The 109,996-nt window shown below is 60.5% G+C and carries 120 protein-coding genes, 1 tRNA gene and 1 pseudogene (1 of these 122 cut by a window edge); 75 read left to right on the forward strand and 47 right to left on the reverse strand.

The features are described 5' to 3' along the window. Nucleotides 1-155 precede the first annotated feature (155 nt). The 4 genes from ACTV8E_RS08510 (at nt 156) to ACTV8E_RS08525 (ending at nt 2,203) form a co-directional block, all read left to right on the forward strand. A tRNA-Met gene (locus tag ACTV8E_RS08510) sits at nt 156-232 on the forward strand. Nucleotides 233-863: 631 nt separating this feature from the next. Beyond that, nucleotides 864-1,424, forward strand: coding sequence for a hypothetical protein (locus ACTV8E_RS08515; RefSeq protein ID WP_443199187.1), 561 nt, complete (start codon nt 864-866; stop codon nt 1,422-1,424). Between the two features lie 2 nt (nt 1,425-1,426). Beyond that, entirely contained in the window at nt 1,427-1,777 is a 351-nt protein-coding gene (locus ACTV8E_RS08520; protein ID WP_443199188.1) for a hypothetical protein, read from the forward strand. A 3-nt stretch (nt 1,778-1,780) separates the two neighbouring features. Then, entirely contained in the window at nt 1,781-2,203 is a 423-nt protein-coding gene (locus tag ACTV8E_RS08525) for a protein-export chaperone SecB (RefSeq protein ID WP_443199189.1), read from the forward strand. Between the two features lie 138 nt (nt 2,204-2,341). Here ACTV8E_RS08525 and ACTV8E_RS08530 read toward each other — a convergent pair whose 3' ends face one another. From ACTV8E_RS08530 to ACTV8E_RS08545, 4 genes are all read right to left on the reverse strand, one after another. Beyond that, nucleotides 2,342-3,145, reverse strand: a complete 804-nt coding sequence (locus tag ACTV8E_RS08530) for a DNA adenine methylase (protein WP_443199190.1) — start codon at nt 3,143-3,145, stop codon at nt 2,342-2,344. A gap of 143 nt (nt 3,146-3,288) precedes the next feature. Further along, complete coding sequence (locus tag ACTV8E_RS08535) at nt 3,289-3,543, reverse strand: ogr/Delta-like zinc finger family protein (RefSeq protein WP_443199191.1); 255 nt, start codon at nt 3,541-3,543, stop codon at nt 3,289-3,291. A 62-nt stretch (nt 3,544-3,605) separates the two neighbouring features. Further along, nucleotides 3,606-4,466, reverse strand: coding sequence for a phage portal protein (locus tag ACTV8E_RS08540; RefSeq protein WP_443199422.1), 861 nt, complete (start codon nt 4,464-4,466; stop codon nt 3,606-3,608). After that, nucleotides 4,378-6,450, reverse strand: a complete 2,073-nt coding sequence (locus tag ACTV8E_RS08545; RefSeq protein WP_443199192.1) for a terminase large subunit domain-containing protein — start codon at nt 6,448-6,450, stop codon at nt 4,378-4,380. The genes ACTV8E_RS08540 and ACTV8E_RS08545 overlap by 89 nt, the downstream gene beginning before the upstream one ends. 162 nt (nt 6,451-6,612) lie before the next feature. On the opposite strand from ACTV8E_RS08545, the gene ACTV8E_RS08550 reads away from it, so the two are divergent. The 24 genes from ACTV8E_RS08550 (at nt 6,613) to ACTV8E_RS08665 (ending at nt 23,255) form a co-directional block, all read left to right on the forward strand. Next, nucleotides 6,613-7,539 (forward strand): GPO family capsid scaffolding protein, encoded by a 927-nt coding sequence (locus tag ACTV8E_RS08550; protein WP_443199193.1) that lies wholly within the window; start codon nt 6,613-6,615, stop codon nt 7,537-7,539. Nucleotide 7,540: 1 nt separating this feature from the next. After that, a complete protein-coding gene (locus tag ACTV8E_RS08555; protein ID WP_443199194.1) occupies nt 7,541-8,563 on the forward strand; it encodes a phage major capsid protein, P2 family in 1,023 nt (340 codons plus the stop codon). Next, a complete protein-coding gene (gene gpM, locus ACTV8E_RS08560) occupies nt 8,563-9,282 on the forward strand; it encodes a phage terminase small subunit (RefSeq protein WP_443199195.1) in 720 nt (239 codons plus the stop codon). Before ACTV8E_RS08555 ends, gpM begins: the two co-directional genes overlap by 1 nt. Before the next feature lie 97 nt (nt 9,283-9,379). After that, nucleotides 9,380-9,808, forward strand: coding sequence for a head completion/stabilization protein (locus ACTV8E_RS08565; RefSeq protein ID WP_443199196.1), 429 nt, complete (start codon nt 9,380-9,382; stop codon nt 9,806-9,808). Then, nucleotides 9,805-10,251, forward strand: coding sequence for a phage tail protein (locus tag ACTV8E_RS08570; RefSeq protein WP_443199197.1), 447 nt, complete (start codon nt 9,805-9,807; stop codon nt 10,249-10,251). Before ACTV8E_RS08565 ends, ACTV8E_RS08570 begins: the two co-directional genes overlap by 4 nt. Further along, on the forward strand, nt 10,238-10,927 hold the full coding sequence (locus ACTV8E_RS08575) for a phage virion morphogenesis protein (protein WP_443199198.1): 690 nt from the start codon (nt 10,238-10,240) through the stop codon (nt 10,925-10,927). Before ACTV8E_RS08570 ends, ACTV8E_RS08575 begins: the two co-directional genes overlap by 14 nt. A 10-nt stretch (nt 10,928-10,937) precedes the next feature. Further along, a complete protein-coding gene (locus tag ACTV8E_RS08580; RefSeq protein WP_443199199.1) occupies nt 10,938-12,050 on the forward strand; it encodes a DUF2586 domain-containing protein in 1,113 nt (370 codons plus the stop codon). A gap of 3 nt (nt 12,051-12,053) precedes the next feature. Beyond that, entirely contained in the window at nt 12,054-12,503 is a 450-nt protein-coding gene (locus ACTV8E_RS08585; RefSeq protein ID WP_443199200.1) for a DUF2597 family protein, read from the forward strand. After that, the gene (locus tag ACTV8E_RS08590) at nt 12,503-12,724 is read left to right on the forward strand and encodes a TraR/DksA C4-type zinc finger protein (RefSeq protein WP_443199201.1); all 222 of its coding nucleotides are present in this window, start codon (nt 12,503-12,505) and stop codon (nt 12,722-12,724) included. The genes ACTV8E_RS08585 and ACTV8E_RS08590 overlap by 1 nt, the downstream gene beginning before the upstream one ends. After that, entirely contained in the window at nt 12,721-12,930 is a 210-nt protein-coding gene (locus ACTV8E_RS08595) for a hypothetical protein (RefSeq protein ID WP_443199202.1), read from the forward strand. The genes ACTV8E_RS08590 and ACTV8E_RS08595 overlap by 4 nt, the downstream gene beginning before the upstream one ends. Then, nucleotides 12,927-13,442, forward strand: a complete 516-nt coding sequence (locus tag ACTV8E_RS08600) for a lysozyme (protein WP_443199203.1) — start codon at nt 12,927-12,929, stop codon at nt 13,440-13,442. The genes ACTV8E_RS08595 and ACTV8E_RS08600 overlap by 4 nt, the downstream gene beginning before the upstream one ends. After that, on the forward strand, nt 13,439-13,894 hold the full coding sequence (locus ACTV8E_RS08605) for a lysis protein (protein ID WP_443199204.1): 456 nt from the start codon (nt 13,439-13,441) through the stop codon (nt 13,892-13,894). Before ACTV8E_RS08600 ends, ACTV8E_RS08605 begins: the two co-directional genes overlap by 4 nt. A 37-nt stretch (nt 13,895-13,931) precedes the next feature. Continuing rightward, nucleotides 13,932-14,219 (forward strand): putative phage tail assembly chaperone, encoded by a 288-nt coding sequence (locus ACTV8E_RS08610; protein WP_443199205.1) that lies wholly within the window; start codon nt 13,932-13,934, stop codon nt 14,217-14,219. A 23-nt stretch (nt 14,220-14,242) separates the two neighbouring features. Beyond that, on the forward strand, nt 14,243-14,383 hold the full coding sequence (locus tag ACTV8E_RS08615; protein ID WP_443199206.1) for a DUF6890 family protein: 141 nt from the start codon (nt 14,243-14,245) through the stop codon (nt 14,381-14,383). 3 nt (nt 14,384-14,386) lie between these two features. Next, nucleotides 14,387-16,273 carry a phage tail tape measure protein gene (locus tag ACTV8E_RS08620; RefSeq protein WP_443199207.1) on the forward strand — a complete coding sequence of 629 codons (1,887 nt, stop codon included), beginning with the start codon at nt 14,387-14,389 and terminating at the stop codon, nt 16,271-16,273. Next, the gene (locus ACTV8E_RS08625) at nt 16,270-16,587 is read left to right on the forward strand and encodes a DUF2590 family protein (RefSeq protein ID WP_443199208.1); all 318 of its coding nucleotides are present in this window, start codon (nt 16,270-16,272) and stop codon (nt 16,585-16,587) included. The genes ACTV8E_RS08620 and ACTV8E_RS08625 overlap by 4 nt, the downstream gene beginning before the upstream one ends. 23 nt (nt 16,588-16,610) lie before the next feature. Then, the gene (locus ACTV8E_RS08630; protein ID WP_443199423.1) at nt 16,611-17,765 is read left to right on the forward strand and encodes a baseplate J/gp47 family protein; all 1,155 of its coding nucleotides are present in this window, start codon (nt 16,611-16,613) and stop codon (nt 17,763-17,765) included. Next, on the forward strand, nt 17,755-18,276 hold the full coding sequence (locus tag ACTV8E_RS08635; protein ID WP_443199209.1) for a phage tail protein: 522 nt from the start codon (nt 17,755-17,757) through the stop codon (nt 18,274-18,276). The genes ACTV8E_RS08630 and ACTV8E_RS08635 overlap by 11 nt, the downstream gene beginning before the upstream one ends. Before the next feature lie 9 nt (nt 18,277-18,285). Further along, nucleotides 18,286-19,797, forward strand: a complete 1,512-nt coding sequence (locus tag ACTV8E_RS08640) for a phage tail-collar fiber domain-containing protein (protein ID WP_443199210.1) — start codon at nt 18,286-18,288, stop codon at nt 19,795-19,797. Then, complete coding sequence (locus tag ACTV8E_RS08645) at nt 19,798-20,166, forward strand: hypothetical protein (RefSeq protein ID WP_443199211.1); 369 nt, start codon at nt 19,798-19,800, stop codon at nt 20,164-20,166. After that, nucleotides 20,163-21,083: a hypothetical protein gene (locus ACTV8E_RS08650; protein WP_443199212.1), complete on the forward strand. Its 921-nt coding sequence runs from the start codon at nt 20,163-20,165 to the stop codon at nt 21,081-21,083. Before ACTV8E_RS08645 ends, ACTV8E_RS08650 begins: the two co-directional genes overlap by 4 nt. Then, complete coding sequence (locus ACTV8E_RS08655; RefSeq protein WP_443199213.1) at nt 21,080-21,586, forward strand: baseplate complex protein; 507 nt, start codon at nt 21,080-21,082, stop codon at nt 21,584-21,586. Before ACTV8E_RS08650 ends, ACTV8E_RS08655 begins: the two co-directional genes overlap by 4 nt. After that, on the forward strand, nt 21,583-22,287 hold the full coding sequence (locus tag ACTV8E_RS08660; protein WP_443199214.1) for a hypothetical protein: 705 nt from the start codon (nt 21,583-21,585) through the stop codon (nt 22,285-22,287). The genes ACTV8E_RS08655 and ACTV8E_RS08660 overlap by 4 nt, the downstream gene beginning before the upstream one ends. Next, nucleotides 22,260-23,255, forward strand: a complete 996-nt coding sequence (locus ACTV8E_RS08665; protein WP_443199215.1) for a hypothetical protein — start codon at nt 22,260-22,262, stop codon at nt 23,253-23,255. The genes ACTV8E_RS08660 and ACTV8E_RS08665 overlap by 28 nt, the downstream gene beginning before the upstream one ends. Before the next feature lie 28 nt (nt 23,256-23,283). On the opposite strand, the gene ACTV8E_RS08670 is transcribed toward ACTV8E_RS08665, so the two are convergent. The 5 genes from ACTV8E_RS08670 to ACTV8E_RS08690 all read right to left on the reverse strand — a co-directional run bounded on the left by ACTV8E_RS08670 (nt 23,284) and on the right by ACTV8E_RS08690 (nt 26,771). Continuing rightward, the gene (locus ACTV8E_RS08670) at nt 23,284-23,526 is read right to left on the reverse strand and encodes a hypothetical protein (RefSeq protein WP_443199216.1); all 243 of its coding nucleotides are present in this window, start codon (nt 23,524-23,526) and stop codon (nt 23,284-23,286) included. Between the two features lie 69 nt (nt 23,527-23,595). Next, nucleotides 23,596-23,892 (reverse strand): hypothetical protein, encoded by a 297-nt coding sequence (locus ACTV8E_RS08675; protein ID WP_443199432.1) that lies wholly within the window; start codon nt 23,890-23,892, stop codon nt 23,596-23,598. Between the two features lie 1,130 nt (nt 23,893-25,022). Beyond that, nucleotides 25,023-25,859 (reverse strand): hypothetical protein, encoded by an 837-nt coding sequence (locus ACTV8E_RS08680; RefSeq protein ID WP_443199217.1) that lies wholly within the window; start codon nt 25,857-25,859, stop codon nt 25,023-25,025. Further along, nucleotides 25,856-26,503, reverse strand: a complete 648-nt coding sequence (locus tag ACTV8E_RS08685) for a hypothetical protein (RefSeq protein ID WP_443199218.1) — start codon at nt 26,501-26,503, stop codon at nt 25,856-25,858. The genes ACTV8E_RS08680 and ACTV8E_RS08685 overlap by 4 nt, the downstream gene beginning before the upstream one ends. Nucleotides 26,504-26,576: 73 nt before the next feature. Further along, complete coding sequence (locus ACTV8E_RS08690; protein WP_443199219.1) at nt 26,577-26,771, reverse strand: Cro/CI family transcriptional regulator; 195 nt, start codon at nt 26,769-26,771, stop codon at nt 26,577-26,579. 105 nt (nt 26,772-26,876) lie between these two features. Between ACTV8E_RS08690 and ACTV8E_RS08695 the strand changes: the two genes are divergently transcribed. The 4 genes from ACTV8E_RS08695 (at nt 26,877) to ACTV8E_RS08710 (ending at nt 29,561) form a co-directional block, all read left to right on the forward strand. Next, on the forward strand, nt 26,877-27,596 hold the full coding sequence (locus tag ACTV8E_RS08695; RefSeq protein ID WP_443199220.1) for a LexA family transcriptional regulator: 720 nt from the start codon (nt 26,877-26,879) through the stop codon (nt 27,594-27,596). A 30-nt stretch (nt 27,597-27,626) separates the two neighbouring features. After that, a complete protein-coding gene (locus tag ACTV8E_RS08700; protein ID WP_443199221.1) occupies nt 27,627-28,262 on the forward strand; it encodes a BRCT domain-containing protein in 636 nt (211 codons plus the stop codon). 67 nt (nt 28,263-28,329) lie between these two features. Continuing rightward, complete coding sequence (locus ACTV8E_RS08705; protein WP_443199222.1) at nt 28,330-29,040, forward strand: hypothetical protein; 711 nt, start codon at nt 28,330-28,332, stop codon at nt 29,038-29,040. A 2-nt stretch (nt 29,041-29,042) separates the two neighbouring features. Continuing rightward, a complete protein-coding gene (locus tag ACTV8E_RS08710) occupies nt 29,043-29,561 on the forward strand; it encodes a type II toxin-antitoxin system VapC family toxin (protein WP_443199223.1) in 519 nt (172 codons plus the stop codon). 55 nt (nt 29,562-29,616) lie between these two features. On the opposite strand, the gene rdgC is transcribed toward ACTV8E_RS08710, so the two are convergent. The 7 genes from rdgC to ACTV8E_RS08745 form a co-directional block, all read right to left on the reverse strand. Then, a complete protein-coding gene (gene rdgC / locus ACTV8E_RS08715) occupies nt 29,617-30,537 on the reverse strand; it encodes a recombination-associated protein RdgC (protein WP_443199224.1) in 921 nt (306 codons plus the stop codon). Nucleotides 30,538-30,569: 32 nt separating this feature from the next. Continuing rightward, complete coding sequence (locus ACTV8E_RS08720) at nt 30,570-30,863, reverse strand: hypothetical protein (protein WP_443199225.1); 294 nt, start codon at nt 30,861-30,863, stop codon at nt 30,570-30,572. Then, on the reverse strand, nt 30,860-31,087 hold the full coding sequence (locus ACTV8E_RS08725) for a hypothetical protein (protein WP_443199226.1): 228 nt from the start codon (nt 31,085-31,087) through the stop codon (nt 30,860-30,862). The genes ACTV8E_RS08720 and ACTV8E_RS08725 overlap by 4 nt, the downstream gene beginning before the upstream one ends. 11 nt (nt 31,088-31,098) lie before the next feature. After that, a complete protein-coding gene (locus ACTV8E_RS08730) occupies nt 31,099-32,121 on the reverse strand; it encodes a hypothetical protein (RefSeq protein ID WP_443199227.1) in 1,023 nt (340 codons plus the stop codon). A gap of 7 nt (nt 32,122-32,128) precedes the next feature. Further along, the gene (locus ACTV8E_RS08735) at nt 32,129-32,692 is read right to left on the reverse strand and encodes a hypothetical protein (protein WP_443199228.1); all 564 of its coding nucleotides are present in this window, start codon (nt 32,690-32,692) and stop codon (nt 32,129-32,131) included. Between the two features lie 121 nt (nt 32,693-32,813). Continuing rightward, nucleotides 32,814-33,068: a DUF1654 domain-containing protein gene (locus ACTV8E_RS08740; protein ID WP_443199229.1), complete on the reverse strand. Its 255-nt coding sequence runs from the start codon at nt 33,066-33,068 to the stop codon at nt 32,814-32,816. Nucleotides 33,069-33,138: 70 nt separating this feature from the next. Further along, nucleotides 33,139-34,875 carry a recombinase family protein gene (locus ACTV8E_RS08745; protein ID WP_443199230.1) on the reverse strand — a complete coding sequence of 579 codons (1,737 nt, stop codon included), beginning with the start codon at nt 34,873-34,875 and terminating at the stop codon, nt 33,139-33,141. Here ACTV8E_RS08745 and rimO point away from each other — a divergent pair. Further along, nucleotides 34,781-36,106, forward strand: coding sequence for a 30S ribosomal protein S12 methylthiotransferase RimO (rimO, locus tag ACTV8E_RS08750; protein WP_443199231.1), 1,326 nt, complete (start codon nt 34,781-34,783; stop codon nt 36,104-36,106). The two genes, ACTV8E_RS08745 and rimO, sit on opposite strands and share 95 nt — an antisense overlap. 83 nt (nt 36,107-36,189) lie before the next feature. Here rimO and ACTV8E_RS08755 read toward each other — a convergent pair whose 3' ends face one another. Together ACTV8E_RS08755 and ACTV8E_RS08760 are read right to left on the reverse strand one after the other, a co-directional pair. Then, nucleotides 36,190-36,912, reverse strand: coding sequence for a ferritin-like domain-containing protein (locus tag ACTV8E_RS08755; protein ID WP_251835156.1), 723 nt, complete (start codon nt 36,910-36,912; stop codon nt 36,190-36,192). A gap of 12 nt (nt 36,913-36,924) precedes the next feature. Next, nucleotides 36,925-38,094, reverse strand: a complete 1,170-nt coding sequence (locus ACTV8E_RS08760; protein ID WP_251835155.1) for a hypothetical protein — start codon at nt 38,092-38,094, stop codon at nt 36,925-36,927. A gap of 353 nt (nt 38,095-38,447) precedes the next feature. Between ACTV8E_RS08760 and ACTV8E_RS08765 the strand changes: the two genes are divergently transcribed. The 4 genes from ACTV8E_RS08765 to ACTV8E_RS08780 all read left to right on the forward strand — a co-directional run bounded on the left by ACTV8E_RS08765 (nt 38,448) and on the right by ACTV8E_RS08780 (nt 40,484). Next, nucleotides 38,448-38,870, forward strand: coding sequence for an MAPEG family protein (locus ACTV8E_RS08765; RefSeq protein WP_443199232.1), 423 nt, complete (start codon nt 38,448-38,450; stop codon nt 38,868-38,870). A 47-nt stretch (nt 38,871-38,917) separates the two neighbouring features. Then, nucleotides 38,918-39,346, forward strand: a complete 429-nt coding sequence (locus tag ACTV8E_RS08770) for an MAPEG family protein (RefSeq protein WP_443199233.1) — start codon at nt 38,918-38,920, stop codon at nt 39,344-39,346. A 157-nt stretch (nt 39,347-39,503) separates the two neighbouring features. Continuing rightward, on the forward strand, nt 39,504-40,001 hold the full coding sequence (locus ACTV8E_RS08775; RefSeq protein WP_443199234.1) for an outer membrane beta-barrel protein: 498 nt from the start codon (nt 39,504-39,506) through the stop codon (nt 39,999-40,001). 96 nt (nt 40,002-40,097) lie between these two features. Next, nucleotides 40,098-40,484 (forward strand): hypothetical protein, encoded by a 387-nt coding sequence (locus tag ACTV8E_RS08780; protein WP_443199235.1) that lies wholly within the window; start codon nt 40,098-40,100, stop codon nt 40,482-40,484. Nucleotides 40,485-40,540: 56 nt separating this feature from the next. Here the strand turns inward: ACTV8E_RS08780 and ACTV8E_RS08785 are convergent, their stop codons facing one another. From ACTV8E_RS08785 to ACTV8E_RS08795, 3 genes are read right to left on the reverse strand one after another with little or no spacing between them, the layout of a single operon-like run. Continuing rightward, nucleotides 40,541-40,687 carry a DUF2474 domain-containing protein gene (locus ACTV8E_RS08785; protein ID WP_251835150.1) on the reverse strand — a complete coding sequence of 49 codons (147 nt, stop codon included), beginning with the start codon at nt 40,685-40,687 and terminating at the stop codon, nt 40,541-40,543. A 19-nt stretch (nt 40,688-40,706) separates the two neighbouring features. Next, the gene (gene cydB, locus ACTV8E_RS08790; protein WP_251835149.1) at nt 40,707-41,714 is read right to left on the reverse strand and encodes a cytochrome d ubiquinol oxidase subunit II; all 1,008 of its coding nucleotides are present in this window, start codon (nt 41,712-41,714) and stop codon (nt 40,707-40,709) included. 3 nt (nt 41,715-41,717) lie between these two features. Then, nucleotides 41,718-43,157, reverse strand: a complete 1,440-nt coding sequence (locus ACTV8E_RS08795) for a cytochrome ubiquinol oxidase subunit I (RefSeq protein WP_443199236.1) — start codon at nt 43,155-43,157, stop codon at nt 41,718-41,720. A gap of 293 nt (nt 43,158-43,450) precedes the next feature. Between ACTV8E_RS08795 and ccoG the strand changes: the two genes are divergently transcribed. After that, nucleotides 43,451-44,866 carry a cytochrome c oxidase accessory protein CcoG gene (gene ccoG / locus ACTV8E_RS08800; RefSeq protein ID WP_443199237.1) on the forward strand — a complete coding sequence of 472 codons (1,416 nt, stop codon included), beginning with the start codon at nt 43,451-43,453 and terminating at the stop codon, nt 44,864-44,866. Nucleotides 44,867-45,069: 203 nt separating this feature from the next. After that, nucleotides 45,070-46,479: a GntR family transcriptional regulator MpaR gene (gene mapR, locus ACTV8E_RS08805; protein WP_443199424.1), complete on the forward strand. Its 1,410-nt coding sequence runs from the start codon at nt 45,070-45,072 to the stop codon at nt 46,477-46,479. 52 nt (nt 46,480-46,531) lie between these two features. Here mapR and dcd read toward each other — a convergent pair whose 3' ends face one another. Next, nucleotides 46,532-47,098: a dCTP deaminase gene (gene dcd, locus ACTV8E_RS08810; protein ID WP_251835146.1), complete on the reverse strand. Its 567-nt coding sequence runs from the start codon at nt 47,096-47,098 to the stop codon at nt 46,532-46,534. A 385-nt stretch (nt 47,099-47,483) separates the two neighbouring features. On the opposite strand from dcd, the gene ACTV8E_RS08815 reads away from it, so the two are divergent. Further along, on the forward strand, nt 47,484-47,693 hold the full coding sequence (locus ACTV8E_RS08815) for a cold-shock protein (protein ID WP_251835145.1): 210 nt from the start codon (nt 47,484-47,486) through the stop codon (nt 47,691-47,693). 107 nt (nt 47,694-47,800) lie between these two features. On the opposite strand, the gene apbC is transcribed toward ACTV8E_RS08815, so the two are convergent. Next, on the reverse strand, nt 47,801-48,895 hold the full coding sequence (apbC, locus tag ACTV8E_RS08820; protein WP_443199238.1) for an iron-sulfur cluster carrier protein ApbC: 1,095 nt from the start codon (nt 48,893-48,895) through the stop codon (nt 47,801-47,803). A gap of 194 nt (nt 48,896-49,089) precedes the next feature. Between apbC and metG the strand changes: the two genes are divergently transcribed. From metG to ACTV8E_RS08870, 10 genes are all read left to right on the forward strand, one after another. Beyond that, nucleotides 49,090-51,141 carry a methionine--tRNA ligase gene (gene metG, locus ACTV8E_RS08825; protein WP_443199239.1) on the forward strand — a complete coding sequence of 684 codons (2,052 nt, stop codon included), beginning with the start codon at nt 49,090-49,092 and terminating at the stop codon, nt 51,139-51,141. 294 nt (nt 51,142-51,435) lie between these two features. Continuing rightward, the gene (locus ACTV8E_RS08830; protein WP_443199240.1) at nt 51,436-52,572 is read left to right on the forward strand and encodes a glutamate-cysteine ligase family protein; all 1,137 of its coding nucleotides are present in this window, start codon (nt 51,436-51,438) and stop codon (nt 52,570-52,572) included. Between the two features lie 142 nt (nt 52,573-52,714). After that, nucleotides 52,715-53,299: an electron transport complex subunit RsxA gene (rsxA, locus tag ACTV8E_RS08835; RefSeq protein WP_443199241.1), complete on the forward strand. Its 585-nt coding sequence runs from the start codon at nt 52,715-52,717 to the stop codon at nt 53,297-53,299. Further along, nucleotides 53,296-53,871 (forward strand): electron transport complex subunit RsxB, encoded by a 576-nt coding sequence (rsxB, locus tag ACTV8E_RS08840; protein ID WP_251835140.1) that lies wholly within the window; start codon nt 53,296-53,298, stop codon nt 53,869-53,871. The genes rsxA and rsxB overlap by 4 nt, the downstream gene beginning before the upstream one ends. After that, entirely contained in the window at nt 53,868-56,315 is a 2,448-nt protein-coding gene (gene rsxC, locus ACTV8E_RS08845; protein ID WP_443199242.1) for an electron transport complex subunit RsxC, read from the forward strand. The genes rsxB and rsxC overlap by 4 nt, the downstream gene beginning before the upstream one ends. 170 nt (nt 56,316-56,485) lie before the next feature. Next, entirely contained in the window at nt 56,486-57,514 is a 1,029-nt protein-coding gene (locus ACTV8E_RS08850) for an RnfABCDGE type electron transport complex subunit D (protein ID WP_443199243.1), read from the forward strand. A 5-nt stretch (nt 57,515-57,519) separates the two neighbouring features. Further along, nucleotides 57,520-58,155, forward strand: a complete 636-nt coding sequence (gene rsxG, locus ACTV8E_RS08855) for an electron transport complex subunit RsxG (protein WP_443199425.1) — start codon at nt 57,520-57,522, stop codon at nt 58,153-58,155. Then, the gene (locus ACTV8E_RS08860; protein WP_443199244.1) at nt 58,148-58,855 is read left to right on the forward strand and encodes an electron transport complex subunit E; all 708 of its coding nucleotides are present in this window, start codon (nt 58,148-58,150) and stop codon (nt 58,853-58,855) included. The genes rsxG and ACTV8E_RS08860 overlap by 8 nt, the downstream gene beginning before the upstream one ends. A 110-nt stretch (nt 58,856-58,965) precedes the next feature. Next, nucleotides 58,966-59,604: an endonuclease III gene (gene nth / locus ACTV8E_RS08865; RefSeq protein ID WP_443199245.1), complete on the forward strand. Its 639-nt coding sequence runs from the start codon at nt 58,966-58,968 to the stop codon at nt 59,602-59,604. A 108-nt stretch (nt 59,605-59,712) separates the two neighbouring features. Continuing rightward, a complete protein-coding gene (locus ACTV8E_RS08870) occupies nt 59,713-59,892 on the forward strand; it encodes a PA3496 family putative envelope integrity protein (protein ID WP_251835135.1) in 180 nt (59 codons plus the stop codon). A 207-nt stretch (nt 59,893-60,099) separates the two neighbouring features. On the opposite strand, the gene ACTV8E_RS08875 is transcribed toward ACTV8E_RS08870, so the two are convergent. Both ACTV8E_RS08875 and ACTV8E_RS08880 read right to left on the reverse strand, forming a co-directional pair. Further along, entirely contained in the window at nt 60,100-60,705 is a 606-nt protein-coding gene (locus ACTV8E_RS08875) for an FMN-dependent NADH-azoreductase (RefSeq protein WP_443199246.1), read from the reverse strand. A 138-nt stretch (nt 60,706-60,843) separates the two neighbouring features. Continuing rightward, nucleotides 60,844-61,176: a 3-phosphoglycerate kinase gene (locus ACTV8E_RS08880; protein ID WP_443199247.1), complete on the reverse strand. Its 333-nt coding sequence runs from the start codon at nt 61,174-61,176 to the stop codon at nt 60,844-60,846. A 48-nt stretch (nt 61,177-61,224) separates the two neighbouring features. On the opposite strand from ACTV8E_RS08880, the gene ACTV8E_RS08885 reads away from it, so the two are divergent. After that, nucleotides 61,225-62,136: a LysR family transcriptional regulator gene (locus ACTV8E_RS08885; RefSeq protein ID WP_251835132.1), complete on the forward strand. Its 912-nt coding sequence runs from the start codon at nt 61,225-61,227 to the stop codon at nt 62,134-62,136. Between the two features lie 81 nt (nt 62,137-62,217). Next, complete coding sequence (locus ACTV8E_RS08890; protein WP_273537090.1) at nt 62,218-62,772, forward strand: peptidylprolyl isomerase; 555 nt, start codon at nt 62,218-62,220, stop codon at nt 62,770-62,772. A gap of 85 nt (nt 62,773-62,857) precedes the next feature. Here the strand turns inward: ACTV8E_RS08890 and ACTV8E_RS08895 are convergent, their stop codons facing one another. The 6 genes from ACTV8E_RS08895 to ACTV8E_RS08920 all read right to left on the reverse strand — a co-directional run bounded on the left by ACTV8E_RS08895 (nt 62,858) and on the right by ACTV8E_RS08920 (nt 67,413). Next, nucleotides 62,858-63,982 carry a GNAT family N-acetyltransferase gene (locus ACTV8E_RS08895; protein ID WP_443199248.1) on the reverse strand — a complete coding sequence of 375 codons (1,125 nt, stop codon included), beginning with the start codon at nt 63,980-63,982 and terminating at the stop codon, nt 62,858-62,860. Nucleotides 63,983-64,174: 192 nt separating this feature from the next. Next, complete coding sequence (locus ACTV8E_RS08900) at nt 64,175-64,813, reverse strand: DUF2057 family protein (RefSeq protein ID WP_443199249.1); 639 nt, start codon at nt 64,811-64,813, stop codon at nt 64,175-64,177. Between the two features lie 239 nt (nt 64,814-65,052). Continuing rightward, a complete protein-coding gene (locus tag ACTV8E_RS08905; RefSeq protein WP_251835128.1) occupies nt 65,053-66,117 on the reverse strand; it encodes a porin in 1,065 nt (354 codons plus the stop codon). Nucleotides 66,118-66,445: 328 nt separating this feature from the next. Further along, nucleotides 66,446-66,562 carry a cytochrome c oxidase subunit CcoM gene (gene ccoM, locus ACTV8E_RS08910; RefSeq protein ID WP_286010174.1) on the reverse strand — a complete coding sequence of 39 codons (117 nt, stop codon included), beginning with the start codon at nt 66,560-66,562 and terminating at the stop codon, nt 66,446-66,448. Nucleotides 66,563-66,836: 274 nt separating this feature from the next. Continuing rightward, a complete protein-coding gene (locus ACTV8E_RS08915; RefSeq protein WP_251835127.1) occupies nt 66,837-67,007 on the reverse strand; it encodes a hypothetical protein in 171 nt (56 codons plus the stop codon). A gap of 103 nt (nt 67,008-67,110) precedes the next feature. Then, a complete protein-coding gene (locus ACTV8E_RS08920) occupies nt 67,111-67,413 on the reverse strand; it encodes an aspartate-semialdehyde dehydrogenase (protein WP_443199250.1) in 303 nt (100 codons plus the stop codon). Between the two features lie 126 nt (nt 67,414-67,539). Between ACTV8E_RS08920 and rapA the strand changes: the two genes are divergently transcribed. Together rapA and ACTV8E_RS08930 are read left to right on the forward strand one after the other, a co-directional pair. Beyond that, entirely contained in the window at nt 67,540-70,386 is a 2,847-nt protein-coding gene (rapA, locus tag ACTV8E_RS08925; protein WP_443199251.1) for an RNA polymerase-associated protein RapA, read from the forward strand. A 136-nt stretch (nt 70,387-70,522) separates the two neighbouring features. Further along, complete coding sequence (locus ACTV8E_RS08930) at nt 70,523-72,676, forward strand: putative bifunctional diguanylate cyclase/phosphodiesterase (protein WP_443199252.1); 2,154 nt, start codon at nt 70,523-70,525, stop codon at nt 72,674-72,676. 31 nt (nt 72,677-72,707) lie between these two features. Here the strand turns inward: ACTV8E_RS08930 and ACTV8E_RS08935 are convergent, their stop codons facing one another. The 4 genes from ACTV8E_RS08935 to ACTV8E_RS08950 form a co-directional block, all read right to left on the reverse strand. Next, entirely contained in the window at nt 72,708-73,496 is a 789-nt protein-coding gene (locus ACTV8E_RS08935; protein WP_443199253.1) for a hydroxypyruvate isomerase family protein, read from the reverse strand. Further along, nucleotides 73,493-74,380 (reverse strand): NAD(P)-dependent oxidoreductase, encoded by an 888-nt coding sequence (locus ACTV8E_RS08940; RefSeq protein WP_443199254.1) that lies wholly within the window; start codon nt 74,378-74,380, stop codon nt 73,493-73,495. Before ACTV8E_RS08940 ends, ACTV8E_RS08935 begins: the two co-directional genes overlap by 4 nt. A gap of 95 nt (nt 74,381-74,475) precedes the next feature. Next, nucleotides 74,476-74,838, reverse strand: a complete 363-nt coding sequence (locus ACTV8E_RS08945; protein ID WP_251835121.1) for a DUF5064 family protein — start codon at nt 74,836-74,838, stop codon at nt 74,476-74,478. A gap of 51 nt (nt 74,839-74,889) precedes the next feature. Then, on the reverse strand, nt 74,890-75,207 hold the full coding sequence (locus ACTV8E_RS08950) for a DUF2288 domain-containing protein (RefSeq protein WP_443199255.1): 318 nt from the start codon (nt 75,205-75,207) through the stop codon (nt 74,890-74,892). 273 nt (nt 75,208-75,480) lie between these two features. Between ACTV8E_RS08950 and ACTV8E_RS08955 the strand changes: the two genes are divergently transcribed. From ACTV8E_RS08955 to ACTV8E_RS08990, 8 genes are all read left to right on the forward strand, one after another. Beyond that, nucleotides 75,481-76,602 (forward strand): branched-chain amino acid ABC transporter substrate-binding protein, encoded by a 1,122-nt coding sequence (locus ACTV8E_RS08955; RefSeq protein WP_251835119.1) that lies wholly within the window; start codon nt 75,481-75,483, stop codon nt 76,600-76,602. A gap of 108 nt (nt 76,603-76,710) precedes the next feature. Beyond that, the gene (livH, locus tag ACTV8E_RS08960) at nt 76,711-77,634 is read left to right on the forward strand and encodes a high-affinity branched-chain amino acid ABC transporter permease LivH (protein ID WP_251835118.1); all 924 of its coding nucleotides are present in this window, start codon (nt 76,711-76,713) and stop codon (nt 77,632-77,634) included. Further along, complete coding sequence (locus ACTV8E_RS08965) at nt 77,631-78,884, forward strand: high-affinity branched-chain amino acid ABC transporter permease LivM (RefSeq protein WP_251835117.1); 1,254 nt, start codon at nt 77,631-77,633, stop codon at nt 78,882-78,884. Before livH ends, ACTV8E_RS08965 begins: the two co-directional genes overlap by 4 nt. After that, nucleotides 78,881-79,648 (forward strand): high-affinity branched-chain amino acid ABC transporter ATP-binding protein LivG, encoded by a 768-nt coding sequence (livG, locus tag ACTV8E_RS08970; protein ID WP_443199256.1) that lies wholly within the window; start codon nt 78,881-78,883, stop codon nt 79,646-79,648. Before ACTV8E_RS08965 ends, livG begins: the two co-directional genes overlap by 4 nt. Beyond that, entirely contained in the window at nt 79,648-80,349 is a 702-nt protein-coding gene (locus tag ACTV8E_RS08975; RefSeq protein WP_443199257.1) for an ABC transporter ATP-binding protein, read from the forward strand. Before livG ends, ACTV8E_RS08975 begins: the two co-directional genes overlap by 1 nt. A 289-nt stretch (nt 80,350-80,638) precedes the next feature. Further along, nucleotides 80,639-81,244: a LemA family protein gene (locus ACTV8E_RS08980; RefSeq protein ID WP_273537066.1), complete on the forward strand. Its 606-nt coding sequence runs from the start codon at nt 80,639-80,641 to the stop codon at nt 81,242-81,244. Beyond that, a complete protein-coding gene (locus tag ACTV8E_RS08985; protein WP_443199258.1) occupies nt 81,244-82,008 on the forward strand; it encodes a TPM domain-containing protein in 765 nt (254 codons plus the stop codon). Before ACTV8E_RS08980 ends, ACTV8E_RS08985 begins: the two co-directional genes overlap by 1 nt. Before the next feature lie 12 nt (nt 82,009-82,020). Further along, nucleotides 82,021-82,638 (forward strand): TPM domain-containing protein, encoded by a 618-nt coding sequence (locus ACTV8E_RS08990; RefSeq protein ID WP_443199259.1) that lies wholly within the window; start codon nt 82,021-82,023, stop codon nt 82,636-82,638. Nucleotides 82,639-82,778: 140 nt separating this feature from the next. Here ACTV8E_RS08990 and cheR read toward each other — a convergent pair whose 3' ends face one another. Together cheR and ACTV8E_RS09000 are read right to left on the reverse strand one after the other, a co-directional pair. Beyond that, on the reverse strand, nt 82,779-83,606 hold the full coding sequence (gene cheR / locus ACTV8E_RS08995) for a protein-glutamate O-methyltransferase CheR (protein WP_251835111.1): 828 nt from the start codon (nt 83,604-83,606) through the stop codon (nt 82,779-82,781). A gap of 43 nt (nt 83,607-83,649) precedes the next feature. Beyond that, on the reverse strand, nt 83,650-84,579 hold the full coding sequence (locus tag ACTV8E_RS09000; protein WP_273537061.1) for a chemotaxis protein CheV: 930 nt from the start codon (nt 84,577-84,579) through the stop codon (nt 83,650-83,652). 135 nt (nt 84,580-84,714) lie between these two features. On the opposite strand from ACTV8E_RS09000, the gene flgA reads away from it, so the two are divergent. The 4 genes from flgA to ACTV8E_RS09020 all read left to right on the forward strand — a co-directional run bounded on the left by flgA (nt 84,715) and on the right by ACTV8E_RS09020 (nt 87,249). Next, entirely contained in the window at nt 84,715-85,467 is a 753-nt protein-coding gene (gene flgA, locus ACTV8E_RS09005) for a flagellar basal body P-ring formation chaperone FlgA (protein WP_433962662.1), read from the forward strand. A gap of 132 nt (nt 85,468-85,599) precedes the next feature. After that, nucleotides 85,600-85,905, forward strand: coding sequence for a flagellar biosynthesis anti-sigma factor FlgM (gene flgM, locus ACTV8E_RS09010; protein ID WP_251835108.1), 306 nt, complete (start codon nt 85,600-85,602; stop codon nt 85,903-85,905). Between the two features lie 43 nt (nt 85,906-85,948). Then, nucleotides 85,949-86,422 carry a flagella synthesis protein FlgN gene (locus ACTV8E_RS09015; RefSeq protein WP_443199260.1) on the forward strand — a complete coding sequence of 158 codons (474 nt, stop codon included), beginning with the start codon at nt 85,949-85,951 and terminating at the stop codon, nt 86,420-86,422. Between the two features lie 71 nt (nt 86,423-86,493). Further along, the gene (locus ACTV8E_RS09020) at nt 86,494-87,249 is read left to right on the forward strand and encodes a flagellar brake protein (protein ID WP_251835106.1); all 756 of its coding nucleotides are present in this window, start codon (nt 86,494-86,496) and stop codon (nt 87,247-87,249) included. Nucleotides 87,250-87,327: 78 nt separating this feature from the next. Here the strand turns inward: ACTV8E_RS09020 and ACTV8E_RS09025 are convergent, their stop codons facing one another. The 4 genes from ACTV8E_RS09025 to ACTV8E_RS09040 all read right to left on the reverse strand — a co-directional run bounded on the left by ACTV8E_RS09025 (nt 87,328) and on the right by ACTV8E_RS09040 (nt 92,879). After that, nucleotides 87,328-88,587 (reverse strand): MFS transporter, encoded by a 1,260-nt coding sequence (locus ACTV8E_RS09025; protein ID WP_273537056.1) that lies wholly within the window; start codon nt 88,585-88,587, stop codon nt 87,328-87,330. 60 nt (nt 88,588-88,647) lie between these two features. Next, nucleotides 88,648-89,991, reverse strand: coding sequence for a glutamine synthetase family protein (locus tag ACTV8E_RS09030; protein WP_443199261.1), 1,344 nt, complete (start codon nt 89,989-89,991; stop codon nt 88,648-88,650). 163 nt (nt 89,992-90,154) lie between these two features. Then, nucleotides 90,155-91,780, reverse strand: coding sequence for a methyl-accepting chemotaxis protein (locus ACTV8E_RS09035; RefSeq protein ID WP_251835103.1), 1,626 nt, complete (start codon nt 91,778-91,780; stop codon nt 90,155-90,157). 307 nt (nt 91,781-92,087) lie between these two features. After that, a complete protein-coding gene (locus ACTV8E_RS09040; RefSeq protein ID WP_443199262.1) occupies nt 92,088-92,879 on the reverse strand; it encodes a methyltransferase domain-containing protein in 792 nt (263 codons plus the stop codon). Nucleotides 92,880-93,712: 833 nt separating this feature from the next. Between ACTV8E_RS09040 and ACTV8E_RS09045 the strand changes: the two are divergent. The 4 genes and pseudogenes from ACTV8E_RS09045 to ACTV8E_RS09060 all read left to right on the forward strand — a co-directional run. Continuing rightward, nucleotides 93,713-93,886, forward strand: a pseudogene (locus tag ACTV8E_RS09045) (HAMP domain-containing protein); the annotation flags it as partial. A gap of 102 nt (nt 93,887-93,988) precedes the next feature. Beyond that, nucleotides 93,989-94,756, forward strand: a complete 768-nt coding sequence (locus ACTV8E_RS09050) for a methyl-accepting chemotaxis protein (protein ID WP_443199426.1) — start codon at nt 93,989-93,991, stop codon at nt 94,754-94,756. 191 nt (nt 94,757-94,947) lie between these two features. After that, nucleotides 94,948-96,069 (forward strand): efflux RND transporter periplasmic adaptor subunit, encoded by a 1,122-nt coding sequence (locus ACTV8E_RS09055; RefSeq protein WP_443199263.1) that lies wholly within the window; start codon nt 94,948-94,950, stop codon nt 96,067-96,069. 70 nt (nt 96,070-96,139) lie between these two features. After that, nucleotides 96,140-99,190, forward strand: coding sequence for a multidrug efflux RND transporter permease subunit (locus ACTV8E_RS09060; RefSeq protein ID WP_273537044.1), 3,051 nt, complete (start codon nt 96,140-96,142; stop codon nt 99,188-99,190). 563 nt (nt 99,191-99,753) lie between these two features. Here ACTV8E_RS09060 and ACTV8E_RS09065 read toward each other — a convergent pair. Both ACTV8E_RS09065 and purU read right to left on the reverse strand, forming a co-directional pair. Then, the gene (locus ACTV8E_RS09065) at nt 99,754-99,975 is read right to left on the reverse strand and encodes a hypothetical protein (RefSeq protein WP_273537040.1); all 222 of its coding nucleotides are present in this window, start codon (nt 99,973-99,975) and stop codon (nt 99,754-99,756) included. 13 nt (nt 99,976-99,988) lie between these two features. Continuing rightward, nucleotides 99,989-100,840 (reverse strand): formyltetrahydrofolate deformylase, encoded by an 852-nt coding sequence (gene purU / locus ACTV8E_RS09070; protein ID WP_251835097.1) that lies wholly within the window; start codon nt 100,838-100,840, stop codon nt 99,989-99,991. Nucleotides 100,841-101,268: 428 nt separating this feature from the next. Between purU and mvaT the strand changes: the two genes are divergently transcribed. Next, nucleotides 101,269-101,643, forward strand: a complete 375-nt coding sequence (gene mvaT, locus ACTV8E_RS09075; RefSeq protein WP_251835096.1) for a histone-like nucleoid-structuring protein MvaT — start codon at nt 101,269-101,271, stop codon at nt 101,641-101,643. 208 nt (nt 101,644-101,851) lie between these two features. Here mvaT and sbcB read toward each other — a convergent pair whose 3' ends face one another. The 4 genes from sbcB to ACTV8E_RS09095 form a co-directional block, all read right to left on the reverse strand. After that, entirely contained in the window at nt 101,852-103,303 is a 1,452-nt protein-coding gene (gene sbcB, locus ACTV8E_RS09080; RefSeq protein ID WP_443199264.1) for an exodeoxyribonuclease I, read from the reverse strand. 105 nt (nt 103,304-103,408) lie between these two features. Then, a complete protein-coding gene (locus tag ACTV8E_RS09085; RefSeq protein ID WP_251835094.1) occupies nt 103,409-103,768 on the reverse strand; it encodes a PilZ domain-containing protein in 360 nt (119 codons plus the stop codon). Between the two features lie 40 nt (nt 103,769-103,808). After that, entirely contained in the window at nt 103,809-104,237 is a 429-nt protein-coding gene (locus ACTV8E_RS09090; RefSeq protein WP_273537035.1) for a DUF4124 domain-containing protein, read from the reverse strand. Between the two features lie 98 nt (nt 104,238-104,335). Beyond that, on the reverse strand, nt 104,336-104,704 hold the full coding sequence (locus ACTV8E_RS09095; RefSeq protein ID WP_443199265.1) for a tetratricopeptide repeat protein: 369 nt from the start codon (nt 104,702-104,704) through the stop codon (nt 104,336-104,338). 146 nt (nt 104,705-104,850) lie between these two features. On the opposite strand from ACTV8E_RS09095, the gene ACTV8E_RS09100 reads away from it, so the two are divergent. The 4 genes from ACTV8E_RS09100 to ACTV8E_RS09115 all read left to right on the forward strand — a co-directional run. After that, nucleotides 104,851-105,669 carry a tetratricopeptide repeat protein gene (locus ACTV8E_RS09100; RefSeq protein ID WP_443199266.1) on the forward strand — a complete coding sequence of 273 codons (819 nt, stop codon included), beginning with the start codon at nt 104,851-104,853 and terminating at the stop codon, nt 105,667-105,669. 68 nt (nt 105,670-105,737) lie between these two features. Further along, entirely contained in the window at nt 105,738-106,661 is a 924-nt protein-coding gene (locus ACTV8E_RS09105) for a universal stress protein (RefSeq protein WP_273537030.1), read from the forward strand. Nucleotides 106,662-106,717: 56 nt separating this feature from the next. Beyond that, nucleotides 106,718-108,169, forward strand: coding sequence for a pyruvate kinase (gene pyk, locus ACTV8E_RS09110; protein ID WP_251835089.1), 1,452 nt, complete (start codon nt 106,718-106,720; stop codon nt 108,167-108,169). Nucleotides 108,170-108,543: 374 nt separating this feature from the next. Beyond that, on the forward strand, nt 108,544-109,996 hold the 5' portion of the coding sequence (locus ACTV8E_RS09115; protein ID WP_273537028.1) for a fumarate hydratase. Its footprint extends 71 nt past the window's final position; only the first 1,453 of its 1,524 coding nucleotides appear in the window; the start codon lies at nt 108,544-108,546; its stop codon lies off the right edge, out of view.

Genomic DNA, 109,996 nt, shown 5'->3' on the forward strand with positions numbered 1-109,996 from the left:
GTCGTAGGTTCAAATCCTGCTCCCGCAACCAGACACAGAAAAAGGCCACTCAATCGAGTGGCCTTTTTCGTTTCCGCTGATCGGTGTTCTGCACAAGTTATTGATTTGTAAAAACTATCGGTTGACACGTCCTCATCAATCAGTAGAATGGCCGGCGCGGGATGGAGCAGTCTGGTAGCTCGTCGGGCTCATAACCCGAAGGTCGTAGGTTCAAATCCTGCTCCCGCAACCAGATACAGTAAAAAGGCCACTCAATCGAGTGGCCTTTTTCGTTTCTGGAGCTGCGGTCTTATGGCGCTCGCAGAGCGCTCACGTCGCTTCGCCTCTCTCCTTAAAAAAAGCGGCGGAAGGCCTGGATGAATGGTGGAAAAGCTGAAAAGCTGCCGTTAATATTGCGCACTTTTTTTCGCGCAGCGGCGTTTGTCAAGCACGCCCCTTGAGGTCATCCATGTCCACCACCGCTCCTAAAGTCGGCTTCGTTTCCCTGGGCTGCCCTAACGAATCCCACTCTAAATCATCCCACCTATAGCTTGAAAAAGCTTCTGCTCAGAGAAAATGACGAGCTAAAGCTATCATTTTTCTGCTAAACCAAATAGTTATGCACAGGTTATCCTTTTTTAATCCACAGAAGTGCTATTTCGCCATCATCAAAATTGCCAGCAATTCCAATGGGTTGCGCGATTCAGGGTTGGGGTTACCCACAGTTTTTGAAAGTCAGGTTGACTGCAGTGGTAGAAGCCTAATAATCGACCTGAAGTGAGCTACTTTTAAATACAAGGCAAAACACCTAGCAACCTTGTTTTGGCCGTCTAGACTAGGGAAGCAGTATCGTGATGGCGTACATGGGATCGCATGGAACATGCATGTCTATGGCAACCCAAATAGAACGAGATGGCTTTCTCACTAAGCCAGGAAGAATTGGCCGGGGTGCCTATTTCTGGACTGCCGTCACAAATGACCATCTCGCAATCTCAACTCATTACGCAATAGAGTGGGCACGGCGAGCAAGAGACAGCTGGAAAGCTTACACAGATCAGGACGACGAAAGTTTAGCAGTTGTGCAGGTTGAGGTAGAGGTGAAAGAGGAAGAAATACTTTACCTAGACGATCCTGAGCTCCACCTTGAAATTTATCAAATATTAGCAGATTCAGCTATTAAGCACTTTAATTTGAACTCAATCTTCGACCTAACGAGAGATCAGTTCAAAGAAATAGAAAGCATCCTTTACGGGATCATAGAAGAGTACATACAGATATACGAGAGGGCACTGGGAGAATACACGGTAAAAGTAGTATTCAAGAACCAGACCCCCCCAAAAAAAGGCAGTCTTGCGGAACTTGTAGGTAACGCAAGCTGTTTTGCAGTGAGAGATACCAGCTGTATCTCATCATTGCACATCTCCCCCGCACAAGAGGGAATATAGAAATGGCTGCATTTAAAACTACTGAAAAAATGAGAAAAGCTAGGGAAACTGCCTTAGCTCAACTTAAAGAGATGTCTCTAGAAGAGCTTTTTAAGCGCGGAACTGAACACAAGGACAGTGTTGTTTCTGAATTCCTTGTAGCACACCGCCAAGAATATCCGATACAAGATTTGTCTAGCTTGACCATGCAGGAGGAATTCACCGTTTCCAATACCTCCTTACAGCAAGCTGATTACCGGAGCGGCAGACGCTTTGCCGCTTATCACCTTTTCTACGCTGCAGAAGCGGTGTCTTGTGTGCTGCAGGCCACAGCTGTTGATGGTCGCAATTCTTACTACTGCCAAGCAGCTTAATAAATGAAACTTCACCCCATACAATTAATTGGAACATTCGTAGATAAACTGGAAATTGATGTTCATAACAGACATGACTTCCCAGATGACTCCTACCCAAAGGATTTCAAGTATATTGTTTACAGAACTGACTTTGACGAAGAAAGCTCGGAAGTTAGTGTAAAGGTAGAACTCAGCATTAAACCGGCGACAGAGGAAGTTGATCGTCCATTTTCCATGATAGTTGCAGTGTCCGGGCACTTCCGGATTGATACGTCAAAATTCCCAGCTGAGCATATTGAAAATTGGTGCTTTAAAAATGCGCCAGTTATACTTCTACCTTTTATTCGCGATCACGCTTATAGCCTTTCAATGCGAGCGGGCTTTAACCCAGTTCTTCTTCCTTTAGTTGAAGTTCCAAACTTTGTTATAAGCAATAACGGTTAGCCATTAACTCTCTCACGACTCCGCACTGACCAATGAAATGACAAGGATCACTCACCTCCATTGCCGCATTGGTCAGCTCGATCGCCGTGGTGGGCTAGAATATCCACGCCTGCCCGCCGGCTGTCAGTATGCTACTGATTAAATTCCATCGAATAGACCGCCCAGCGCCGCCGGCTGCCAGTTCATGATGATGAGCTCACCCGTGAGCTCGGCTTTGCCCTTCCGCTGGTTCGTGCAGCTGTAGCGGATATCGGTCTGTTCAATGTGGAAGCCATCGAAGGCTCTACGAATGTCGGGGTGGTCATTGATGCTCACCATCACCTTCCCCTTGCACCGCCGCATGAACTCGGCCATTGCCAGATACTCTTCGAAGGGGAAATCCACGCCATACCCTTCCGTCGCCCAGTAGGGCGGGTCCATGTAGTGGAAGGTGTGAGCTCGATCGTAGCGCTCGGCGCAGTTCAACCAGGACAGGTTCTCAACATAGACGCCTGACAGCCGCTGCCAGGCTGCCGACAGGTTCTCTTCAATGCGCAACAGATTTATCGCCGGGCCAGTGGTGGCGGTGCCGAAACTCTGCCCAGAAACTTTGCCGCCGAAAGCATGCTGCTGCAGATAAAAGAATCGAGCCGCTCGCTGGATGTCGGTGAGGGTTTCCGGACGCGTCATCTTCTGCCATTCGAAGATTTGTCTGCTGGACAATGCCCATTTGAACTGGCGGACGAATTCTTCCAAGTGGTTTTGCACCACTCGGTACAGGCACACCAGGTCGCCATTGAGGTCGTTTAGCACTTCGACGGGCGCGGGTTGTGGACGCATGAAGAAAAGCGCCGCCCCTCCGGCGAACACCTCTACATAACACTCATGCGGAGGAAATAGTGGGATGAGCCGGTCAGCCAGTCGGCGCTTACCGCCTAGCCAGGGGACGATTGGTACAGACATACAAGCAACCTTTTACTGGATAAATAAACAGTGTTAGGCTCTCGCCGCTTCGTGCACGAGGCGGGAGCCTTGGTTGGGCTTGCAGGTATGCTCTGCGGGTTCGATGGCAGGTGGAATGTTGGCGCATACCACCTGCCGCTCCTTCAATTTGTTGTGTTCAGCTGGTCGAATAACAGTCGCTGCTGAGTTGTCGGTAATTGACTCAATCGATCGAAAAGCAACTGATCAATGACTCCAGCCGAGGGACGCAGGGTATGGGAGTAGGTCAGGTTCATCACAAACGTATGTCCGCAATGGACATCGAGACACTGGCAATACAGTTTGGCGAACGCCGACGACAGCTCTTCTCGTGAGCTGATTCGCGCCTTATGCCCGCATGCTTTGCAATTGATTCGCATACTCCCTCCCTATTTGCCGCAATTGCGATATTATAACCTAACGCTGTATGTGCATACAGCTACTATCCTGCTGTTTGGGCTTCTTCACGCCATCCAAAGCGCCTGTCCGCCCGCAGCACTTCATTAACCTCATCGAACACCCGGCAGATCGGACGGATCTCGTTGGAGGTGTAGACGCGGTCGATTTTCTCGATGTCTCCGAAACCGGCGCTGTTCTCCGGGATGATGCCGGCTAGGGCGGGGTTCATGCGCCACGCGGCGATCACATCGTTGCGGGTGATGTTCTTCACTTTCTCCAGCTCGTCCTTGGCCTGGAAGTCGCCTACCGGAATGATCTGGATGGCCTTCTCGGCACCGCCTGGGATGTTGACGAACATCGAGCGGAAGTTGCCCACACCCTTGCTTGCGCTGATCTGTGCCTGCAACTCGTCCTCGTCCTCTTCCGAAAGGTTCGGATCATTGGTGTAGAAGATGTACCCGGCGTGGGCACCGTTGCTGTAATAGCGGCGCCGGAACAGCGTGGCGGCTTCGTTGAGCAGCAACGCCTGCATGCCGCCCAGGTAATCCGGTACACCGTAAATATCCTGTTCCACGTCGTAGTCCATGACGTGGATTACCTCCCCCGCCTCGAACTCTTCTTCCTGCCCGTTGGGCAGCAGCATCACGAAGCCGCCATCCACTTTGCAGCGCATGTTGATCGAGGGCAGGTGCTCGACCTCGAGGACTTCGCCTAACAGGCTTTCACGGCAGTAGAGGTACGCTTCGCCGAACACCACGTAGTCGAGTGCAGCGCGGGCCATCGTGCGCGCCGTGAACCCGGCGCTGGGGACGAACTCACGCAGCAGCAGGTTGCGCTTGAACTTGGGTATTGCGCCGTGGTGCGCATTGGCGCGCAGCAGCTTGGCCAGCCCCGCCTTGGACACTGGCGGGGTGTAGAGCCTGCCGTCGTCGCTGGCAAACACGCCCAGGTAGGCGGCGTAGTTGTCGGTCAGCACCGACTCCGGGGCGCCGAACGAGAACATCCGAGCGGGCTTGTGTGTGGCTGGCTGCTGCTTTTTGGCGTGACGGTTTCGGCGCATGGCTGTTTTGACTACTCATGGCATAGCGGCTCTTGCGCCGCTTATTGATGTTGAGGGGTTCGTGCGCCAGGGCGTGCATGATTGCCCAGGCCACGTCTGCATGGCCGGTGGCCTCGGTACGCGACGCGCTGTAGGTAATCTGCCCGCTGGCCGTGGTGCCGCGTTTGATGGTCAGGAACGCAGCCGCCACTTCGCTCCAGCCGGCATCCCATTCGATACGGCTGCCCTGGATGGTGTCCTGGGCTTTGAGCACCAGGGTGTTCTTGGCTTCCAGGCTGTAGTGGATGGGTGTGGCACGCGGGTAAAAGTCACGCACCAGGTCAAACACGCCGTAGCCGACGCCAGTGATATCGATGCCGATGTGCTGGACGTTGAAACGCTCGCAGAGCTTCTTGACCTGCGCGGCCTGGTGGGTGAACGACGTGCCCCGCCAGGAATACTTCTCCAGGATGCGGAACTTGCCACCCTGTTCCAGGGGCGGAGCCACCACCACACAGGTGGCATCATCTCGGGTGCGGCTGGGGTCGTAGCCGAGCCAGACGGGGCTGTTGCCGAAGGGGCGATCGGACTCCGGGTCGTAGTCGGTCCACAGCGCAAGGTCGGAATAACAGCGCTCCAGGTCGGCCAGGGTGAAGGCGCTCTGTGTGCTGTCGATAAACTTGCACATGTAAAGCTGATCGAACGTGTCTTCGTTGTTTTCCAGACGCAGGCGCTCGATGTTGAACAAGTTACAGCCGCCGGCCTGGGCATCCTCGACAGTGATGACCTTGCGCCACTGGCCGTCTGGACACAGCACGCCGGCGTGGATCTGGGCGTCGCTCGGCCACGGGCCGGCCTTCTTGCCGCGCTTGTCGTTGCGGAACTCCTCGCCGGTCCAAAACGGATAGGCCTGGTGGGTGACTGCGCTGGGTGTCGAGAAGTACGTCTTGCGCCACTTGTCATGGGACGCCATGGCGCCGGACAGATCGCTTAGCTTGGCGAAGTCCCTGATCCAGAAATACTCGTCGATGTAGACGTGGCCATGGTGGCCCTGGGCGGTGCTGCTGTTGGTGGACAGGAAACGCAGCTCGGCCCACGGCTTGCCATCCTTGCTCAGCACGATGGGATTGCCGGTCAGGTTGATGTCGAACCACTCTGCGGCGAACTTGACGATGTAGCTACGGAAGATTTCCGACTGTGCCCGGGACGCCGACAGGAACATCTGGTTGTCGCCGGTCAGCACCGCATCCATGAACGCTTCGGCAGCGAAGTAGTAAGTCAGGCCAATCTGGCGCGATTTGAGGATGTTGCGGATACGCGCGGTCAGCGGGTTGCGCTTCGCCTCGAATAGCTCCATCTGGTAGGCGAACATGCGGCTGGTGAACTTCTCCAGGAAGTCCACCTCGGTGAGGGCGCTGATGTCGTTCTTGAGCGGCTTTTCCTTGCGCTTGGCGCTGCTCCTCTCTCCTCTTTCGCCCCTCTCCCGGCGCTCGCCGCGTGCTGTGTTCGGAGCAGGCTCGGACCTTTCGGAACTGCTGCTCACATTGGTCTCGGCCGCCGGACGCGCAGCTTGCCTGAGCAGCTTCTCGCGAATGCTGGTCAGGCGCTCCAGCTCGTCCAGGTCGGACTTGGCCAGTGCCTCGGGCTTTTCCAGCAGCAGGGTGATGCGCCGGCTGATGGCGGACAGCGGTTCTTCGTCCGTCAGCATCTCGTCCCAACCGCCCCGGGCGATCCAGTAATAGACGATGCGCACGTTGGGCAGGCCTAGCTGTGCCTGGATCTCACGCGGCTTGGCGCGGCGCAGATAAAGGCGTTTGGCGGCTTCTTTTACTTCAGGGGAGTAGGACATGCGGCGCAGTCTAAGCGTCCAAAAAACTGCGAACGCCTGCGATAACTGCGCAAAACTCCTATTTCCCGAAAATAGGAATATCGCTCAACGCAAGTGTTTGTGACGGGGCTAGTCACTCCCTACTGTGAGGTTTCCGCACTCTAATTGAGCCGATAAAGCCCCATGCCTCGCTCCCTGGTTTCCTACTGGAAACGCGTTGCCACCAGCGGCCCCACCGCTGACAACCGCGAAATCTCCCCACAGGAACTGCGCGACATCGCCGAGACCTACAAGCCGTCACGCTACACCGCCGTGATCTGGTCGGAGCATGAGCGCTGGATGGGTTCCCACGGCACCGTATTCGCTGTGCGCCTGGTCGAGGACGACCCGGAACTGGAGCCGGGCCAGGTCGCCCTGGAAGCCCAACTCAAGCCGAACGACCGCCTGTTGGGGCTCAACGACCAAGGCGAAAAGCTATTCACCAGCATCGAGATCACGCCCAACTTCGCCAACTCCGGTAAGGCCTATCTAACTGGCCTGGCAGTGACCGACGAGCCCGCAAGCCTGGGCACCCAGGAACTCTACTTTTCGAAGAAATCCAGCAAGACCGCGTACTTCGCCGCCTCTGTCGAACTGGGCGCCCTGCGTGAGCCGCCACAGGCCAGCGCCGAAACCGGGCTGATCGAAGCCCTGACCCGCTTCTTCAAGCGCTTCGCCGACGGCGCAGAGCCGGCCGCCACCACCCCGCAAACCCCCACCGAGAGCAAACCCCCAATGGATGAAGCTACCGCCAAGGCGCTCAAGGCACTGCTCGAGCAGCTGCTGATCGTTGCCGCCGGCATTCAGGCAGTCATCGAGCCGGCCACCGAAGAAGTGGACGAGACCGAGACCGAAGAACAGGTCGCCACCGTCGAAGACGCTGTGACCGAGATCGTCGAGCAGGCTGAAGAAGAACGCGAATTCAGTCGCAAGAAGAAGGCCGCAAAAGGTCTGGAAGCACGCATGGCCAACATCGAAAAGATGTTCAGCCAAGCGCTGAACACCGCCCAAGGCCGCCAGGTACCGCGCACCACAGCTGCGGTTACCACCACCCAAAAGAAGGTGCTGTGATATGAGCCGCGCCCTTTCGCTGCACGCCCAGACGCAGTATTTCGCCCTGCAAGCCGCCATGGCGGAGTCCTACGGTGTCGAGGACACCACTCGCATGTTCGCGGTGGAGCCGACTATTGCCCAGGAACTGAACGACAAAATCACTGAGAAGTCGGACTTCCTGCAGCGCATCAACGTAGTGCCGGTCACTGAGCTGAAAGGCCAGAAGGTGATGATCGGCGTCTCCGGCCCGGTCTCCAGCCGCACCAACACCAAGGATAACGACCGTGTCGCCAAGGACATGGTCGACCTCGATGCCTTGGGCTATGAGCTGTTCCACACCGAGTCCGACGTGGGCCTACCGTTCGCCACGATCGACAGCTGGGCGAAGTTCCCTGACTTTCCGCTGCGCTACGCCGCCGCCGTGCTGCGACAGATTGCCCTCGACCGCATCATGGTCGGCTGGAATGGCATCACTGCCGCGCCCCAGAGCGATATCGCCACCAACCCCATGCTCCAAGATGTGAACAAGGGCTGGCCACAGATCGCCCGCGAGCAGATCCCCGAGCAGGTCCTGAGCGAAGGCGCCGTTGCTGGCAAGATCACCCTGGGCGCCGGCGGCGACTACGCCAACCTCGACGCCCTGGTGCATGACGTCAAGCAGATGATCGACCCGGTATTCCGCGATGCCGGCGACCTGATCGCCATCATCGGCAGCGACCTGCTGGCCGCCGACAAGGGCAAGCTGTACGCCAACCAGGCCGGCACCCCAAGCGAGAAGGAACGCATCGAGGGCCAGCAGGTGATCGCTACCTACGGCGGTCTGCCTTCGTTCATCGTGCCATTCTTCCCGGCTACCGGCGTGGTGGTCACCAGTTGGGACAACCTGTCGCTGTACTTCCAGGACAGCTCCTGGCGCCGCCACTTGATCGAGAACCCCAAGCGCTCCCGCGTCGAGGATTACAACGGCCGTAACGAAGGCTACGTGATCGAGCAACTGGGCAAGTTCGCCATGATCGAAGCGGCCAACCTGGAGCTGATCTGATGAGCCTGGCCCTAGCCCATAAGCGCCGCGTCCTGGCGGGTGGTCCTGCCACCCGTGCGACCCCGGCCATAACCGCGTACACCGCTGCCGATGCCCTGAACAGCCCGGCCAACGCCCAGAAGCACCTCAAGCTGATGGAAGCGGCACTGGCCGGCGACTTGGAGCGCATCAGCGCAATCAACAGCCGTGAGCTTCGCCAACAACTCAAGCGTGACGAGCTACTACCCAAGTACCTGGACTACGTACAGCGCTACCGCGACAGCGGCCTGAACTACCCCAACCCGGTATTGATGCAGGTGCTGGTGTGGCTGTTCGACACGGTGCAGTTCGAAGCCGGTCTGGAGCTCGCCCTGTTTGCGATGGGCCAGGGCCAAAAGTTGCCGGAGCGCTTCACACGTGATGTGCCGACTTTTGTCGCCGACGCTGTCATTGAGTGGGCCGAAGCCGAACACAAAGCCGGCCGCAGCCCGGAGCCCTACGTCAGCAACCTGCTGCCGCTGGTAGACGGCGAATGGGAGCTGTTCGAGCGCATCCCCGCCCGCTACCACAAGCTGCTCGGCCTGTTGGCTATGGAGCGCGAAGACTGGGCGGAAGCCATCGAACGCTTCGACCGTGCCGAAAACTTGTATGCCGAGATCGGCGTCAGCACACGACGCGCCGCCGCGGATAAGGCACTGCGCAAGCAACAGGCCGAAGCCGGTTCCACCGGCACCGAATAACCGACTTCCCACCCCCAGCGGGGCCTGTCCTGGCGTTACGGCTGCTTGCAGCCCGCAACCCCAACGGCAGTCACCCCGCCCTATTTGAGCGACCAGCATGAGCTTTGGCGGCAAACCCACCACCTTTGTGGAACAGGCGATCGAGAACAACGGCTTCTGGCCGGACCTCTCCGTGTCCGAGTTCCAGAAGGGCTACCGCCTGCCGGCGGAGTACCTGGTGGAACTGCTGGTCGCCGACCTGACCACCGCGATGGTCGAGGTCAATGTGGATCTGGAGCGACGCCAGGCAGACCTGAGCGACGCCGGCGTTGAACTGACCACGCATCAGGTGGCCACCTACAAGCGCGCCGTGTACTGCCGCGCCAAGGCCAGCCTGCTGCCCCAGTTTGCCACTGTGACCCGCCGCGAGTCGGCGGAGAATACTGGCAAGGAACTGCCCGATCGCGCTGAAACCTTTCTGGCTTTCAGCCAACAGGCGGTGCGCACCCTGCAGAAGCGTGGCCGGATCACGGCGGTGCTGCTGTGAACAAGCTGCGCGCGCTGACCACCTTCCTTTTGGAGCGCCGCCTGGTGCGCCCGGAACAGCTCGACAGCTGGTCCGAGCAGGTGACGCTGGAGTTGCTTTGGAAGCCCACCGTTAACGGCCTGCACATGGCCGATATGCGCTATCGCGCGGTGTTCGTCCTGGAGCGATTCGCCGATAACCCTGGTCGCCTGATGGCCCTGGTGGGCAGTTGGCTGGAGAACAACGACCCCGGCCGCGACGACGATCTGCCGGCGCCCACCTTCGACATCGAGCCGCTGGACAACGACCTGTTCGATGTGGAGCTGACCCTGGAGTTTGTCGAACCCCAGTACCTGGCCGAAGACGAAGCCGGAGAGATCGAGGCGTTCGGCAAGCGCTGGGCCTTTGTGCCGTTCGACCTGTGGGTCGCCGAGGATGGCGAGGTAACCCATGGGGAGCAGTAATCCGTTCAATCTGGATGTGCGCGGGCTGCTGGATGTCGACACGCAGCTCGCTCTGCTCACCCTCACCCCGCAGTTGCGCCGGCGCCTGTTGAACCGTGTTGGCCTGCGTATTCGCACCCAGTGGCGCAAACGCGTACGCGAACAGCGCGACCTGAACGGCAGCGCCTTTGCCCCGCGCAAGCAGAAACGCAAGAAGGGGCAGAAAGCCAAGATGCTGTCCGGCCTCGCGGCGGGAATCTCCATTACCCGACTGACCGATGCCGCCGCCGAACTGGGATGGGGCAAGCGCAAGACCGCGATCATCGCCGGCGCCCATAACGCCGGCATGAAGACCAGGCGCACCGCCGCGCAGATGCGCAGCTGGACTCGCAACACACCCCTGATGGCCACTGCCGAGCAGGCCAAGCGCTTGCGCCGACTGGGCTACAAGGTCAAGGCCGGCAAGAGCAAGCGCGGCGCTACGCGCTGGCTGCGCCCGTCGGTCGACTGGATCACCGAGAACCTCAAGTACAACCAGGCGGGCTTGCTGATTCGCCTGTTGAAGCAGAAAAAGCCCGGCCCTACGGCCTGGGAAATCGAGCTGCCCAAGCGCGAATTCTTCGGCGTTGCCAACCAGCGGGAGGTTTCCGAACTGGTGGCCTACCTGCTCCCGCAAATCATCAATTCACCCCGCTAACGAGGCACTTATGGCACTCGGCAAAGTCAGCGTAAACAATCTCAACCTCGGCCAAGGCGGCCTGCCTGAGATCGAGCGCTATTTCCTGTTTATCGGTCCCGGCATGAAGAACGCCGGCAAGCTGATCGCCCTGAACACCGACAGCGACCTGGACACCGAACTGGGTGCCCAGGACAGCGACCTGAAAACCCAAATCATCGCCGCACGCCTGAACGGCGGCGACCGCTGGGCGTGCATGGCCGCGCCCCTGGATATCGACGGCACCTGGGAAGACGCCCTGGATCTGGCCATGGAACAAGGCGTGTCGATCGAGGCGGTGGTGATCACCGCCCCCGTCACCGAGGGCAGTGAGTTGTCGGCGATGCACGACAAGGCGATCGCCATCAACAACCAGTACGGCCGCCGTCTGTTTGTTATGGCCGCCTCTGAGGGTATTTCCTTCGACCTGGACTGGTCGGCCTATCTCGCCACCCAGCGGGCCATCGTCGCCGACCTGGCCGCTCCGCGCGTCCTGGTGGTGCCACAGCTGCACGGCAACAATCTCGGCGTACTGGCCGGGCGCCTGGCCAACGCAGCGGTGAGCATCGCCGACAGCCCCATGCGTGTGGCCACCGGCGCCGTGCTCGGCCTGGGCGCCACTCCGGTGGATGTCGAGAGTGTCGAGCTGCCATCCGCGGTTATCGCCGAGCTGGACAAGGCGCGCTTCTCGGTACCGCAAACCTACTCCGACTACCCCGGCGTGTTCTGGGGCGACGGCAACATGCTCGACGCTCCCGGCAGCGACTTTCAGGTAATCGAGTATCTGCGCATCGTCGATAAGGCTGCCCGCCGCGTGCGCGTGCTGCTGATCCAGCGGGTGGCCAACCGCTCGCTGAACAGCACCCCCAACAGCATGGCCGCCAACAAATCCGCCCTGATGAAGCCGCTGCGCGAGATGGGCCGCTCGACGCTGTTCGCCGGCCAGCAGTTTCCCGGCGACATCGAGCCGCCCAAGGACGGTGACATCGAGTTGGTATGGGCGAACAAGACCAAGGTCGAGGCCTTCATCAAGGTCCGCCCTTACAACTGCCCGAAGGACCTGGTGGCGAACATCGCCCTGGATCTTTCCACTGACGAGGAATAAGCGATGTCGCGTATTGGCGGTAAGAATTTCGATATCAACCTGGGCGACCTGCAGATCCACGTCGAGACGTGCACCCTGGACATCACCGACAACAGCGCGGTGGCCCAGGACAAGGGCGTGCCCAACGGCCATGTCGATGGCGACGTGGCGGCTTCCGGCGAGTTCGAGCTGGACAGCAATAACTTCTCCCTGCTGATCGAGGCCGCCCGCCGCGCCGGCAGCTTCCGCAAGCTGGAACCGTTCGATTGCGTGTTCTTCGCCAAGGCCGGCAACGAGGAAATGCGCGTAGAAGCCTTCGGCTGCAAGTTGAAGGTGTCCAGCCTGCTGAACATCGACCAGAAAGGCGGCGAGAAGACCAAGCACAAAGTGCCGTTCGACGTCACCAGTCCGGACTTTATCCGCATCAACGGCGTGCCGTATCTGGACGCCAGCGAGATCGAGGGCCTGCGCTGATGACTGGCTGGCTCGATCAAGCCAAGGCGTATGAAGAGCGGGACCGCGAGCTCGCTTTGAACGCCGCGCTTATCCGCGCCCGGAGCGGCATCAACATTCCGAGCCGTGCCGCCTGCCTGGATTGCGACGAGCCAATCTCTGCCGCCCGGCAAGCTCAGGGCGGCGTCACCCGCTGCGTGCCCTGCCAAACCCTTTTCGAGAAAAACGAGGCTCATCGATGAGCACTACCCAGCAAGCCGCCCAGGACACCGCCGTCGCCTTTGCCAAGGCCGCTCCGGCACTCGGCGTGGCCGCCACCGGTGCAACGGGCGCCATCGACTGGTCCGCCGTGGCCTATATGCTGACTGCGCTGTACATGGTCCTGCAGATCCTGCTGCTGGCACCCAAGTACCGGCAGATGCTGCGCGACTGGAAGACCAAGCCATGAACCTGCGCCAGAAGATCGCCATCGGCGCGCTGAGCGGCGCCTTGGGCATCGCCGGCGCGGTGGTGACCTGGTTCGAGGGGCGCTCACTGGTGGCCTACCTGGATCCAGTAGGTATCCCCACCATCTGCGATGGCTGGACTTATAGAGTCCAGCTTGGAGACACCGCTACGCCCGAACAATGCGACGCCTATACCCGGAAGGCGCTGGAAGAGACGGCGCGGATTTTCGAGCGCTGGGTGCCTACCTCGGTGATCGAGCAGATGCCCACCACCAGCGTGGCCGCGTTCCAGTCGTTCATCTACAACGTCGGACCAGGCGCCCCGGGCGTCAAGGACGGTTTCGTCTGGCTCAAGAGCGGACGGCACTCGACCATGCTGCTGCACCTGCAGGCCGGCCGGGTGGCTGCGGCTTGCTCGGAACTGCCGAACTGGCCCAACGCAGGGGGCAAACGACTCCGTGGCCTTGAAATCCGGCGGGCCGCCGAGCGCGAGCTGTGCGAGGTCGGCCTATGAGCCGCACCCTGGCGATTCTCTGCGGGGCACTCCTACTGGCCCTGTACGTCGCGCTCGGCGCACTGCAGGACCAGGCGACCGAACTGGCCACTGCCCAGGCTGATCACCGACAGGCATCTGCCCGCGCCGACAGCCTGGCCGACACCCTGCGCCTGCAGCGCGAGCTAGTCGCCGCGGCTGCCGCCCTCGACACCAAACACACAAAGGAATTGGACGATGCCAAAGCTGATAACGACCGCCTGCGTGCTGCTGTTGCTGCTGGCCAGCAGCGGTTGCGCGTCAACGCCACCTGCCCCGCCACCTCCAGCTCCGGCCGCGTGGTTGATGCAGGAACCGCCGAACTCACTCCTCAGGCTCGACAGGATTATTTCGCCCTCCGCGATGAGCTCGCTCTCAGCCGACAAATGATCCTCGGCCTGCAGGACTACGTGGGCACCGTCTGCCTGCGCTGACCCACCCTTTTCCCTTTACCCATACGAGATCCACACCATGACCGAACGCCGTGAAATCACCCTGACCGTAGGCGAAACCGACTTCACGTTTGCCCTCGATTCCGCCGACGTGACCAAGTACTTCAACAGCGTGAACCAGAACAGCAAGGTCGCGCCGTCGGTAAACCTGCTCAGCAACACCGTGCACCAGGAGCAGCGCGCCACCCTGAAACAGCTGCTGAAGAACCCCGTCACGGCCATGCAGCTCGCCGGCACCCTCCTCGAAGAGTACGCACCGGATGTTGAAATCACCGTAAAAAAGCCCTCGCCCACGCTGAACGACTGAGCGAAAGCGGGCTGAGCCAGCTAGTGGCCCTGACCGCCCGCTGGCTACCCGGCGAGCCGCCGACGGTTGAAGCCATGGGCACCGCCAAGTGGCTGGAAGACGAGTACTGGAAGCGCATGGAGTACGCCGTGGCCAACGGCATTGCCCGTGCCCTGCAGGGATAACCGATGAGCAGTAGCAGCAGCGCTAAATTGGACTTCATCCTGCGCCTGACCGATCAGGTCACGGCGCCCTTGGCGAAGGTCAAGATGGGTTTCAGCGAGCTGGCCGAGAAAGGCCGGAACAACATCACTCAGATGGGCGTCGGCCTGGCTGGTGTGGTGGGCGCCGGTGTGGCCATCACGCAATCGCTGCAACCTGCCCTGGAAATGAACCGCGCCCTGGGCGAGGTAAAGAGCCTGGGCGTGGCTGAAGACGCGCTGGATGCACTGAACAGAAAGGCGCTGCTGTTCTCCGTTGCCTACGGGGAGAATGCCCAGGACTTCGTGGCCTCCGCCTACCAGGTGGAGAACGCCATCAAGGGCCTGACCGGTAGCCAGTTGGCGACGTTCACCCAGGCGTCCAACGTGCTGGCCAAGGCCACCAAGTCCGACGCGGCCACCATGACCGCCTACGTCGGCACCATGTACAACTTGCACAAAGGCCAGGCCGATGCCATGGGCAAAGGCGCCTGGGTCGAGGCCTTGGCCGGGCAGACAGCTCTGGCCGTTCAACTGTTCCGCACCAGCGGGGCACAGATCGGCGAGGCCTTCGATGCCGCCGGCGGGCTGGCCAGCAATGCCGGCGTGTCGCTGGCCGAACAAATGGCCGTGCTGGGCACGGCCGGCAGCACCATGTCCGCCGGTGATGCCGGTGGGGCTTACCGGGAGTTTTTCGAGAACGTCACCGGCGCCTCGGAAAAGCTGGGCATGAGCTTCGTTGACCAGCAGGGCAAGCTGCTGCCCATGACGGACATCCTGGACAAGCTCAAGGGCACGTTTGGGGATCTTTCCGTCGAGGCCAATAGTCTGGCCCTGCGCGAGGCCTTCGGCGGAAACGCCTCGCGCCTGCTGACCACCCTTATCAAGGATACCGACACCCTCACCAACGGCATGAACCAGCTTGGCCAAGTGCGCGGCATGGCCCACGCCGAGCAGATGGCCAAGACCATGGTCGATCCCTGGCAGCAGTTCACGTCGGCGGTGATGGCGTTGCGCATTGCCTTCGGGCAGAAGCTGATGCCGCTCTTGTCGCCTCTGTTTGAATGGTTGACCGGCATCGCTACTACGCTGCTGCGCTGGATCGATCTGTTCCCCAACATCACCCGTGTCGTGGGTTTCACAGTGCTGGCGGTGCTGGGCCTGACCGCAGGGGTCTCTGCCCTGACGCTGATTATCGGCCTGGCCAAGGCCGCGTGGCTGCCCTTCCTGTTTTTGCAGAAGATCGGTCTGGCGGGGTTCGTGGCACAGGAAATCGCCATCCTCGCCGTGGCGTTGAAGATGGGCTTTTTGGCCACCTGGTCGAAAGTGGCGGCAGCCAGCATGTGGTTGTTCAACGCCGCGCTCTGGGCCAACCCCGTTACCTGGGTGGTGATCGGCATCATCGCCCTGGTCGCTGCCATCGCGCTGGCCATCGTGTACTGGGACGAGATCGTGGCGGCCATTACCGGTACCGCCGCGTTCCAGTGGATCAGCGACCAGTTGGCCGCCGTGGGTGCCTGGTTCGATGCCATGGGCGGCTGGGCCGGCATTGCCAGCGCGGCCTGGCAGGGCATCACCAAGATCTTCTACGGCTACATCAACGGCCTGATCGAGATCCTCAACATGATCCCCGGCGTGAACATCGAGACGCGCTTCGGCGATATGCCAGAGGCTCCGAGCCTTGATGCCATGGCAGGTGGAAGCCTATCGCCAACCGGACCCAGCGCGGTACCCAAGGGCGGGCTGATGAGCAGCATTCAGAACACCACCAACCAGAGCAAGGGCAACCACGTCGAGAAAGTGGAGATCCACACCGGCAAGTCCATGAGCCCGCTGGAAATGGAACAGATGCTGAGCATGGCGGTGGGCGGATGAGCCGGTACATCGATCTGCTGATACAGGGCGACGACCTGGTGCTCGATGCCGGGCGCATTCCCCTGCAGGTGGACGGCCGAGCGAGCATCGCCCAGGACATCGTCCACATGATCCGCGACAGCGGCCTGATGGTGACTCTGGTCGCCGAGCGCGATCGTTTCCGCCGGCGCGACTGCATCTCCCAAATCGAACTACTAATCGAGGCGGACGTGCGCCTGGTGCCCGGCACCGCGTCAGTCGTCGAGCAGCCCACAGGGGTGTACCGGATCACGGCCCAGACCCTGGCGTTTGGAAGCATTGAGGTGACGCTGTGAGCAACGTGGATTTTACCCAGGTGATGCGAGAGTCTGGCATACCCACCACCGACGCTGAGCTGCGCGCCGCGTGGGAAAGGGAGGCTCAAGACCAGGGCAGCACCTTGAGCAATACCAGCGCCTGGTCGCCCTTCTGGCGAATCATCACCGCACTGGTGACCAAGCCGGTGCTGTGGCTGCTGGAATTTATCAGCGGCACCGTACTGCCTAACTTTTTCGTCAAAACCGCCACCGGCAAATGGCTGGACATGCTCGCCTGGGCGGTAAACATTGCGCGCAAAATCGCGTCCAGCGCGCAAGGCCAACTGCTGTTCACCCGTGCCGGTGCCAGCGGCACACTGGAAGTGCCGGCCGGTACCCGGGTGCAGTCGCCCAGCATCAACGGCCAGGTATACGAGGTGGTCACCATTGAGGCGCGCAGCTTTGCTGATGGCCAGAGCCAGCTGGAAGTGCCGGTGATGGCAATCAAAGCAGGCAGCGGCCACAACCTTGCTCCAGGCTATTACGCCATCCTGCCGGAGCCGGTACCGGGCGTGCTGCAGGTAACCAACCGCGATGGCTGGCTGACCCAGCCCGGCGCTGACGAAGAGCTCGACGACGAGCTGCGCCTGCGCGTGCGCAACCAGTTCAGCGCGGTCAACCAGTGGCACACCGACGCGGTTTACCGTGCGCTCATCGCAGCCTTTCCGGGCGTGCGTCCAGACGGGATCTACTTCGACCACAACGCCCCACGTGGCCCGGGCAGTGCCAATGCCTACGTGCTATTCGAAGCTGATGCCCCGGCGCAGACCTACCTCGAGCAGATCAACGCGCATATCCGCGATTCGGGCAACCATGGCCACGGTGACGACCTGCAAACCTTCGCCATGCCGGAGACCCAGCACGCCATCAGCCTGACCGTTTGGCCCGTGGACAACCTGAGCACCGAGCAACGTGCCGAATTGCGCAGCCAGATCGACCAGTTCTGCCGCGCCGCTTTCCGCGAGAGCACTGCCCACAACTACCAACCGACGCTGACGTTCCCCCAATCTCGGTTTTCATTCAGCCGGCTGGGTGAGGAACTGCATCAGCAATTTCCACGCATCACGTCCCTGAAATTCGCCAACGACGACATTGTGTCGGAGATGGCCATCCCCAGAATCCAGACCCTGCTGGTGGTGTTCGGCGATGAAGATTGACCTGCCGTTTTGGCTCAGTGGCCCTGAGCTGACCAAGCTCAAGCTGGCCGCAGAACGTTGGTGGCAACAGGTGGCCGAGTGGCTGCGCTGGCCGCTGCTGCAGATGGACCCGGAAACCTGCCACCTGGCCATCCTTGACCTGATTGCCTGGCAGCGCGATATCGACCGCTTCAAGGGCGAGCCGGAAAGCCTGTATCGACTGCGGGTGAAGCATGCCTTCATCAACGCCGTGGACGCCGGCAGTACTGCCGGCATGAAGCGGGTCCTGGTGCGTCTGGGAGTTGGCTATGTCGAGATCCTGGAGCGCCAGGACGGCCGCGACTGGGACATCGTGTTGCTGCGCCTCTCCGATTCGCAGCTATCCCAAAACCCTGAACTATTGCGCGTCCTGGTGCAGCAGTACGGGCGGACCTGCCGCCGCTACGAATTCGAAACCGTAACCCCCATACGCCTGCGCATGGGAATCGTGGACTTCAACGATGACCAGCAAACGCTGATTGCCAAGCTGTAGGAGGCCCCATTGGGAGCTGCTATTACCCTTGCAGGCGAAAGCCTGAAAGCCCAGAAACAAGGCGCGCAACAAGTCCTGGACATCGCACGCTTCGTATTCGCCAATGTGCCCGGCCTGGACCCGAACACCGAAGTGGATCGCAGCGCCGGCAAGCCGCCGGCGGCGCAGATCGTGCACACCGCCACTATTGCCCCCGACAACAAGGGCTACGTGAACCCCAACCAAGTGGTTTACAGCGTGATGCTGGGCTCCGATGTCGGTGATTGGGACTTCAACTGGGTCGGCCTGGAATCCGCCGAGGGTGTCCTGTTCGCCGTGTCTTACGTGCCACTGCAGCAGAAGCGCCGCAACATCCAGCCACTGCAGATTGGCAACAACCTGACTCGCAATTTCCTGCTGGAGTTCGACGGTGCCCTGGAGCTGACTGGCATCACCATTGATGCCAGCACCTGGCAGTACGACTTCACCGCACGTCTCAAAGGCATCGACGAGCGCGAGCGGTTGAGCAACCGCGACATCTACGGTCGCGCCTGCTTCCTGGGCAACGCGTTGCAGCTGGAAAAGTCAGGCAGCGCGTATCAACTCAAGCCGGGCATCGCGTACCTGGAAGGCATCCGGATCGAATCCGGTGCTGCGTTCCCGATGACCATGCCGGCGCTTCCCACGACCGTCTGGGTGGACATCGCTCTGCAGCGCCAAATGAACGACGTAGTAGCCACCTGGGCGGTGGTGTATGGCACCGGCAAGACGGATTACATTGACAGCAGTGGCGTGCCCCATTACTGCATCCCGATCGCCCAGGTCAGTAGTGCAGGCGTGATCACTGATCAACGCTCCACTGTGTTGCTGGACACTCCCCTTATTCATGAGCTGGCTGGAAAACTCGGCAAGAACAGCAACGCAGTTTCGGCGAGCAAACTGGCTACCGCACGCACGATTTCCGCGACTGGCGCTGCCACCGGATCGGCATCGTTCGATGGTTCTGCGAACACGGCTATCGCGTTGACTCTGGCCAACAGCGGAGCGGTGGCCGGCACTTACCCCAAGGTCACCATTAATGCAAAAGGCTTGGTCACCAGCGGCGCTGCCCTGGTGGCGGCGGATATTCCCAGCCTAGATGCTGGGAAGATCAGCAGCGGCACATTGGCAGCGGCACGAATCCCGACGCTGAACCAAAACACTACGGGTAACGCCGCAACGGCCACCAAGCTAGCTACCGCTATCACTATTAACGGGGTCTCGGTTAATGCTGGCTCTAACGTAACCATCAGCGCGGCGGCCACTGCCACTTCGGTAATGGCTGCGATAGCAGCAGCGCCGCTGGGCAGCGTTGGTAGCTACGCCTTGTGTAAAGGGCTAAGTGGTGTGTATGAGCCAGGCTCCACCGTTGCCGGGTCTAACTTGGAGTACGCAACTACAGAGGGGAACACGGCAACCTCTCCCAAACCAGCTGGAACATGGCGGGTTATGGGTCGCCTTAGCGGCATGAATACCAGAACGCTTTTTTTGAGGATCGCCTAAATGGAAATCAAAAAACTGCGGTTCACGGCCACGGGCGCCATTGATTGTGAAATCAATCACCCAGCACATGGATGGATTCCGTTTACCGCATCGCCCGACGATGCCTCGGGACAGGAAATCCATGCCAGAGCGCTTGCCGGTGAATACGGTGAGATCCAAGCCTACGTTAAGCCGGACAACGAGCCGTTAACCGTCGAGCAGGTTCAGGCATTGCGCCGGGAGGCCTATGCAGCAGAGTCCGACCCTCTGAAAAACGAAGCCGAGTACGACGCCCTGTCGACAGGTTTAGAGCCCGACTACACCGCCTGGATTGCCGCAGTGCAAGCGATCAAAGCCCGCTACCCACTCCCTGAAACTATCTCAGCGTGACCTGGTCCCCCATCACTCTGCGCTGGCCCGAACAGGCCACCCAGTGGTTGGCCAACCTCACCGCAGCCCAGGACCTGGCCGTCAGCGAGCTGGACAACACCGCGCAGCGCCTCTCTGTCTTGGACGGCCTGGCCACCACTGACCTCAGTCCGGTGGGCTCCCCGGCGCGGTCTGCCGGTGCGGCAGGTCGCGCGGCCCTGACCGGCCAATTGGCCGAACCGCTCGCCTGCCTGGCGGTGACGCCGTTCCAATTTGGCATGGGTCAAGGGCAGGGCAAGCAGCGTTATCTTTCGGCACCAAACCTGATGGAAATGCTCGCCAGCAAGCTGGTGGACAACGACCCAGCACGTCCGGCCGGGCCTCAGTGCGCCCTGGTGATCCTGTTTCTAGCTACCCGCTACGACCAGTTCGCCGCGAGCCTGGCCCGCTTCAATGCCCTGCTGCCTATCCCGGATTTGGTCAAGGCCGAACACCGCGCCGGCCAGTTGGCCCGCCTCGAATCGGAAAAGTGGGAATTGCCTGTCGCCTCGACCCTGCCCGGCTTCGCCTCGTTGTCGCTGCACAGCACTACCCTGCCCAGTGCCGCTCAACGGGCGATGTCAGCTCAGTTGGCTGCGCTGGAAGGCTACGCTGCCGACCAGGCGCCATTGGCGGACCTGGTCAACCTGGCCGGCAAGAAGGCCGCCCAGCACGCCGCCCAGGCACAACGACTCAATGAACTGCGCGCAGCCGTAGCCAACAACGGCGCGGACGGCAGCATGCGCGCGCGTTTCCTGGGGCCCGGTACAGCCGCTGAGCTGCGCGATGCGCTGCTCGAGGGCGAGGTTCCCGGACACGAATGGGTGCTGTGCGCCGGCCTGGTATTGATCGGCTCGCAGCCAGGGCTGAGTTTCGTGAAGGAGCTGGTGGGCCTATGACACTGCTACTCGACGGCGAACACGTCAGGGGAAAAAACCTTAAGGTCACCGCCAACCTGCGCATTGAGGCCGACGACCTGTCTGGCCAATCCAGCAACAGCGCCTCTGCGCACAAGGGATTCAAGCCCAAGACCCTGACCTGCTCGATGATGGTCCCGTACACAGCCAGCACCCACCTGCGTTCGCTGCTGCGTCTGGCCGAAGCCACCACACAAGGTGGCGAGCTCAAGCAGTACCGCATCGTCAACGACACCGCCGAGGCCTTCGGCGTGCGCCAGGTAAAGTTCAGCGACGGTGTGAGCGCCCGGGAAGACGACAGCCTGCGTGCCTGGATGGTGCAGTTCACCCTCACCGAGCACTTGTCCGTGGCCGAACGAGTGGAGTCCCGACGCCCCGACGGTGACGCTACGGCAAGCACCGGTGGTGCCTCCGAAACCGAGCCAGGTCGAGAGCTCACCGCGTTCGAGCGTATCCTCAAGCGTGTCGACGAGACCCTCGCATGAAGCTGAACCGAGTCCTGCGGGTTTCCGGCGAAGTCGTCCAGGTGGTCAGCGAGAACATCCGCCTGGATCTTCACTCGCCTGGACGGGCGGTTTTCACCGTCCAGAGCGCCGAGCCCCTGCGCGGCCGCCTGGTCACTTTCAAAATCGGCTACAACGACCAGGCTCTGCAAGACCATTTCATTGGCTACGTGGAAAGCTGCACCGCCGCCGGCGCCGGCCAGCAGGTACTGCTCTGCCGTGAACTGGCGGCCGTACTGGCCCAACCCACGCCGCTGAACCTGCGGCACACCGATCTGCGCGGCGTACTTGATGCCCTGCAGGAGCTCACCGGCCTGACGTTCAATTGCCCCGATCGCCCCTACAGCACCACCCCGGCCCCCTACTTTTATAACTTGGGCAATGGCTATCACGCCCTCGACAGCCTCGCCCACGTGTTCGCCGTTCCGGATCTGATCTGGCAGCAACAGAGCAACGGGGAAATGTACGTGGGCAGCTGGGCCGACAGCTTTTGGAGCACCCGCCCCCTGCCCTTGCCCGCCTCGATCTTCGACGACTACCAGGGCAACCAAACTGCCCAGATACCCGCCCTGCCTGGCGTTAGGCCGGGCGCAACCTTCAACGGCGGCCTGCGTATCACCACGGTGACGCTGGCCGGCAACAAGATGGCCATCAAATGGAAGAAGCAATCCGCCGCAGCGTAGAGCGGCAATTTCCCGAGCTGACCGGCGCCTACCACCTGCCTCGTTTCGCGATGGTGGTGGGCGTGCCCGACGCGCCGGCCGAGCATGCAATCGCCGATGACTTCCGCCCCCGGTACGCGGTGGATCTCCAGGTGCTGCTGCCGGACGGCACACCGGACCCGGATCTGCCCACCCTGCACGCGGTACCGCTGCCAGTACCGAGCGGCGGCCAGGAACGCGGCCTGTTCGGCATCCCGGAGTTGGGCACCTGGGTGGTGGTGGGTTTCGCCTATGGCCTGCCCAGCCGCCCCTTCGTCCAGCAGATCCTCGCCCATGGCCTGAGCCTGCCACGCGTGCCCGACGGGGATCTGGTCTGGCAGCACAGCGAGGCCTGCCAGCAACGCGCCGATGCCGACGGCAACTGGCTGCGCCAGACCGACGGCCGCATCCGCGACGACGCCCTGGAGCGCGAGGTAACCGCCCTGGCCAACGCCGAGCACTACCAGCACAGCGACATCGAGGTCGACGAACACGCCACCGAGCGGGTCGGCGGTATCAAGCGCATTGAGGCCCTGGGCGCTCTCAAGCTGCTGTCCGGAGGCAGCGCCACCCTGGGTGCAGTGGATGACCTCAACCTGGCCACCGGACGCGACCACAACCAGGCGATCGGCCGCAACCAGACCACCACCATCACCGGCAACGCCACGGCCACAATCCGCGGCGACCTGCTGGAACAGATCGAAGGCCTGCGCAAAAGCATCGCCGCCGGCGGCCAACACCTGGAAGCGCCGAAGACATGGATCGGTTCGGAAGGCGTTAACGTCCTGCAGGTGCTGCTCGACCTGGTCGACCTGGTGCAGCAGATGAACACCCAGCTGGCTGCCCATGCCCACCCCATCGGCCAGCCGCCCAGCAACGCGGCCGCGTTCACGGCCAATGCCGCAACTGCCCAACAGCTTAACGGCCAGTTGGCCCCCATCACCGCATAAGCAAAGGGCGCCGATCGGCGCCCTTTCTTCATTCAATAATTTCGTAGCTCCAGTCCACGTCTGTAATGCCACGGTCACGCAGTTGGCACTCACGCCTTTCAAGTGTCGAGGCGTCATAAGGTACGTCTGAAACAGGAGTAGACGGCCGCTCATGCGCAAGGATGTCTAGGATGACTCCAGCCCTGTCCTGCTCCGCGAGTACAACACGCTCCAACTTCATGGCCACCCCATTCTGCAGGTAGGTGATCGTGAGTCGCTTTTTGGATTCCATTTCTTCACTCCTTAATCAGACTCCACACCATACATAGGGCAGCGCCTGAATTAGAGACGTTCTTTCGTCTTAGGCGCAGCGCGTGGCCAGCTCTTCCAGGGCGCGCACGTGGCGCAGGTGGTCGCGCAGGTTCATTGCTTGGATACGCAGCGGGCGGCCGGCCTGCAGCCAGGCCAGGGCCGCGCGCGGGTCGCCGGTGCGGGTAATCTCACGCTGGCGAGCCTCGGCCTCCAGGGCGCTGGCCTTGGCCATGGCGGCGTTGTAGCGGGCCAGGCGTACAGACAAAGACGAATCGGCATGCAGCGCGGCGAATGCGCGGGCCTTCCAGGCGGCAGCGTGAACGGATGGAGTGCGGATGTGTTGCATGGGGATGCTCCTTGATTTGAGGAGCTGCCACGGATCGTCGCCAAACGATTGGGGTGGCAGCTGTACGCAGGTTGGCGAACCGGGAATCAAGGACCCGGCAGACCCCGAAGGATCTCCCACGCACAGCCGCCATAACACGGAACGGCAGGCACAAAAAAAGCGCCTGCTGTCGAAATGGGGCGCTTGTGCGCCTTGATTAACTCGGGTCGCCAAACCCGGTCGCGGGATTGACCGCGACGGAACGAATCCTACCCCTGTTGCCGCCCAGGTTCAAGCCCGGCCCATGCCCGCCGGCGGCCGCGCGCGCCCACCCCTCTCCTCGCCCGCAAAAACGCCTCCCACAAAAAAAATCTGGGCGAAAACGCACTTATCCCCCTCCCGCCGACGGACTCTGCGTGTGTTTTTTGCGCAATTCGGGCGGCAGTACAATCCAGGGCCGCGCCCAGCGCCGCTGCGGGGCCGCGCGCGCGAACAGGAATTGCACGCTGTGAAAGAAATTGCGAAGCCGTGAAAGCCGCGTTGCACGCCGGCCGCCTGCCCGGGTCTTCGGCGACTCCCCGCAAAGCCCCAAGCCATGCGGAAAAATCCTCGTTTCGGCACGTTTTTTCAACTCGGTGTTGCAGGCTTGCGCAACGGATTCGACCGACCCCTACGCTGAGTTCAACCCGCCGCGCTCCGCGCGGCATGCCGCAGGCAGGCGCGTGAAGGAGCGAAACGCCGTTGCACGGTGTTTCATTGAGCACGGTCTTGCTCGGCGTACAGCGACTGGAAGGCGCCCGGTATCAGGATAACGGCGCGCTGGCCGACGGCCTCGACCCCCTGGCCCGTGCCGCTAGGCACGAAGTGGCCAGGCATTATCTGACAAGGTACCCGGCTACCCCCGTGGGTTCAGCAGGCGCAGAACCTAAGGGCTCTGCTTTTAACTGTAAGTGGTACCACTGGACCTTAAAGTTTGCAGATACCTAAAAGCCGCCCGGTGGGTGAAGGCCCTGGGCGCCACCCGCTGGCGGTAAAGGAAGGGAAAACAGGCGCGCAGGGCTGCGCAGGAGGCGCGACAAGGCCTCTAACGGTCCATATCTGAGGGTAGACAACGGGAGAGAGCCGCGAAGCGGCTGGCGACCAACGGTGGGTCAGGCGGTGGGGAACCGCTTATCGATGAGAGTTCGTATCTGCGTGGGCGTTAGATCAGGGTTATCCACAGCCAGCTCCTGGGCATAGGCGCCTCTGGCGCGCTGGCGGTCTTGTTCGTGAGCCTTGGTTATGGCCACAACCTTGGCCTTGCGGGCGCCCTGCGCCTGGCGGTGCGACTGTTTGCGTTGCGCCTTGTCGCCTAGCTCCTGGAGCGCGTCCTGCTGTTGCCGCGCCTTAACGCCGCGCAGAAGCTTCTCGCGCTTGGCTTTCTTGCGGGTGCGCTCCTTGGCCAACTCATGGCCCAGTCCCAGGTCGATAAAGAAGCGCGGCCGGATATGAATGGTCACCCGCGTGACCCAGTTCAGCCCATTCTTGAAGATGCGACGCACACGCCGGCGCAGATAACCGGCGGCCTCCAGGGCGGAAAGCGTGCGAGAAACTCGGCACTCGGACAGCCCCGTGTCCTCCGCCAGGCCACGCTGACGGTTGAGGCGGAACGCCCCTTTATCATCCAGCCACCCGAGTGCCAGGGTGGCCAGGTCGAGACGAGCCAGCATCGGCTCTGCAAGCGCAGCCAGCGCCTCCCAACGCTGCTGCTTGGTGCGACGGCCCGACATGTGCAGGACATCCAGCCGGCGCAGCCAGCGGCGATTGCGATCGCGTGCCTCCTCCCCTACCCGCGCGGCCGCCGTGCCCAGCAGACCGCGCCGCTGCAGCTCCGACAGTCCACGCGGCCGCCGGCCTGCGGCATGCCCGGCAACTGCCGCAGGCAACACCGCCGACAAGCCGGCGTAAGCACCGGCCTCTGGCGTGCTGGGGGAAGGCTTCACTCTCATCGGGAGCCGTTACGCTCCGTGCCTACCGCTCGCACAGGTACAAGGCTGCGGCCCTGCTCCGCCATGGCTTTTTGCGCCTTCGCCCGCAGCTCACCGCAGCGTGCTTCGACAGAAGTGAGCTTGCTGATGAAATCCGGCAACAGCGGCAGATCCGCATCATCGATCTTGCCATCGGCCAGGATCTCGCTGCCCAAAGCCACCGTCTTGCCCAGGCGGGCTACCAGTTGGCCGAACACGCCCACCGGGCAGGCTTCACCGTCCAGGGCGCGAGCGCCGGTCAAGCCGTGACGGCTGGCCAGCTCGTTCAGGCAGCGCTCCTGGAACTCGCCCTCGAGCGCCTGCACCCAGGCCTCCTCGATCCAGCCGGGCAAATCCACCTCGCCGCTCAACCAACGGCCGACGCGGCGCAGCCAGGCGCCTGAGGCTTTCAAAAATGCCCCCGTGTCGTTGCCCTTGGCCAAGGCCTCGAAATCCGGCACGTCTTTAGCAGACGCCTTCGCGGGAATCATTCGATGCAGCTGGCTGCTCAGTGCCTGGGCGAAATCGTCCTGGCTGAGCCGTGTGCGCGCGATCATCTCGACGGCATGGGCCACCAGGACTTGATCGCGGGAAATGGGGGACTGTCTGGGATTGGACGTGTTCATGCGAGGCATGGACTCCTAGAGTCTGACCCGCCTGCATTGGCCGTGCTAGACCGCTCGGCACAAGGCAAGCAAGTCATGCAACGTTCTTTTGGGAAGGAAACGGGCGCAGCTCTTCGGCCGTATAAGTGCCGTCGTCATGAGCCGTAACGATGATCTGGCGGCCAGCCCGGATCGCTTTATGAATCGCTGCAGGAGTAACGCCAAGCGCTTCAGCAACCGCAGCCTGCCCCTTCTGGGCGACGAGTTCAGGCAGCTGGATTTGATTCATATCGGTAAGCCTCTGAGTTGACTCAGAGGATATTAACCGCAGGTAACAATCAAATCAACACCGCAAGTAAATTACTAAAATTAACCAACGGTATATAGTCGCGGCATGTCCAAGAAGAAAATCCTTGCCCCAGAGCTTCTCGCTGAGTGCCATGCCGCTCACGAGCTTTTCCTTGCGAAAAAGAATGCGCTCAAACTCAGCCAGAAAAAGATCGCTGATGAAATCGGCGTCTCCCCGGCAGCGATTGCTCATTACCTCGGCGGAACGAACGCGCTAAATGCCAAATTCGCGTCTGCTTTTGCACGACTAATAGATGAACCCGTCGAGAGCTTCAGCCCACGCTTGGCGGCCGAGATTGCCCAAATGGCGGCGACCACAGACCACGCCAACGTCTCGCCCATGCTCCAACCCCACCGGGACGCCATGGAGTACCCCGTCATTACCTGGATTGCCGCAGGTGAACGCGTCGAGTCGTCCGTCAGCCACCCCACCGGCATCGCTGACGAGTGGCTGGCCTCTACTGAAAACGCCGGTCCCGGCGGCTATTGGCTCAAGGTCAAAGGCCAGTCGATGACCTCCAATACCCCGCCCAGCTTTCCGGAAGGCACGCCGATCCTGATCCGTCCAGAGGGCTACGACCTCATCAGTGGCAAGTTCTACATCGCCCGCCACACCATCACCGGCGAAACCACCTTCAAGCGATACAACCTGGACGCCGGCATCGGCTACCTGGTCCCGCTGAACCCCGAGTACCAGGCCGTCCCCCTGGATGGCACCTGGGAAATCATCGGCCGAGCGATCGACGCGAAGATCCCCGGCATGTAGTCCACATCCTCCCCACAAGGAACGTGAGAAATGTCTGACCTGCACAACGAATTTGCCAACAGCCGCTTCTTCAACGCAGCCCGTATGGACCGTCGCAGCGCCGATGTCCTCGCTGGCCTGGCCGCCGGCATTGCAGCCGATGGCGTGGTCAAGATCGAGGAGGCGCGGTTTCTCCAACAGTGGATTGAGACCCAGCTCGCGCACCTGGACGACCCGGTCATTAACCTGCTGTACCAGCGCATCCAGCTGATGCTCCAGGACGGCGTGCTCGATGCCGAGGAGTCCGCCGAGCTGCTGGATACCCTGCGCGGCTTCGCGGGCCTGAAGGTAGCGCCGTCTGCGCATGCCTTCGTGGAATCCAACACCCTGCCCTTCAACGAGCCGGCTCCAGAAATCATCTGTGAATGCCAGGTATTCCTGTTCACCGGCACTATGGCCTTCGGCCCACGCAGGGAATGCGAACAGATCGTGCTCGAGCGCGGCGGCGTCATCGGCGCATCCGTGAGCAAAAAGGTGAACTTCCTGGTGGTGGGCAGCATCGGCAACGAGCAATGGCGGCACACCAGCTACGGCACCAAGATCTTGAAGGCGGTGGAACTGCGCGAGACCGGCGTGCCGATCGCGATCGTCGGCGAGGAACAGTGGCAGCGTGCGCTGTTTAGCTAAGACTGATCCAAAAGTGTGGTTCCATGGTCTATAGCTGATGAACCCCTCAAGCCTTTATAATCCGGCCATGAAAGAACTAACCCTCTACCTCGACGGCATCAAGCCCGACCAGCTTTCCCTGCGAAGGCTGACGGACTATCTGCGCGAACTTTCCACTCTGTACGGCTCCGAAGATGCTGTGCATTTCGACGCGGTCAAAGAAGGGTCCGCTCAACTGATGTCGCTCATTGAGGACAATAAGTACCCAAAAGTTCTTAACCATGTCAGGGAAGTAGCGGGAGGACTGGGTTCAAAAAAGGCACGTGACAGTTATCAGCGCCTGTCAGATTTAATGGCCGAAGACAAAGTGGATGGTTCGCTGAGGTCCGGCGGCGCGCAAATCTTACAATTCCCTAAAGTCAAACTCGTAGAAGCACCCCTTCGACTGGTTAAGCCATCCAGCATTCAGGGTCGCCTTTACAGCGTGGGTGGCAAAGACGAGAGCGTTCCTGTTCGGATCGAAGGAGCCAACGGCGAAACTCTGAACTGCGAATCGTCCATCGAAACCGCCGAAAAACTTGCGCAGTACCTTTTCAAATCAGTACGCGTCAATGGCAATGGCGAGTGGGAAAGGCGAAGCGACGGTAGCTGGCGTCTAATAAAGCTAATTATTGATTCGTTCACAAAGCTGGAAGACATCGGCTTTAGGGACGCGATCACTCGGCTCAAAGCAGCAGGCGGCAGTAGGTGGGACAGCATTCCCAACGCCCACTCTGAAATTTTGAAAGATAGGGGCTAGGGTTGAAAATAGCGATAGATACCAATGTTCTTGTTCAGATCATGCAGAATGAGTACGCGAAAGATCTTTGCGACCCTGAGACTGGCGAGGTCATAGACAACGCCTTTCAGCGTGCACAGGCCTTCATTGAGCGTGTTGAAACCTTGAAAGGCGTTGTGGTTATTCCTGCGCCGGTGGTTTCGGAATATCTCTTGGGCATCGAGCACAGCCACTACCAAGCTCACTTGGATACGCTAAATAGCGTGAAATCTATTGAGGTGCTCCCTTTCGATCAATTGGCTGCGGTCGAGTGCGCCATGCTTGTATCAAATCAAGAGATGAAGCAACTAGACCCAGAATCCAAGATGGCGAAGCTCAAATATGATCGACAAATCCTGGCTATCGCTGTTGCCGCTGGGGCGAAGGAAATATGGACTCATGACAAGCAGCTTTTCAACAAAGCAAAAGCGGTAGGCATCACAGCCAAGTCTCTGGCACATATCGAGCCCAAGCCCGAACAGTACGAACTAGAAAACGTATAAAAAGAAGCCCCGCATCACGCGGGGCTTTTCTTTACGCCTCAGTTCAGTGACATGCTCAAATCTCCTGTGGCACTTCTTCACCGCCCAGCGCCTCGATCAGCGCCGGTACGAATTCGCGAAAAGTCAGCATCATCAGCACGAAGCTGGCATCCAGTTGGCCCAGGGCGTCATCGCCGCGGTCCAGCTCGGCCTGGTCGTGCAGCAGATCCTCAAAATGCAGCTGGCGAATGATCAGCTTTTCATCGATCAGGAAGGACAGCTTGTCATCCCAGGCGAGACTAAGCGTGGTCACCAGCTTGCCTGCGTTCAGGTGGCCGCGGATCTCGTCGCTGCCCAGGTCTTGCCGAGTAGCGGCAATCTTTCCGCCGCCCTCATGGGTGTCAGCCAAGGTAGCGCGATCGAGCAAATGCAGGCCGTTGCTGGCTGCCTGATCTTTCATCCACTGGGTAAAGGTCGCGGTCGGGCTCACTTTCACATTTAACGGCCGCACCGGCAGGCTGCCCAGGCACTCGCGCAGGGTACTCAGCAGATCCTCGGCGGCGCGGGGGCTGCTGGCGTCCACGAAGATCAGTCCGGCCTGGGCATCGATGGCGGCAAAGGTCTGCTTGCGGCGCGTAAACGCACGCGGCAAGTAGTCCAGGAGGATCTCGTCCTTGATCTGGTCGCGCTCCTTTTTGTAGACCTTGCGCAGTTGCTCGGCCTCGATCACGTCGACCTTATCCTTCACCGCATCGCGCACCACGCTGCCTGGCAGGATGCGCTCCTCCAGCCGTGCAGCTAGCAGGTAGAACCCCTGACTGGCGTGCAACAGCGGGGCCTGCTCACCCTTGCCGAAGGGGGCAACGAACCCGTAGGTCGACAGGTCTTGGCTGGCACATGGCCGGGCCGGCTTCTCGGCCATGGCCGCTTGCAACGCCTCGGCGTCGAAACGAAAGTCTGGGACGAGGCGATACATCAACAGATTGCGGAAAAACATAACTGCTCCTTGGGGTTTGATCCTGATACGCCTCAGCCACGCGCCTGCCGGCGGGGTTCACGCTTGGCCGGCTTGTTGGCCATACCCGGCGGCGCGCTGTGCACCACCAAGTGGCCCTGGCCGATCCAGAAATTCTTTTGCACCGCGATGCACACGTTCCACGCCTCGCGTGCCACGGCATCGCCGGCTTCAACCACGTTGCCCTGGTCGTCGATGATCGCCAGCCGCGCCGGGCGGCCGTCGGCGGTGGTGAGCTGGTAGCCGCTGGTAACGTTGGCACTGATGCAGCCCTGCTCCAGGGTGCCGGTTTTGGGAATGCCGATCATGGCCGGGCGTCCTCCTTTTCGATCAGGGTTTTCAAGTCGTCTTTCAGCAACAGCACCACGCCATCCGCGTTCAGGTTGCGATCGCTCATCGCAGCGTTGAAGGCGTTCCAGTCCTCTATGGCAAGGGCAGCGGACGCCTTCGCATCGGCGCGTTTGTATTCGTCCAGGTGCTCAACCAGGCGGCGGCCAAGCGAGTCGGGCAAGGTGATCGTTAATGTCGTCATGTCGTGCCCTCCTAGGCGGTCACATAGCCGGTGGTGGTTTTGCGCAGCTCGCCCTGCTCGATCGCGGCAGCGAACAGCTTCATGGCGCGGCGGTTGCCGACCCTGGCTGCTGCGGTGAAGTCGCGTAGCGATACGGGTGAGCCGGACGGAACAGCCCGTGCGATGTCGCGCAACGTCTCCAACAGCGCGCTATCGGTAGGGCTGGGCAACGCCCGTTGTTCATCTGTTGCTGCTGCTGTTGCCGGGGCTGCTGTTGCTGTTGTCGTGTCCGTTGTCGCTGTCGGTGGTGCCGTTGTCGCCACGGCTGTTGCTGCTGTTGTCGCTGTTGCCGACACCCGCGACAGGCTGCCGAAGCGCAGGGCCGAGCCGATCAGCGCGGGCACCATTTCCAGGGCAAAGGCAAAGCCGGCACACAGCACGATGGCCATGAATGCGGGCAGCCCTGCCGACGCGGCAGGTCGAGAGCGCAGCTCGGTCAGCTCGACCGACACGGCATCCAGGCGCTGCAAGGTGTTGTCGCGGCGGTTATCGATGCGCGCCTGGGCTGCTGCCTCCCATTCCTGCGCCTTGGTCACGACAACACGCTCACGCAGTTGCCGCGCCTGCTCACCCACTGAACGCGCTTCCGCGTCCAGGGCGTCGAGCTGTTGCAGGGCATCGGCACGCATCACCTGTAAGTCGGCTATGCGCTGCTCATTGATTGCCGCGTGACGGGCCTGGCCGGTCATGATCGACGTCAGAAGGCGGTCGTAGGTGGCCCAGGCCGATACCGCACCCAGCACCAGGGCCGAGGTGATCATCAGCACCGCGCTGAGCTGCTTGCCCGCTGCAAACAACCCCAAGGCAATCGGCCATGCCAGGTACTTGTAGGCATCCAGCAACACCGCTGCCCCGGCGAACACCACGGCCAACAGCGGATCGGCGATCAGCGCGAACAGGGCCATGGCCACCGAGAGCGCTGTCACGCTCGACAACGCCACCGCGATAACTCCCAGGATCCAGCGAGCGGGCCGGTTGATGGCATGCGTAGGCATGGCCACCTCAGGCCGCACTGGAGCGGTAGTTGACCAGTAGCTCGTGCACACAGGACTCCAGCAGCTCATAGGCCAGCTGTGGGTTGGTGGGCAGCAGCAACGGAAGGGTCAGGTTTTCGTCGTTCAGCTCGAAGCGAAAGGCCACACGGCGATGATCGCTGCGGGCGGGGCTCAGCATCAGGTACAGGCCGAGGTCGGTGTCCCCCGCCGGCAGGCAATAGGTGCCCTGGCCGACACGGATCGCTTCACGCAGCAGCGCTTCCAGATCGCCGACCTGCAGGTACTGATCAACATCCGCCACCGTCGAGGGCGACCCGCCGTTGGCCAGCTTCTCGATGAAGCAGGCCACACACGTGGCAGTGGCCTCGCAACGGGCCAGAGTCAGGCTGTTGCGGGTCTCGCCCAGTTCGATACGCACCTGGATGGCTGCGCCGCACTGCTCAATGACGACATAGGCAAGGGCAACCGTCAGGCCTTGTGAATTGCACAGGCCGTGAATGAAGGTGCCGTCCTGGGAGATCTGCTCGGCCAGTTGCGACCGGGCATCGGCGGAAAGGGTGAGGGTATTCATGCGGTGAGCCTCCGAAGCGATCAGGTCAGCGCAAAGCGCTGACATGAACTGTCGGAAAACAGATTAACCGCAGGTAACGATATAAATCAACACCGCAAGTAACTATTTATAGAACCGGAGGTTAATCCGGATGCTGATTGGTCCAGCACAACTGAATCGCACCGCCTTCAAGGTGCGTCATGCGCACGCTGTCCTCCGCACCCAACTGCTCGATCAACAAATCCCAATCGTCCACCCGCTCGCCCACCTCCCGCACGATCACCGTGCGCCGCCTTAACTGCGCGGCAGGGCTGTTGACCTGACGACGGATACGATGGGCAAGCTGTTCAAAAGGGGATGGCGGGACGGCCTGGTAGGCAACGGCATGACGGGACATAACGGCTTCTTTCTACTACTGGATGGGCATACAGTATTCCCAGAAAACCCGGAGTGCAAGTAGGGGTTTATTAACCATCCCACTCTTCACTGGCCATCCATTCGCCACTGCTTCGATCGATCCGCACAAACCGGCGCTGCCCCGCCCGCGAAAGCAACAAGACATCGATGTTCTGGTTCGACCGGTCGGCATCCATCCCACGCATGTAAATGACGATGCGCTCAAATGTATCCATCACCAACTGGCGCACCTGCTCCCGCGCTGCGTAATCCATCGCCGCGACACCCACGGCCAGCTCAGCCCATCGCTCGGCATCGGCCGGGGCCTGGGTCGTTGTGCGCCCTGCCAGCTCGCGCTCGGCCTGCTGCAGCTCGTTCTGGCACTGCTCCAGTTGTTGCTCGAGCTCACGCGCCTTGCGCACGAACACCAGTGGCGCCGCCCCGCTGTCGTCGGCCAGCAGCGCTTCGGTCACCCGTGCCAATTGCTGATCGACCTCTTCGACACGCCGGCGAGCCGTAGCCACGCGATCGCGCAGCAACTGACCGTCACTGGTGGGTTCCTGCAAGCGCTGCAGGTTCATTTGATCGGAGCAATAGGACAGGATTGCCCTTTCAATCGGCGCGACGCTGCAGCTACCGCCCGCCTGACAGCCGGCATTTTTGGCGTAGGAACAGCAATGCAAACGACGATGGCCATCCTGGACTGTGCCGTCTTCCTTGCGCTTGCGGCCCATGATGTTCTGAGCGACTAGGGCGGTACCGCAGTAACCGCACCAGGACAGCCCGACGCCGGTAATGATGCCGGGGATCTCCCCAGCACCGCGCCGGCGATGCCGTTGGTTCACCAAATCTTGCAACGACTGCCATTCGTCGTCGCTCAGCAGCCGCGGATAGTAGTCCTCGAGCAGGTAGTCCTCTCCGTCGACGCTCAGCTTCTTTGCGCCACGTAGGGGCTGCAGTTTGACCAGGCGATAGATCTGCTGCCCTGTTATCCCCCAGTCCGAATACATGTGCCCTTCGTCATGCATCAGCTTGGCAGCCCGGCCGGCGCCGATGCCTGACCGGTACAGCTCCAGGGCACGTCGAACAGCCGCCACCCGTTCGGGTATTTCCTCCCAGGCCTCGCCCGTCCAGCGCAGCCACTCTGGATCTTTACCGTTGCGGATCTGGCCACGGTAGGTACCGGCGATCCAGTTCTCACACATGCGACGAATCGATGCTTTCACGCGCTTGCTTTTGGTATCGCTTTCTTCGTGAGCGCGGATCATGACCAGGAGCGAATAGACCAGGTCCATCGGCTGGGCCTTGAGCCTTTCGCGGTTGTACTCGCGGCCGTCGCTTGCAGTGACTACGGTTATGCCGGCATTGATGATCTGAGCGAGCTGCGCCTGGGCCTGGATCGGTTCGGCACGACTCAGCCGATCCAGCCCCTCGACAACCAAAAAGGAGCCACTTGGAATACGCCCCTCGTCGACCGCCAACAGGAAAACCCCAAGGGCGCCCTGCTTCACATGCCGCTGGTGATAGGCCGATAAACCCTCATCGCGAAGTGACAGGCTTTCGTCAAGGGTCAGCCCACGCTCGGCCGCCCAGGTCGCCGCATATTGCAGCTGACGATCGACACTATTTCCTGCAGATTGCCTAGGGTCAGAAAACCGCAAATAGCTATATACTCGCGCGCCATTTTTTCTCGCCACCATCCGAGGGTCACCCATGTCGAAGAAGTACGCAGGTAGTGTAGGGTTTATTTCGCTTGGGTGCCCTAAGGCCACCGTCGACTCCGAACGCATCCTTACCCAGCTGCGCATGGAAGGTTACGAGATCGTTCCCACCTATGAAGATGCAGATGTAGTGGTGGTGAACACCTGCGGCTTTATCGACAGCGCCAAGGCCGAATCCCTGGACACCATCGGCGAAGCCATCGCCGAAAACGGCAAGGTGATCGTCACCGGCTGCATGGGGGTCAATGAAGGCAATATCCGCGACGTACACCCCAGTGTGCTGGCGGTGACCGGCCCGCAGCAGTATGAGCAAGTGGTCAATGCCGTGCACGAAGTCATCCCGCCGAAGACCGACCATGATCCCTTCGTTGATCTGGTGCCACCGCAAGGCATCAAGCTCACCCCACGCCACTATGCCTACCTGAAGATTTCTGAAGGCTGCAACCACAGTTGCGCCTTCTGCATCATCCCCTCGATGCGCGGCAGGCTGGTCAGCCGCCCAGTAGGCGACGTGCTCAGCGAGGCCCAGCGCCTGGTCAAGGCCGGGGTCAAGGAGATCCTGGTGATTTCCCAGGACACCAGCGCGTACGGCGTCGACCTCAAGTACAAGACCGATTTCTGGGACGGCCAGCCGGTCAAGACACGCATGAAGGAATTGTGCGAGGCCTTATCGAGCATGGGCGTGTGGGTGCGCCTGCATTACGTCTATCCGTACCCGAACGTGGACGATGTGATCCCACTGATGGCCGAAGGCAAGCTTCTTCCGTACCTGGACATTCCTTTCCAGCATGCCAGCCCCAAAATCCTCAAGGCCATGAAACGCCCGGCCTTCGAGGACAAGACCCTGGCGCGCATCAAGGCTTGGCGCGAGCTCTGCCCTGAGCTGACCATCCGCTCCACCTTCATTGTGGGTTTCCCCGGCGAGACCGAAGAAGACTTCCAGTATCTGCTCGACTGGCTGAGCGAAGCGCAACTGGATCGCGTCGGCTGCTTCCAATACTCCCCGGTGGAAGGTGCACCCGCCAATGACCTGGGCTTGGATCCGGTGCCGGATGCAATCAAACAGGACCGCTGGGAACGTTTCATGGCGCATCAACAGGCCATTTCCGCTGCCCGTCTACAGCGCAAGATCGGTACCGTGATCGAAGTGTTGGTGGATGAAGTCGACCATGAAGGCGCAGTGGCCCGCTCCGCCGCCGACGCGCCGGAAATCGACGGCAGCGTCTTCATTGGCGATCCCAGCTTGCAAGCGGGCGAGAAGGTACGCGTGCGCGTGATTGACGCCGATGAATACGATCTCTGGGCGGAACGCGTGTAGGTCGGACTGCCGGAACCCGTGCAATGAGAGAGGCGGGATAACTCCCGCCCACTCTCAGTCGTTCGCCCGAGAGCCTTGATCGCCTACTTGATATCGTTGATCAAATCCCGGCGCACCATGGACTTGATCTTCAGCAGGTGATCGTCTTCCTGGGTCTTGGCCTTTTCGAAGCTCTTGGCGATATTCGGATGACCGCCCGCCTCGGCCAGTTCTATAAGCAACTCCCAGGCTGCGTTGTCCTCCAGCTCTGCGGTCAGGAGCGCGCCGAGCCCCTGCGCAACGTTGGTCCTTGGGTCGGTCAGCACTTGCATCAAGCCCATTGATTTGACTGCGGCGACATCGGCGCATGGGGTCTGCGCCGTGGGGTCCGCACCCAGGGTCTTGATCGCATCCTCGACCAGCAGCATGTGCTCGAACTCTTCGTCACGGATGTGCTGGAGTACGCTCACCAGATCCGAACCGACGACATTCATGGCTTTGACCTTGGCGATCATCGCGTCGTACAGGCGAACCCCGCTACGCTCGAATGCCAGGCGCTCGCCAAGCTTGTCGACCAATAGCTCCGGGCTTTTACCCTTGATCATGTCGAAGGTCGATTTGAGCATGCCCTTGGCCGAGCCAGGAATCGGCACAGAACCGATACGCTCGGCCTCTTCATTACGTTTGACTCGCTCGGTCGCGAGCAGAGCGTCATCACCCGGTACATCGGGAAGGATTTGCTCAACGGCTTCCATCAGCCGCTCCGTATCTTTAGGGGACATCTGTATGCCGGTCAGATTGCTGCCCAACTTTGCTGCAGTCGCCATGTTCGTTCTCCTTCAAGAAATCTTGCGGAAAAGTTCGCCACCCGGTGCCCACTGATAGCCCGCAGACACGATGTCCGATGCGAGCCCTTCCGAGGCCAGGTGCTTGCGATAGTCGAGCGAGGACTTGGGCTCCTTGTCCTTATTGACGTAAACGGGGCCGGCTGTGCGCAGATCCACCTCGGCAGCCAGAACCTGGCGCACGAAGTCGCGCTGACTCTTGAACTCCACCATTTTCGGCAGCGGGCCGGCGAGAATTTCTGCTGGGTCGCGACCTTCAATTTTCTTGAACCATTCGCACGCGACATTCAGGTGTCCCAACTCGTAGTCGAGGAAACGCTCCCAGATGGCCTTGATCCGCGGGTTGGTCTCCTGCTCCGCACAGCTGGCGTACATGTAGACCTCCATCGCCTCATGCACGATCCACTTCTCGATATGACTCTCGGTGGGGTCGGACAATGCGCCATATTGAGTCACGTGCTGCTCTTCAACCGAGGCAATTTCAGCGTAGAGCTGGCGGGCCACGGGATCGGCAAACAATGGGCCAATGTTCATGTAGTAATCGTGGGTCTGGTACTCAGCTCCGGTGATCAGCGCGGCATGGATCTTGGTGATCAGCGCTGCGGTGTTCTTTTCGTAGTTGTCGCGAATGTCATTCTCGGGATGACGATGATGTTCTGAGGTTTTGCGCCCCGGAACGATGTCGGTATAGCCCTGCAGGATATTGTTGGCATCCTTGCCTTCCAGGCGATCGAGCATCGCCGAGTAGCGATACAGGTGATCGAAATCCTCAAGCAGACCGAAGCGATAGGTTTGCGCTTGGTAGGGGTCAGGTTCGACCTGGGCTACCGCTGCAGTGACTTCGATAGCCACCTGCTCATAGGCCACGGTTGTTTCCAGCGGTGAGTGGTCGGCACCGATTAGCCAGTTGATCATGGTGGCCTGGTGTTGTTCGGTGCGGCGCACCTGGGCCAGCGGCAGGCGCAGCTCCTTATTGAAGCGGGCAATGCCGTGCTTGAGGCGCAACGCGTCGATTTCTACACCATTCATGAGGATGATGCGCACACGGGTAAACGCATCGTCGTCAAGCTTGCTGATCGGCTTGCCAGCCAGTTCCTTCCACGTGAATTTCTGTTTTTCCAGGGGCGTGCCTTTGTTATCGAAGATACCGGCAATGGTATTCATGGAGCCTCCATATCAGGCGTGGATCTCAGCATCAGGGTTGCCGCCCGTAACGGACGACGTCTTAAGGGGACTGGAAGCTCCCACGCTGAATTCAGTCAGCCCGACAGAAGAGCACCTAAAACAGCCATTACGGACCGACGGTCTTGGGCTGCTGGATAGAGCGAAGCCGACACAGGACTTTCGCAGCACAGCCAGTTGGGCAAAAAAAGCGATACCCTTTCACTCTCACGCGTTGCCACGTCGCCTCGTTCTACTCCTGGGCATAAAAGGGAACCCGTTCACGCACCAATCGGTGAAGAAACTCCAGACTGCAGGCCCTGTGCTGACCGGCACGTGATTAACAAGGACGCTCCATGGAACACAACCTAATCCTCCAACCGCTGTTCGCTTTGATCATGCTGACCGCCATTGTCTGGATATTTATGTATGTACGCCGCCTCGCCTTCATACTGAATAACCGCATAGATCCACAACATATTGCGACCCCCGAGCAACTAAATTCCGTCCTGCCTGCTGAAATCAACAATTCATCCAATAACCTGAAAAATCTGTTCGAACTGCCGATCCTCTTTTACATCCTTTGCCTGATACTTTTTGCAACGCAACATGTAGACATGATCTTTCTTTACTCAGCCTGGGCTTATGTAGGACTACGGGCGATTCACAGCCTGATTCACTGCACAACCAATGTGGTAAATCTCCGCTTTGCCGCCTATTTTCTGTCCAGCCTGGTGCTTTGGTTCATCACCGTCCGCCTTGCAGTCTCTGTGCTTTAATCCGCTGCGACGTTTTTGGGCCACCAACCTTAATCTGGAGTTCATTGATGGATTCGCATTACATTTTCTTCCCCATGCTGGCGCAAATAGCGCTTACGCTGGGAATGTACGTCCTATTGGCCTTGCGTAAGGCCCAGGCACTCAGGGCTAAAACGTTGAACATCAAGGAAGCGGCTCTAGACAATAAGGCCTGGCCGGATGCCGTGATCAAGGTGTCAAACAATATCGCTAACCAGTTTGAAACTCCGGTGCTCTTCTATGCCTTGTGCCTGATTCTTTTTACCATCAATGGCGTTACCCTTCTCAGCATTGCCCTGGCCTGGATATTCATTGCCTTGCGATATATGCATGCTCGCATACACATAGGCACCAACCATGTACCTAAACGCATGCGCGTATTTGTGATGAGTTGCGGTGTTCTTATGGCGATGACGGCTCTGGCAGCCTGGCAACTGGCCTCTCTGATTTCAACGTGATTGGCCGTTAAATCGGCTTATCAATTGGGTTACGCACAAAAGCGCCGCTTGGAAAACATAGGCAGTCGTGAAGTAATCCCATGGAAGCCAGATAACTGATTGAACCTGAATGCATCGATACGCTACCCTTCGGTGCATTTTTCAACATGAGGTCAGTATGAAAACCGTTCTTAAAGCCGCCGTTTTTGCAGTCGGGCTTGCGACACTTGCCAGCGCACAGGCTCAGATGGGGCCCTATGTTGGCGCCAGCATTTCGAGGGTAGAAATCGATCACGCCGATCTCACTTCCCTCGGTTACAAGCTGGGCTATCAAGCCAATCAGAACTTTGCTGTCGAAGCGCGCCTGGGCACTGGCCTGTTTGATGACTCGGTAGATCACCGCACCTATGAGATCGACAATTATGCCGGCCTCTATGCCAAAGCCATTCTGCCGCTGAACCACAATTTTTCCGTATATGGTCTGGTCGGCTACAGCCGTGCCGAACTGAAAACCTATACCCGTTACGGCATGGTGAATGACTGGTCCGATCGGGACGTCAGCAGCGGCCTCGGACTGGATATTGGCATTGAGCGCAACCTGTCCATCAACCTGGAATGGATCAATCTGGTTGAGGATGTCGACCTGCTGTCGTTTGGTATCAATTACGGATTCTGACGTTGCGCCGGCCTTCCGGCGAGCTCCGGCTCATGCCGCCTCCCTTTGATAGGACCAGGCCATGAGCCGGTACCCCACCGCAGACACGTCGATTAAATGACCACGGTGACTACCATGCGCTTTGCTGGCTTATGCCTGATTGCCTTTACCCTGGCCGGTTGCGCCACCGCGCCCGTTCCCGCTCCGGTCCCAGGTGAGCCCGTGATCTATCGCGGCCACTTGGTCATGACGCCGGAAATGCAGGTGATCGTGCCCTGCAATACCGAGGAGCCGCTTTGGGTGGTGGCCGACGAGAAGACTCAAGCGTATCTGCTGAGTCGTTACCCCAGTCTGGTCAACGAAGCCGATGAAGAAGCCTTCGCCGTCCTGCAGGGGAAGCCTGGGCCTACCTTGGATTGCCCGCTGTGCCGCGATTTCCCGGGCAGTTTCCAGGTCCAAAAAGTGCTCGAATACCGCAAGGCGACCCCAGACGATTGTCATTAACAGCGTATGCGGTTGGTTGAGCCCGGTGCCGTAATTGATCAGACAGACCACCAGCCTCAAGTGCCAAACCCAGCGGCGCGCATGAATAGGCGAAGCAGATAAGCCAGCCCGCCCAGTGCCAGCACACTGGCACACCAAAGTCCCAATAACCAGGCCAGCCGCTGCCACAACGGCCTGGCCTCATGGCTGTGCTCGTGCTTCATACGCCCTGGTCTCTGATGCTCAGTGATAGCCGCTCTCCGGGGTGACTTTGCCGCGGAACACGTAATAGCTCCACGCGGTGTAGACCAGAATCAGCGGAATGATGAACAGCGCGCCAACCAGCGTGAAGGCCTGGCTTTTCGGCGAGGCGGCGGCGTCCCAGATACTCACCGACGGCGGAATGATATTTGGCCACAGACTGATACCCAAGCCACTGTAGCCGAGGAAGATCAGCGCCAAGGTCAGCAAAAAAGGCGTGTAATGGGCATTTCTGCGAATAGCCCGCAGCAAGGCGTAGGTACAGAGCAGCACCAGAATCGGCACAGGTAGAAACCAGAACAGATTGGGCAGGCTGAACCAGCGGGCGGCGATCTCCTCATGGGCCAACGGGGTCCACACGCTGACAATTCCGGTCACCACCAGTACCGCCCAGACCAGAGGAGTCCCCAGGTCGTGCATGCGCTGCAGCAGCGCACCGCTGGTCTTGATCATCAGCCAGGTACAGCCCAGCAATGCATAGGCGACGATCAACGCCAAACCGCAAAACACCGAAAACGGCGTCAGCCAGTCCAGCGCGCCACCGGCGTAGGTGCGATCGACTACTGGCAAACCATCGATGAAGGCTCCCAGCACCACGCCTTGGGAGAACGTGGCGAGCAATGAGCCACCAATAAACGCCTTGTCCCACAAATGTTGCTGCTCCTCGCTGGCCTTGAAACGGAACTCGAAGGCGACGCCCCGGAAAATCAAGCCGATCAGCATGAAGATAATGGGCAAATACAGCGCCGACAGCACCACCGAATACGCCAGTGGAAACGCTGCGAACAACCCAGCGCCACCCAGCACCAGCCAGGTTTCATTGCCGTCCCAGACCGGCGCCACAGTGTTCATCATCACGTCTCGGTCACGGCTATCCGGGACGAAGGGAAAAATGATCCCGATACCCAGATCGAAGCCATCCATCACCACATACATCATCACCCCAAAGATGATGATCACCGCCCAGATCAGAGACAGATCGATGGCCATGGCTCAGTTCCTCGCGCCGAGTTGGTCGCTGCGTCCTTCCGGAAAACCTTCATCGGCCGCCGAAATCGGCCGGGCCGGCGTGCGCGGACGACCTGGGCCGCCGCTGCCGGTTTCACGGCCTTCATCGGGTACCGGTCCTTTGCCCACCAAACGCAGCACGTAATAGAAGCCGACGCCAAATACCGCGAAGTAGACCACCACGAACATCACCAGGGTCAGGCTCATTTGCGCCACACCATGGGCGGATACGGCGTCGGCGGTGCGCAACAGTCCATGCACCACCCAGGGCTGACGGCCAATCTCGGTGGTGAACCAGCCGGCCAGCAGCGCGATCAACCCGGACGGTCCCATCCACAGCACCAGGCGCAGGAAGGGGCGAGACGTGTACAAGCGTTCCTTACGGCGTAGCCACAGGCTCCATACGCCCGTGACAATCATCAGCAGGCCAAGCCCGACCATCACCCGGAAGGTCCAGAACACGATGGTCGAATTGGCGCGATCCTCGGGGGGAAAGTCCTTTAGGGCAGGCACCTGTTCAGTCAGGCTATGACGCAGGATCAGACTGCCCAGGTAAGGGATTTCCACCTTGAAGCGGGTTTCCTCGCGCTGCATGTCCGGCCAACCAAACAGGATCAACGGCGTTGCTTCGCCCGGCACGTTTTCCCAATGGCCCTCGATGGCGGCAATCTTTGCAGGCTGGTATTCAAGGGTGTTGAGGCCGTGGTAATCACCCACCACCGCCTGGATCGGCGTGACGATCAGCGCCATCCACATGGCCATCGACAGCATCTTGCGCACCGCCGGATTGTCGCGCCCACGCAACAGGTGCCAAGCCGCCGAGGCGCCGACGAAGAACGCCGTGGCCAGAAATGCCGCGATCGCCATATGCGTCAGTCGGTAGGGAAAGGACGGGTTAAAGATCACCAGCAGCCAGTCCACCGGTACCGCCCGGCCATCGATGATTTCATGCCCCTGGGGGGTATGCATCCAGCTGTTCGACGCGAGAATCCAGAAGGTGGAAATCAGCGTACCGAGGGCCACCATCAGCGTGGAAAAAAAGTGCAAGCCCGGCCCTACGCGATTCCAGCCGAACAGCATGACTCCCAGAAAGCCCGCCTCCAGAAAGAACGCGGTGAGCACTTCATAGGTCAGCAAGGGGCCGGTGATATTGCCCGCGAAATCGGAAAATACGCTCCAGTTGGTGCCGAACTGGTAGGCCATGACCAGCCCGGATACCACGCCCATGCCGAAGTTGACGGCAAAGATCTTCGACCAGAAATGGTAGAGATCGCGGTAGACGGTCTGATGCGTTTTCAGCCACAGGCCTTCAAGCACCGCCAGGTAACTGGCCAGGCCGATGGTGATGGCTGGGAACAAAATGTGAAATGAAACCGTGAAGGCAAACTGGATTCGCGCGAGCTCAAGAGCCTCCAGACCAAACATGGACTCATCCTCGTGTGTCCGGGAACCGGCGTACAGCAACAGACCGCCGTTTTTTCAATCAGTGCAGTGTTTTCCCGGCATCGCCTGTCGAGAGCAGCCCCTGAGCGCGTCGGCAGCAAGGTCCGCCGGTGTACTTTTTTGTACAGGCAATGCTGTCGTGCCGGCTTGAGCTCACCATCCAGAAGAGCCTGGAGCGCCCATCTGATCCGGTTTTAAATGACAAATCTGGGTCTGTTATCCAATCAGCGTGGCCTCCACCATTACTGCCCATCATTTACCTGATGGAAGTCGCCATGACCGAGCGCATCCCCGCCAAGATCGTCGAGACTCTCGACCCGCGTCAGCCTCTGCGCCTGACGCCCGCCCAATTGGGCGGTCCCATTCATACCCGCAGCTTTACGGGCCTTTTCCGCAATCTGCGCCTGTTCGGTGCCGGCTTTCTGTTTCTGTTGTTCTTCGGCACCGCCTGGCTGAATTGGGGCGATCGCCAAGCCGTGCTCTGGGACCTGGCTGAGCGCAAGTTTTATATTTTCGGCGCCACTGTCTGGCCGCAGGACCTGATCCTGCTGTCGGCGCTGTTGATCATCTGCGCCTTCGGCCTGTTCTTCATTACGGTGTTCGCCGGACGCGTCTGGTGTGGCTACACCTGCCCGCAAAGCGTGTTCACCTGGGTGTTCATGTGGGCAGAAAAAGTCACCGAAGGCGACCGCAACCAGCGCATCAAACTCGACGCTGCCCCCTGGTCAATCAACAAGCTGCTGCGTCGCTCGGCCAAGCACGGGCTTTGGTTGGCCATCGGCCTGTCGACGGGCATCACCTTTGTTGGCTACTTCACGCCGATTCGTGAACTGGTAAGCGAGCTGGTCACGCTGCAACTGGGTCTGACCACAGCCTTCTGGGTGGCTTTTTTCACCACTGCCACCTACCTGAATGCCGGCTGGCTGCGTGAAAAAGTGTGTCGCGACATGTGCCCCTATTCGCGCTTTCAGAGCGTGATGTTCGATGCCGACACACTGGTCGTCTCCTACGATGCCGCCCGAGGCGAGGCGCGTGGCCCGCGACGCAAGGATGTCGATCATCGTGCAAGCGGCCTGGGCGACTGTATTGACTGCACGATCTGCGTACAGGTCTGCCCTACCGGGATCGATATCCGCGACGGCCTGCAACTGGACTGCCTGAGCTGCGGGGCGTGCATCGACGCATGCGACGAGGTGATGGACAAGATGGGCTATCCACGCGGCCTAGTGCGCTACAGCTCCGAACATGTGCTGGCTGGCGGCAAGACCCGCCTGCTGCGTCCACGGCTGGTCGGTTACGCCGCCATGCTGCTGGTGATGTGTGCGGCCTTCGTCTGGGCCTGGCAAGCCCGCCCGCTGCTGTCCCTGGACATCACCAAGGATCGCGGCCTGTATCGGGAAAACACCGCCGGACAGATCGAGAACATTTATCGTCTGAAGATCATCAACAAGACCCAGCAGCCGCACCGCTACGTCGTGTCACTGCTCGAGCCTGGACCTTTTGTCCTGCAGGGCACCCGTGAAGTGCATTTGAACGCGGGAGAAATCCTCGACCTGCCGGTGAGTGTGGCGCTGACCACCGAACGGGCCGCCAGCCCTACCCAGCCTGTGTATTTCCAGGTAATGGAGGTGGATCAGCCGGAACATAAGGTCAGCGCCAAAAGCACGTTTGTCGCACCCATGCATCGCTAGGCGCGTTGTCGTTTCGCTATGCATCACCGGACGCTACCGATGCACGTCTAAAAGCCCGCTTGGCGCGGCCCTCGCTCAGGGGAATTAACCCACGTTCCTCTGAGCGTGCCTTGCGCTGCGTAAACAGACATCAGGAACGATATCGCATGGCAACGCATCAACCGGTAGAGTGGCAGCCTCCCTCCGCCATTCAGCAAGACACTATGAAGCGCTACGAACGGTTAGCCGATGAAATTGCCGGCCTGATCCGCAGTGGCGTATTAGCTCCCGGCGAAAGAGTGCCGTCGGTACGCAATGCCAGCCGCATCTATGGCGTCAGCCCCTCCACGGTGTTCCAGGCCTATTACCTGCTTGAAGACCGCGGGCTGATCCTTGCGCGGGCACGTTCGGGGTATTTTGTACGCGAACATGCCCAACGCCCGCTGCCAGAACCGGAGATCGGCCCACGTTCTACAGGGGCGACCGAAGTGGACGTCAGCGACCTGGTCTTTTCCGTACTGGATTCACTGAAAGACCCCAACACAGTGCCGTTCGGCTCGGCCTTCCCGAGCCCTGACCTGTTTCCTCTCGCTCGCCTGGCCCGCTCGATGGCGCAGAGCATCCGCGCACTGCCCCCCCACGCGGTCATCACCGACATGACCACCGGCAATCCCGATCTGCGTCGTCAGTTGGCCCTGCGTTATATGGTCAGCGGCGTGATGTTGCCGCCCGAGGAACTGGTGATTACCACCGGGGCGATGGAAGCGCTCAATCTCTGTCTGCAGGTGGTGACCGAACCGGGCGACCTGGTGGCCATCGAAGCGCCGGCCTTTTATGCCACCTTGCAGGTGTTAGAGCGCCTCAAGCTCAAGGCCGTGGAAATTCCCGTGCACCCACGCGACGGCATCGATCTGGGCATCCTTGCCGACCGACTGGCCCAGCTGCCGATTAAGGCCTGCTGGTTCATGAGCAGTTTTCAAAACCCACTGGGCGCCAGCCTGGACGCTGAGAAAAAGCGCCGGCTGTATGCATTACTGCAGCGCCATCAGGTGCCGATGATCGAAGATGACGTGTACGCCGAACTGTATTTCGGCATTCAGCCGCCACGTCCGGTGAAAAGTTTGGATGATGAGGGCCTGGTAATGCATTGCGGCTCATTTTCCAAATGCCTGGCACCCGGCTACCGAGTCGGCTGGGTGGCAGGCGGCCGCTACGCCGAGCAGATCAGCAGACTCAAGCTGATGACCACCATTTCCCCGTCTGTGCCAATCCAGGCCGCCTTGGCCGACTACCTGCAGCACGGCGGCTACGACCGGCATCTACGCAAGCTGCGCCACTCCCTGGAAACGCAACAGGCATCGATGCTGGCCTCGGCGGCTCGGCACTTTCCCCCCAACACGCGAGTGACTCGTCCCGGCGGCGGGTATTTCCTCTGGTTCGAATTCCCCCAGCAGGTCGACTCACTGCAACTGTTCCAACAGGCGTTGGCCCAGGGCATCAGCCTTGCACCGGGGCCGATCTTTTCCGCCACCCGACGTTTCGGCAATTGTGCGCGCCTGAATTACGGCCATCCTTGGGATGTCCGCAGCGAACAGGCCATGGCCGTGCTGGGGCGCATCATCGCGTCGTTTTGAGTTCGCAGAACAGGTCGGCACAGAATGGGGCCCTCAGGCACCATCCTGTTGATTACGCCTTGGGCAGGGTGACACCGGTCTGACCCTGATATTTGCCGCCGCGATCCTTGTAGGACACTTCGCACGGCTCGTCAGACTCTAGGAACAACATCTGCGCCACACCTTCGTTGGCATAGATTTTCGCCGGCAGAGTGGTGGTGTTGGAGAACTCCAGGGTTACGTGACCTTCCCACTCCGGCTCCAGCGGCGTGACGTTGACGATGATGCCGCAACGCGCATAGGTGCTCTTACCCAGGCAAATGGTCAACACATTGCGGGGAATGCGAAAGTATTCGACGGTACGAGCCAAGGCGAAGGAGTTCGGGGGAATGATGCACACCGGGCCCTTCACGTCGACGAAGCTTCGTTCATCGAAATTCTTCGGGTCGACCGTGGCCGAGTGAATATTGGTGAAAACCTTGAATTCGTCGGCGCAGCGAACGTCGTAGCCGTAGCTCGAAACACCGTAGGAAATCAGCCGCTCGCTGCCTTCGGTGCGCACCTGGCGCTCGACGAAGGGCTCGATCATGCCGTGTTCCTGGGCCATGCGGCGAATCCACTTGTCCGATTTGATACTCATGGTGCGATGCCTGCCACTGTCAATAAAGCGCGTATCGTAACCGGGCTGGGGCTTCTGCCGCAAAGCCGGGTCATGCGAAACGGGCACTGCCTCAAACCGGCCCTGACCTGAGCTCTCAGCCGTGCGGTGTCTCCGTTGCCGCGGCAATAAAGGCGGACGAATTATCACTTCGCGCGGTCGATTGTCGATGAATGAAAAAAACACTGGTGTTCCCGTAAAAATCGGGTACTGTGTGTCCCTAGCTGCTGCTGCATGTGTCACCGCGAATCGCGACATGTTTAGATTTCGATCCATTCATTGCTTCGACTCCTTGTACTCCTTGCACACAGTTCCAGTTCGGGCTTTTCCGAGCATCTTTTCAAAATCCGTTCAAGGAGACATTCACATGTCCAATCGCCAAACCGGTACCGTTAAGTGGTTCAACGATGAAAAAGGCTTCGGCTTCATCACTCCGCAATCCGGTGACGACCTCTTCGTACACTTCCGCGCTATCCAGAGCGACGGTTTCAAGAGCCTGAAAGAAGGCCAGCAAGTCTCTTTCGTCGCTACCCGCGGCCAGAAAGGCATGCAAGCTGAAGAAGTCCAGGTTATCTAACCTGAGCTTTAAAGCTTAAAAAAAACCCGCTTCGGCGGGTTTTTTTATGCCTGTCGTTTCATGCCCAGGCTGCGGGTGGCAGCCGCGCTGCCACCCGCAGCAGGTTTTCAGTCGTCGCTGATTTCGATCTTGGGCATCGACTGCGCAACGATCTGCCCACTTTGGGCGATACGGGCACCCACTGTGCGTGCCATCTGCTGGTAAATCATCGCGATCTGGCTTTCCGGATCGGCAATCACTGTCGGCGTGCCAGCATCCGACTGGCTGCGAATCGCCATGGACAGCGGTAGCGAGGCCAGCAGCTCGACGTTGTACTGCGTCGCCAGCTTCTCACCGCCACCTTCGCCAAACAGGTGCTCGGCGTGACCGCAGTTCGAGCAAATATGCACGGCCATGTTTTCAACCACGCCCAGCACCGGAATGTTCACCTTGCGGAACATTTCCACCCCCTTCTTGGCATCCAGCAGCGCCAGATCCTGTGGCGTCGTGACGATTACCGAACCGGTAACCGGTACCTTCTGGGACAGGGTGAGCTGGATGTCGCCCGTGCCCGGCGGCATGTCGATCACCAAGTAATCCAAGTCGCTCCAGGCAGTCTGGGTGATCAACTGCAGCAGCGCACCGGAAACCATTGGCCCGCGCCACACCATGGGCGTCTTGTCATCGGTCAGGAATGCCATGGACATGACCTGCACGCCATGGACTTCCAGCGGAACGAACCACTGCTGATCCCTGACCTGCGGGCGTGTCCCCTCGGGGATGCCGAACATGATGCCCTGACTGGGACCATAGATGTCCGCATCCAGCATCCCCACACGTGCGCCTTCGCGTGCCAACGCCAGCGCCAGGTTGGCGGCGGTGGTGGATTTGCCCACCCCGCCCTTGCCCGAAGACACCGCGATGATGTTCTTCACGTGGGCCAACGCCGGCACCTGCTCCTGGGCTTTGTGTGCGGCGATCACGCAGTCGACCCGCACATCGGCGTGGGCAACGCCGTCCAGGTTCTCGAGGGCCATTTGCAGGAGCTGCGCCAGCCCTGTCTTGAACAGCGCCGCGGCATAGCCCAGCTCCAGATGCACACTGACGCGATCGCCATTGATATCGATCTGCTTGACGCAACCGGCACTCACAAGATCCTGATTAAGATGCGGATCGATGTATTGACGCAGCGCGGCTTCAACCGCTTCACGGGTGACAGGCATGGGGGCTCCAGGAAAGACCGAGTAAAACAGGCAGTTATCTTAGCAGCAGCAGCCGGCTTGCGGCTCCAGCAGAAACGCTGATCGGCCCAGCGCCAGGTTCCAGCCTTGCCACACTTGCCTGCCGCCAGTGGCCTGTACCCGGCCGCTTCCTTTATAGTTGCCGCCTTCCTCGTTTTACCGGTGCAGCCATTCCCATGTCCGAAGTCCGCAAGATTCTCGTCACCAGCGCCCTGCCCTATGCCAATGGGTCGATCCACCTCGGCCATATGCTCGAGTACATCCAAACCGACATGTGGGTGCGCTACCAGAAATTGCGCGGCAATACCTGCACCTATGTGTGCGCCGACGATGCCCACGGCTCGGCCATCATGCTGCGCGCCGAGAAGGAAGGCATTACGCCGGAACAGCTGATCGCCAATGTGCAGACCGAGCACATGACCGACTTCGCCGATTTCCTGGTGGATTTCGACAACTTCCATTCCACCCACGCCGAAGAAAATCGCGAGCTGTCTACCGCCATCTACCTCAAGCTGCGCGACAACGGCCATATCGCCACCCGCTCGGTGACCCAGTATTTCGACCCGGAAAAGGGCATGTTCCTGGCCGACCGTTTCATCAAGGGCACCTGCCCGAAATGCGCGGCCGAAGATCAGTACGGTGACAACTGCGAAAAATGCGGCGCCACCTACGAGCCCACCGAGCTGAAGAACCCGCGCTCGGCCATCTCCGGCGCCACGCCGGTACTGAAAGACTCCAAGCACTTCTTCTTTAAGCTGCCGGACTTCGAGGCCATGCTGAAAGAGTGGACTCGCAGTGGCGCCCTGCAGGAGTCGGTCGCCAACAAGATCGCCGAATGGCTGGATGGCGGCCTGCAAGAGTGGGATATCTCCCGCGACGCGCCTTACTTCGGCTTCGAGATTCCCAATGAGCCGGGCAAGTACTTCTACGTCTGGCTGGACGCGCCGGTCGGCTACATGGCCAGCTTCAAGAATTTGTGCGCGCGCCGTCCAGAGCTGGATTTTGATGAGTACTGGAAAAAGGACTCCACCGCCGAGCTGTACCACTTCATTGGCAAGGACATCATCAACTTCCACGCACTGTTCTGGCCCGCCATGCTCGAAGGCGCCGGCTTCCGCAAGCCGACCGCGCTTAATGTGCACGGTTACCTGACCGTGAACGGCCAGAAGATGTCCAAGTCGCGCGGCACCTTTGTCAAAGCGCGCACCTATCTGGATCACCTGAACCCGGAATACCTGCGCTACTACTACGCGTCCAAGCTGGGCCGTGGCGTCGACGATCTCGACCTGAACCTCGAAGACTTCGTGCAGAAGGTCAATTCCGACCTGGTGGGCAAAGTGGTCAACATCGCCAGCCGCTGCGCGGGTTTTATCCACAAGGGCAACGCCGGCGTGCTGGTGAGCACCGACATCGAGCCGGAGCTGCGCGCCAGCTTCAGCGAGGCCTTGCCGAGCATCGCCGACGCCTACGAGAAGCGTGACTTCGCCCGCGCCATGCGCGAGGTCATGCACCTGGCGGACCTCGCCAACGCCTGGATCGCCGACAAGGCGCCCTGGGCGCTGAACAAGGTCGAAGGCAAGCAGGCCGAAGTGCAGGCGATCTGCGCGTTGGGCATCAATCTGTTCCGCCAGCTCATCATCCTGCTCAAACCCGTGCTGCCGAACCTGGCCAAGGCCGCAGAAGATTTCCTTAACGTCGCGCCGCTGAGCTGGACGGATCTGGACACGCAGCTGGCCAATCATCAGCTCAACCCCTTCACCCCACTGATGACCCGCATCGAGCCAGCCAAGGTCGAAGCCATGGTCGAAGCATCCAAGGAAGACCTGGCCGCCACCGCTGAAGCTTCGCAAGATAGCGCCCCCAGGGGTAACGGCGAACTGGTCAAGGAACCGCTGGCCGAGACCATCGATTTCAACACCTTCGCCGCTGTCGACCTGCGCATCGCCCTGATCGAAAAATGCGAGTTCGTCGAAGGCGCCGACAAGCTGCTGCGTCTGACCCTCGACATTGGTGATGCCAAGCGCAACGTGTTCTCCGGCATCAAGAGCGCCTACCCGGACCCGAGCAAGCTGGAAGGTCGACTGACCCTGTACGTCGCCAACCTGGCTGCGCGCAAGATGAAATTCGGCATTTCTGAAGGCATGGTGCTGGCCGCCGGCCCCGGCGGTGAAGAGATCTATCTGCTCAGCCCGGACAGCGGCGCCAAACCGGGTCAGCGTGTGCACTAAGCGCTAGGCTCACGCAGCATATAAACAGGCGGACCTCGACAGAGCTCCGCCTGTTTCATTTTGGCTTGATGAGCATCAGCTGTTGCGCGGGACTGACTGCTTTCCAGTCCACCCGGTGGCATCGCGCCGATACCCGATAAGGGGCAAGACCACGCGATGGGTATCGCTGCGCTCAGCACCCGACCGGTAAACACTAGCGCGTGCCCCGGTTGCGATTGAACCGGTTCGGGGCCACCCTGACAGTGGTTGTCTCGTCCGAGCGCCGAACAGCGCTCCCCAGCCGGGAGATGCCCCATGCCACAGCCCAAAGCCATGCCGCTTTTCGGCATCGAGTTCGAATACCTGCTGATCGACAGCGGCGGACCACAGGCCGGACGCATCCGCGACTTCACCAACCTGGACTTCCTTGAACTCAGCGCCCTGCTCGCTGACAAGCCCGGCCTGGACGATCCCGAGCTGGCCGCTGGCGACATGGGCATCCGCAGCGGCTACTGGTACCTGGAAGGTGACGAACGCGCCCATCCCGACGGCAGTTTCAGCACCCTGGCGGTGAAAGGCATCGAGATTCGCACACCGCCACGCCCGGGCGTCGAGGCGGCGCTGGCCTGTCTGCTGGATATCGAAACCCAACTGAGCCTGCGCCTGGCAGCCCATGGCCTTGGCCTGGCGATTGCCGCCCTGAACCCGCGCCATGCGCGTTACGACTTCGACCCGCCACTGAATGCCTTCGAACACCAACTGCGTGCCGAGGACCATGAGTACGACGGCAGCGAGATTGCCACCCTGACCTTCGGGCCGGATATCAACCTGTCCATGCCCGACTGGGATTTTGACCAGAACCTCAACGCCGCGCGCAAACTTAACTATTACGCACCGTTTATCGTGCCGTTCAGTTTCAATTCACCCTGGTACGCCGGCGCACCCTGGCACGGCTGGTCGCGGCGCACCTGGATGCGCTGCGCCCACCGACCCGCAGTCAAGCTCTTCGTCGATCCGGCAGACTTTCCGGTGCTGGCGCGAGAGTCGACACTCGTCCGCCCAGCGCGCCTGACCCGGGAAATTGGCCGCATCGAATTCAAGGCGTTCGATGCTATGCCATCACTGGAGCTTCTTGGCGCCTGTTGCCACCTCCTGATGGGCCTGTGCCTGGACGAGACGTTGCCCGGACGCAGCGAGCATGCCGATGTAGACCTGTACCGCATCGCGGCCGTAAAGGGCTTCGAGGAGGCGGAAGTTGCCCACGGAGCTCGCCGGACTCTGGCCGCAGCACAGCAGGCCCTCGCACAGGCAGGCGACCCTGTCTCTGCAAAGACCTTGGCGCCCCTGGAAAACACCCTGGCCAGCCACACCCTACCGGCCCATGCACTGCTCGCCAGCGGCCGGATGTACCAACCCGGCGGCCTCGCCCAGCGCGAATCGAATTACTCTTAACCTCAGGTGTGCCGACCTGCCACGAGGGCTGACTCGTTCCGCCTGCCCACGCGACATCCCGTCGCGCCTTGTTTGCCCCGTCCGGGTCCCGGATAATACCGGCCCCTTTTCAACGGCCCTGCCAGAGCGACGGACCCCTGCTATGACCGAACTCGCCCTGATCATGGTTAGCGCCATCCTGGTCAACAACTTCGTCCTGGTGCAGTTTCTCGGCCTGTGCCCCTTCATGGGCGTGTCGAAGAAAATCGAAACCGCCATCGGCCTCGCGCTGGCCACCACCTTTGTCCTGACCCTGGCGGCCATGTGCAGCTACCTGGTGCAGGAATACATCCTCGCACCCCTGGACCTGGAGTTTCTGCGCACCATCAGCTTCATCCTGGTGATCGCCGTGGTGGTGCAGTTCACCGAAATGGTGGTGAACAAGACCAGCCCGCTGCTGTACCGCGTGCTGGGGATTTTCCTGCCGCTGATCACCACCAACTGCATCGTGCTGGGCGTGGCGCTGATCAACGCCAACAAGGCCGACTTCACGTTTATCACCGCCACCGCCCATGGCTTTGCCGCCGGCCTCGGTTTTTCCCTGGTGCTGGTGCTGTTCGCCGCCATGCGCGAGCGCATCGCCATCGCCGACGTGCCTCGAACCTTTCAGGGCGCCGCCATTGGCATGGTCACCGCCGGACTGATGTCGCTGGCGTTCATGGGCTTTACCGGGTTGATCAAGCTATGAGCCTGGTCCTGATTGCGGTGCTCGCCGTGCTGGCGCTGTGCCTGGTGTGCGGTGCGATTCTCGGCTTTGCCGCCGTGCACTTTCGTGTCGAGGGCGACCCCATCGCCGAACAGATCAACGCCCTGCTGCCGCAAACTCAGTGCGGCCAGTGCGGTTATCCCGGCTGCAAACCTTACGCCGAGGCCATTGCCGGCGGTGACAAGATCAACAAATGCCCTCCGGGCGGCGAAGCGACCATTGCCGCGCTGGCCGACCTGCTGGATGTCGAGGCCGAACCGCTGGACGCCGAGGGCGGCGAAAAACCGCAGATGGTCGCTTACATTCGCGAGGCCGAGTGCATCGGCTGCACCAAGTGCATCCAGGCCTGCCCGGTGGACGCCATCGTCGGCGCCGCGCGGCAAATGCATACCGTGATCGTCAGCGAATGCACCGGCTGCGACCTGTGCGTCGAGCCCTGCCCGGTGGATTGCATCGACATGCTCGAAGTAGGCGGCACGCCGCACAGCTGGAAATGGGAGTTGCCGCTGGCACCTGGCCAATTGATCGCCACTGACCGGGAGCAGGCCGCATGAGTTCGCTGAAGGTTTGGGACATTCCCGGCGGCATCCATCCGCCCGAGTGCAAGGCGCCCTCCACGCGCCTGCCGATCCAGCCGGCTCCGCTGCCCGCGCGTCTGATCCTGCCGCTGAACCAGCATATCGGCGTGCCGGCCGAGCCCTGCGTGATAGTCGGCGAACGGGTGCGCAAGGGCCAGAAGATCGCCGATGCGCAGGGGTTCGTCAGCGTACCGGTGCATGCGCCGACCTCCGGCGTGGTCAGTTTCATCGGCCCGCAGCCCTACCCCCATGTGTCCGGCATGCCCGCTCCGGCCATCGTCATCGACAGCGATGGCCTGGACGAGTGGATCGAGCGCCAGCCCCATCCGGACTACCGCACGCTTGAAGCCACTGCGCTGCTGCAGATCATTCGTGACGCCGGTATCAACGGTTTGGGCGGAGCCGGTTTTCCCAGTGCGGTAAAACTCGGTGTGCGGCCCAGCCAGAAGATCCGCACGCTGATCATCAACGGTGCCGAGTGCGAGCCGTACATCACTGCTGACGATCTGCTGATGCGCGAAAAAGCCGTCGAGCTGGTCGCCGGCATCGAAATCCTTGCCCATTTGCTGCAGCCCGAAGAGGTGCTGATCGGCATCGAGGACAACAAGCCGGAAGCCATCGCCGCCGTGCGCGCCGCGGTGGGCGAACGGCCCTTTGTGGTCAAGGTGTTCCCCACCAAATACCCCTCCGGCGGCGAACGTCAGCTGATCCAGATCCTGACCGGCGTGGAAGTGCCCAGCGGCAGCCTGCCGGCGGACATCGGCCTGCTCTGCCACAACATCGGCACCTGCGTAGCCATCCACGATGCGGTACTGCTGGGCCAGCCGCTGATCTCGCGTATCACTACCTTGACCGGTGCAGCGCTGGCGCGGCCGATGAATGTCGAGTGCCTGCTCGGCACACCGGCCGGCGAGCTGCTGGAGTTTGCCGGCCTGGATACGACAAAGCTTCACCGACTGATCATGGGCGGGCCGATGATGGGCTTTACTCTGCCCGCCCTTGAGGTGCCGGTGATCAAAACCAGCAACTGCCTGCTGGCCAGTACCCGTGAGGAATTGCCACCGCCGCCCCCGGCGTTGCCCTGTATTCGCTGCGGTGAGTGCGCCGAGGTGTGCCCGGCCAGCTTGCTGCCCCAACAGTTGCACTTCTTTGCCCTCGGCCAGGAACACGAGCAACTCAAGGCGCACAACCTATTCGACTGCATCGAATGCGGCGCCTGCGCTTATGTGTGTCCCTCCAACCTGCCGCTGGTGCAGTACTACCGCGCCGCCAAGGGTGAAATTCGCCAGCTGGAGCAAAAACAGCAGAAAGCCGAACACTCCAAACAGCGTTTCGAACTGCGCCAGGAACGCCTGCGCCGCGCCGAAGAGCAGAAGGAAGCCGAGCGCCAGGCCCGTGCCGAAAAAGCCGCTCGCGCCAAGGCGGCACAGCCTAGGGCCAGCACGTCAGTAACAAGCTCGACACCGGCCGATGAGCAGCTCAAGCGGCTGAAGATCGAAGCCAGTATGGCTCAGGTGGCGCTAAACAAAGCCGAGAAACAGCTGGCGCAGCACGACACGCCGGAGCTGCACGCCCAGGTTGCCGACTTGCGCAACGCGGCCGAAAGCGCACAGAAAGCCCTGGAGTCGTCCCTGGCCGCCGCGCCTGCGCCTGCCGCCAAACCGGCGGCTGACGAGGCCCTGAAAAAAGCCAAGATCGAAGCCGCCATGCTCAAGGTGCAAATCCGCAAGCTGGAAAAACTCGAGACGCCGGATGACGATCAGCAGGCCGAATTGGCCCGTTTGCGCCAAGAACTCGAGGAAGCCGAAAAAGCCTTGAGCAGTGCCGAACAGCGCGCAGCCCAGCCTGCCGCCAAACCTGCCGCTGACGACGCCCTGAAAAAAGCCAAGATCGAAGCGGCCATGCTCAAGGTGCAAATTCGCAAGCTGGAAAAACTCGAGGCGCCGGATGACGATCAGCAGGCCGAATTGGCCCGTTTGCGCCAGGAGATGGAAGTAGCGGACAAGGCATTGAGCGAGGCCACAAACAGCGCACCCACGGCGACGCCGCACACCGCCGGCGTGGAGGCGCTAAAAAAAGCCAAAATCGATCTGGCCATGAAGCGCGCGGAGTTGAAAAAAGCCGAGCGCGCCGGAGCGGAAGAAGCCGAACTGGCGCCTTTGCGGACTGCATTAAGCGCCGCTGAGCAAGCCTTGCACGCAGCCGAAGACGCCTCGGGCAAACCCGCGCCGGAGTTGGTGCGTACTGCCAAACCCGGCGTTGACGCTCGCCTGCGCGAGCTGAAAACGGACCTGGCCTTCGCCCGCGCCGACCTGCGCAAGCTGGAGCACACCGTGGATGCCGATCCCGCTGCGCTGGAGGCCGCCCGCAAGCGCCTCGCCGAGGCGGAGCGCAAAATAGCTGAGCAGTCGCCCGGCTGACCGTAAGGTGGATGTCGCTTTTCACATCCACCTTTTCGCATGTCGACGGTGGACAGACAACGCGATGTCCACCCTACGCCACGGCGTCGCTACAAGGTCGATTCCGCACTGACAAAACAGGCCTTCGCCACGCCGGTGAAGGCACAAGACGCACAGGAACATCGGAGCCTATGGCCCTGCCCCGCATCACCTCGCCCCACGCCACGGGCACCAATCGCACCCAGCGCGTCATGCTGCTGGTGCTGGCCGCCACCCTGCCGGGTGTGGTCGTTCTCACCTGGCTATATGGCGCCGGCACGCTGATCAACCTGCTCTGGGCCAGTGCCCTGGCGCTGGGTTTCGAAGCCGCGATCCTGAAGATGCGCCAACGTCCGGTGCAGTTTTTCCTGCGTGACGGCAGCGCAGTGGTCACCGCCGTGCTGCTGGCCCTCGCCCTGCCGCCTTACTCGCCCTGGTGGTTGACGCTGATTGCCGTAGGCAGCGCCATCGTCTTCGGCAAACAGCTGTATGGCGGTCTCGGCCAGAACCCGTTCAACCCGGCCATGGTCGGCTATGTGGTGGTGTTGGTGTCCTTCCCGCTGGAGATGACCAGTTGGCCCTTCCCCCACGCCGTGGGCCTGCTCGACGGCATCCAGCACATCTTCGGCCTCGCCCCGCTGGCGGATGGCTGGAGCCACGCCACCGCTCTCGACGTGCTGAAAACCAACAAGAGCCTGACCCTCGACGAGCTGTGGCAGAACCGCGCCTTCGGCCATTTCGGCGGTATCGGTGCGGAAGTCGTCAACCTGGCTTTCCTGGCAGGTGGCCTGTTCCTGCTCAGCAAACGGATGTTCACCTGGCACGCACCGGCCGGCATGTTGGCAGCCCTGGCAGTGATGAGCCTGCTGTTCTGGAACGGTTCCGGCTCCGATACCAACGGCTCGCCGCTGTTCCACCTGCTGTCCGGCGCGACCATACTCGGCGCGCTCTTTATCGTCACCGACCCGGTGTCTGGCGCCACCAGCAACCGCGGCCGGCTGATCTTCGGCATCGGTGTCGGCATTCTGGTCTACGTAATTCGCGCCTGGGGCGGCTACCCCGATGGAGTGGCCTTTGCCGTGCTGCTAATGAACCTCGCCGCCCCAACCATCGACTACTACACCCGTCCGCGCACCTACGGCCACCGCAAGGCCGAGCGCGGCTTCAAGCTGGGCGAATGACCATGATCACTGCCGAAATCAGCCGCTCGATGTTCAAGAACAGCCTCGTGCTGGGCGTGTTCGCCATCGTCACCGTGGGCCTCGTCGCGTTTATCCAGCAAAGTACGGCCGAGCGCATCGTCGCCGCCGAACGCGAGGCCCGGGTCGCCGCGCTGGCGCAGATTCTCCCCGCGGGCAGCTACGACAACCACCTACTCGACAGCCAGGTCGAAGTACACGACCCGCTGCTCGGCAATCGCGCCCCGACCCCGGCCTATATCGCCACCCTCGACGGTCAGCCGGCTGCGGTGATCCTGCAAGCCACCGCGCCGGATGGCTACAGCGGCGCAATCTATCTGCTGGTCGGCGTGCTGGCTGACGGTCGCCTGAGTGGCGTTCGGGTAGTCGGTCACAAGGAAACCCCGGGGCTGGGCGACAAGATCGAACTGGCCAAAAGCCCGTGGGTTCGCAGTTTCGATGGCAAATCGCTGGACGATCCCGACGAGAGCGGCTGGGCGGTGAAGAAAGACCAAGGTCAGTTCGACCAGTTCGCCGGCGCCACCATCACCCCGCGCGCAGTGGTCGCGGCGGTGCACAATGCACTGCGTTATTTCGACGCCCACAAACATGAGCTGTTCACCACGGAGACCCCCAATGGCTAGCTACCGTGAAATCGCTGCTAATGGCCTGTGGAAGAACAACCCTGGCCTGGTCCAGTTGCTGGGTCTGTGTCCGCTGCTGGGCACCAGCAACTCGACAGTCAACGCCCTCGGGCTCGGCCTGGCCACCGCGCTGGTACTGGCCTGCTCAAACGCCGCCGTCTCGCTGATCCGCAACGCGGTGACTCCGGCCGTGCGTCTGCCGGCGTTCGTGATGATCATCGCCGCGCTGACTACATGCATCGAACTGCTCATGCAGGCGTTCACCTACGAGCTGTACCAGATCCTCGGCATCTTCATTCCGCTGATCACCACCAACTGCATCATCCTCGGTCGCGCCGAAGCCTTCGCGGCCAAAAACAACGTGGCTCGCGCCAGCTTCGACGGCTTGATGATGGGCATCGGCTTCGGCCTGGTGCTGGTGGCCATCGGCGCGGTGCGAGAGCTGTTCGGTACCGGCGCACTGTTCGCCAACATGCACCTGCTGTTCGGCCCGCTGGCGGCCGACTGGCAGATCACCTTCATCCAGGACTACAAAGGCTTTTTGTTAGCCATCTTGCCACCGGGTGCATTCATCGTCCTCGGCCTACTGATCGCCCTGAAAAATCGCATTGACCATGCCATGGCCGAACGGGCCAAGGTCGAAGAGCCCGAAACGCCAACGCCGAGCCGACGCGTGCGAGTCACCGGGGTGATCGAATAGCGCCGCTGCAAGCTGCCTGGACGGTGGGCTGGAGAAGATGCTCAGCCACCAGAATTTTCGCTCGGTGGGCCAACCGCCCGGAACCCCACCCTACGCCTGAAGCCTGAAATATGAATGCCGCCAAACGCCTGGAAATCTTCCGCCGCTTCCACGAAGACAACCCCAACCCGACCACCGAACTGGCCTACAGCACTACCTTCGAGTTGCTGATCGCGGTAATCCTCTCCGCCCAGGCCACCGACGTGGGCGTCAACAAAGCCACGGCAAAACTCTATCCGGTGGCCAACACCCCGGAAGCCATCTACGCCCTGGGCTACGACGGCTTGTGCGAATACATCAAGACCATCGGCCTGTACCCGAGCAAAGCCAAGAACGTGCTGGAAACCTGCCGCCTCTTGATTGAAAAGCACAACAGCCAGGTGCCCGATAACCGCGAGGACCTCGAAGCACTCCCCGGCGTGGGGCGCAAGACCGCCAACGTGGTGCTCAACACTGCGTTTCGCCAGCCGGCCATGGCCGTGGACACGCATATTTTCCGGGTCAGCAACCGCACCAACATTGCGCCGGGCAAGACTGTGCTAGAGGTGGAAAAGAAACTGCTGAAGTTCGTGCCGAAGGATTATCTACTCCATGCCCACCATTGGCTGATTCTGCATGGCCGCTATGTATGCCAAGCGCGCAAACCGCGTTGCGGCAGTTGCCGGATCGAAGATCTGTGCGAATACAAGCACAAGACCTCCGACGATTGAGAGATATAGCCTTTTCCACCGGTCATCATTGATAAAATCTTGTGTACCCGCCACGCCTTTGCCGCTATAAGGTGCGCCATCAGCACCCCGCAGCCTGGAGTGACACACATGACAGACAAAGCCGAACTTGAATTGGATGATGACTTTGTTGGAGAGGACGCGGATGACAGCGTGGAACCTCGCCACGAAGTGGCCAAGACCAACCTGACCAAGCGCCGCATCATCGACAATTTGCTGGACGAGCGCCGCCTGAAAAAGAACTTGGCCGAATACGACTTCGATCTTTGACGCGTTATCTCAACCTCAAAAAAACCGCTCGGCGAGCTGATCGCGAGCGGTTTTTTTATGGTTTCTAATTGCCCGGGAAGGCTCTGGACTGCGACTTTCCCCAGATTACCAAGGTTCCCTAAAGCAGAGCAGCGCAACTTCGTAAAAAACCGGCCACATCAGTGGCCAGTTAGGTACGCCTCAAGAGGGCAAAGGCGTACGACTCACTCAGGCGATTTCAGCGACCTGAGCTTTCGCCGTGCTCAAGCCTTGCACCGGCGCATCGCCACTCAGGGCCTGGCCTTCCGCGTGGATAAAGCGCACATCGGTGATACCGATGAAGCCCAGCGCCTGGCGCAAGTAGGGCTCCTGATGATCGAAGCTGCTACCGTCGCCACTGTAGACGCCGCCACGGGCGGTCAATACATAGGCACGCTTGCCGGTCAGCAGGCCTTGCGGGCCAGTTTCGGTGTACTTGAAGGTAACGCCAGCACGCAGCACATGGTCAATCCAGGCTTTCAGGGTGCTGGGAATAGCAAAATTGTACATCGGTACGGCCAAGACCAGTACATCAGCGGCCTGCAGTTCGGCGGTCAGTTCGTTGGAGCGCACCAGCGCCGCCTGCTCGGCCGCGCTCTGCTCCTCGGCCGGCTTCATCCAGCCGCCCAGCAAATTGCCGTCCAGGTGCGGGACCGGCTGTTGGCCGAGATCCCGAACCTGAATGCTGTCGCCGCGATGAGCGATTTTCCATTGTTGGATAAAGGCTTCGGTAAGCTGACGGGATACCGAACCTTGTTGGCGGGCACTGCTTTCGATGACGAGTACACGGGACATGGCGAAACTCCAAAACAGGTGGACTACCTTGATGGCCCGCACGTTACTCAGGATGAAGTTGATTAAAAAGCGAGTAATATCGCTTAATCCAATCGACTAATTTGATCAAAAGGCCGGCTTTCGCTAGGCTGCCCAGCATTACTCATCGACTCGTCGCGCAGTCGATAAGCACTCAACATCGATACGCAAACGCACCACCTGGCGATGAAGCTTGACGGTGAGATGAGCCGTTTCCCCAGGCGCCAGCAACGTGCGACGTATGCGCGGCATTTCCGGTCCGTTATTGAACGTGACCGTACAGCGCGCAGGGTTTTCACCTGGGTTGACCAGGGTCAGGCTGGCAAGATCCGCCGCGATGTCATGGGCGCTGTAGCTGATCTGGGTATCACCGGGCGCCATCTCGACATCGATCGGATACGCCAGTGCTGACAACGGCAACCCGGCCAGCAAGGCAACACACCACCTATTCATATTGAGCCTCCCGCGAGAGTGCCCAGCGTAAGACAAGAGGATTCGAGGATGAAAGCGCCCCGCGTAACCCTGGACCAATGGCGCACCCTGCAAGCGGTAGTCGACCAGGGCGGTTTCGCCCAGGCGGCCGAGGCTCTGCACCGTTCGCAGTCTTCGGTGAGCTACACGGTAGGTCGCATGCAGGAACAACTCGGCGTGCCGTTGCTGCGTATTGAAGGTCGCAAGGCGGTGCTCACCGATGCCGGTACCGTGCTGCTGCGGCGTTCACGGCAATTGATCAAGCAGGCCAGCCAGTTGGAAGACCTGGCTCACCATATGGAACAGGGTTGGGAAGCTGAAGTGCGCCTGGTGGTGGATGCCGCCTACCCGAGCGGTCGCATCGTTCGCGCGCTCGCCGATTTCATGCCGAAAAGCCGGGGCTGCCGGGTGCGCTTACGCGAGGAAGTGTTGTCTGGAGTGGTCGAAGTGCTGCAGGAAGGCACCGCCGACCTGGCGATCACTGGCCTGGAAATTCCTGGCTACCTGGGCAGCGAGCTGGGCAGCGTTGAGTTCGTTGCCGTGGCCCACCCCGAGCACGCCTTGCACCAGTTGGCGCGCAGCCTGAATGCCCAGGACCTGGAAAGTCAGATGCAGATCGTGATTCGCGATTCCGGTCGCGAGCAACCTCGCGACATCGGCTGGCTCGGCGCCGAACAGCGCTGGACCGTCGGCAGCCTGGCCACCGCCGCCACCTTCGTCAGCCGGGGTTTGGGTTTCGCCTGGCTGCCGCGCCCGCTGATCGCCCGCGACATGCATGAAGGCCGGCTCAAGCCCTTGCCATTGGAACAGGGCCGTACACATACGCCGCGTTTCAAGCTGTTCGCCAACAAGGACAAGCCCCTCGGCCCGGCGACTCAGATCCTCGTGGACTCGATCAGAAATTGTGCCGCACCCGACCCCAGCGAGGAATGTACGGAATGACCCTGCGTGCCTCTTCGCATAACAGGTCGTAACCACTATCCTCGCCCCGGATCTTTTCCCCTTATCAAGGATTGCCAGACCATGCTGAAAAAACTTGTCCTCACCACCTGCGCCCTGCTGTTCGCCACCAGCCTGCTGGCTGCGGAAAAACCCCGCGTGCTGCTGACCACCAGCCTGGGTGAAATCGAAATCGAACTACAGGACGACAAGGCGCCGATCAGCGTGCAGAACTTCCTCGCCTATGTGGACAGCGGCTTCTACAACGACACCATTTTCCACCGGGTGATCCCCGGTTTCATGGTCCAGGGCGGCGGCTTCGATGCCACCATGAAGCAAAAGCCTACCCAGGCACCGATCAAGAACGAAGCCGACAACGGCCTGCGCAATGAGCGCGGCACCCTGGCCATGGCCCGTACCCAGGCACGCGACTCAGCCACCAGCCAATTCTTCATCAACCACAAGGACAATACCTTCCTCGACCATGGCAGCCGCGACTTCGGTTACGCCGTGTTCGCCAAGGTGGTGCGCGGCATGCCGGTGGTCGACCAGATCGCCCAGGTGCCGACCGGCAACCGTGGCATGCACCAGGACGTGCCGCGCGAGGCGGTGGAAATTATCAGCGCCAAGCGGTTGTAAGAGCAGGTGCGGGTGAGGCAGCGCTTGACCCGCACATGCGCCAGGCAATGAATTCGCCCCACCGGCGTACTGAGCGTCGATAGGCTTATCCCTGCCGATACGGCAGCATCTCCCGCGCCTCTTCGGCATAGGCCAGTACGCCTTGTTTTTCCTCGGCGAGGAAATCCGCCACCGCCGCACGCAGACCCGGATGGCGCAAGTAATGCCAGGAGCGCGTGATCACCGGCTCGAAACCGCGGATCAGCTTGTGCTCGCCCTGGGCACCGGCATCGAAACGTTTTAATCCCAAGGTGATCGCCTGCTCGATGCCCTGATAGAAACAGGTCTCGAAGTGCAGCCGGTCGTATTCGGCCAGGCATCCCCAATAACGGCCATACAGGCTGTCGCCATCCATCAGCGAAAACGCCATGGCTACCGGACGCATGCCTTGCAGTGCCAGCACCACACGGATCGCTTCAGGCATGCGTTCGGCCAACAGGCTGAAAAACGCCCGGGGCAGATAAGGCGCCTGGCCGCGCACCTGATAGGTGTTGGCGTAACAGGCGTAGACAAAATCCCACTCCGCCTCGCTGAGCTGATGACCTGCGCGCCAGTCGAAGTCGATACCCTGGCCGGCAACTTGCTCGCGCTCCTTGCGCAACTGCTTGCGCTTGCGTGAGGTCAGCCCATCGAGAAAATCCTGGAAATCACGATAGTCCCGATTGAACCAATGGAACTGGCAGCCCAGGCGTTCCAACCAACCCTCGCGTCCGCGCAGCAGGGCATCCTCAGCCGGCGTGGTGAAATTGATATGCCAGCCGGACTGCCCTCGCTCCGCCAGAGAGCCAGTCATCGCGTCCAGCACATCGGACAATGCCGCCGGCTCGCCCAGCAAGCGCGCGCCGGTTACCGGCGTGAAAGGCACACCGGTGAGCCACTTGGGGTAGTAGGCGATGCCGGCCCGCTGGCATGCATCGGCCCACCCCCAGTCGAACACATACTCACCATAGGAATGCGCCTTGCTATACAGGGGCAGCGCAGCCAGCAGGCGGCCCTGCCCGTCTTCCAGCAGGCGATGCACCGGTTTCCAGCCCGTACCTGGGCCGACACTGCCACTGTCTTCGAGGCAACTGAGAAAGGCATGACGCAGGAAGGGCTGGGCGTCGGGCAGCAACGCGTCCCAGGTGGCGGGCGGACATTCAGCGAGACGAGACAAAATTTTGATAGGCATGTCGGCAGTCTGGCGAAAGCCGGACACAAATAAAAGCGATCAGGCAGGCTCCGGTAAGTGCTCAGCGGTCGAGACATAAAAAACCCCGCCGAAGGCGGGGAAAGGAGCATAGGGTCAGAGCCTACTGCAGGCCCATGACGATGGCGTGACCGCCATCGTTACTGTTTCCTGCGGTGATGTTCGCGAGAAGACTTACTGCTGCGCCCACTCCAAGAACGCCGCACGGCTTTCCGGGCTGAGCAACAGCCACAGTTGCTGCAGGGTGTTCAGAGTCGCGTCGTTGTGTGGCAGGTTCTGGGTGGGCTTAGCCGCCCGGGAGGGTGCAGGCATCGCAGCGGCTGTTTTTTCCGGTGCGCTGTTAAGCGGTTCAACGATGGATTGTGTATCGGTAATGGCAGAACCACCGCCCAACACCTGGTTGATCGCCGAAACAGGCTTTGGGCCCGCCTCGGTGGCAACACGCTCTCCGGTACGCTGATTGATTGCCCATCCCGCGAAGGTATCCACCATGGCCTGGGCCTTTTGCAGGTTGGCAGGCTCGTCGTACTGCAGCTTCCAGACATCACCCGCGTGACCGTCCAGGCTGTATACCGCACTGCGCGTGCGCACGACTTCATGGCTCAGGCCTCCACCGATGTCGAAGCCGTTCTTGTAATAGGCGTTGATGCGGTATTCGCCTGGCTGCAAATGCAACGTCTTGTTAGCGGTGCCGAACAGGGCATTGGCTGAAGGTACTTGCTGACCGTTGATGCTCAACACTTCCAGCTCGTTGGGCACTTCAACCACCATCACCTGTGCCGGGGGCAGCTCGGAGCCCGCATACAGTTTCACGTGAGACTGCTGGGCACAACCTGATAACAGCCCCACTACAAGAGCAACCCCGAAAAAACCGCGCATGAAGACTCCTTGAAACGATAAGCGAACCGGGTTGCACGAACTGAAATGGCAACCATCTTGGGAAACAAATTGAGAAGCCAGAATAAGTACAAATAATTTCAGTTCGATGACAAAAAGCCGGGTTGCTCAAGGAGAGCAACCCGGCTTGATGTTTCTGATCCCGCTAGGCGCAATTAGAAGTCGTAGCGCAGACCCACGGAGAAGCCAGTGGCTTCTTCACCTGCAGCACCACCTGGCGTAGCAGTGCGAGCTTGGCCCCACGGAGTCAGAGCAACGTTGTCGTCATTGTCGACCACCGCATAGTTGGCGTAGATACGTACGGCCTTGTCCAGCTTGTGCTCCACACCCACGACCCACATGTCGGAGTCATAGCTGTCAGCGTCTGCATCACGTGTCATCCACATCGCCTTGACGGCCGTGTTAGCCGCAACCTTGAACTCGCCGCCCACACCGTATACATCGGAGGTCAGCAGATCACGTGTGGCATCAGACGTAGCATCGGTGCCGGTGTAGTCCAGCGTCTGGTAGAAGCCGACCATTTTGAAAGCGTCGGTCAGCTTGTAGGCGGCAGCGGCACGAATGCCATCACGCTCTCCACGACCCGTGTCCTCCTCGGCCTGCTCGTAAGCCAAGGAAGCCTCGAACGGGCCACCAGCGTAGTTCAGCGACATGCTCATGGAGTCGGTTTTCAGCGAATCGCCGTCAGCATCAACTTGAGCCGACTCACCTTCATGTACCGAGTAAGCCAGCTTGGCATTGAAGCCGCCGAAGCTCGGCGTGGTGTACTGAACCGTGTTGTCATAACGCTCGTCAAAACGCGCATTGCCAACGCGAGTCAGGTTACGCATATCACCGACCTGATCACCGAACAGGTTGGCCGGACCACGGGCGACCTTGAACGGGCTGTCAAAACGGCCCAGCTGCACGGCACCGAATTTTTTGCCGCTCAGACCCACGAAGGTATCGCGGGTGTTGAAACCGTTGCCATCACCACCATTGGTGAAGTTGATTTCCTGCTCGATCTGGAAGAATGCCTTCAGATCCGGGTTGATTTGATGATCGCCCTTGAAACCCAGGCGAGAAGAGTTGCTGGAGATGTTGGTTTCGGAATAATCAGCACCGTCGTCCAGGAAATCGGTTGATACATGAGCGCGACCATAAACAGTGATATCGGCCATCGCCACGGCAGGCAATACGGCTGCAGCACTTACAACAATCGCAATCAACTTCTTCTTCATCTGAAAAGCTCCATCGGGTTTGTATAACGTCCCAGCGACCTGAACGTTTCGTTGTTGGACTGAAGCGAAGTATGGAAACCCGATGTGACAGAACTCTTGCTGAATTATGAAGATTTGAAGTCAACGGAACTTTTCGAGAAAAACCGGAAAAACAAAGGGTTGCAGTCGATTCATTCCGAGAAAAGCCTTTCTTGCTCTTATTATGTTACGAGGCGAGGAAGGCAACAGATATTGCATCTGTACATTGCAGGAGGAATTATTCGACACAAAAAAAAAGGGGCGACCGAAGTCGCCCTAAATGCCTTGCGTGCTCTTGAAACTGGAAAGATCAGTTCGCTTTGGTTTTCTTGGCATCTTTCCAGATGAAATATCCAAATCCGGCGCAGAACACGACGCAAAGTCCAACAATCAGGACTCCTGCAACAACTACTTCGTCGATGTACATATCCTGTCTCCTGGGCTGGCGCTGTTGCTTTGAATAACTGCAGATTGCCACAACCCTGTGGCCAGCCATTGACGTGGGTCAACTTTCGGCCCCGGACGGCAACCGAGTACAGCGCAAACTGATCTGAATCAAGAGATAAGAGTGTGTGAGGAAGACGGGCCAGGTCGTCGCCCAAGCCAGCAGCCGTTCGCGGCGAAGGCGCTGCCCAACGGAAAATCGAGCTCCCGCATCTACCTATGAGAGGCGGCTCGCCCTCGGGCGAAGCTTCGAAACTTCACCGCTTCTTCGGGGTGCCCTTGGGCTTCTTCGTGGCCTTCTTGCCCTTTGGCAGCGGCAGTGCCTGCTCGAAGGCCTGACGCACATCATTCAGGCGCTTTTCGTGCAGATCATGGATGCGCTTGCCGCGTTCGGCGGTAAAGTCGATCAGCTTGTCGTCTGGATTCATGGTCAGCTTCAATCGGGTCGGAATCGGTGATGCACCCTAGAGGGATGCGCCTGGACAATAATGATGCGGCGTCAGAGCGCTGATGACCAGCGCAACCACCTACTCAGGCCTTGATGTCCACCCATATGCCCTTGCGCGGCAGGTTTTCATCCAGGCTGTACTCCTCCTCAAGCGCCTCGCCAGAGGCTTCGCCCTCGGCCCGGGCTCGTTCGCGCTGCTGCTGGCGGCGGCGCTGCTCCTCGCGCAGGCGCATGGCGGTTTCTTCTGGATCACGCTTACCCAGAGCCACTGAATTGTCGGCTGAGGTTTCCTCAACCGGTACCACAGGTGGGACATCGGGACGGGCTTTGGGCGGGTCCTGCTGACTGGTCACCGCAACCTGACTGGGCAAGATTGGCGGAAGCATGGCTGATTCTCCTTGTTATTCACTCTGTCGGCAGCCGCCAGTCGGGCTTGAGGGGTCACTACACTACTCGGAAACCCTCCGTGCTTCCGGTACCATACCCGGCTTTTTCACTCGACGGAGACACGCATGGCGCAGCAGCAGTATCAACCGGGGCAACGCTGGATCAGCGACAGCGAAGCAGAGTTGGGGCTCGGCACCATCCTCGCTCAGGACGGCCGCCTGCTTACCGTGCTCTACCCTGCCACCGGCGATACGCGTCAGTACGCTCTGCGCAGTGCTCCGCTGACCCGTGTGCGCTTTGCTCCCGGCGATGAAATCACCCATTTCGATGGCTGGAAACTGATCGTTCGCGAAGTCGAGGATGTTGACGGCCTGCTGGTCTATCACGGCCTCAACGCCGAGAACGAAGAGTGCACGCTGCCTGAAACCCAGCTGTCTAATTTCATCCAGTTCCGTCTGGCCAGCGACCGCCTGTTTGCCGGCCAGATCGACCCCTTTTCCTGGTTTGCCCTGCGCTATCACAGCCTGACGCACCGCAGTCGCATCCTGCAGTCGCCGCTGTGGGGGCTCGGCGGCGTACGTGCGCAGCCGATCCCGCATCAATTGCACATCGCCCGCGAAGTGGCCGACCGCATGGCGCCGCGCGTTTTGCTGGCCGACGAAGTGGGCCTGGGCAAGACCATCGAAGCCGGCTTGGTGATCCACCGCCAGTTGCTTACCGGACGCGCCAACCGCGTGCTGATCCTCGTGCCGGAAAACCTCCAGCACCAGTGGTTGGTGGAAATGCGCCGGCGCTTCAACCTGCAGGTCGCGCTGTTCGATGCCGAGCGCTTCGCCGAGAGCGATGCCGATAACCCCTTCGAGGACACCCAGCTGGCGCTGGTTGCCCTGGAGTGGCTGAAGGACGACGACAAGGCACAGAATGCCCTGTTCGCCGCTGGCTGGGATCTGCTGGTGGTCGACGAAGCCCACCACTTGGTCTGGCACCCGGAGCAGGCCAGCCCACAATACGTGCTGGTCGAACAACTGGCCGCCGCCATCCCCGGCGTACTGCTGCTCACCGCCACACCGGAACAGCTGGGCCAGGACAGCCACTTCGCCCGCCTGCGCCTGCTCGACCCGAGCCGGTTCCACGACCTGAAAGCGTTCCGTGCCGAAAGTGCGAACTACAAGCCGGTGGCCGAAGCGGTGCAGGAACTGCTCGATGAAGGTCGTCTGTCGGACCAGGCACACCGCACCATCCACGAATTTCTCGGCGATGAAGGCGAAGCGCTGCTGGCCGCTGTCACGGATGGCGATATCCAAGCCAGTGGTCGTCTGGTGCGCGAACTGCTCGACCGTCATGGCACCGGCCGCGTGCTGTTTCGCAACACCCGCGCCGCGGTGCGCGGTTTCCCCGAACGTGAGCTGCATGCCTACCCACTGGCCAGCCCCGACGAGTACATGGAGCTGCCCGTCAGCGAGCACGCCGAGCTGTACCCGGAACTCGGCTATCAGGCCGGGGCGCAAGAAGAGGAGCCGCGCTGGTGGAGTTTCGATCCGCGCACGGAGTGGCTGATCGATACCCTGAAGATGCTCAAGCAGTTCAAGGTACTGGTGATCTGTGCCCATGCCGAAACGGCACTGGACCTGGAAGAAGCCCTGCGCGTGCGCTCCGGCATCCCGGCTACGGTATTCCATGAGGGCATGAGCATTCTCGAACGCGACCGCGCCGCCGCCTACTTTGCCGATGAAGAGTTCGGCGCACAGGTGCTGATCTGTTCGGAAATCGGCAGTGAAGGCCGCAACTTCCAGTTCGCCCATCATCTGGTGCTGTTCGACCTGCCGGCCCACCCGGACCTGCTCGAACAGCGTATTGGCCGCCTCGACCGCATCGGCCAGCAGCACCGCATCCAGCTGCATGTGCCCTACCTGGAAAACAGCGCCCAGGAGCGGCTATTTCAGTGGTACCACCAGGCCTTGAATGCCTTCCTGAATACCTGCCCGACCGGCAACGCCCTGCAGCATCAGTTCGGTCCCCAGTTGCTGGAGCAGCTCGAAGGGGGTGATGACCATCAATGGGAAACCTTGCTGAGCAACGCCCGTACCGAGCGCGAACGGCTTGAAGCCGAGATGCACAGTGGCCGCGACCGTCTGCTGGAGCTCAACTCCAGCGGCGCCGGCGAAGGCCAAAGCCTGGTCGAAGCGATCCTTGAACAGGACGATGAATACGCCCTGCCGATCTATATGGAAGAGTTGTTCAACGCGTTCGGTATCCACAGTGAAGACCATTCGGACAACGCGCTGATCCTGCGCCCCAGCGAGAAAATGCTCGACGCTAGCTTCCCGCTTGGCGACGACGAAGGCGTCACCATCACCTACGATCGCAACCAGGCACTGGCCCGCGAAGACATGCAGTTCCTCACCTGGGAACATCCCATGGTGCAGGGTGGCATGGACCTCGTGCTCTCCGGCGCGATGGGCAACACCTCGGTAGCACTGATCAAGAACAAGGCGCTCAAGCCCGGGACCGTATTGCTCGAACTGCTCTTCGTCAGCGATGTGGTCGCTCCGCGCGCCCTGCAGCTGAGCCGCTACCTGCCGCCCATGGCACTGCGTTGCCTGCTGGATGCCAAAGGCAACGACCTGGCGGCCAAGGTCGGTTTCGAAACCCTCAACGACCAGCTGGAAAGTGTGCCGCGCATCAGCGCCAACAAGTTCGTTCAGGCCCAGCGCGACGTGCTCGCCACGCAGTTCAACCTGGCCGAAACCAAGATTCAGCCGCGCCATGCCGAGCGTGTCGCCGATGCCAAGCATCGCCTGACCGCAGAACTGGACGAGGAGATCGCCCGTCTCACCGCGCTGCAAGCGGTCAACCCCAGCGTGCGCGACAGCGAGATCGATGCCCTGCGCCACCAGCGCGAAGACGGCCTGAGCTACCTCGACAAGGCCTCGCTGCGTCTGGAAGCCATCCGCGTACTGGTGGCCGGCTGATCCATGTCACGACCTGAGAACAGGGACGCTCTCAGGTCTGTCTGGTTACCGCCAGCATAAGCAAAAGAAATAAGCATTTTGCCATCACGCCCTTTTCTTATTAAGCTCTGCTTAAACTAGAAAAGAGCCTGCGTGCATGGATGTATTTAGCTCGAAACTGGTGTCCAGTCTGCCACCGGATGACCAGTTCATTGTCTTGCAAACCAGTCATGATGCTGGGTTGGTGCTGTTGTCGCTGTTGGTGGCGATTGCCACCAGTTTCACCACACTCAGCCTGATTGAACGGATGGCCCATGCGTTCGATCCCCTGCGCCGCGCTTTCTGGGCCACCGCAGCCACGTTGTGCCTAACCAGTGGAATCTGGTCCATGCATTTCGTTGGCATGCATGCCTTCCAGGCGCCGGTCGAGCTGCACCATGAACTCCCGCTCACCCTGGTATCGCTGGTGGTCGCCCTCGCGGCTTCGGCTCTGACTATCTATACACTGGGCCCGCGCTGGCTGCGCTTGTCACACGTCGGCCTGGCCGCGTTGATCATCGGGCTGGGTATCAGTGCCATGCACTACACCGGCATGGCCGCCATGGCCACCCCGAAGGCCACCGCCTATTACCACGGCGAACGGGTTCTGCTATCGGTACTGCTGGCAGTCGCCGCCGCCATAGCCAGCCTGCTGCTTGCCCGCCACGCCCATCGCCTGCGCTACAACCTCGGGCGGCTGATCAAATTTCTGGCCAGCTTGTTGCTGGGCGGCGCAATCCTGGCCATGCACTACTGTGGCATGTGGGCTTTGGTACTGATCCTGCCCATTGACGCGTCCCTGCCGACGATCCCCCCCCTTCATGACCCTGCACGGGGACAGGTCATTGGCCTGGCCATGCTGCTGTTTGCCGCTCTGTGCCTAGGCGCGACTTGGGTCGACCGCACGTTGATCCAGAAGGAGCGTGCCCTGCGCCGTGCCAATGCACGCCTCAGGGAGTTGGACCAGGCCAAGGACTCCTTGCAGGCAATTGCCCATCGCGACGCGCTGACTGACTTGCTCAATCGCCGAGGCTTCGAGGAGCAGTTCGCCTGCCGCCTGGATTTGTATAGCCGGCGCGATCAATCACTGGCATTGATGTTCCTCGATCTGGATAACTTCAAGCAGATCAATGACAACCTCGGCCATGCGGTCGGCGATGAGCTGCTCAAGATCGTTGCCCAGCGTCTGCGCCAAGTGTTGCGAGATGATGACGTGATCGCTCGTTTCGGCGGTGACGAATTCTGCGTGCTCATCGGCCTGCCTCGTCAGCGCGATCCGGTGTTTTTGGCCCAGCGCATCGTGCAAGACCTCACCCAGCCGGTCCGGCTCGTCGGGCAGCGCGTGGAAATCTCCACCAGCATCGGCGTCAGTCTGTTCCCCCGTGACGGCAGCAACGTTGGCGAGTTGCTCGAACATGCCGACATGGCCTTGTACGAAGCCAAGGAAGCGGGGCGAAACCAGGCTTATTTCTTCAACCAGGAGTTGCGCACGCGCTCGGTGGACGTTCGCCACCGAGAAGGTGAACTACTACAAGCCCTGAAGCAGGATCGCGGGTTGCTTTTGCACTATCAGCCCATCATCGATCTGCACAGCGGCAAGGTTGTCAAGCTGGAAGCCTTGCTTCGCTGGGAGCATCCCCAGCTGGGCCTGCTGATGGCCGAGGACTTCCTGCCTCTGGCCTCAGCAGCCCTGCGCGCGAACCTGGATGCCTGGTGTCTACGCCGCGCCCATTATGATCTGTCTCGGCTGGGGCTGCCGCAGCAACTGACAATAGCCTTGGACGCCGCGATTCCGCAGCTGGGCCAGAACCTTTGGCTCGATGGCTTGCGGGGCATTCTTGAAGGTCAGGCAATTAACCCCGCACAGGTCGAACTGGAAGTGTCGGCCACTAATCTGAACAAACTGCAGGTCACCACTTTGCTCTTACAGATACGAGCCTTAGGGGTGAACCTGTCCATCGATCATTTTGGCGCTGCGCCCTTCGCCCTGGACGTACTGCAGCGTCTGACGCCGAGCGGACTGAAAATAGGCCCTGGCCTTGTCCAGTCGGCGCAGGGGCATAAGCAAATGGCAGCCGTCGTTGCCGTGGCCCATGCCTTGGAATTGCAGATCACCGCACTGGATGTGGAAAACGAAGAGCAGCTTCAACTGTTACGTCAGCAGGGCTGTAATCTGGCCCAAGGACCGTATTTCGCTCCGGCCATGTCGCTGCAGAGCCTTCACGATTACCTGACGAACCCGTGCTACCTGCTCGAACCGGCGTTGATCTGACAAGCGCTTCAGCCACATCTGTGCGGAATCGCTAGAACGCCTTCTGCCGCCAGCGCAACAACCAGTCAAGATCGGCGCAAGTACCCGCGTCTGCCGGCACGTACTCAGCCGCCAGCCACCCCTGATAACCACTGCGCTCGAGCGACGCCAATGCGGCGGCGAAATCTACGCGACCACTACCCGGCGCCCCGCGGCCCGGGCAGTCGGCAAATTGCACATGGCCGATACGCCCGGCCAGCCGTTCGATGGCCAGGGGCAGGTCCACGCCCTGACGGGCCATATGATAGAAATCCAGCTGGGCCGCAAAGTTGGGATGATCCACCGCACGTAACAGCTCATCGAGGTGCTCAGGCGTGTTGATAAGGAAGCCCGGCATGTCCAATGGGTTGATCGCCTCGGCCAACACGCGAATCCCCAGCGCATCGAACGCCTCGGCGCTCTTTTGCACATTGCCGACCAAGGTGCGCATCGCCTCGCCACGACTGACACCCTCCGCCAGGCGCCCGGCCAGCAGGTTCACGCAGCGTGGCCGTACCATGGCCGCATAGCTCAAGGCTCCTTCCAGCGCAGCATCGAATTCGCCCTGGCGCTGCGGCACGCCAGCCAACCCCGCACCACCCTGCATGAAATCGCCAGCCGGCAAGTTGATCAACACCAAGGGCAGGCCGGCTCGCTCCAGCTCCTCTTTGAGGCGTATGGCAGGCAGCTCGTAGGGAAACTGGATTTCTACCCCATCGAAGCCCGCTACACTTGCGCCGCGAATACGGTCGATCAACGGTAACTCGGTAAACAGTAAGGACAGATTGGCGGCGATGTTCATTTCTGCTCCTCGCGATACATCTGCACCAGCGTCGCCGGGTCTTGCGCAAGGTGACCCTGACTGCCATGCAATCGCATCAATTGGGCGGCCAGGCCACTCATCGGCGTGGCACTGCCCTGCTCACGGGACAGTTTCACGGCGGTATCCACATCCTTGAGCAAGGTGCGCACATGCCACTTGATCGGTTCAAAGCGACTTTCAGCCATTTGCGGTGCAAGGATCTGCAACGGCTTGGAATCGGCAAACCCACCGGCCAACGCCGGCGCAATCAAGCTGGCATCTACCCCGGCGCGCTCAGCCAGCGCCACCACCTCGGCAATCACCAATGCATTGCAGGCGACAATCATCTGGTTGCACACCTTGGTGACCTGGCCCGCGCCGACGTCGCCCATGCGCGTCAGACGCTGGCCCAAGTGCGTTAACACCGGGCGCACTCGCTCGATATCCGCGGCATCTCCGCCGGCCATGATTGCCAGCGTACCGGCCTCGGCGCCGGGGGTGCCGCCCGATACCGGCGCATCGATCCAGCGCATGCCGGTACGCGCTTCCAACTCGGCGGCCATTTCGCGGGTTGCCGCTGGTTCCAGGCTGGAAAAATCCATCAGCAGTTGACCGACGCGCGCACCCTCGACGATGCCGCCCGCGCCGAACACCACGTCTCTCACCGCCGCCGTGTCGGCCAGGCAGAGCATGACAATCTCGGCATCGCTGCATAGATCAGCCGGTCGCGGCGTTGCACGGGCACCCAGCTCCACAAGCGGCGCGCACTTGTCCGCCGAGCGGTTCCAGACAGACAACGGATAGCCGGCGGCCAACAGGCGTCGGGTCATTGGCAGACCCATCAGGCCGATACCGGCGAAGGCGAGGGAAGGCAAAGGCTGCATACCTGGCTCCAGGGCAAAAAAAGAGTGGCATCCTAACAGGCGGTACACTGGTCGAAATTGGCCGACGCTCCGCCTTTCCCGACGATCAAAACTGCCTACGGACGATCTTTCTCCACATGATCCAGGTTGATTGGATCACCGGCCTGCGTTTCCAGCTTTTCGCGAATATCGTCGAACATTCGGTCATATTCATCGTGGTGCGTCAGGATCAGTCCTTGCTCGGAAGGCAGGCCATGACGCGAGGCAAGTCGGGAGGCAACGCTGGCAAAGTTGAACGCGGTGTCACGGTGCAGGGTAAAACGTTCCTCGAAAGGCCGCTTCTCCACCACGCCACTCATGCGCAGCTCAAGCACCTTGCCTTCAACGGGATCGCTGCGCACCTCGTAATAAAGATCAATGGCATAACACGGCTCATCACCAGGCAGGCTGGCGCGGTGAAGGTGTCCGGGCTCGAACATGTGGGCGTACCTGTTGAACAGGAACGCTCAGCTTAGTTGTTTTGAGCCGTTTCAGTGCAGCGCCGAGCGCTCTGCCTTTTCTTGCACCAGTACCCAAGGGGCTACGACCACCGCCCAGAGCTGTGGATCACGGGACAGCAGATCGCTCGCGCGCTCTTCCTCGACCTTGCCTAGCGAGCCTTCGGCCAGCCAGCTGGAAACCTTGCTCGCCTGGTTTTCCGCCACCGCCTCGGCCACGGCAATCAGATCAAGGCCTTCATTGACCCACAGCAACGCGCCACGGGCAAAGAACGGCTGCAATTCCTGCCACGTGATGGAAGCAGTTTCGCCCAGCAGCTTGGCATAAAGGGTGCTTGGTGATTGCGACATGAACAGAACTACCGGTTGCGTTGGGCCGAATATGATAACGCCCTCGCCGGCAACACAACACCTAACTCCGGTTAATGGCCAGCAGAGGGATCGGGACAACTCATCAGGCGCCTATCGCTGCGATTTGGCGACAGGTTCTCGGGATTCACCCCCGCCGGCTTTCCAAGCGATCAAACAGCGCTCTACACTGAGTTCGATACGGTTTGGAATCCAGTACGCCAATCGCCCGGGCTCCCCGTCCGGGATACAACAACAATGAGACGAGTGGACATCATGACCAATACGACCCAACACCTGTGCAAACTGTTCTCTGCCATTGCCCTGGCCGGTTGCGCCAGTTACTCGATGGCCGCGGACACCATCAAGATCGCCCTTGCCGGCCCGGTGACCGGTGCCGTGGCGCAGTACGGCGAAATGCAATTCGTTGGCGCCAACATGGCCATCGAGCAGATCAACAAGGCCGGTGGTGTAGACGGCGCCCAGCTCGAGGGCGTGGTCTACGACGACGCGTGCGACCCGAAACAGGCCGTGGCGGTGGCCAACAAGATCGTCAACGATGGCATTTCCTTCGTAGTCGGCCACCTGTGTTCCAGCTCGACCCAGCCGGCCTCCGATATCTATGAGGACGAAGGCATCCTGATGATCACGGCGGCATCCACCAGCCCGGACATCACCGCGCGTGGCTACGAGCTGATTTTCCGCACCATCGGTTTGGATAACATGCAGGGCCCGACTGCTGGCAACTACATTGCCGATCACGTCAAACCCAAGGCTGTTGCGGTCGTGCATGACAAACAGCAGTACGGCGAAGGCATCGCCACGGCGGTGCGCGACACCTTGAAGGAAAAAGGCATCAATGTCGTCGCCTTCGAAGGCATCAACGCCGGCGACAAGGACTTCTCCGCGCTGATCGCCAAGCTCAAGCGCGCCAACGTCGATTTCGTTTATTACGGCGGTTACCACCCCGAACTCGGCCTGCTGCTGCGCCAAGCCAAGGAAAAGGGCCTGACTGCACGCTTCATGGGTCCCGAAGGTGTCGGCAATAAGGAAATTTCCGCCATCGCCGGCCCGGCCTCCGAAGGCATGCTGGTCACCCTGCCGCGCTCATTCGACCAGGACCCGAAGAACCAGGCATTGGTCGAGGCGTTCAAGGCCAAGAAGCAGGACCCCAGCGGTCCGTTCGTGTTTCCGGCCTATGCCGCGGTACAAGTGATCGCCGAGGGCATCGAGAAAGCCGGCAGCACCGACACCGAGAAAGTCGCCGCCGCGCTACGCGCCAATACCTTCGACACGCCCACCGGCTCCCTGGCCTTCGACGAGAAGGGCGACCTGAAGGACTTCAGCTTCGTCGTCTATGAGTGGCATCAGGACGGAACCAAGACCGAAGCTCAATAACCTGCCGCGCAAGCCCCCGCCGCATACCCGCGGGGGCTTTTATCCGAGTATCCCGAGGCATTGGCCGTCCACCGGACGGTGCCGGCGCGTACCCGAGGAGACAGGTAAATGCCTGAGATTTATCACTACCTGCAACAGTTGGTGAACGGCCTGACCATCGGCAGCACCTATGCGCTGATCGCCATTGGCTACACCATGGTTTACGGCATTATCGGCATGATCAACTTCGCCCACGGCGAGGTGTACATGATCGGCTCGTACATCGCCTTCATCGCTATTACCCTGCTGGCCATGGCCGGCATCGACAGCCTGATGCTGATCATGGTCGTCGCCTTTGCCGCCAGCATGATCGTCACCAGCGCGTTCGGCTACAGCATCGAACGGGTCGCCTACCGTCCCCTGCGTGGCGGCAATCGGCTGATCCCGTTGATCTCGGCCATTGGCATGTCGATTTTCCTGCAAAACGCCGTGATGCTCTCGCAAGACTCCAAGGACAAGGCCATCCCCAACCTGCTGCCCGGCAATTTCGTGTTCGGCGAAAGCACCATGAGCGGGGTGACCATTTCCTACATGCAGGTGCTGATTTTCGTCGTCACCTTCCTGGCCATGCTCGGCCTGACCCTGTTCATTTCCCGTTCACGCCTGGGTCGCGCCTGTCGCGCCTGCGCCGAAGACCTGAAAATGGCCAACCTGCTGGGCATCAACACCAACAACATCATTGCCCTGACCTTTGTGATTGGCGCCGCCCTGGCCGCCGTGGCCGGCGTATTGCTGGGCATGCAATACGGGGTGATCAACCCCTATCTGGGCTTCCTCGCTGGGATCAAAGCATTCACCGCCGCGGTACTCGGCGGTATCGGCAGCATTCCCGGTGCGGTACTGGGCGGCCTGGTACTGGGTGTGGCGGAAGCCATTGGCGCCGATATCTTTGGCGATCAATACAAAGACGTGGTGGCCTTCAGCCTGCTGGTGCTGGTGCTGCTGTTCCGTCCGACCGGGATTCTCGGCCGTCCGGAGGTGGAAAAGGTATGAGTCGGAACCTCAAGACCGCAATCTTCAGCACCGTGCTCCTGCTGCTGATTTCCTACCCCCTTCTCGGCCTCAAGCTCAGCGTGATCGGCATCGGTTTGCAGGTCGAAGGCGCCTCGCCCCGCACCCTGTGGACCATTGCCATCGCCGCCGCGCTGGTGTTCGTCTGGCAGTTGTTTCGCGACCGTTTGCCCGGTAGCGGCCGATTCACGGCGCTGCTGCCGTCCATGCCAAGCAGCGTCACGCACCGTCTGACTTTGCCCTCGACCCAGCGCTGGATCATTATGCTGCTGGTGGTGGTCGCCCTGGTCTGGCCGTTCTTCGGTTCGCGGGCGGCAGTGGACATCGCCACGCTTATTCTCATCTACGTGATGCTGGCCATCGGCCTGAACATCGTCGTCGGGCTGGCGGGGTTGCTCGATCTTGGTTATGTCGGCTTCTACGCGGTGGGTGCCTATACCTATGCACTGCTCGCTGAATACGCCGGCTTCGGCTTCTGGACCGCACTGCCGATTGCCGGGCTGATGGCCGCCACCTTCGGCTGCGTGCTCGGTTTTCCTGTGCTGCGCTTGCGCGGTGACTACCTGGCCATCGTCACCCTGGGCTTTGGCGAGATCATCCGCATCATGCTGCGCAACCTGACCAGTATCACCGGCGGCCCCAACGGTATCAGCTCGATTCCCAAACCGACGCTGTTCGGCCTGTCCTTCGACCGCCGCGCGCCGGATGGCATGCAGACCCTGCACGAGTTCTTTGGCTTCGCGTACAACTCCACCCACAAGGTGATCTTCCTTTACCTGATCGCCCTGCTGCTGGTGCTGTTGGCTTTGTTCGTCATCAACCGGCTGATGCGCATGCCCATCGGCCGGGCCTGGGAAGCGCTGCGCGAAGACGAAATCGCCTGTCGTGCCCTCGGACTCAATCCCACCGTAGTAAAGCTTTCCGCCTTCACCCTTGGCGCCACCTTCGCCGGGTTCGCGGGCAGCTTCTTCGCCGCGCGCCAGGGGTTGGTGACGCCGGAGTCTTTCAGCTTCATCGAGTCGGCCATGATCCTTGCCATTGTCGTGTTGGGCGGCATGGGCTCGCAGCTGGGCATCATCTTTGCCGCTGTGGTCATGGTGCTGCTGCAGGAAATGCGCGGGTTCAACGAGTACCGCATGCTGATCTTCGGCCTGACCATGATCGTAATGATGATCTGGCGTCCGCAGGGTCTGTTGCCCATGCAGCGACCGCACCTGGAGTTGAAGCCATGAGCCGCGCAATTCTCGAGGTCAGCGGCCTGTGCATGCGCTTTGGCGGGCTATTGGCGGTCAACGGGGTGAACCTGACCGTCAAGGAACAACAGGTGGTGTCGATGATCGGCCCTAACGGTGCGGGCAAGACCACAGTGTTCAATTGCCTCAACGGTTTTTATCAGCCCACCGCTGGGGAAATCCTGCTCGATGGCGACCCCATCCAAGGCTTGCCTGGCCACAAGATTGCCTGCAAAGGCGTGGTCCGAACGTTCCAGAACGTGCGCCTGTTCAAGGAGATGACCGCGGTAGAAAACTTGCTGGTGGCCCAGCATCAACACATCAACACCAACTTCTTCGCCGGCCTGTTCAAAACGCCCGGGTATCGAAAGAGTGAACAGGAAGCCATGCGCCACGCCGCTGAATGGCTGGAACGGGTCAACCTCACTGAGGTCGCCAACCGCCCAGCCGGCACTCTCGCCTATGGCCAGCAGCGACGTCTGGAAATCGCCCGCTGCATGATGACCCGTCCGCGCTTGCTGATGCTCGATGAACCCGCCGCTGGCCTCAACCCACGGGAAACTGAAGGCCTCAAGGCCTTGATTGGCCAGCTACGGGACGAACATGGCGTCACCGTACTGCTGATCGAGCATGACATGAAGCTGGTGATGAGTATTTCCGACCACATTGTCGTGATCAACCAGGGTGCGCCCCTGGCCGAGGGCACGCCGGAGCAGATCCGCAGCAACCCGGATGTGATCAAAGCCTACCTGGGGGAAACCTGATGCTGCAGTTCGATAATGTTTCCACCTTCTACGGCAAGATCCAGGCACTGCACGGGGTCAGCCTGGCCGTGCAACGGGGCGAGATCGTCACCCTGATCGGTGCCAATGGCGCCGGCAAATCCACCTTGCTGATGACGCTGTGCGGCTCACCGCGGGCCGCCAGCGGCAGCATTCGTTACGAGGACGAAGAACTGGTCGGCCAGGACACCTGCGACATCATGCGCAAAAGCATCGCGGTGGTGCCCGAGGGACGTCACATCTTTGCCCGCCTGACGGTGGAAGAAAACCTGGTGATGGGCGCCTATTACCTGGCCAAGCAGGACTACCAGCAGCAGTTGGATAGGGTGCTGGAACTGTTTCCGCGCCTCAAGGAACGTTTCACCCAGCGCGGTGGCACCATGTCCGGCGGCGAGCAGCAGATGCTCGCCATCGCACGGGCACTGATGAGCCAGCCCAAACTGCTGCTGCTCGATGAACCTTCGCTGGGCCTGGCGCCGATCATCATCCAGCAGATTTTTGAGATCATCGAGCAATTGCGCAGCGCCGGCGTGACCATTTTTCTGGTCGAACAGAACGCCAACCAGGCGCTCAAGCTCGCCGACCGAGGTTACGTACTGGAAAACGGCCGCATTGTCACCCAGGGCACTGGCGAGGAATTGCTCGACGACCCCAAGGTTCGCGATGCGTATCTGGGAGGTTGACTGCGCTCTGTATGCCGGCAAGACATCTTGCCGATACGAATAAACCTAAGCCCGGCGAGCCGGGCTTTAATTATGGAGCGAATAGTAGAGAACCTGTAGCTGACGGCAACGCTCATCACATCGGGGGTTCGGTACATTAATTAGCGTCGGAGCGCCCGCAAAATGCCGGGGACTGCGTGATGGGTGAAGCGGCGACAGCCTGGTTTCAACGGGCCAGGGGGCAAGAAGGCATCTACAGTAAAACCACCGGCGGCTATCCCTGCTCCGCCCTGTCACCGGGAGATTTAAGATGCATGGCCCGTCACGCCTCGCCTCGCTGCGCACCCTCGCCAGCCTGCTGCTCGTCACTTTGCTGAGCGGCTGCGGAATCAACAACATTCCCAGCTATGACGAGCAAGTCAAATCCGCCTGGGCGCAGGTGGAAAACCAGTACCAACGCCGCGCCGACCTGATTCCCAACCTGGTGGAAACCGTTAAAGGCTACGCCCGCCAGGAACAAGAAACCCTCACAGCGGTGATCGAGGCACGGGCCAAGGCGACCTCGATCCAGGTGGATGCCAATACCCTCGACGATCCTGCCAAACTGCGTCAGTTCGAACAGGCCCAGGATCAGTTGAGCGGCGCCTTGAGCAGGCTGATGGTGGTGGTGGAACGCTACCCTGACCTCAAGTCCAACCAGAACTTCCTCGCCCTGCAATCCCAGCTCGAAGGTACCGAGAATCGCATCGCCGTGGCGCGGCGCGACTTTATCGCCGCCGTGCAACGTTACAACACCGAGATCCGCACCTTCCCAGGCCGCATCTGGCATACCTTGATGTACAGCGACATGCCGATCCGCGAGACCTTCGAGGCCACCTCGGAGAATGCGGAGCAGGCCCCACAAGTGCAGTTCTGATGCAACGGGGCCATGCCGTTGTCGACTGGCGGTATTTGCTGCTGATCGCCCTGCTGTTCTGCCTGGGCGCCACTGGCGTGCAAGCACAAGTCCAGTTTCCGCCACTCACCGGCCGAGTGGTCGACCAGGCCGAGCTGCTGGACGCTCCCAGCGAAAGCCAACTGGCCCAGCAGCTTGCCGCCCATGAACAGGCCACCGGCGAGCAATTGGTGGTGGTCACCGTGCCCGACCTGCAAGGTCGCAGCATCGAGGAATTCGGCGTCGAGCTGGGCCGCCACTGGGGCATCGGTCAGAAGGACCGGGACAACGGCGCGCTGCTGATTATCGCCCGCGACGAACGCAAGATCCGCATCGAGGTCGGCTATGGCCTGGAAGGCCGACTCACCGATGCGCAATCGGCGCTGATTATCCACAACCTGATCGCCCCGGCCTTTCGCCAGGGCGATTACGCCGGGGGCATTCGCGCCGGTGTCGACGCCATGCTGCAGGTGCTCGGCGGCGAGCCGCTGGAAGGCTACAGCGCCGCCCAGGGCGGTGGCGAACAGCAGCCCGCCGGGCTGCTGTTCTTGATCATGTTCATTGCGATCATCCTGTTTCTCGGCGGGGGCGGCGGCGGACGGCGCAAGCGTGGACGAGGACGGGATGTGATTGCCGGCGCGCTGCTCGGCACCTTGCTTGGACGTGGCGGCGGCGGGTTTGGCGGGGGAGGATTCGGCGGGGGCGGCGGCGGTTTCGGGGGCGGTGGCGCCTCCGGTGGCTGGTAAACGGAGAGACACATGAGCCTACTCAACGAACAGGAACAGCAGCAGGTCGCCGATGCGATTACCCGCGTCGAGCGCAGCACCGATGCCGAGCTGGTCACCGTACTGGCGGCCCAGGCGGACGATTACCATTACATTCCTCTGGTGTGGGCCGGCCTGATTGCCCTGTTGCTGCCCGGCATCCTCAACGTATTAGGCGATTGGTTGAACGCCCGTCAGCTCTTGCTGAGCCAGTGGAGCAGCTTTCTGCTACTGGGCCTGCTGTTCAGGCTTCCCGCGCTGCGCCTGCGCCTGATTCCCCTGCGGGTGCGTCACTGGCGGGCGGCCAACCTGGCACGTAGACAGTTTCTCGAACAGCAGTTGCACCACACCGACGGCGATGTAGGCCTGCTGATCTTCGTCAGCGAAGCCGAGCATTATGTGGAAATTCTCGCCGACCGCGGTATTTCCAGCCGCATCGGCAACGACGTGTGGGAAAGCCTGATCGCACGCTTTACCCAGCAGGTACGCCGAGGGCAAACCCTGCAGGGTTTTCTTGACTGCATCGAGGGCTGTGGCCGGCACCTCCAGGCACACCTGCCGGCAACCCATGAGCGCAACCAGCTGGCCAACCGGCTGGTGGTTCTGGAGTGAAGCTTGGGAGTCAAGTCAGCGCGTTGGGCGCAATCAGGAAATTCAGAGCAACCCGATGGGATCGCGCCAAGACGCATCAAAAATGTCAAAACACCGCGGTATCGCTGCGCTCAACGTCACCCTACGTGAAATATCGATGCTTACTTGGCCTGGTAGATGATCCCCGGACTGCACTGCACCATCTGGTAATGATCCGATAAGCCATTGAGCGCTTCGGAGGCCCCCAGGAACAGGTAACCTCCCGGTTTGAGCGTTCCATGGATGCGCAGCAGGATGTCGCGCTTCACCTCGGCGGAGAAATAAATCAGCACGTTGCGGCAGAACACGATGTCGAACTTGCCCAGCACGGCGTAGCTGTCGAGCAGGTTCAAGGCACGAAACTCGATGCGGCTGCGCAAGGCTGGCTTGATCGCCCACCGTCCCGGTGCGACCTGGTCGAAATACCGTTGCTTGCGCTCCGGAGACAAGCCGCGCGCCATGGCCAGGCTGTCGTACTCGCCGGCCTTGCAGGCCGCCAGCATGGTGCCGGACAGTTCGGTGGCGACAATCTGCGCGCCCATGCGCAACTGGCTGGGATAGGTGCGCTCGTACTCGTCCAGGGTCATCGACAGCGAATAGGGTTCCTGCCCCGAAGAACAGGCTGCCGACCAGATACGCAGGCGCTGATGCGGGTTGGCCTTGAGCAGCTCCGGCAGTACCCGGCTTTTGAGAACCTCGAACGGATAGCCGTCGCGAAACCACAGGGTTTCGTTGGTGGTCATGGCGTCGACCACCAGCTCACGCAGACCGCTGCGCGGCTGGCTCTGGATTCGCTGCACCAGCTCGCCGAGGCTTTTGATGCCTTGCTCTTCCAGGAGCCGGTTCAGCCGACTGGACACCAGATACTGCTTATTGCTGCCAAGCAGAATCCCACTGGTTTTTTCCAGAAAGTCCCGGAACAGTTCAAAATCCAAATTACCCGAAGACACCTAGCCCGCCTTTAACGTTATGGAATGCCGAAAACCGCAGCTCTCAGTTGCTTTGCGCAGTGATTCGCTCGATGACTCGGGTCGCGAGTTCATCCGGGCGAAACTTGGCGAGGAAGTCGTCCGCACCCACCTTCTTGACCATCGCCTGGTTGAACACCCCTGACAGCGAGGTATGCAAAAGCACATGCAGCTTGCTCATGCGCGGGTCCTGGCGAATTTCTGCGGTCAGAGTGTACCCATCCATCTCCGGCATTTCGATATCGGAAATGACCATGAGCAGCTCCTTCTCAGGGCTGCGCCCCTCGTTGAGCATGTTTTGCAGATACTCGAGTCCCTGGCGACCATCGCACAGAGCAGTGACCTCGACGCCAAGGCTTTCCAGGCAACGAATCAGCTGCTTGCGGGCAACCGATGAATCATCCACCACCAGCACGTGCTGAGTCTCGGCAAACTGCTGAGCCTGCGCGGAAATGACGTGATCAGAGACCGTTTCTTTGGTCGGTATGACTTCGGCAAGAATCTTTTCTACATCGATGATTTCCACCAGCCGATCATCCACATGGGTCACCGCAGTCAGGTAATGATCCCGTCCGGTGCCCTTGGGCGGCAGATGCACCTCATGCCAGTAGAGGTTGACGATGCGTTCCACCGAGCGCACCAGGAAGCCCAGCACGCGTGAGTTGTATTCGGTGATGATGACGAAACTGTTCTGCCGCTCGGTCAGAGCGCGACGGCCGGTAGCCATCGACAGGTCGAGAATCGGAACGGTTCCGCCACGGATATTCGCCACGCCACACACTACCGCGCTCGATTTGGGCATGACATTCAGACGGGGACAAGGCAGTACTTCCTTGACCTTGAAGACATTGATGCCATACAGCTGACTGCCGTCGAGACGAAACAGCAAGAGCTCCAGGCGATTCTGTCCGACCAGCTGAGTGCGCTGGTTTACCGAGTCCATTACACCAGCCATGCCGGCTCCCTTGATATGAATAGAACGTTGTATGTTCAGGTAGGGACGGAAAGTGCCGCCGTGCTTACCCACACGCGCACCAAAGTTCGATGCTCGCCTTTTACCTGGCGGCACGTACTTTGCTTCTTTTAGGGCATGAAGATTGCCCTGTCATTTTTACGACGTTTATCCAGGCTTGCTCAGCCCCTCGCCTGCGTTGCCGTGCTGCACAGCATCTCGTCACAGGCGGCGCCAACACCACAAACGCTACCTGATCAGCTTATCGGCACAGCCCAGGCATTTCTTGAGGCCACTGTCGCCGACTACTTGCAGCGCAGCGCCATCGCCGGGCGCCATGAAATCGACATGAACCGACTGGACCCACGGTTGCGCATGCCGTTTTGCGACCAACCCCTGTATGCCAGCCTGGAAAACCCGCCACAGCCCATCGGCCGGGTCACCGTGCGCGTCGGCTGCAGCGGTCGTTCGCCCTGGAGCGTCTTTGTCCCCGCCCAAGTGCGCCTGTATCGCGACGTAGTCGCCGTCGCGCGCCCCTTGGCGCGCTCAAGCACCATCGGTTTTGCAGATATCCGCCTGGCGGAGCGCGACGTCGGCCAGCTCAGCCAAGGCTATCTGACCGAGCTGGATCAGGCCCTGGGCTACAAATTGACGCGCCCCGTCACCGCCGACCAGATCCTCACCCCCAACCACCTGGAACGAGCCGATGTGGTGAGCAAAGGTGATCAGGTCGTCATCAGCGCCCGCAACAGCGGCCTGAATGTACGCATGCCCGGCGAAGCGCTGAGCAACGGAGCGCCAGGTGAACAGATCCGGGTACGCAACCTGGGCTCCCAACGCATCATCAAGGCCAGGATCAGTGGCCCCGGACAGGTGGAAGTGGACCTCTAAACCGTCAAGAACTGTTTAAATCCTTTAAACTGTGACCCGAAACGCAAAACCGTATCGGATCGCACTAAAGTTCCTGCCGCCCTGGCCGAGAATAATGGCATGCGTCCATACACCCGTCCGAGGTAGCGAATCATGGTTATCGACATTCAGCGGTCGAACGGCACCCCCGTCCCGCCCAGCACAAACCGCAGCAATGCGGCGCAGCCGCCGATCGACACCGCGCTGGCCCAGCCTGCAACACCGGCCAAAAGTGGCGAGCCGGTACTTCTCAGTGCTGAGGCTCAACAGTTGCAGCAGATCAGCGATCAATTGCGTAGCCAGCCCAGTGTCGACCACGAACGCGTGGCACAAATCAAGCAAGCCATCGCCGATGGCAGCTATCAGGTCGACAGCCAGCGCGTGGCCAGCAAGCTGCTCGGTTTCGAAACCCTGCGCTGATTGACCCGCGAGGGAGCAGGACGCCCGCTCAACAGAGGTTGTTATGCCAGCAGTAAGCCTTTTGCAGCAGTTCAATGACGATATCGCCAGCGCTGAGCGTCTGCTCGCGCTGCTCGACAGCGAGTATCAGGCCTTGAGTCGCAGTGAGCTGGCGCTGCTGGAAGAACTGCTGGAAGAGAAACAACAGCTGCTTGCCCTGCTTGAGCAGCATCGCCAGCAGCGCAGCGAGCTGTTGCGTGGTCTGCAACTGACGCCCGACCGTGATGGCCTGCAAGCGTTTGCGCAACGCTCGCCGCAGGGCCCCGCACTGATGGAAAGTGCCGATACCCTGAGTGAACTGCTGCAGCGCTGCCAGGAAGCCAACCTGAGCAATGGCCGCCTCATCCAGCATGGCCAGAGCAGTGTCGAAGGGTTGCTGATGATCGTGCGCGGCAAGAATGACACCGCCGGGCTCTATAACCGTCGCGGTCAGAGCACCGGTAACATAGCCCGCCAGCGCCCCATCAATCTGGCCTGAATTAATAAACTGATCTGCCTCGATGCTCGCAGGGGCAGGTCGGTGTCGTACCGTTCGGAGACTTCGAGACAGTGTCAAAATTCCTGGATGATGACAACGCGCCCCAAGGCCCGGTGATACTCCGGGAACCCTTGGAAATCCTCGCCAGTTTAAAGCTGCTCCAGCAAGGCCTGGATAGTTTGACAATCACCTTCGACGGCCAAACTCAGCACTACCAGAGCCTTCTGGTGGATCTTGATCGGGAGCGTGGCTTGCTCGCGCTGGATGAACTGGTACCTGCCGACGGCGAGGCCCGCCTGCTAGGGGGTGAGAGCTTCCATGTCCAGGGGTATCACGAAGGCATACGCATGGCCTGGCGTACCGAGCGTGCCCAGATTCGCCGCGGCGAACATCAGGGGCATCGCTGCTACTGGATCGAGCTGCCTGAGGAAATGGATTATCACCAGCGCCGTGACGCCTACCGCGCCCCCCTCAAGCCCAGCCAGATCCCCACGATCAATCTGGCCGGCAGCCTGCTCTCCCCCTCACTGGTCGGCAAACTGCTGGACATCTCGGCCACCGGTTGCAAGCTGCGCTTTCCAGGCAACGTGCTGAGCGTTCTGGAGCGCGGCGAAGTCTACGAACGACTGAGCATTGCCCTGCCCGAAGCCACTCTGGTGCTGGCCGCTGAGCTGCGCCACTTGCACTACGAAGAACGCCACGAGGCCAGCTTCGCCGGCATGCGCTTTCACGAAATCAGCGGCCTCGAGCAGCGGCAGATCGAGCGCTTCGTCTTTCAGGTACAGCGAGAAAGTCGCCGCCTCGAGCGCGAAGGCCCCTTCGAATAATCGTCGAGCCCGCCACGGAGACGCTCCGCGCGTCTCCGATGCAGCGTAATGCACTAATACCTTTCCCTAGCCGCACGGCTAATCCTGCATCTGCTCCTGCACCACGTGCTCGTCGACACGCGGGTCCAAGGCGGCCTGCAAGGGCGAGCCCGCCATGCTATCCAGCACTGGCACGTGATGCAGCGGCGCATCTTCGACCTGGTGCAGGTTGGTTACCCGATGCGGACGAACACTCAGTGCCAGCAGCAGCCCGCAGCCACTGAAGAAGGCATACAGCAGATTTGCCCCCAACACGCGCATCAATACCCCCGCCAACAACGGCCCAATCGCCGCGCCGACACCGAAGGTCATCAGCAGCATCGCCGTCAGTGATACCCGACGCTCCGCTTCCACGTGGTCATTGGAGAACGCCACCGCCAACGGGTACAGGCTGAACATCAACAGGCTGGCCAGGCAGCCAATGGGCAGCAGCAACCAGAGCGATCCCTCTTGCAGCAGGGCCAGCGGCAGGCTGGCCAGGCTGAGCAGCAAGGCACACACCCGAATCAACTGTGGCCGGTCGTAGCGATCGGACAGCCAACCCAGCGGCCACTGCCCGACAAGTCCGGCCAGAATGCAGCTGCCCATGAACAGGCCGACCTCGGCCGTCCCCAGCCCCATGCGACTGGCGTACAGTGGCGCCAGACCATAAAAGGCCCCGACGACCAGTCCCGCCATGACTACCGTGACCAGCGATTGCGGCACACGGCGCATGAAGAAACGCGGCTCCATCGGTGCAGGGTGCAAAGGCGCCGGGTGGATGCGGTCGGTCAGCGTGACCGGCGTCAGGCACAACGCAAAGCACAGCGCCACCAGCATGAGCAGTTCGAGCCCCAGCGAGGGGTACGCCACCAGCACCAGTTGCCCCAACACCAACCCCCCGTAGGAGGCCGCCATGTAACCGGCGAATACCCGGCCGCGCTGATGGTCTTCAGCCTGCTCGTTAAGCCAGCTTTCCACCACCATATACAGGCACATCATGCCCAAGCCGACCAACATGCGCAGCACCAGCCAGATGGGCAGCCACTCGATAAGGCCATGGCCCAGCACTGCCGCGGTGACCGCGCCGGCGCTCGCCGCATAGGTGCGAATGTGCCCGACTCGGGCAATCAAGTGGTGGCCAATCTTGCCGCCCAGCACCAGTCCCAGATAATAGGCCGCCATCAGCGCACCCACCCACACACCATCCATCACCTCGGCCACTCGCAGGGCCAGGTAGGTGCTCAACAAACCGGAACCCAGCAGCATCAGCAGGGTGGCCATATACAACGCAGGAAATGATTTCAGGGCGCGAAACATAGCTGGATCAGACAAGCCTCCATATAAAAACGGCCCCCGGTACGGGAGCCGCAGCGTCCATCATACCCATGAGGCCAGGTGACGACGCTCCCACGGGGTGATTTCGTCGTAATAACTGCCCAGCTCCATCAGCTTGCTGGCAGCAAAGCCTTCGATGAACTCTGCCCCCAACAGTTCGCGCGCCAATTCACTGTTCTGTAAGCGCTCCAGCGCGGCCGACATGGTGAACGGCAGGCGCAACGCCTGCGGCGCGACGAATTCGCCCTGCGCCGGCGAACTCGGCTCAAGCCCCAGGCGCATGCCGCGCAACCCGGCCGCCAGGCTCGCGGCGATGACCAGGTAGGGATTCGCGTCGGCGCCGGGCAGCCGATTTTCCACCCGCCGCGCCTCAGGACCACTGACGGGCACGCGCAACCCGGCGGCGCGGTTGTCGTACGCCCAGCACGCATTGTTCGGCGATGCAAAGGGATGAAACAGGCGCTGGTAAGAATTCACATGGGGAGCGAACAGTAAAGTCAGATCGCCCAGCGCCGCCTGCAGCCCACCGATGAAATGCCGAAACTCGGGGGTTTCCTCGCCCTGCCCGTCACTGAAAATATTCTCGCCGCCGTCGGCGCGCACCACGCTCTGATGCAGGTGCATGGAGCTGCCCGGCGTGCTCGCCAGCGGCTTGGCCATGCACACGGCGATCAAGCCATGCTTGAGCGCCACCTCCTTGAGCAGATGCTTGAAGAGAAAAGTCTGGTCGGCAATCAATAATGGCTCGCCGTGCACCAGGTTGATCTCATACTGACTGATCCCCATTTCGTGCATGAAGGTGTCGCGCGCAAGCCCGAGCGCGCCCATACCCTGATATACCTCGGCAAAGAACTCGCGCAAATTGTGGTTGGCCGTGACGCTGAACGCCGACGAACCGGTTTCCGGTCGACCGTCGAGGCCGCGCGGCGGCTCAAACGGCTGCAACGGATCCGGGTTGCGGGCGAATACGAAAAATTCCAACTCAGTAGCCACCACCGGCGCCAGGCCCTGCTGCGCATACTCGCCCAACACCTGGCGCAGCAGGCTGCGTGTCGACAGCGGGCAAAGTCCACCGTCCATGTCCACGCCATCGCAGATCACCAGGGCGCGCGGCTGTTCACTCCAGGGCACTCGATGCACCTGGTTAGGATCGGGACGCAGCACCAGGTCACCATCATCTCCGCCGTAATAACCGGGCGGCGGATAACCACCCATGATGCATTGCAGCATCACGCCCCGAGCCATCTGCAGGCGCCGTGGTGCGAAAAAGCCTTCGGCGGTCATCACTTTGCCGCGTGGTACACCGTTGAGGTCAGGCGTTATGCATTCGATCTCGCCAACCCCGGCAAGGCGCTCGGCGAGCGCCTGGAAGTCCATCTCGGTCATTGCGTCCAAACCTCTGCGTGCATGCCAGCATGGCAACCTCATTACAGTAGGTAGCCCAGCCCGCAGAGATCAAGCGAGCATGTGGATATAAACGCCAACCACATTTCGCACCACGAGTGACGAACCCGCAGGGCCAGCGAGTTCGCCCTGTACGCGGAGAGGTTTACACCTTGAAGCGCATCACCAGACCTTTCAGCTGTACTGCCAGGCGCGCCAGCTCCTGACTCGCGGAGTTGGTTTGGTGAGCCCCAGCGGACGTTTGCACGGCCAGATCACGAATATTCACCAAGTTGCGGTCAACCTCACGGGCCACTTGCGCCTGTTCTTCCGAGGCGCTGGCAATAATCAGGTTGCGCTCGGTGATATTGCCGATCGCCGCGGTGATCTGCTCCAACGCCTCGCCGGCGGCACGCGCGATGTCCAGCGTGGAGTGAGCGCGATCATTGCTCGTCTGCATGGCGGCCACAGCCTGATCAGTACCCTGCTGGATACCGGCCACCATCTGCTCGATCTCCTGGGTCGACTGCTGCGTGCGATGGGCCAGGGCCCGCACCTCATCGGCCACTACGGCGAAGCCGCGGCCGGCATCACCGGCCCGCGCTGCTTCGATGGCCGCGTTAAGGGCCAGCAGGTTGGTCTGTTCGGCAATCGAACGAATCACATCGAGAACCGTGCTGATGTGGCGAATGCGTTCGGCCAACTGCTCGACTTGCCCACCGGTGGAGGTCACGTCGTTGGCTACGTGATGAATCGAATCGACCGTACGGTTGACTTGCTCCTGACCCTTGCGCGCGACCGTGTCGGAGCCGCGCGACGCTTCCGAGGTAGCTACCGCGTTGCGCGCCACTTCATCCACCGCAGCCGTCATCTCGTTGACGGCCGTAGCCGCCTGCTCGATTTCATGGTTCTGCTGATGGAGGATCTTGCTCGAGTTCTCGGTGACCGCATTCAGCTCCTCGGCAGCCGAGGCCAGCTGATTGGACGAGTCGCCAATGCCCTGGATGGTCGCCTTGAGGCTTTGCTGCATGGTTCTGAGCGCGGCGAGCAAGCGTGCCGGCTCATCTTCGCCGCTGACGCGGATGTCCTGAGTGAGGTCGCCTGCGGCCACGGTTTCCGCAACACGCACGGCCTCGCCCAGCGGCGCCACGATACTGCGGGTAAAGATTAGTGCCAGCCCGACGGTCAACAGCGCGGCGATGATCAGGAAAATCATCACACCGATTTCCGCGCGCTGGTATTCGGCGCGGGACAATTCGGTAAAATCCGCAGCCGCTTCGCTGTTCATCTTGACCAGCTTGTTCAGCTGCGCACCCAGAGCAATGGACAGCCGGTTGTAATCGCCGCCCAGCAAGGCATGCATTTGTTGCAGATCGTTCTGGTGGGAAAACTGCACCAAGCGCTGGTGAATGCCCACGTAGTCATTCATCGCCCGCTTCAGTTCGGAAAACTGCACCCGCTCCGCATCGTTGCTGATCAGTCGCTCGTAGCCACCAATCTCGGCCGAGAGCTCGCCGACCAGCTCGTCAGCACGTGCCAGGGATGCCTTGAGCTTGTCCTCTTCGCGGTCGACCAGAAGGCGGAAGGACATGATGCGCAGGCGCAGCATCTTCTCGCTGACGGAGCCTAACGAGACATAGCTTGGCAAGGTGTTATCGAGCAGCACGAGCGTCGCGCCGCGAATGACCTTCATCTGACTCTGTGCGAACAAGCCGAGCAACACGACCAGCAACGCAACCAGGGAAAAGCTGATGAATGCCCTGGGACCGACCTTGAAACGCCGAAGAAACATGGGATGACCTCATCCGAAGTGATTTGTTTTTCTTCTTACCGGTGCGCGCACGTGAAGCAGAGCACACCACAAGCAGTGGTGGGTATATCGGCGGCCCGGCCAGCGTCATGACATTCTGACGTCAAAAAACAGGCCTTTTGACGTCACTCTTTCCTTAAGGGGGCGTTAAGGCGAACAAAACACACTCCTGACGACTGCTGGTGGATGTCGCGTTTTACATCCACCCTGGCCATGCGCGGTGGCTCGATAAAGCGCCATCCACCCTACATTTCGCCACTGCCACAGGCATCCAACTCACGCCAAGGAGTCACTCGCCCGTCGCGGTCACGATCAATGCCGGCATGCTGAACTCGACCCGACCATCCGCCAATACGAAGGGCTGCAGCGACTCTTCGGCCTCCTGGCGCAGGCGGGCGAACTGCCCATCGTCAAGCAGACCGCCTAGCGTCCAAACACAGGCACGCTCGGTGGCGACCAGCGCCTCGACAGAGGCAAAGCGCACCACTCCGTCATGCCGGGTAACCTGGGCTTCATTCAGACCGGCCGCAACGGCCTGGCTACGCAAGGATTCTCGCTCGCCACAGGAAAACGGCATGCGAAAGGCCTCAGCCACGGCCTCACCGAACAACCGCTGCAGCAACTCGGCGAGCACCGCGTAGCCGGGAGAATGATCGAGCGCATCGCACACCGCCACGGCCAGGCGTCCTCCGGGGCGCAGCACGCGGCGCATCTCCCGCAGCGCCGCCACCGGATCGTCAAAGAACATCAGGCCAAACTGACTGACCACCACGTCGAAACTCTGGTCGTTGAAGGGCAATGCCTCGGCACGACCGCTGAGCCATTCGATCGCGGTGCTTTTGCGGCGCGCCACGGCCAGCATGTCCTCGTTGGGATCAAGTCCGGTGACCGCTCCACCGCCACCGACCCGCTGGGCTGCGGCACAGGCCAGCACGCCAGTGCCGCAGGCGACGTCGAGCACGCGTTGGCGAGTCTCGATACCCGCCACGTCCACCATGACCTCCCCCCATTGTCGGAACAACGCAGGGACGAAGAACTGCTCGTATACATCGGCCGGCGAGCCGGCCTCTTTCAGGTTCATGGCACACCTCCATCCATTGCACCCATTTCATCGGTAGACAATGGGCGCGGGGGATAATCAACACCCAGAGTTTCAACGCCGAGTCTGTGCCCTTTCTCTCAAGTTCAGCGAGCCGTCAGCCGATAAACGGTAAAAGGCACAATTGTGATGCGCAGCCAGCCTCTGCGCTTTTCCAGCCCGCTTTCCATTGCCAACCGTCCGGTACAGCGAAGTCCGTACGGTCGCACTTCTCCCTCTCCAAGGAATGTGTCATGTCTTTTGCCAACTCGCTGCGCAGCCAAGTCCTGATCCTGCTGGGCGGCAGCCTGATGTTGATGCTGATGATTGCTCTGGCCTGCTTTCAGTCCTTGAGTGACAACGCCCATGCGTATCAACGCCTGCTGGCCGGCCCGACGCATTCCACACTGGTGCTCAACCAGGCCAATCTCGACTTCAAGACCCAGGTTCAGGAGTGGAAAAACATGCTGCTGCGGACCCGGAGCAGCAACGACCTGGCGTCATTCTGGAACCGCTTCGAGGCCCAGGAACGCGACGTGCAACAAAGTCTGGAGAGTCTCATCAACGCCCCCGATATCGACCCCGCGCTCAGGGCGCGGCTGGTTGAGCTGCGCAATGAACACCAACAGGTCGGCCAGGCCTATCGTCAGGGCCGCGAGGTCTTTCTGAGCAGCGGTTTCAATGCCCGGGTGGCGGACCGGAACGTTCAGGGAATCGACCGTAACTTCAGCGATGAGCTCGAATTGATGGGGCGAAACTGGCGTGAGCAGACCGAGGCTGAAATTCCGCTCCTCCAGCGCTCCACCACTAATACCGTCACCTATGGCCTGTTGTTCATGCTGTCGTCGAGTCTGGTGGTCGGACTGCTGGGCCAATGGCTTATCAACCGTCGTCTCATTGCCCCCATCAACGAACTGATTGAGCACATCGCCCAACTCAGCCAGGGGCGCCTGGGTCTGCCGGTGGATGCCAGCCGGCGCGACGAGCTAGGTCGATTGGCCCAGGCAGCCAATCGGCTGCGCGAGTTTCTTTCCGCTACGTTCAGAAATCTTCAGCAAAGTACGACCCAGTTGGATCAGGCCAGCGGCGAACTGAACACCATTTCCTATCAGATGGCCGAAAGCACCCGCACCCAGTTCGACCGCACCGATCAGGTGGCTACCGCCATGCACCAGATGTCGGCCACGGCTCAGGAAATCGCCCGACACACCACCGAGGCGGCCAGCGCGGCCGATGCGGCAGAAAACATCACTCAACAAGGCGAGGCCGCCATGCAGGACATGGTCACGAGCATCGAAGCGGTTCGCAACGAGATCATCCATGCCGCCGACGTGGTGCACAGCCTGGAGAGTGATACCGGACGAATCGGCGCCGTGCTTGAGGTGATTCACGGCATTGCCGACCAGACCAACCTGCTGGCCCTAAATGCGGCCATCGAGGCAGCGCGGGCGGGCGATGCGGGGCGAGGCTTCGCCGTCGTCGCCGACGAGGTGCGCACTCTGGCCAAGCGCACAGCAGAATCCACCGCCGAGATCCAGCAAATCATCGAGGCGGTGCAGAGCGGTGCGCTTAATGCAGTACGTGCCATTGAGAACGGCCAACAGAGCAGCGAGCATGGCGTCGAACAGGTGAAGCGCGCCAGTGACACCCTCGGCGGCATCACCGACGCCGTGGAAACCATCCGCAATATGAGTCGCCAGATCGCCACCGCTGCCGAAGAGCAAACCTCGGTCGTTGAGGGCCTGACCCAGAACCTCACCGAGATCACCGACATTGCCAGCACCAATCAAGGCCATCTGCAACGCACCCAGGAGGCTGGACAGCATTTGCACAGTCTGTCCAGCACGCTCAGCGCGTTAACCCGGCACATCCAGGCCTGACACCAGCGCACCGCCGTGTCTGGCGCTGCGGTTTGGTGAGCCTGCAATGTGCAGGCTCGCCCATCAGCGCCATGCTTACAGCGGCCTTGCAGCCGGTCCAATAGCGCACGCCCTGGTTGCGAATGGTCCCTGCGCAGGACTGGACTGCGTCTAAGCTTTCCTCGCGCGTCCCGCTTTGACGAGGAACCCCCATGCTGCTGCGCCGCATGCTCATCATGCTTGCCGTGGTCGTGCTGGTAGTTTTGGCTCTGGCTGCCTACAAGGGCTATTCGATTTACCAGCAGGTCCAGCTTTTTTCCGCCCCGCCGCCGCCCATCAGCGTGGAGGCCGAACCTGCACGGGAAATCCCTTGGCAGCGTCGCCTGCCGGCTATCGGTACGCTCAAGGCCATTCAAGGCGTGGAGCTGACGGTTGAAGTCCCCGGCACCGTGCAGCAAACGCTGTTCGAGTCGGGGCAAAAGGTCAGCCAGGATCAACCGCTAATCCAGATGAGCAGCGAGGTGGAACAGGCCGGCCTGGCTTCCGCCGAGGCCGCCTTGGGCCTGGCGCAGGTGGAACTGGGCCGCGCCCGCAACCTGGTCGGCCGGCAGATGATCTCACGCAGCGAGTTCGACCGACTGAACGCAGAGGCCCGCCAGGCCCAGGCCAGCGTCGAGCAGTTCAAGGCCAGCCTGGCCAAGAAACGCATCTCGGCGCCCTTCGCCGGCACCATCGGCATCCGCCAAGTGGAGGTCGGCGATTACCTGGGCTCCGGCACACTGATCGCCACGTTGCAGGATTTGTCCCGCCTGCAGGTTGATTTCTTCCTGCCGGAACAGCGCGTGCCGCAACTGCGCGTCGGCCAGCAGGTTCAACTCAGCGTACCGGCCTATCCCGATGAGGTGTTCACCGGGCAGATCAGCGCCATCAACCCGCGCACCGAGGAAAGCACGCGCAATATCCAACTGCGCGCCCAGTTGCAAAACCCCGAAGAAAAACTTCTGCCAGGCATGTTTGCCAATCTGGATGTCCTGCTGCCCGAGACGCCGCAGCGCGTGGCGGTACCGGAAACCGCCATCACTTATAGCCTTTACGGCAACGCGCTCTATGTCGTCACGGATCAGCAGGATGAGGCCGGCCAGGTACAGACCGACGAACAAGGCCAGCCACGCAAGCGTGTCGAGCGTCGTTTCATTACCACGGGCGAACGTCGCGACGGCCTGGTGGTGATTGAAAAGGGACTGACTGCCGGCGAGTGGGTAGTCAGCTCCGGCCAGTTGAAACTCGACAATGACACCGCCGTCTCCATCGTCGCACCCGAAGCCCGGCCTTGAATCGGCAGCACCAAGACATTGAAAAGGCGGGCAAGGCTTCAAACGGTCGTAAACGCAGAGGATATTGTCCATGGCCTTCACCGATCCCTTCATCCGTCGCCCGGTGCTGGCCAGCGTCATCAGCCTGTTAATCGTGCTGCTCGGCTTCCAGGCCTTCAAGCAACTGTCAATTCGCCAGTATCCGGAACTGGAAAGCGCGCTGATCACGGTGACCACGACCTATCCCGGCGCCAATGCCGAGACCATCCAGGGCTATATCACCCAGCCCCTGCAACAGAGCCTGGCCAGTGCCGAGGGCATCGATTACATGACATCGGTGAGCCGTCAGAACGTGTCGCTGATTTCCATCTATGCGCGCATCGGCAGTAACAGCGATCGGCTCTTCACCGAGTTATTGGCCAAGGCCAACGAAGTGAAGAACCAATTGCCGCAGGATGCCGAAGACCCGGTTCTGGCCAAGCAAGCCGCCGATTCCACGGCCCTGATGTACATCAGCTTCTATAGCGAGGAGCTGTCCAACCCGCAGATCACCGATTACCTGTCGCGGATCATTCAACCCAAACTGGCCACCCTGCCGGGCATTGCCGAGGCAGAGATCCTCGGCAATCAGGTGTTTGCCATGCGTCTGTGGCTCGACCCGATCAGACTGGGTGCGTATGGGCTGAGCGCGGCGGATGTCAGCAGCGCGGTGCGCCGCTACAACTTCCTGACCACCGCCGGCGAGCTGAAGGGTGAATACACACTCACCGCGGTCAATGCTGAAACTGAGTTGAAGACCGCTGAGGCCTTCGCTGCCATTCCGCTGAAAACCGCAGGCGACACCCGCGTGCTGCTCGGCGATGTGGCCCGCGTCGAAATGGGATCGGAAAGCTACGACAGCGTCAGTTCCTTCGACGGCACCCCTTCTGTCTACATTGCCATCCAGGGCACGCCCAGTTCGAATCCGCTGGAGGTGATCGAAAACGTCCGCGGCCTGATTCCTGAATTGCAGGCGCAGTTGCCGCCCAATCTCAAGCTGTCCATCGCCTACGACGCCACGCAGTTCATCCGTGCCTCGATCGACGAGGTGGTGAAGACTCTGGGCGAGGCAGTGTTGATCGTCATCGTCGTGGTATTCCTGTTCCTGGGTGCGCTGCGTTCAGTGCTGATTCCGGTAGTGACCATCCCGCTGTCGATGATCGGCGTGCTGTTCTTCATGCAGTTGATGGGCTACTCGATCAACCTGCTGACATTGCTGGCCATGGTCCTGGCCATTGGCTTGGTGGTGGACGACGCCATCGTCGTGGTGGAAAACATCCACCGGCATATCGAGGAAGGCAAGACGCCGTTCGAGGCGGCCCTGGAAGGCGCGCGGGAAATCGCCGTGCCGGTCGTATCGATGACCATCACCCTGGCGGCCGTTTACGCACCCATCGGTCTGCTGCAAGGCCTGACCGGCGCGCTGTTCAAGGAATTCGCCTTTACCCTCGCCGGTGCAGTGATCATTTCCGGCATCGTCGCGCTGACCCTGTCGCCGATGATGTGCGCAAAACTGTTGCGCCCCACCACCAATCCTTCCGGCCTGGCCCAGCGCATTGACCGCACCTTTGAGCGCGTGCGTTTGCGCTACCAGCGACTTCTGCACGGCACCCTCGATACACGCCCTGTGGTCCTGGTCTTTGCGCTGATCGTGCTCGGGCTGATCCCGGTACTGCTGATGTTCACCCAGAGCGAGCTGGCTCCGGAGGAAGATCAGGGCGCGATCTTTCTGCTCAGCAACGCACCGCAGCCCACCAACCTGGACTACACGAACAGGTACACCGACCAGTTTCGCGACATCTTCAAAGCCTTTCCCGAGTATTACTCCTCGTTCCAGATTAACGGCTTCAATGGTGTGCAATCCGGCATTGGCGGATTTCTGCTCACCCCGTGGGACGAGCGCTCACGCACGCAGATGGAACTGCTGCCCCTGGTGCAGACGCGCATCAACCAGGTACCCGGCCTGCAGATCTTCGGCTTCAACCTGCCCTCGCTGCCCGGCACCGGCGAGGGTTTACCGTTCCAGTTCGTGATCAATACGCCCAACGATTATGAATCGCTCCTGCAAGTGACCGACCGTATCCGGCAGCGCACCCAGGAATCCGGCAAGTTCGCTTTTCTCGACGTCGACCTGGCATTCGACAAGCCCGAGCTGGTGGTTGAAATCGACCGGCAGAAAGCCGCGCAAATGGGCGTTTCCATGCAGGAAGTGGGGCAGACCCTGGCGGTTCTGCTCGGTGAAGGCGAAATCAACCGCTTCACGGTAGAAGGGCGCAGCTACAAGGTCATCGCCCAGGTGGAGCGTGCCTGGCGCGACAATCCCGACTGGCTGGACAGCTATTATGTGCGCAACGAGCAAGGCCAGATGCTGCCGCTGGGTACGCTGATCCGTGTCCACGACCGGGCGCGCCCTACCCAGCTCAACCAGTTCCAGCAGCTCAACTCAGCAATCATCCAGGGCGTGCCCATCGTCAGCATGGGCGAAGCCATCGACACCGTGCGCACGATTGCCGAAGAAGAAGCGCCGCGCGGCTACGCCTTCGACTATGCCGGAGCGTCACGCCAGTTCATCCAGGAAGGCGGTGAGCTGTATGTCACCTTCGCCCTGGCGGTGGCGATCATTTTCCTGGTGCTGGCCGCGCAGTTCGAGAGCTTTCGCGATCCGCTGGTGATTCTCATCACCGTGCCGCTGTCGATCTGCGGTGCTCTGATCCCATTGTTTCTTGGCATTTCAACCATGAACATTTACACCCAGGTCGGGCTGGTGACGCTGATCGGACTGATCAGCAAGCACGGCATTTTGATCGTTGAATTCGCCAACCAATTACGTCACAGCAAGGGGCTGACGCCTCGCGAGGCGGTGGAGGAAGCCGCAGCGATCCGCCTGCGTCCGGTGCTGATGACCACCGCCGCCATGGTATTCGGCATGTTCCCGCTATTGCTGGCCACAGGCGCAGGTGCCGTCAGCCGTTTCGATATCGGCCTGGTGATCGCCACCGGCATGTCAGTGGGCACGCTGTTCACGCTGTTCGTGCTGCCGAGCATGTATTGCCTGCTGGCCAAACCGGATGCGTACCGGCAGGCGCTGGAGCCGGCACATTGAAGTGTGTCGGTATACGCATGAAAAAGCCCCGACGCGCAAGGCGCATCGGGGCTTTCCGTAGGGACTCGTAGGACGAGCGGTCTCCGTCACTGCCATGTCTCATCCGCGAGACTGAGCACTCTGCGACAAACCGTACAGCAACAGCAGCAATTCTTCTCCGGGTTGAACCGACAACACCTTCTCGCGCGCGTTGGGAGGAATCGGGCAATGCGTCAATCCATGACTTCCTTGTATGATGCCCGGTCCCGGCTCGTGCCAGGCCGCGGTGGCCAGGGAAACCACGCCCAGAGCGCCCATAAGGAACAGGCCTCTAGCGATTGTGGACGTCATGACAGTAACCTCATGCTGGTTCCGCCATATGCAGCGAGTGATCACGCCATAGAAAATCGCAGGCGAGACCGCTGAGATAGCGTAACGTTGCGAAAAGCAGAGCCTATCTGTCGTAGATGATCCTTTTTTGACTGTCCCTCACCGGCTACGCGCGACCACGCCTCTCAGCGGTCTTAAATACGCTAGTCGAGTGCCAATCCTTCCGAGCCGGCAATAGACCAGTGGCACACGGTTCAAGCGCGCTCGTCGGGCTCGTCGCACTGCCGGGTAACCTGCGACACCTCTTGGTCCAGTTCTTGCTGAACGTCTTGCTGCAGTTCGGCCCACAATTGGGCGGCGCCGGAAAACTCGGCGCCGCAGTCATCGCTCAACTGTTCTGGATCGAAGCGCCTCACGCAGCCCTCACCCACTGTGGGCGGCAGGCTGGCGCTCGCGCGGCGCATTGGATCGGTCATGTGTGTACCTGCGTTAGGCAAACACCACGGTCTTGTTGTCATGCACGATGACTCGATCTTCCAAATGGAAGCGCAGGCCACGTGACAGCACCATCTTCTCGACGTCCTTGCCCAGGCGCACCATGGTTTCGATGCTGTCGCGATGGGTCACACGGACCACGTCCTGCTCGATGATCGGGCCGGCATCCAACTCCTCGGTCACATAGTGGCAGGTCGCGCCGATCAACTTCACACCCCGCAGCGACGCCTGATGATAGGGCTTGGCGCCCACGAACGACGGCAGGAAGCTGTGGTGGATATTGATCACCTGATGACGATAGCGCTGGCAAAGGTCGGGCGGCAGGATCTGCATGTAGCGAGCCAACACCACGGTATCGGCGCTGTAGTCATCGACCAGACGCGATACTTCATCGAAGGCCGGCTGTTTGTTCTGGGGATCGACCGGCACATGGTGGTAAGGAATACCATGCCACTCCACCATGCTGCGCAAGTCTTCGTGGTTGGAAATCACACAAGGGATCTCGCAATCCATTTCCCCACTGCGCCAGCGGTGCAAGAGGTCTGCCAGGCAGTGCGATTCACGGCTGGCCATCAACACTACGCGGCGCATCTCCGCAGAGTCGCTAATCCGCCAAACCATGGAAAATTCCTTGGCAATCGGCGCGAAGGCTTGTCGGAAGCCGTCCAGATCAAATGGCAGCGAATCGGCACGGATCTCATGACGCATGAAGAACCAGCCGTTCTGATTATCCGAATGATGGCTGGCCTCGGTGATCCAGCCATTGTAGGTGGCCAGAAAGTTACTGACCTTGGCGACGATCCCGACGCCATCCGGGCAGGCGATTACCAGCCGAAAAGTGCGCATGTGTTGAAAGCTCCAGTTCGCAAAGGGCAGCAATTCTAGCCGTACGCCACAAAAAGATCAGTAACAGGCTGACAATGAACTTACCGCTGCAGGCCACGCACCTTGAGTGTCTTGCCTCGTTCGCCGATGAACAATACCGTTCTTGCCATTTCCACCCTGCCCTGCAAACGTCTTTGCGGCATATCGCTCGCTATCTAACCTTTCACGGCACTTACTCTGCAAACGCTTCGTTAATTCAACTATTTCTCGATCCGGTGTTATGATCGCCAGCAGGCGCTTCAACACGCCAAGTACACTTAGTGTCTTGGCGTGTGATCAAGGACCGAAAACCTTTTCAAAAGTTTTAAGTTCAGTTTACTTGTGCACTACAGCTGACTATCATTTGTTTCACGAATCCTGAAACAATCCTCCTATTGCAAGGAAAAAAAATGTCCCTTCTCTCTGAATACCGCGCCACTAAAGAAGCCATTGAAGAACTTCAAGAGCGCCTGAAGAACCTCGAGCAGGACGAAAAGCTGCAAAAGGAAAAGCAGTTTGAAGAAGAACTGCGCAAACTGATGAGCACCCACGGCAAATCCCTGCCGGATATTATTGCCATCATTGACCCGAACGCCCGCTCTTCCAAATCGGCACTGGTTGCCAAGCCTGCTCCGGCCAAGCGTACCCGCAAGGTCAAACAGTACAAGAACCCGCACACGGGTGAAGTCATCGAGACCAAAGGCGGCAACCACAAGGTTCTGAAAGCCTGGAAGGCCAAGTGGAGCTCCGACGAAGTAGAGAGCTGGGCCACCTTGCTCGATTAAACATCGTTTCGCTTAAACAAAAACGCCAGCATTATGCTGGCGTTTTTTGTTGTATTAATCCTGCCCCAGCGAACATGTCCCACGCGTGGGCTATAACCATCTCAGCCCCTGGATAATGGGCAGTTGCCAAAGCCACACCGCCACGCCTGGCACATAGAACGGCGACGTTTCCAGATTTCAATACTGAAATAAAGAGCGCCAACACATTCTAAAATGCTTCAACAGCAGTCGATACACCATAATCCTCAGCGCGTTTCTTGGCATAGTCTTTCCAGGCCAGCAAGATGGCACGCTCTGACGGCGAAGCACGCCCCAGCAACTCCAGAGCGGCCGTTTGGAAGGCTATATAGGTTTGGGGAGCACCCATGGCGGGATCATTCAACCGGGATCGACAAAACGTCTGCCATCGCTGTTGTTCATCGGCAGTCAATGTCTCGGCGAAGTTGCGCGCGCGATAGCGGAACAACAGTTCAGGCATGCGCAGATCATCGAACGGCCAACGCTCGCTCGCCAGCCTGCTCGCTTCGGCATTACGCACCTGATCGCACAACAGGCGATCCCGATCCCCTAAAAACCCGCCATACAGCTGCTGCTCTGGGTCGTCGACGCCCGCAAACTCATCTTGTGCATAGACCGTCGCCAGCTTGCCCCGCCATTGCTCCTGAGCATCCCTCAGACGCTGTGCCTGTTGCAGGCAATGCTCCAGGTTGAGCTGCAAGCGCTCGCGATCCTCGCCGCGAAGCACCTTTAGCGGAGCCACTACCGGACATTTGTTGATATGCAGCAATTTCAGCGGCACGGGCAGTTGGCCCTCCCCCAGTTCGTCGTGCCGCGTATAGAGACGCTCTCGCAGGGTCTCGCCATCCAGCTCCAGCAGCGGTGTCAGGTCGGCCTGCAAGTCGCAAACAATCAAGGCATTGCGATTCTTGGGGTGCCAGGCCAGCGGCAGCACCACGCCCAGGTAGCTGCGTTCGGCTGAAAACCGTCCCGAAACATGCACCAGCGGCTGCAGCAGGCGAATCTGCTCCATGACCTGGGCTTTGCCGCGTAAACGGTACAGGTAGTCATACAGGCGCGGCTGGCGCTCACGCAGCAGGCGCGCCAGCCCGATCGTGGCGCGCACATCGGACAGCGCATCGTGAGCCTGGCCATGATCAATGCCGTTGGCGGCAGTCAGAAGCTCCAGGCGCAGGCTGACGCGCCCGTCCTGCTGCGGCCAGTTGATTCCGTCCGGGCGCAGTGCATAGGTAGTACGCACCAGGTCAATCAGATCCCAGCGACTGTTGCCGCCCTGCCATTCCCGGGCATAGGGATCGAAGAAGTTGCGGTACAGGCTGTAGCGAGTCACTTCGTCATCGAAGCGCAGGCTGTTGTAGCCGGCTCCGCACGTCGCGGGGCGGGACAGTTCAGCATGCAGGCGGGTCATGAATTCAGCTTCGCCAAGACCCTGCTCGTGCAAGGTTTGCGGAGTGATGCCGGTAATCAGGCAGGCTGCTGGATGCGGCAGGATGTCATCGGCCGGTCGGCAGTACAGATTGAGCGGCTCGCCGACTTCATTAAGCGCCTCGTCGGTGCGAATGCCGGCGACCTGCAGAGGCCGGTCGCAACGCGGGTTAATGCCAGTGGTTTCGTAGTCGTACCAGAAGATGGTCGGGGTCACGGAGGCGTCCTTTTTCAGCAAGCCACCGAGTCTAGGACCTTTCAGCGTGTGTTTGCGAGCGAACACGCGCTGAATGACCCGTCATTGAATGCTTGTTTTGCTTACTTAGGCAGACGTCGCCAAGCGTTGAAAGGTGAAGTACTCGCGCAAGGCACCTACCATTTCGAGGTATTCCGGCGGGGGGGATTCAAGACGAAAACCCGAGTCGTAACTGCCGGGGGTGACATCTTCCTGGCTCCACTGGCAGGTGCCAAAAAAATCGACTGAACGCCAGCTACCGTCCTGGGTGGGGATTTTCAAGCGCATGTCGAATCGCGCACCCACCAGCAAGGGCCACTGGCTGATCAACATCAGTCCTTCACAGGACACATTGCCAAGGCAGCCCATGGGCCGATCAGTGATGCGATTGAATACTTTCAAGTAATAGGGCAACTGGTGCCGCTGGATGGATCGTTGTCGGGACATTATGTAATTCGCTGCTGTTGATCTGGAATGGGCCTTGTGCTCACGCACAGAGTCCCGCAACTCGATCGCGCAACTGCTGGCGCGCCTTCGTTAGCTGTTCATCGCTGTAGAACCGATGTTGCTGCTCATCGTCCAGATAATAGAAGCGGCCACCACGCTCCAGCCTCGCCAGGTGTTCGCGTAACCGCCGACATTCCTGATCACGCTGCGCCTGGCGTTCCCGGGCATTCTCCCGGGCCTGGGACTGCTCCTGGCGCCGAGCATCGAACACCTCCGCGACCCGCGCCTCGCGTTCGCGAGTGGCCTGATCACGTTCGATAATCTGGGGTTGCACCACGATGAGGTTGGCATCCGCGCCGGCTTGCGCTCTCGAACCGAAATGCACCCGCCCCTGGGTATCGGTCCAGCGATAAATCTCGGCTTGCGCTACTACTGGCAACAGAACAAGCCCAAACAACCACGATCGCATCGAGTGTCTCCTCCCTGAGAACCCGAGCTTAGCCGCTAGCGGCCATCGCTACCAGCATGTTGATGACAGATGCAACCTGCAAACCCTGCCCGCGATGATCAGCGCGTAGCCTGGACTGGTTTTTCTGGGTGGTAATGGCCCAACTGGCGCAGGGTTTCCAGGCGCGCCCGTGCACGGTACGAATACTCGCTGGTTGGGAAACTCTTGATGATGTACAGGTAGGTTTGCGTCGCATCGATGAACAGGCTTTGGCGCTCCAGGCATTGCCCACGCAGCATGGAAATTTCCGGCTGCATGTAGACACGAGAGCGGCTGGCACGATCAGCCAGCGACAGCTGCAGCATCACTTGTTCGCAATCGCCCTGATCATAAGCGCGGTAGGCCTGATTCAGGTGTTTGTCGAGTGAAGCACGCGTACCGCAGCCAGCAACGGCGAGCATGGCAACCAGGATAAGCGGGATTTTCATAGGGGGGTTCTCCTTCGTTTGCCAGTGTATCGACAGCCCGTCTGTTTTCTTCAGCCCATTGCATAACCTCCGTTGGGTTGTGCCCGGGCTCGGCCCAGCCAGCAAACCGCCGCTGCTAAACTGCGGCGCTACGCCTATCGCAAGGAATGCACATGCGCTCTGTCAGCCTTACCCTGCTCATGCTTACTCTGCTTGTCGGCTGCGCACCCACCACCCCGCTTTTCATTGCCCAGATCACCACGCAAGAAGTCGAAAGCTACAAGGCCATGAAAGGCAAGCGCATGACCGCTGCAGTGGAAGAGGAAGGCGACCTGCTGACCTACAGCGCCCTGGCCATACGCGATGCCCATAGCCCCCAAGCCGAGCAGCTTTACCTGAGCGGTTATCGAGACACCAAGCTGAGTGAAGAAGTCCGCGCCATTGCGCTGTACCAGAACGGCCTGATCTATATGAGCCGCTACAACGACCAGCGCGACGATGCCAAAGCCCTCGCTTATTTCAAGCAGATCCTTGATGAGTTCCCCTCTAGTCGGGCGGCTGAACGTGCCGAGGCACGTATCGTCATGCTCCGCGAGCGAGCAAGCGAGTCGATACAAAAAAGCTCGCGGGAACTGCTCGCCACCTGGCAACCGCAACGCAATCTCGACCTGGACAAGCCCAGCCTCAATGAAGACATGACCTTGCTGTCACGTCGCGCCGTGCTCAAAGACCGGGTTCCCGAAGCCGAAGAGCTATACGTGCTGGCCCTGCGCGACCCCTCGATCAGCACCAGCATCAAGGAAAAAGCTCTCTATCAATTGGGCCTGATGTACCTGGCCCCCGACAACCCACGCGCCGACCGGGACAAGGGCATCGGCTATCTGCGCCGCCTCCTCGTTCAGTACCCAGAGAGCGAGCTGACGGCCAAGGTCTCGCGTCAGCTCGACCAGGCGCTGAACCGCCAGCCACCTGAACGACAACTCTGACCCAGATCAATCTCAGCCGGGCGATCTATGCTGGAATGCCTAGGGTCTGGTTCCTCTGAAGGTAAAAAATGAACACCCACCAGTTGCTGGTCGTCATCGACCCCACCCAAGAAGTCCAGCCCGCCCTGCAGCGCGCAGCCTGGCTCGCGCGTCAAACCGGGGCCGCGATGGAGTTGCTGCTGTGCGAATATCATTCGGCACTGGAGGGCGGCCTGCTCGATGGCCCACGGCTGGAACATGCGCGCCGTACATTGCTCGAGCAGCGTCTCGCCTGGTTGCAGCAACTGGCCGAGCCCTTGCGCGCCGAGGGTTTGACTGTAACGTGCGAGGCCCGCTGGGGCCGCCCGCTGCACAAGATGATCCTGGCCCGGGTGATCGAACTGCAGCCTGATCTCCTGTTCAAATCCGGCCACCAGCATGGCCTGCTGCAACGCCTGTTCACCACCAATACCTGCTGGCAACTGATCCGCCAATGTCCTTGTCCCCTCTGGCTGACCGGGGACCTTGACTGGCAGCCCAAGCGCCTGTGCGCCGCAGTCGACCCGCTGCATGCGGCGGACAAGCCGGCCAGCCTAGATCACCAACTGATCGAAACCGCACGACAGCTGGCTGCCACATTCAACCTGCAAGAGCACATCGTGCATAGCTACGGCCCGGTGCCCAACACACTGATCTTCGATGTCGACCTGGCGACTACCTACGAGCAGTACCGCGAGGAAGAGGCCAAAGCGCACCGCGAAGCTTTCGCCGCGCTTCTGGACAGCCATCCTGGCAGCGCGGCCAACAGCCACTTGCTGGAAGGCTATGCCGAGCAAACCATTCCGCGTTTCGTCAAGGAGCAAGGCATCGACCTGATGCTGATGGGCGCCATTGCCCGAGGCAGCCTGGACAACGCCTTGATCGGTAATACCGCCGAACGCATCCTCGAAGCCGTGCATTGCGACCTGCTGGTTCTCAAACCGGCCCAATTCGGTAGTGCACAGGAACAATGACTACAGGATGCCGGCGTAGTAGCCTCGGGACATGCTTGAAAAACCAGGAGTCCTGAATGATTTCGCGCCGCACTAAAATTGTCGCCACCCTCGGCCCCGCCAGCAGCTCCCCAGAGGTTGTGGAGAAACTGATTCTGGCGGGTCTTAATGTGGCCCGTCTCAACTTCTCTCACGGCACCCCCGATGAGCACAAGGCACGTGCCCGCATGGTGCGTGAGATTGCCGCCAAGCACGGGCGCTTCGTCGCGCTGCTCGGCGATCTGCAAGGCCCGAAAATCCGCATCGCCAAATTCGCAGACAAGCGCATCGAACTCAAGGAAGGCGACAGCTTCCGTTTCTCCGTCACCCATCCGCGCGACGCCGGTACCCAGGACGTGGTCGGTATCGACTACCCGGACCTCATCAAGGACTGCCGCGTCGGCGATGAGCTGTTGCTCGACGATGGCCGTGTGGTGATGCGCGTCGAAAGCACTACCGCCGATGAACTGCACTGCGTAGTGCTGACCGGCGGTCCGCTATCCGACCACAAGGGCATTAACCGCCGCGGTGGCGGCTTGACCGCCCCGGCTCTGACCGCCAAGGACAAAGCCGACATCAAGCTCGCGGCGGAAATGGAGCTGGACTACCTGGCCGTATCCTTCCCGCGCGATGCCGCCGACATGGAACTGGCCCGCCGCCTGCGCGATGAAGCCGGTTGCACCGCCTGGCTGGTGGCCAAGATCGAGCGTGCCGAAGCCGTGGCTGACGACGACACCCTCAATGGCCTGATCCGTGCCAGCGACGCCGTGATGGTCGCCCGTGGCGACCTGGGTGTGGAAATCGGCGATGCCGAGTTGGTGGGCATTCAGAAGAAGATCATCAAGTACGCCCGCGTGCAGAACAAAGCGGTGATCACCGCCACGCAAATGATGGAGTCGATGATCACCAACTCCATGCCGACCCGTGCGGAAGTATCCGACGTGGCCAACGCCGTGCTCGACTATACCGACGCGGTGATGCTCTCTGCCGAAAGCGCCGCCGGCAGCTATCCGATTGAAGCCGTGGAAGCCATGGCGCGTGTCTGCTTGGGCGCCGAACGCAACCCGATCAGCCGCAAATCGATGCACCGCCTCGGTGAACAATTCACTCGCTGCGACGAGAGTATCGCCCTGGCGACCATGTACACCGCCAACCACTTCCCCGGTATCAAGGCCATCATCAGCCTTACCGAAAGTGGCTACAGCCCACTGATCATGTCGCGTATCCGTTCCTCGGTACCGATCTTCGCTTTCACCCCGCACCGTGAAACCCAGGCCCGCGTGGCGCTGTTCCGCGGCGTAGAGACCATTCCCTTCGACCCGGCCAACTTGCCGTCGGAGAAGGTCAGCCAGGCAGCGGTGGACGAACTGCTCAAGCGTGGCGTGGTGCAGCAGGGCGACTGGGTCATCCTCACCAAAGGCGACAGCTACCACACCATCGGCGGCACCAATACCATGAAGATCCTGCACGTGGGCGAGCCGCTGGCCTGACGTACACAGCGTATGGCGTGCTCATCGCGGGCCATATCGCGTCTTGCCGAGTCGAACTGCCAGTGGTAGTTCGACTCGCTGACACCCCCTCGCATTGACTGATAACGCACCGCACTGATCTGTGGCGAATTTTCACGCGTCCTCTTCCTTATGCGAATCAGGCAGGCAGCACAGCGGCGGCCCAGCCGCATTACTGCCGAGGGTGCCAATCGAAAATCCCAACCGGGTCGATACCTGCTCAGCGACCAAGGTCGAGGCCTCGCGGCTGTCGGCCACCCAACCGGCGCGTTATACTGCCGCGCCTTATTTTGGTAATGCGCCGGGTCGTGGTCCGGCGTTTCCTTCGAGTTCCCGCCTTCCAGAGGAGCGCACCCATGACCGTGATTAAGCAGGATGACCTGATCCAGAGCGTCGCCGACGCCCTGCAGTACATCTCCTACTACCACCCCACCGATTTCATCCAGGCCATGCATGAGGCCTACCTGCGCGAAGAGTCGCCGGCTGCGCGCGACTCCATGGCGCAGATCCTGATCAACTCGCGCATGTGCGCCACCGGCCACCGGCCGATTTGCCAGGACACCGGCATCGTCACCGTATTCGTGCGTGTTGGCATGGACGTGCGCTGGGATGGCGCCACCCTGAGCCTGGACGACATGATCAACGAAGGCGTACGTCGCGCCTACAACCTGCCGGAAAACGTCCTGCGCGCCTCGATCCTGGCCGATCCGGCCGGCGCGCGCAAAAACACCAAGGACAACACCCCGGCGGTGATTCACTACTCTGTGGTACCCGGCAATACCGTGGAAATCGACATCGCGGCCAAGGGCGGCGGCTCCGAGAACAAGTCGAAGATGGCCATGCTCAACCCGTCCGACTCGATCGTCGACTGGGTTTTGAAGACCGTCCCGGAAATGGGCGCTGGCTGGTGTCCGCCGGGCATGCTCGGCATCGGCATCGGCGGTACCGCCGAGAAAGCCGCGGTGATGGCCAAGGAAGTGCTGATGGAGTCCATCGACATCCATGAGCTGAAAGCTCGCGGCCCGCAGAACCGCATCGAAGAGATGCGCCTGGAGCTGTTCGAAAAGGTCAACCAGCTGGGCATTGGCGCCCAGGGCCTGGGCGGCCTGACCACCGTGCTCGACGTGAAGATCATGGATTACCCGACCCACGCCGCGTCCCTGCCGGTGTGCATGATCCCCAACTGCGCCGCCACCCGCCACGCGCATTTCGTGCTCGACGGCAGCGGCCCCGCCGTGCTGGAAGCACCGGATCTGGACGCCTACCCGGAAATCGTCTGGGAAGCCGGCCCTTCCGCGCGCCGCGTCAACCTTGACACCCTGACCCCGGAAGACGTGCAGAGCTGGAAGCCGGGCGAAACCGTCCTGCTCAACGGCAAAATGCTGACTGGCCGCGACGCCGCGCACAAGCGCATCGTCGACATGCTCAACAAGGGCGAGACGCTGCCGGTGGACCTCAAGGGCCGCTTCATCTATTACGTCGGCCCAGTTGATCCGGTTGGCGACGAAGTGGTTGGCCCGGCTGGCCCGACGACCGCCACGCGCATGGACAAGTTCACCCGCCAGATCCTGGAAAGCACCGGCCTGCTGGGCATGATCGGCAAGTCCGAGCGCGGCCCGATCGCCATCGAAGCAATCAAGGACAACAAGGCCGTGTACCTGATGGCCGTGGGCGGCGCCGCCTACCTGGTGGCCCAGGCGATCAAAAAGTCCAAGGTACTGGCGTTCCCAGAACTGGGCATGGAAGCAATCTACGAGTTTGAGGTGAAGGACATGCCGGTAACGGTCGCAGTCGACACCAAGGGCGAGT

This window comes from Pseudomonas sp. B392_1p (genome assembly GCF_052245235.1).
GTDB lineage: Bacteria > Pseudomonadota > Gammaproteobacteria > Pseudomonadales > Pseudomonadaceae > Serpens > Serpens gallinarum.

Excerpts from the sequence above, each read along its gene's own strand:
- ACTV8E_RS08515 (WP_443199187.1), top strand. The coding sequence starts at position 864 with ATGTCTATGGCAACCCAAATAGAACGAGATGGCTTTCTCACTAAGCCA.
- ACTV8E_RS08520 (WP_443199188.1), top strand. The coding sequence starts at position 1,427 with ATGGCTGCATTTAAAACTACTGAAAAAATGAGAAAAGCTAGGGAAACT.
- ACTV8E_RS08525 (WP_443199189.1), top strand. The coding sequence starts at position 1,781 with ATGAAACTTCACCCCATACAATTAATTGGAACATTCGTAGATAAACTG.
- ACTV8E_RS08530 (WP_443199190.1), bottom strand. The coding sequence starts at position 3,145 with ATGTCTGTACCAATCGTCCCCTGGCTAGGCGGTAAGCGCCGACTGGCT.
- ACTV8E_RS08535 (WP_443199191.1), bottom strand. The coding sequence starts at position 3,543 with ATGCGAATCAATTGCAAAGCATGCGGGCATAAGGCGCGAATCAGCTCA.
- ACTV8E_RS08545 (WP_443199192.1), bottom strand. The coding sequence starts at position 6,450 with ATGTCCTACTCCCCTGAAGTAAAAGAAGCCGCCAAACGCCTTTATCTG.
- ACTV8E_RS08550 (WP_443199193.1), top strand. The coding sequence starts at position 6,613 with ATGCCTCGCTCCCTGGTTTCCTACTGGAAACGCGTTGCCACCAGCGGC.
- ACTV8E_RS08555 (WP_443199194.1), top strand. The coding sequence starts at position 7,541 with ATGAGCCGCGCCCTTTCGCTGCACGCCCAGACGCAGTATTTCGCCCTG.
- gpM (WP_443199195.1), top strand. The coding sequence starts at position 8,563 with ATGAGCCTGGCCCTAGCCCATAAGCGCCGCGTCCTGGCGGGTGGTCCT.
- ACTV8E_RS08565 (WP_443199196.1), top strand. The coding sequence starts at position 9,380 with ATGAGCTTTGGCGGCAAACCCACCACCTTTGTGGAACAGGCGATCGAG.
- ACTV8E_RS08575 (WP_443199198.1), top strand. The coding sequence starts at position 10,238 with ATGGGGAGCAGTAATCCGTTCAATCTGGATGTGCGCGGGCTGCTGGAT.
- ACTV8E_RS08580 (WP_443199199.1), top strand. The coding sequence starts at position 10,938 with ATGGCACTCGGCAAAGTCAGCGTAAACAATCTCAACCTCGGCCAAGGC.
- ACTV8E_RS08585 (WP_443199200.1), top strand. The coding sequence starts at position 12,054 with ATGTCGCGTATTGGCGGTAAGAATTTCGATATCAACCTGGGCGACCTG.
- ACTV8E_RS08590 (WP_443199201.1), top strand. The coding sequence starts at position 12,503 with ATGACTGGCTGGCTCGATCAAGCCAAGGCGTATGAAGAGCGGGACCGC.
- ACTV8E_RS08595 (WP_443199202.1), top strand. The coding sequence starts at position 12,721 with ATGAGCACTACCCAGCAAGCCGCCCAGGACACCGCCGTCGCCTTTGCC.
- ACTV8E_RS08600 (WP_443199203.1), top strand. The coding sequence starts at position 12,927 with ATGAACCTGCGCCAGAAGATCGCCATCGGCGCGCTGAGCGGCGCCTTG.
- ACTV8E_RS08605 (WP_443199204.1), top strand. The coding sequence starts at position 13,439 with ATGAGCCGCACCCTGGCGATTCTCTGCGGGGCACTCCTACTGGCCCTG.
- ACTV8E_RS08610 (WP_443199205.1), top strand. The coding sequence starts at position 13,932 with ATGACCGAACGCCGTGAAATCACCCTGACCGTAGGCGAAACCGACTTC.
- ACTV8E_RS08620 (WP_443199207.1), top strand. The coding sequence starts at position 14,387 with ATGAGCAGTAGCAGCAGCGCTAAATTGGACTTCATCCTGCGCCTGACC.
- ACTV8E_RS08625 (WP_443199208.1), top strand. The coding sequence starts at position 16,270 with ATGAGCCGGTACATCGATCTGCTGATACAGGGCGACGACCTGGTGCTC.
- ACTV8E_RS08630 (WP_443199423.1), top strand. The coding sequence starts at position 16,611 with ATGCGAGAGTCTGGCATACCCACCACCGACGCTGAGCTGCGCGCCGCG.
- ACTV8E_RS08635 (WP_443199209.1), top strand. The coding sequence starts at position 17,755 with ATGAAGATTGACCTGCCGTTTTGGCTCAGTGGCCCTGAGCTGACCAAG.
- ACTV8E_RS08645 (WP_443199211.1), top strand. The coding sequence starts at position 19,798 with ATGGAAATCAAAAAACTGCGGTTCACGGCCACGGGCGCCATTGATTGT.
- ACTV8E_RS08655 (WP_443199213.1), top strand. The coding sequence starts at position 21,080 with ATGACACTGCTACTCGACGGCGAACACGTCAGGGGAAAAAACCTTAAG.
- ACTV8E_RS08660 (WP_443199214.1), top strand. The coding sequence starts at position 21,583 with ATGAAGCTGAACCGAGTCCTGCGGGTTTCCGGCGAAGTCGTCCAGGTG.
- ACTV8E_RS08665 (WP_443199215.1), top strand. The coding sequence starts at position 22,260 with ATGGAAGAAGCAATCCGCCGCAGCGTAGAGCGGCAATTTCCCGAGCTG.
- ACTV8E_RS08670 (WP_443199216.1), bottom strand. The coding sequence starts at position 23,526 with ATGGAATCCAAAAAGCGACTCACGATCACCTACCTGCAGAATGGGGTG.
- ACTV8E_RS08675 (WP_443199432.1), bottom strand. The coding sequence starts at position 23,892 with ATGCAACACATCCGCACTCCATCCGTTCACGCTGCCGCCTGGAAGGCC.
- ACTV8E_RS08680 (WP_443199217.1), bottom strand. The coding sequence starts at position 25,859 with ATGAGAGTGAAGCCTTCCCCCAGCACGCCAGAGGCCGGTGCTTACGCC.
- ACTV8E_RS08685 (WP_443199218.1), bottom strand. The coding sequence starts at position 26,503 with ATGAACACGTCCAATCCCAGACAGTCCCCCATTTCCCGCGATCAAGTC.
- ACTV8E_RS08690 (WP_443199219.1), bottom strand. The coding sequence starts at position 26,771 with ATGAATCAAATCCAGCTGCCTGAACTCGTCGCCCAGAAGGGGCAGGCT.
- ACTV8E_RS08695 (WP_443199220.1), top strand. The coding sequence starts at position 26,877 with ATGTCCAAGAAGAAAATCCTTGCCCCAGAGCTTCTCGCTGAGTGCCAT.
- ACTV8E_RS08700 (WP_443199221.1), top strand. The coding sequence starts at position 27,627 with ATGTCTGACCTGCACAACGAATTTGCCAACAGCCGCTTCTTCAACGCA.
- ACTV8E_RS08705 (WP_443199222.1), top strand. The coding sequence starts at position 28,330 with ATGAAAGAACTAACCCTCTACCTCGACGGCATCAAGCCCGACCAGCTT.
- rdgC (WP_443199224.1), bottom strand. The coding sequence starts at position 30,537 with ATGTTTTTCCGCAATCTGTTGATGTATCGCCTCGTCCCAGACTTTCGT.
- ACTV8E_RS08720 (WP_443199225.1), bottom strand. The coding sequence starts at position 30,863 with ATGATCGGCATTCCCAAAACCGGCACCCTGGAGCAGGGCTGCATCAGT.
- ACTV8E_RS08725 (WP_443199226.1), bottom strand. The coding sequence starts at position 31,087 with ATGACGACATTAACGATCACCTTGCCCGACTCGCTTGGCCGCCGCCTG.
- ACTV8E_RS08730 (WP_443199227.1), bottom strand. The coding sequence starts at position 32,121 with ATGCCTACGCATGCCATCAACCGGCCCGCTCGCTGGATCCTGGGAGTT.
- ACTV8E_RS08735 (WP_443199228.1), bottom strand. The coding sequence starts at position 32,692 with ATGAATACCCTCACCCTTTCCGCCGATGCCCGGTCGCAACTGGCCGAG.
- ACTV8E_RS08740 (WP_443199229.1), bottom strand. The coding sequence starts at position 33,068 with ATGTCCCGTCATGCCGTTGCCTACCAGGCCGTCCCGCCATCCCCTTTT.
- rimO (WP_443199231.1), top strand. The coding sequence starts at position 34,781 with ATGTCGAAGAAGTACGCAGGTAGTGTAGGGTTTATTTCGCTTGGGTGC.
- ACTV8E_RS08745 (WP_443199230.1), bottom strand. The coding sequence starts at position 34,875 with ATGCGCAGCTGGGTAAGGATGCGTTCGGAGTCGACGGTGGCCTTAGGG.
- ACTV8E_RS08755 (WP_251835156.1), bottom strand. The coding sequence starts at position 36,912 with ATGGCGACTGCAGCAAAGTTGGGCAGCAATCTGACCGGCATACAGATG.
- ACTV8E_RS08760 (WP_251835155.1), bottom strand. The coding sequence starts at position 38,094 with ATGAATACCATTGCCGGTATCTTCGATAACAAAGGCACGCCCCTGGAA.
- ACTV8E_RS08765 (WP_443199232.1), top strand. The coding sequence starts at position 38,448 with ATGGAACACAACCTAATCCTCCAACCGCTGTTCGCTTTGATCATGCTG.
- ACTV8E_RS08770 (WP_443199233.1), top strand. The coding sequence starts at position 38,918 with ATGGATTCGCATTACATTTTCTTCCCCATGCTGGCGCAAATAGCGCTT.
- ACTV8E_RS08775 (WP_443199234.1), top strand. The coding sequence starts at position 39,504 with ATGAAAACCGTTCTTAAAGCCGCCGTTTTTGCAGTCGGGCTTGCGACA.
- ACTV8E_RS08780 (WP_443199235.1), top strand. The coding sequence starts at position 40,098 with ATGACCACGGTGACTACCATGCGCTTTGCTGGCTTATGCCTGATTGCC.
- ACTV8E_RS08785 (WP_251835150.1), bottom strand. The coding sequence starts at position 40,687 with ATGAAGCACGAGCACAGCCATGAGGCCAGGCCGTTGTGGCAGCGGCTG.
- cydB (WP_251835149.1), bottom strand. The coding sequence starts at position 41,714 with ATGGCCATCGATCTGTCTCTGATCTGGGCGGTGATCATCATCTTTGGG.
- ACTV8E_RS08795 (WP_443199236.1), bottom strand. The coding sequence starts at position 43,157 with ATGTTTGGTCTGGAGGCTCTTGAGCTCGCGCGAATCCAGTTTGCCTTC.
- ccoG (WP_443199237.1), top strand. The coding sequence starts at position 43,451 with ATGACCGAGCGCATCCCCGCCAAGATCGTCGAGACTCTCGACCCGCGT.
- mapR (WP_443199424.1), top strand. The coding sequence starts at position 45,070 with ATGAAGCGCTACGAACGGTTAGCCGATGAAATTGCCGGCCTGATCCGC.
- dcd (WP_251835146.1), bottom strand. The coding sequence starts at position 47,098 with ATGAGTATCAAATCGGACAAGTGGATTCGCCGCATGGCCCAGGAACAC.
- ACTV8E_RS08815 (WP_251835145.1), top strand. The coding sequence starts at position 47,484 with ATGTCCAATCGCCAAACCGGTACCGTTAAGTGGTTCAACGATGAAAAA.
- apbC (WP_443199238.1), bottom strand. The coding sequence starts at position 48,895 with ATGCCTGTCACCCGTGAAGCGGTTGAAGCCGCGCTGCGTCAATACATC.
- metG (WP_443199239.1), top strand. The coding sequence starts at position 49,090 with ATGTCCGAAGTCCGCAAGATTCTCGTCACCAGCGCCCTGCCCTATGCC.
- ACTV8E_RS08830 (WP_443199240.1), top strand. The coding sequence starts at position 51,436 with ATGCCACAGCCCAAAGCCATGCCGCTTTTCGGCATCGAGTTCGAATAC.
- rsxA (WP_443199241.1), top strand. The coding sequence starts at position 52,715 with ATGACCGAACTCGCCCTGATCATGGTTAGCGCCATCCTGGTCAACAAC.
- rsxB (WP_251835140.1), top strand. The coding sequence starts at position 53,296 with ATGAGCCTGGTCCTGATTGCGGTGCTCGCCGTGCTGGCGCTGTGCCTG.
- rsxC (WP_443199242.1), top strand. The coding sequence starts at position 53,868 with ATGAGTTCGCTGAAGGTTTGGGACATTCCCGGCGGCATCCATCCGCCC.
- ACTV8E_RS08850 (WP_443199243.1), top strand. The coding sequence starts at position 56,486 with ATGGCCCTGCCCCGCATCACCTCGCCCCACGCCACGGGCACCAATCGC.
- ACTV8E_RS08860 (WP_443199244.1), top strand. The coding sequence starts at position 58,148 with ATGGCTAGCTACCGTGAAATCGCTGCTAATGGCCTGTGGAAGAACAAC.
- nth (WP_443199245.1), top strand. The coding sequence starts at position 58,966 with ATGAATGCCGCCAAACGCCTGGAAATCTTCCGCCGCTTCCACGAAGAC.
- ACTV8E_RS08870 (WP_251835135.1), top strand. The coding sequence starts at position 59,713 with ATGACAGACAAAGCCGAACTTGAATTGGATGATGACTTTGTTGGAGAG.
- ACTV8E_RS08875 (WP_443199246.1), bottom strand. The coding sequence starts at position 60,705 with ATGTCCCGTGTACTCGTCATCGAAAGCAGTGCCCGCCAACAAGGTTCG.
- ACTV8E_RS08880 (WP_443199247.1), bottom strand. The coding sequence starts at position 61,176 with ATGAATAGGTGGTGTGTTGCCTTGCTGGCCGGGTTGCCGTTGTCAGCA.
- ACTV8E_RS08885 (WP_251835132.1), top strand. The coding sequence starts at position 61,225 with ATGAAAGCGCCCCGCGTAACCCTGGACCAATGGCGCACCCTGCAAGCG.
- ACTV8E_RS08890 (WP_273537090.1), top strand. The coding sequence starts at position 62,218 with ATGCTGAAAAAACTTGTCCTCACCACCTGCGCCCTGCTGTTCGCCACC.
- ACTV8E_RS08895 (WP_443199248.1), bottom strand. The coding sequence starts at position 63,982 with ATGCCTATCAAAATTTTGTCTCGTCTCGCTGAATGTCCGCCCGCCACC.
- ACTV8E_RS08905 (WP_251835128.1), bottom strand. The coding sequence starts at position 66,117 with ATGAAGAAGAAGTTGATTGCGATTGTTGTAAGTGCTGCAGCCGTATTG.
- ccoM (WP_286010174.1), bottom strand. The coding sequence starts at position 66,562 with ATGTACATCGACGAAGTAGTTGTTGCAGGAGTCCTGATTGTTGGACTT.
- ACTV8E_RS08915 (WP_251835127.1), bottom strand. The coding sequence starts at position 67,007 with ATGAATCCAGACGACAAGCTGATCGACTTTACCGCCGAACGCGGCAAG.
- ACTV8E_RS08920 (WP_443199250.1), bottom strand. The coding sequence starts at position 67,413 with ATGCTTCCGCCAATCTTGCCCAGTCAGGTTGCGGTGACCAGTCAGCAG.
- rapA (WP_443199251.1), top strand. The coding sequence starts at position 67,540 with ATGGCGCAGCAGCAGTATCAACCGGGGCAACGCTGGATCAGCGACAGC.
- ACTV8E_RS08930 (WP_443199252.1), top strand. The coding sequence starts at position 70,523 with ATGGATGTATTTAGCTCGAAACTGGTGTCCAGTCTGCCACCGGATGAC.
- ACTV8E_RS08935 (WP_443199253.1), bottom strand. The coding sequence starts at position 73,496 with ATGAACATCGCCGCCAATCTGTCCTTACTGTTTACCGAGTTACCGTTG.
- ACTV8E_RS08940 (WP_443199254.1), bottom strand. The coding sequence starts at position 74,380 with ATGCAGCCTTTGCCTTCCCTCGCCTTCGCCGGTATCGGCCTGATGGGT.
- ACTV8E_RS08945 (WP_251835121.1), bottom strand. The coding sequence starts at position 74,838 with ATGTTCGAGCCCGGACACCTTCACCGCGCCAGCCTGCCTGGTGATGAG.
- ACTV8E_RS08950 (WP_443199255.1), bottom strand. The coding sequence starts at position 75,207 with ATGTCGCAATCACCAAGCACCCTTTATGCCAAGCTGCTGGGCGAAACT.
- ACTV8E_RS08955 (WP_251835119.1), top strand. The coding sequence starts at position 75,481 with ATGACCAATACGACCCAACACCTGTGCAAACTGTTCTCTGCCATTGCC.
- livH (WP_251835118.1), top strand. The coding sequence starts at position 76,711 with ATGCCTGAGATTTATCACTACCTGCAACAGTTGGTGAACGGCCTGACC.
- ACTV8E_RS08965 (WP_251835117.1), top strand. The coding sequence starts at position 77,631 with ATGAGTCGGAACCTCAAGACCGCAATCTTCAGCACCGTGCTCCTGCTG.
- livG (WP_443199256.1), top strand. The coding sequence starts at position 78,881 with ATGAGCCGCGCAATTCTCGAGGTCAGCGGCCTGTGCATGCGCTTTGGC.
- ACTV8E_RS08975 (WP_443199257.1), top strand. The coding sequence starts at position 79,648 with ATGCTGCAGTTCGATAATGTTTCCACCTTCTACGGCAAGATCCAGGCA.
- ACTV8E_RS08980 (WP_273537066.1), top strand. The coding sequence starts at position 80,639 with ATGCATGGCCCGTCACGCCTCGCCTCGCTGCGCACCCTCGCCAGCCTG.
- ACTV8E_RS08985 (WP_443199258.1), top strand. The coding sequence starts at position 81,244 with ATGCAACGGGGCCATGCCGTTGTCGACTGGCGGTATTTGCTGCTGATC.
- ACTV8E_RS08990 (WP_443199259.1), top strand. The coding sequence starts at position 82,021 with ATGAGCCTACTCAACGAACAGGAACAGCAGCAGGTCGCCGATGCGATT.
- ACTV8E_RS09000 (WP_273537061.1), bottom strand. The coding sequence starts at position 84,579 with ATGGCTGGTGTAATGGACTCGGTAAACCAGCGCACTCAGCTGGTCGGA.
- flgA (WP_433962662.1), top strand. The coding sequence starts at position 84,715 with ATGAAGATTGCCCTGTCATTTTTACGACGTTTATCCAGGCTTGCTCAG.
- flgM (WP_251835108.1), top strand. The coding sequence starts at position 85,600 with ATGGTTATCGACATTCAGCGGTCGAACGGCACCCCCGTCCCGCCCAGC.
- ACTV8E_RS09015 (WP_443199260.1), top strand. The coding sequence starts at position 85,949 with ATGCCAGCAGTAAGCCTTTTGCAGCAGTTCAATGACGATATCGCCAGC.
- ACTV8E_RS09025 (WP_273537056.1), bottom strand. The coding sequence starts at position 88,587 with ATGTTTCGCGCCCTGAAATCATTTCCTGCGTTGTATATGGCCACCCTG.
- ACTV8E_RS09030 (WP_443199261.1), bottom strand. The coding sequence starts at position 89,991 with ATGACCGAGATGGACTTCCAGGCGCTCGCCGAGCGCCTTGCCGGGGTT.
- ACTV8E_RS09035 (WP_251835103.1), bottom strand. The coding sequence starts at position 91,780 with ATGTTTCTTCGGCGTTTCAAGGTCGGTCCCAGGGCATTCATCAGCTTT.
- ACTV8E_RS09040 (WP_443199262.1), bottom strand. The coding sequence starts at position 92,879 with ATGAACCTGAAAGAGGCCGGCTCGCCGGCCGATGTATACGAGCAGTTC.
- ACTV8E_RS09050 (WP_443199426.1), top strand. The coding sequence starts at position 93,989 with ATGGCCGAAAGCACCCGCACCCAGTTCGACCGCACCGATCAGGTGGCT.
- ACTV8E_RS09055 (WP_443199263.1), top strand. The coding sequence starts at position 94,948 with ATGCTGCTGCGCCGCATGCTCATCATGCTTGCCGTGGTCGTGCTGGTA.
- ACTV8E_RS09060 (WP_273537044.1), top strand. The coding sequence starts at position 96,140 with ATGGCCTTCACCGATCCCTTCATCCGTCGCCCGGTGCTGGCCAGCGTC.
- ACTV8E_RS09065 (WP_273537040.1), bottom strand. The coding sequence starts at position 99,975 with ATGACCGATCCAATGCGCCGCGCGAGCGCCAGCCTGCCGCCCACAGTG.
- purU (WP_251835097.1), bottom strand. The coding sequence starts at position 100,840 with ATGCGCACTTTTCGGCTGGTAATCGCCTGCCCGGATGGCGTCGGGATC.
- mvaT (WP_251835096.1), top strand. The coding sequence starts at position 101,269 with ATGTCCCTTCTCTCTGAATACCGCGCCACTAAAGAAGCCATTGAAGAA.
- ACTV8E_RS09085 (WP_251835094.1), bottom strand. The coding sequence starts at position 103,768 with ATGTCCCGACAACGATCCATCCAGCGGCACCAGTTGCCCTATTACTTG.
- ACTV8E_RS09090 (WP_273537035.1), bottom strand. The coding sequence starts at position 104,237 with ATGCGATCGTGGTTGTTTGGGCTTGTTCTGTTGCCAGTAGTAGCGCAA.
- ACTV8E_RS09095 (WP_443199265.1), bottom strand. The coding sequence starts at position 104,704 with ATGAAAATCCCGCTTATCCTGGTTGCCATGCTCGCCGTTGCTGGCTGC.
- ACTV8E_RS09100 (WP_443199266.1), top strand. The coding sequence starts at position 104,851 with ATGCACATGCGCTCTGTCAGCCTTACCCTGCTCATGCTTACTCTGCTT.
- ACTV8E_RS09105 (WP_273537030.1), top strand. The coding sequence starts at position 105,738 with ATGAACACCCACCAGTTGCTGGTCGTCATCGACCCCACCCAAGAAGTC.
- pyk (WP_251835089.1), top strand. The coding sequence starts at position 106,718 with ATGATTTCGCGCCGCACTAAAATTGTCGCCACCCTCGGCCCCGCCAGC.